This window comes from Bradyrhizobium sp. BR2003 (assembly GCF_009720285.1).
GTDB lineage: Bacteria > Pseudomonadota > Alphaproteobacteria > Rhizobiales > Xanthobacteraceae > Bradyrhizobium > Bradyrhizobium elkanii.
In genome coordinates, this window is record NZ_SMYJ01000028.1 from 1 (window position 1) to 113,387 (window position 113,387).

104 protein-coding genes, 1 tRNA gene and 1 pseudogene (1 of these 106 running past the window's edge) are annotated in these 113,387 nt (G+C 65.5%); 59 read left to right on the forward strand and 47 right to left on the reverse strand.

Annotated elements, in window-relative coordinates:
- From E2I15_RS22400 to chpT, 3 genes are all read right to left on the reverse strand, one after another.
- Positions 1–446: chemotaxis protein CheW (locus E2I15_RS22400; protein ID WP_137484179.1), on the reverse strand; the 446-nt coding region annotated here is incomplete at its 3' end.
- 11 nt (positions 447–457) lie between these two features.
- The gene (locus E2I15_RS22405; RefSeq protein ID WP_137484181.1) at positions 458–3,193 is read right to left on the reverse strand and encodes a hybrid sensor histidine kinase/response regulator; all 2,736 of its coding nucleotides are present in this window, start codon (positions 3,191–3,193) and stop codon (positions 458–460) included.
- 202 nt (positions 3,194–3,395) lie between these two features.
- Positions 3,396–4,043 carry a histidine phosphotransferase ChpT gene (gene chpT / locus E2I15_RS22410; protein ID WP_137477916.1) on the reverse strand — a complete coding sequence of 216 codons (648 nt, stop codon included), beginning with the start codon at positions 4,041–4,043 and terminating at the stop codon, positions 3,396–3,398.
- A 155-nt stretch (positions 4,044–4,198) separates the two neighbouring features.
- Here chpT and cysQ point away from each other — a divergent pair, with 155 nt between their 5' ends.
- Entirely contained in the window at positions 4,199–5,026 is an 828-nt protein-coding gene (gene cysQ / locus E2I15_RS22415) for a 3'(2'),5'-bisphosphate nucleotidase CysQ (protein WP_137477917.1), read from the forward strand.
- Here cysQ and E2I15_RS22420 read toward each other — a convergent pair whose 3' ends face one another.
- Entirely contained in the window at positions 5,027–5,491 is a 465-nt protein-coding gene (locus E2I15_RS22420; RefSeq protein WP_137477918.1) for a YHS domain-containing (seleno)protein, read from the reverse strand.
- 153 nt (positions 5,492–5,644) lie between these two features.
- Here E2I15_RS22420 and E2I15_RS22425 point away from each other — a divergent pair, with 153 nt between their 5' ends.
- The 3 genes from E2I15_RS22425 to E2I15_RS22435 all read left to right on the forward strand — a co-directional run bounded on the left by E2I15_RS22425 (position 5,645) and on the right by E2I15_RS22435 (position 7,955).
- Positions 5,645–6,250, forward strand: coding sequence for a DUF1134 domain-containing protein (locus tag E2I15_RS22425; RefSeq protein ID WP_016843676.1), 606 nt, complete (start codon positions 5,645–5,647; stop codon positions 6,248–6,250).
- 236 nt (positions 6,251–6,486) lie between these two features.
- Entirely contained in the window at positions 6,487–7,767 is a 1,281-nt protein-coding gene (locus E2I15_RS22430) for a coiled-coil domain-containing protein (protein ID WP_137477919.1), read from the forward strand.
- A 113-nt stretch (positions 7,768–7,880) separates the two neighbouring features.
- Positions 7,881–7,955, forward strand: a tRNA-Val gene (locus E2I15_RS22435).
- A 196-nt stretch (positions 7,956–8,151) separates the two neighbouring features.
- Here E2I15_RS22435 and E2I15_RS22440 read toward each other — a convergent pair.
- On the reverse strand, positions 8,152–8,364 hold the full coding sequence (locus E2I15_RS22440) for a hypothetical protein (protein ID WP_137477920.1): 213 nt from the start codon (positions 8,362–8,364) through the stop codon (positions 8,152–8,154).
- Between the two features lie 86 nt (positions 8,365–8,450).
- Between E2I15_RS22440 and E2I15_RS39575 the strand changes: the two genes are divergently transcribed.
- A complete protein-coding gene (locus tag E2I15_RS39575; protein WP_276486480.1) occupies positions 8,451–8,573 on the forward strand; it encodes a hypothetical protein in 123 nt (40 codons plus the stop codon).
- Positions 8,574–8,782: 209 nt separating this feature from the next.
- On the opposite strand, the gene E2I15_RS38845 is transcribed toward E2I15_RS39575, so the two are convergent.
- Positions 8,783–8,944 (reverse strand): hypothetical protein, encoded by a 162-nt coding sequence (locus E2I15_RS38845; protein WP_170991451.1) that lies wholly within the window; start codon positions 8,942–8,944, stop codon positions 8,783–8,785.
- Positions 8,945–9,867: 923 nt separating this feature from the next.
- A complete protein-coding gene (locus E2I15_RS22445; protein WP_137477921.1) occupies positions 9,868–10,224 on the reverse strand; it encodes a hypothetical protein in 357 nt (118 codons plus the stop codon).
- 180 nt (positions 10,225–10,404) lie between these two features.
- Between E2I15_RS22445 and E2I15_RS22450 the strand changes: the two genes are divergently transcribed.
- Complete coding sequence (locus E2I15_RS22450; protein ID WP_137477922.1) at positions 10,405–10,776, forward strand: DUF4118 domain-containing protein; 372 nt, start codon at positions 10,405–10,407, stop codon at positions 10,774–10,776.
- 69 nt (positions 10,777–10,845) lie between these two features.
- Here the strand turns inward: E2I15_RS22450 and E2I15_RS22455 are convergent, their stop codons facing one another.
- Positions 10,846–10,986 (reverse strand): hypothetical protein, encoded by a 141-nt coding sequence (locus E2I15_RS22455; RefSeq protein ID WP_016843686.1) that lies wholly within the window; start codon positions 10,984–10,986, stop codon positions 10,846–10,848.
- Positions 10,987–11,154: 168 nt separating this feature from the next.
- Between E2I15_RS22455 and E2I15_RS22460 the strand changes: the two genes are divergently transcribed.
- A complete protein-coding gene (locus E2I15_RS22460) occupies positions 11,155–11,394 on the forward strand; it encodes a hypothetical protein (protein ID WP_246667978.1) in 240 nt (79 codons plus the stop codon).
- 35 nt (positions 11,395–11,429) lie between these two features.
- Here the strand turns inward: E2I15_RS22460 and E2I15_RS22465 are convergent, their stop codons facing one another.
- Genes E2I15_RS22465 through E2I15_RS22475 form a run of 3 tightly spaced genes read right to left on the reverse strand, consistent with a single transcriptional unit; the run spans position 11,430 to position 13,938 of the window.
- Positions 11,430–11,750: a hypothetical protein gene (locus tag E2I15_RS22465; RefSeq protein ID WP_137477924.1), complete on the reverse strand. Its 321-nt coding sequence runs from the start codon at positions 11,748–11,750 to the stop codon at positions 11,430–11,432.
- 53 nt (positions 11,751–11,803) lie between these two features.
- Positions 11,804–12,340, reverse strand: coding sequence for a hypothetical protein (locus tag E2I15_RS22470; RefSeq protein ID WP_170991452.1), 537 nt, complete (start codon positions 12,338–12,340; stop codon positions 11,804–11,806).
- 50 nt (positions 12,341–12,390) lie between these two features.
- Entirely contained in the window at positions 12,391–13,938 is a 1,548-nt protein-coding gene (locus tag E2I15_RS22475; RefSeq protein WP_137477926.1) for an acetolactate synthase large subunit, read from the reverse strand.
- A 388-nt stretch (positions 13,939–14,326) separates the two neighbouring features.
- Between E2I15_RS22475 and E2I15_RS22480 the strand changes: the two genes are divergently transcribed.
- The 4 genes from E2I15_RS22480 (at position 14,327) to E2I15_RS22495 (ending at position 18,192) form a co-directional block, all read left to right on the forward strand.
- Positions 14,327–14,902 carry a L,D-transpeptidase gene (locus E2I15_RS22480; RefSeq protein ID WP_069279450.1) on the forward strand — a complete coding sequence of 192 codons (576 nt, stop codon included), beginning with the start codon at positions 14,327–14,329 and terminating at the stop codon, positions 14,900–14,902.
- A gap of 90 nt (positions 14,903–14,992) precedes the next feature.
- Positions 14,993–15,793: a DUF2927 domain-containing protein gene (locus tag E2I15_RS22485; RefSeq protein WP_137478222.1), complete on the forward strand. Its 801-nt coding sequence runs from the start codon at positions 14,993–14,995 to the stop codon at positions 15,791–15,793.
- Between the two features lie 284 nt (positions 15,794–16,077).
- Positions 16,078–17,109, forward strand: a complete 1,032-nt coding sequence (locus E2I15_RS22490) for a MerR family transcriptional regulator (protein ID WP_137477927.1) — start codon at positions 16,078–16,080, stop codon at positions 17,107–17,109.
- Between the two features lie 87 nt (positions 17,110–17,196).
- On the forward strand, positions 17,197–18,192 hold the full coding sequence (locus E2I15_RS22495) for a LysR family transcriptional regulator (protein WP_137477928.1): 996 nt from the start codon (positions 17,197–17,199) through the stop codon (positions 18,190–18,192).
- A 15-nt stretch (positions 18,193–18,207) separates the two neighbouring features.
- On the opposite strand, the gene E2I15_RS22500 is transcribed toward E2I15_RS22495, so the two are convergent.
- A complete protein-coding gene (locus tag E2I15_RS22500) occupies positions 18,208–18,648 on the reverse strand; it encodes a hypothetical protein (RefSeq protein ID WP_137477929.1) in 441 nt (146 codons plus the stop codon).
- Between the two features lie 114 nt (positions 18,649–18,762).
- Positions 18,763–19,041: a hypothetical protein gene (locus tag E2I15_RS22505; RefSeq protein WP_246667979.1), complete on the reverse strand. Its 279-nt coding sequence runs from the start codon at positions 19,039–19,041 to the stop codon at positions 18,763–18,765.
- A gap of 335 nt (positions 19,042–19,376) precedes the next feature.
- Between E2I15_RS22505 and E2I15_RS22510 the strand changes: the two genes are divergently transcribed.
- Positions 19,377–20,525, forward strand: coding sequence for an ABC transporter substrate-binding protein (locus E2I15_RS22510; protein WP_137477930.1), 1,149 nt, complete (start codon positions 19,377–19,379; stop codon positions 20,523–20,525).
- A 28-nt stretch (positions 20,526–20,553) separates the two neighbouring features.
- Here E2I15_RS22510 and E2I15_RS22515 read toward each other — a convergent pair whose 3' ends face one another.
- Complete coding sequence (locus E2I15_RS22515) at positions 20,554–21,675, reverse strand: M48 family metallopeptidase (RefSeq protein ID WP_137477931.1); 1,122 nt, start codon at positions 21,673–21,675, stop codon at positions 20,554–20,556.
- A 4-nt stretch (positions 21,676–21,679) separates the two neighbouring features.
- Positions 21,680–22,828, reverse strand: coding sequence for a DUF898 family protein (locus E2I15_RS22520; protein WP_137478224.1), 1,149 nt, complete (start codon positions 22,826–22,828; stop codon positions 21,680–21,682).
- Between the two features lie 266 nt (positions 22,829–23,094).
- On the opposite strand from E2I15_RS22520, the gene E2I15_RS22525 reads away from it, so the two are divergent.
- The 4 genes from E2I15_RS22525 (at position 23,095) to E2I15_RS22540 (ending at position 28,414) form a co-directional block, all read left to right on the forward strand.
- On the forward strand, positions 23,095–23,469 hold the full coding sequence (locus E2I15_RS22525) for a Rap1a family protein (protein ID WP_137478225.1): 375 nt from the start codon (positions 23,095–23,097) through the stop codon (positions 23,467–23,469).
- Between the two features lie 241 nt (positions 23,470–23,710).
- A complete protein-coding gene (locus tag E2I15_RS22530; RefSeq protein WP_137477932.1) occupies positions 23,711–24,982 on the forward strand; it encodes a cytochrome P450 in 1,272 nt (423 codons plus the stop codon).
- Between the two features lie 207 nt (positions 24,983–25,189).
- Positions 25,190–26,464, forward strand: a complete 1,275-nt coding sequence (locus tag E2I15_RS22535) for a cytochrome P450 (protein ID WP_137477933.1) — start codon at positions 25,190–25,192, stop codon at positions 26,462–26,464.
- 102 nt (positions 26,465–26,566) lie between these two features.
- Positions 26,567–28,414, forward strand: a complete 1,848-nt coding sequence (locus tag E2I15_RS22540; protein ID WP_246667981.1) for a class I SAM-dependent methyltransferase — start codon at positions 26,567–26,569, stop codon at positions 28,412–28,414.
- A 171-nt stretch (positions 28,415–28,585) separates the two neighbouring features.
- Here the strand turns inward: E2I15_RS22540 and E2I15_RS22545 are convergent, their stop codons facing one another.
- Positions 28,586–29,095: a MarR family winged helix-turn-helix transcriptional regulator gene (locus tag E2I15_RS22545; RefSeq protein ID WP_137477935.1), complete on the reverse strand. Its 510-nt coding sequence runs from the start codon at positions 29,093–29,095 to the stop codon at positions 28,586–28,588.
- A 105-nt stretch (positions 29,096–29,200) separates the two neighbouring features.
- Here E2I15_RS22545 and E2I15_RS22550 point away from each other — a divergent pair, with 105 nt between their 5' ends.
- The gene (locus E2I15_RS22550; RefSeq protein ID WP_137477936.1) at positions 29,201–30,100 is read left to right on the forward strand and encodes an alpha/beta fold hydrolase; all 900 of its coding nucleotides are present in this window, start codon (positions 29,201–29,203) and stop codon (positions 30,098–30,100) included.
- A 70-nt stretch (positions 30,101–30,170) separates the two neighbouring features.
- Positions 30,171–30,974 (forward strand): isocitrate lyase/PEP mutase family protein, encoded by an 804-nt coding sequence (locus tag E2I15_RS22555; protein WP_137477937.1) that lies wholly within the window; start codon positions 30,171–30,173, stop codon positions 30,972–30,974.
- Positions 30,975–31,057: 83 nt separating this feature from the next.
- Here E2I15_RS22555 and E2I15_RS22560 read toward each other — a convergent pair whose 3' ends face one another.
- Together E2I15_RS22560 and E2I15_RS22565 are read right to left on the reverse strand one after the other, a co-directional pair.
- Positions 31,058–32,011 (reverse strand): ABC transporter substrate-binding protein, encoded by a 954-nt coding sequence (locus tag E2I15_RS22560; RefSeq protein ID WP_137477938.1) that lies wholly within the window; start codon positions 32,009–32,011, stop codon positions 31,058–31,060.
- Positions 32,012–32,189: 178 nt separating this feature from the next.
- Positions 32,190–33,908: a cache domain-containing protein gene (locus tag E2I15_RS22565; protein WP_137477939.1), complete on the reverse strand. Its 1,719-nt coding sequence runs from the start codon at positions 33,906–33,908 to the stop codon at positions 32,190–32,192.
- A gap of 363 nt (positions 33,909–34,271) precedes the next feature.
- Between E2I15_RS22565 and E2I15_RS22570 the strand changes: the two genes are divergently transcribed.
- Both E2I15_RS22570 and E2I15_RS22575 read left to right on the forward strand, forming a co-directional pair.
- The gene (locus tag E2I15_RS22570) at positions 34,272–34,832 is read left to right on the forward strand and encodes a thiamine pyrophosphate-binding protein (RefSeq protein ID WP_137477940.1); all 561 of its coding nucleotides are present in this window, start codon (positions 34,272–34,274) and stop codon (positions 34,830–34,832) included.
- The gene (locus E2I15_RS22575) at positions 34,832–35,425 is read left to right on the forward strand and encodes a thiamine pyrophosphate-dependent enzyme (protein WP_137477941.1); all 594 of its coding nucleotides are present in this window, start codon (positions 34,832–34,834) and stop codon (positions 35,423–35,425) included. The genes E2I15_RS22570 and E2I15_RS22575 overlap by 1 nt, the downstream gene beginning before the upstream one ends.
- A 13-nt stretch (positions 35,426–35,438) precedes the next feature.
- On the opposite strand, the gene E2I15_RS22580 is transcribed toward E2I15_RS22575, so the two are convergent.
- Positions 35,439–36,362 (reverse strand): LysR substrate-binding domain-containing protein, encoded by a 924-nt coding sequence (locus E2I15_RS22580; RefSeq protein ID WP_137477942.1) that lies wholly within the window; start codon positions 36,360–36,362, stop codon positions 35,439–35,441.
- Positions 36,363–36,616: 254 nt separating this feature from the next.
- Here E2I15_RS22580 and E2I15_RS22585 point away from each other — a divergent pair, with 254 nt between their 5' ends.
- The 6 genes from E2I15_RS22585 to E2I15_RS22610 all read left to right on the forward strand — a co-directional run bounded on the left by E2I15_RS22585 (position 36,617) and on the right by E2I15_RS22610 (position 42,212).
- Positions 36,617–37,786 (forward strand): acyl-CoA dehydrogenase family protein, encoded by a 1,170-nt coding sequence (locus tag E2I15_RS22585; RefSeq protein ID WP_137477943.1) that lies wholly within the window; start codon positions 36,617–36,619, stop codon positions 37,784–37,786.
- Positions 37,787–37,797: 11 nt separating this feature from the next.
- Entirely contained in the window at positions 37,798–38,898 is a 1,101-nt protein-coding gene (locus E2I15_RS22590; protein WP_137477944.1) for a CaiB/BaiF CoA transferase family protein, read from the forward strand.
- 27 nt (positions 38,899–38,925) lie between these two features.
- Entirely contained in the window at positions 38,926–39,780 is an 855-nt protein-coding gene (locus E2I15_RS22595; RefSeq protein WP_137477945.1) for an HTD2 family dehydratase, read from the forward strand.
- Positions 39,781–39,878: 98 nt separating this feature from the next.
- On the forward strand, positions 39,879–40,931 hold the full coding sequence (hisC, locus tag E2I15_RS22600) for a histidinol-phosphate transaminase (RefSeq protein ID WP_137477946.1): 1,053 nt from the start codon (positions 39,879–39,881) through the stop codon (positions 40,929–40,931).
- A gap of 95 nt (positions 40,932–41,026) precedes the next feature.
- The gene (locus E2I15_RS22605; RefSeq protein WP_137477947.1) at positions 41,027–41,950 is read left to right on the forward strand and encodes an MBL fold metallo-hydrolase; all 924 of its coding nucleotides are present in this window, start codon (positions 41,027–41,029) and stop codon (positions 41,948–41,950) included.
- 73 nt (positions 41,951–42,023) lie between these two features.
- Positions 42,024–42,212, forward strand: coding sequence for a Rossmann-fold NAD(P)-binding domain-containing protein (locus E2I15_RS22610; protein WP_028334959.1), 189 nt, complete (start codon positions 42,024–42,026; stop codon positions 42,210–42,212).
- Positions 42,213–42,565: 353 nt separating this feature from the next.
- Here E2I15_RS22610 and E2I15_RS22615 read toward each other — a convergent pair whose 3' ends face one another.
- Positions 42,566–43,933 (reverse strand): epoxide hydrolase family protein, encoded by a 1,368-nt coding sequence (locus E2I15_RS22615; RefSeq protein WP_137477948.1) that lies wholly within the window; start codon positions 43,931–43,933, stop codon positions 42,566–42,568.
- 89 nt (positions 43,934–44,022) lie between these two features.
- Positions 44,023–44,622 (reverse strand): VOC family protein, encoded by a 600-nt coding sequence (locus E2I15_RS22620; protein ID WP_137477949.1) that lies wholly within the window; start codon positions 44,620–44,622, stop codon positions 44,023–44,025.
- Positions 44,623–44,736: 114 nt separating this feature from the next.
- Here E2I15_RS22620 and E2I15_RS22625 point away from each other — a divergent pair, with 114 nt between their 5' ends.
- The 4 genes and pseudogenes from E2I15_RS22625 to mdlC all read left to right on the forward strand — a co-directional run bounded on the left by E2I15_RS22625 (position 44,737) and on the right by mdlC (position 48,510).
- Entirely contained in the window at positions 44,737–45,243 is a 507-nt protein-coding gene (locus E2I15_RS22625) for a winged helix-turn-helix transcriptional regulator (RefSeq protein ID WP_137477950.1), read from the forward strand.
- A gap of 98 nt (positions 45,244–45,341) precedes the next feature.
- Positions 45,342–45,725, forward strand: a complete 384-nt coding sequence (locus E2I15_RS22630; protein ID WP_137477951.1) for a tautomerase family protein — start codon at positions 45,342–45,344, stop codon at positions 45,723–45,725.
- A 128-nt stretch (positions 45,726–45,853) separates the two neighbouring features.
- A pseudogene (gene blaBJP / locus E2I15_RS22635) lies at positions 45,854–46,740 on the forward strand (BJP family subclass B3 metallo-beta-lactamase).
- Between the two features lie 141 nt (positions 46,741–46,881).
- The gene (gene mdlC / locus E2I15_RS22640; protein WP_137477952.1) at positions 46,882–48,510 is read left to right on the forward strand and encodes a benzoylformate decarboxylase; all 1,629 of its coding nucleotides are present in this window, start codon (positions 46,882–46,884) and stop codon (positions 48,508–48,510) included.
- A gap of 106 nt (positions 48,511–48,616) precedes the next feature.
- Here mdlC and E2I15_RS22645 read toward each other — a convergent pair whose 3' ends face one another.
- Positions 48,617–50,140: a 4-hydroxyphenylacetate 3-hydroxylase family protein gene (locus E2I15_RS22645; RefSeq protein WP_137477953.1), complete on the reverse strand. Its 1,524-nt coding sequence runs from the start codon at positions 50,138–50,140 to the stop codon at positions 48,617–48,619.
- 91 nt (positions 50,141–50,231) lie between these two features.
- Here E2I15_RS22645 and E2I15_RS22650 point away from each other — a divergent pair, with 91 nt between their 5' ends.
- On the forward strand, positions 50,232–50,846 hold the full coding sequence (locus tag E2I15_RS22650) for a TetR family transcriptional regulator (RefSeq protein ID WP_246667983.1): 615 nt from the start codon (positions 50,232–50,234) through the stop codon (positions 50,844–50,846).
- A gap of 71 nt (positions 50,847–50,917) precedes the next feature.
- Here the strand turns inward: E2I15_RS22650 and E2I15_RS22655 are convergent, their stop codons facing one another.
- Complete coding sequence (locus tag E2I15_RS22655) at positions 50,918–51,712, reverse strand: SDR family oxidoreductase (protein WP_137477955.1); 795 nt, start codon at positions 51,710–51,712, stop codon at positions 50,918–50,920.
- A gap of 154 nt (positions 51,713–51,866) precedes the next feature.
- Positions 51,867–52,562 (reverse strand): PAQR family membrane homeostasis protein TrhA, encoded by a 696-nt coding sequence (gene trhA / locus E2I15_RS22660; protein WP_137477956.1) that lies wholly within the window; start codon positions 52,560–52,562, stop codon positions 51,867–51,869.
- A 196-nt stretch (positions 52,563–52,758) separates the two neighbouring features.
- Between trhA and E2I15_RS22665 the strand changes: the two genes are divergently transcribed.
- Both E2I15_RS22665 and E2I15_RS22670 read left to right on the forward strand, forming a co-directional pair.
- Positions 52,759–54,222: a YcjX family GTP-binding protein gene (locus E2I15_RS22665; protein ID WP_137477957.1), complete on the forward strand. Its 1,464-nt coding sequence runs from the start codon at positions 52,759–52,761 to the stop codon at positions 54,220–54,222.
- Positions 54,219–55,250 (forward strand): YcjF family protein, encoded by a 1,032-nt coding sequence (locus E2I15_RS22670; RefSeq protein ID WP_137477958.1) that lies wholly within the window; start codon positions 54,219–54,221, stop codon positions 55,248–55,250. The genes E2I15_RS22665 and E2I15_RS22670 overlap by 4 nt, the downstream gene beginning before the upstream one ends.
- 197 nt (positions 55,251–55,447) lie before the next feature.
- On the opposite strand, the gene E2I15_RS22675 is transcribed toward E2I15_RS22670, so the two are convergent.
- Entirely contained in the window at positions 55,448–56,965 is a 1,518-nt protein-coding gene (locus tag E2I15_RS22675) for a glycosyltransferase family 39 protein (RefSeq protein ID WP_155262533.1), read from the reverse strand.
- Positions 56,966–57,185: 220 nt separating this feature from the next.
- On the opposite strand from E2I15_RS22675, the gene E2I15_RS22680 reads away from it, so the two are divergent.
- From E2I15_RS22680 to E2I15_RS22700, 5 genes are all read left to right on the forward strand, one after another.
- Positions 57,186–58,931 (forward strand): adenylate/guanylate cyclase domain-containing protein, encoded by a 1,746-nt coding sequence (locus tag E2I15_RS22680; protein WP_422109822.1) that lies wholly within the window; start codon positions 57,186–57,188, stop codon positions 58,929–58,931.
- A 162-nt stretch (positions 58,932–59,093) separates the two neighbouring features.
- Positions 59,094–59,321, forward strand: a complete 228-nt coding sequence (locus tag E2I15_RS22685) for a hypothetical protein (protein ID WP_028342505.1) — start codon at positions 59,094–59,096, stop codon at positions 59,319–59,321.
- A gap of 207 nt (positions 59,322–59,528) precedes the next feature.
- Positions 59,529–60,728 (forward strand): SorA family sulfite dehydrogenase catalytic subunit, encoded by a 1,200-nt coding sequence (gene sorA / locus E2I15_RS22690; protein ID WP_137477959.1) that lies wholly within the window; start codon positions 59,529–59,531, stop codon positions 60,726–60,728.
- 11 nt (positions 60,729–60,739) lie between these two features.
- Positions 60,740–61,051, forward strand: coding sequence for a SorB family sulfite dehydrogenase c-type cytochrome subunit (gene sorB, locus E2I15_RS22695; protein ID WP_137477960.1), 312 nt, complete (start codon positions 60,740–60,742; stop codon positions 61,049–61,051).
- Between the two features lie 283 nt (positions 61,052–61,334).
- The gene (locus tag E2I15_RS22700) at positions 61,335–61,535 is read left to right on the forward strand and encodes a cold-shock protein (RefSeq protein WP_016842427.1); all 201 of its coding nucleotides are present in this window, start codon (positions 61,335–61,337) and stop codon (positions 61,533–61,535) included.
- Between the two features lie 203 nt (positions 61,536–61,738).
- Here the strand turns inward: E2I15_RS22700 and E2I15_RS22705 are convergent, their stop codons facing one another.
- The 3 genes from E2I15_RS22705 to E2I15_RS22715 all read right to left on the reverse strand — a co-directional run bounded on the left by E2I15_RS22705 (position 61,739) and on the right by E2I15_RS22715 (position 65,207).
- Positions 61,739–63,811: a tetratricopeptide repeat protein gene (locus E2I15_RS22705; RefSeq protein ID WP_137477961.1), complete on the reverse strand. Its 2,073-nt coding sequence runs from the start codon at positions 63,809–63,811 to the stop codon at positions 61,739–61,741.
- Positions 63,812–63,998: 187 nt separating this feature from the next.
- Positions 63,999–64,583: a hypothetical protein gene (locus E2I15_RS22710; RefSeq protein ID WP_246667984.1), complete on the reverse strand. Its 585-nt coding sequence runs from the start codon at positions 64,581–64,583 to the stop codon at positions 63,999–64,001.
- A gap of 159 nt (positions 64,584–64,742) precedes the next feature.
- Positions 64,743–65,207, reverse strand: coding sequence for an Lrp/AsnC ligand binding domain-containing protein (locus tag E2I15_RS22715; RefSeq protein WP_137477963.1), 465 nt, complete (start codon positions 65,205–65,207; stop codon positions 64,743–64,745).
- Positions 65,208–65,321: 114 nt separating this feature from the next.
- On the opposite strand from E2I15_RS22715, the gene putA reads away from it, so the two are divergent.
- Both putA and E2I15_RS22725 read left to right on the forward strand, forming a co-directional pair.
- On the forward strand, positions 65,322–68,330 hold the full coding sequence (gene putA / locus E2I15_RS22720) for a bifunctional proline dehydrogenase/L-glutamate gamma-semialdehyde dehydrogenase PutA (RefSeq protein ID WP_137477964.1): 3,009 nt from the start codon (positions 65,322–65,324) through the stop codon (positions 68,328–68,330).
- Positions 68,331–68,629: 299 nt separating this feature from the next.
- Complete coding sequence (locus E2I15_RS22725) at positions 68,630–69,835, forward strand: CaiB/BaiF CoA transferase family protein (protein WP_137477965.1); 1,206 nt, start codon at positions 68,630–68,632, stop codon at positions 69,833–69,835.
- Between the two features lie 108 nt (positions 69,836–69,943).
- On the opposite strand, the gene E2I15_RS38850 is transcribed toward E2I15_RS22725, so the two are convergent.
- The 3 genes from E2I15_RS38850 to E2I15_RS22735 all read right to left on the reverse strand — a co-directional run bounded on the left by E2I15_RS38850 (position 69,944) and on the right by E2I15_RS22735 (position 72,916).
- Positions 69,944–70,108, reverse strand: a complete 165-nt coding sequence (locus E2I15_RS38850; protein WP_170991453.1) for a hypothetical protein — start codon at positions 70,106–70,108, stop codon at positions 69,944–69,946.
- A gap of 99 nt (positions 70,109–70,207) precedes the next feature.
- Positions 70,208–71,755: a hypothetical protein gene (locus tag E2I15_RS22730; RefSeq protein WP_137477966.1), complete on the reverse strand. Its 1,548-nt coding sequence runs from the start codon at positions 71,753–71,755 to the stop codon at positions 70,208–70,210.
- Between the two features lie 90 nt (positions 71,756–71,845).
- The gene (locus E2I15_RS22735) at positions 71,846–72,916 is read right to left on the reverse strand and encodes a hypothetical protein (RefSeq protein ID WP_137477967.1); all 1,071 of its coding nucleotides are present in this window, start codon (positions 72,914–72,916) and stop codon (positions 71,846–71,848) included.
- 204 nt (positions 72,917–73,120) lie between these two features.
- On the opposite strand from E2I15_RS22735, the gene E2I15_RS22740 reads away from it, so the two are divergent.
- From E2I15_RS22740 to E2I15_RS22750, 3 genes are all read left to right on the forward strand, one after another.
- Positions 73,121–73,495, forward strand: coding sequence for a Crp/Fnr family transcriptional regulator (locus tag E2I15_RS22740; RefSeq protein ID WP_018273297.1), 375 nt, complete (start codon positions 73,121–73,123; stop codon positions 73,493–73,495).
- Positions 73,492–74,301: an MBL fold metallo-hydrolase gene (locus E2I15_RS22745; RefSeq protein WP_137477968.1), complete on the forward strand. Its 810-nt coding sequence runs from the start codon at positions 73,492–73,494 to the stop codon at positions 74,299–74,301. The genes E2I15_RS22740 and E2I15_RS22745 overlap by 4 nt, the downstream gene beginning before the upstream one ends.
- A 140-nt stretch (positions 74,302–74,441) precedes the next feature.
- Positions 74,442–75,056 (forward strand): glutathione S-transferase family protein, encoded by a 615-nt coding sequence (locus tag E2I15_RS22750; RefSeq protein ID WP_137477969.1) that lies wholly within the window; start codon positions 74,442–74,444, stop codon positions 75,054–75,056.
- Positions 75,057–75,117: 61 nt separating this feature from the next.
- Here E2I15_RS22750 and E2I15_RS22755 read toward each other — a convergent pair whose 3' ends face one another.
- From E2I15_RS22755 to E2I15_RS22765, 3 genes are read right to left on the reverse strand one after another with little or no spacing between them, the layout of a single operon-like run.
- Positions 75,118–75,612, reverse strand: a complete 495-nt coding sequence (locus E2I15_RS22755) for a TPM domain-containing protein (RefSeq protein ID WP_137477970.1) — start codon at positions 75,610–75,612, stop codon at positions 75,118–75,120.
- 1 nt (position 75,613) lies between these two features.
- Positions 75,614–76,498 carry a TPM domain-containing protein gene (locus E2I15_RS22760; protein WP_137477971.1) on the reverse strand — a complete coding sequence of 295 codons (885 nt, stop codon included), beginning with the start codon at positions 76,496–76,498 and terminating at the stop codon, positions 75,614–75,616.
- A 21-nt stretch (positions 76,499–76,519) separates the two neighbouring features.
- Complete coding sequence (locus E2I15_RS22765; protein WP_137477972.1) at positions 76,520–77,131, reverse strand: LemA family protein; 612 nt, start codon at positions 77,129–77,131, stop codon at positions 76,520–76,522.
- A gap of 128 nt (positions 77,132–77,259) precedes the next feature.
- Between E2I15_RS22765 and E2I15_RS22770 the strand changes: the two genes are divergently transcribed.
- Genes E2I15_RS22770 through E2I15_RS22780 form a run of 3 tightly spaced genes read left to right on the forward strand, consistent with a single transcriptional unit; the run spans position 77,260 to position 80,508 of the window.
- Complete coding sequence (locus E2I15_RS22770; protein WP_137477973.1) at positions 77,260–78,144, forward strand: enoyl-CoA hydratase; 885 nt, start codon at positions 77,260–77,262, stop codon at positions 78,142–78,144.
- Positions 78,145–78,152: 8 nt separating this feature from the next.
- The gene (locus E2I15_RS22775) at positions 78,153–79,298 is read left to right on the forward strand and encodes an acyl-CoA dehydrogenase family protein (protein WP_137477974.1); all 1,146 of its coding nucleotides are present in this window, start codon (positions 78,153–78,155) and stop codon (positions 79,296–79,298) included.
- Positions 79,299–79,311: 13 nt separating this feature from the next.
- Positions 79,312–80,508, forward strand: coding sequence for an acyl-CoA dehydrogenase family protein (locus E2I15_RS22780; RefSeq protein ID WP_137477975.1), 1,197 nt, complete (start codon positions 79,312–79,314; stop codon positions 80,506–80,508).
- A gap of 97 nt (positions 80,509–80,605) precedes the next feature.
- On the opposite strand, the gene E2I15_RS22785 is transcribed toward E2I15_RS22780, so the two are convergent.
- From E2I15_RS22785 to E2I15_RS22815, 7 genes are all read right to left on the reverse strand, one after another.
- On the reverse strand, positions 80,606–82,933 hold the full coding sequence (locus tag E2I15_RS22785) for a xanthine dehydrogenase family protein molybdopterin-binding subunit (RefSeq protein WP_137477976.1): 2,328 nt from the start codon (positions 82,931–82,933) through the stop codon (positions 80,606–80,608).
- Between the two features lie 159 nt (positions 82,934–83,092).
- Entirely contained in the window at positions 83,093–84,181 is a 1,089-nt protein-coding gene (locus E2I15_RS22790) for a S1C family serine protease (RefSeq protein ID WP_137477977.1), read from the reverse strand.
- A gap of 97 nt (positions 84,182–84,278) precedes the next feature.
- The gene (locus E2I15_RS22795) at positions 84,279–85,154 is read right to left on the reverse strand and encodes a dihydrodipicolinate synthase family protein (RefSeq protein ID WP_137477978.1); all 876 of its coding nucleotides are present in this window, start codon (positions 85,152–85,154) and stop codon (positions 84,279–84,281) included.
- Positions 85,147–86,103, reverse strand: coding sequence for an NAD-dependent epimerase/dehydratase family protein (locus E2I15_RS22800; RefSeq protein WP_137477979.1), 957 nt, complete (start codon positions 86,101–86,103; stop codon positions 85,147–85,149). Before E2I15_RS22800 ends, E2I15_RS22795 begins: the two co-directional genes overlap by 8 nt.
- Positions 86,104–86,126: 23 nt before the next feature.
- Entirely contained in the window at positions 86,127–87,767 is a 1,641-nt protein-coding gene (gene pgm / locus E2I15_RS22805) for a phosphoglucomutase (alpha-D-glucose-1,6-bisphosphate-dependent) (protein WP_137477980.1), read from the reverse strand.
- Between the two features lie 136 nt (positions 87,768–87,903).
- Positions 87,904–89,556, reverse strand: a complete 1,653-nt coding sequence (locus E2I15_RS22810) for an acetolactate synthase large subunit (RefSeq protein WP_137477981.1) — start codon at positions 89,554–89,556, stop codon at positions 87,904–87,906.
- A gap of 78 nt (positions 89,557–89,634) precedes the next feature.
- Positions 89,635–92,295, reverse strand: a complete 2,661-nt coding sequence (locus E2I15_RS22815) for a M1 family metallopeptidase (protein WP_137477982.1) — start codon at positions 92,293–92,295, stop codon at positions 89,635–89,637.
- Positions 92,296–92,545: 250 nt separating this feature from the next.
- On the opposite strand from E2I15_RS22815, the gene E2I15_RS22820 reads away from it, so the two are divergent.
- Positions 92,546–94,000, forward strand: a complete 1,455-nt coding sequence (locus E2I15_RS22820; RefSeq protein ID WP_137477983.1) for a GH1 family beta-glucosidase — start codon at positions 92,546–92,548, stop codon at positions 93,998–94,000.
- Between the two features lies 1 nt (position 94,001).
- Here the strand turns inward: E2I15_RS22820 and E2I15_RS22825 are convergent, their stop codons facing one another.
- The 3 genes from E2I15_RS22825 to E2I15_RS22835 all read right to left on the reverse strand — a co-directional run bounded on the left by E2I15_RS22825 (position 94,002) and on the right by E2I15_RS22835 (position 97,220).
- Positions 94,002–95,069 (reverse strand): maleylacetate reductase, encoded by a 1,068-nt coding sequence (locus tag E2I15_RS22825; protein ID WP_137478229.1) that lies wholly within the window; start codon positions 95,067–95,069, stop codon positions 94,002–94,004.
- An 87-nt stretch (positions 95,070–95,156) separates the two neighbouring features.
- Entirely contained in the window at positions 95,157–96,650 is a 1,494-nt protein-coding gene (locus E2I15_RS22830) for a flavin-containing monooxygenase (RefSeq protein ID WP_137477984.1), read from the reverse strand.
- Between the two features lie 120 nt (positions 96,651–96,770).
- Positions 96,771–97,220, reverse strand: coding sequence for a cupin domain-containing protein (locus tag E2I15_RS22835; protein ID WP_137477985.1), 450 nt, complete (start codon positions 97,218–97,220; stop codon positions 96,771–96,773).
- Positions 97,221–97,483: 263 nt separating this feature from the next.
- Here E2I15_RS22835 and E2I15_RS22840 point away from each other — a divergent pair, with 263 nt between their 5' ends.
- The 4 genes from E2I15_RS22840 (at position 97,484) to E2I15_RS22855 (ending at position 100,385) form a co-directional block, all read left to right on the forward strand.
- Positions 97,484–98,506, forward strand: coding sequence for an AraC family transcriptional regulator (locus E2I15_RS22840; RefSeq protein WP_170991454.1), 1,023 nt, complete (start codon positions 97,484–97,486; stop codon positions 98,504–98,506).
- 97 nt (positions 98,507–98,603) lie between these two features.
- Entirely contained in the window at positions 98,604–99,470 is an 867-nt protein-coding gene (locus E2I15_RS22845) for a S1C family serine protease (RefSeq protein ID WP_137477986.1), read from the forward strand.
- Positions 99,467–99,841, forward strand: coding sequence for a response regulator transcription factor (locus tag E2I15_RS22850; protein ID WP_069279495.1), 375 nt, complete (start codon positions 99,467–99,469; stop codon positions 99,839–99,841). Before E2I15_RS22845 ends, E2I15_RS22850 begins: the two co-directional genes overlap by 4 nt.
- A 331-nt stretch (positions 99,842–100,172) precedes the next feature.
- On the forward strand, positions 100,173–100,385 hold the full coding sequence (locus E2I15_RS22855; protein ID WP_137477987.1) for a hypothetical protein: 213 nt from the start codon (positions 100,173–100,175) through the stop codon (positions 100,383–100,385).
- A gap of 139 nt (positions 100,386–100,524) precedes the next feature.
- Here E2I15_RS22855 and E2I15_RS22860 read toward each other — a convergent pair whose 3' ends face one another.
- Complete coding sequence (locus tag E2I15_RS22860) at positions 100,525–100,875, reverse strand: hypothetical protein (protein WP_137477988.1); 351 nt, start codon at positions 100,873–100,875, stop codon at positions 100,525–100,527.
- A 287-nt stretch (positions 100,876–101,162) separates the two neighbouring features.
- Between E2I15_RS22860 and E2I15_RS22865 the strand changes: the two genes are divergently transcribed.
- The 7 genes from E2I15_RS22865 (at position 101,163) to E2I15_RS22895 (ending at position 110,234) form a co-directional block, all read left to right on the forward strand.
- Positions 101,163–102,272: a mandelate racemase/muconate lactonizing enzyme family protein gene (locus E2I15_RS22865; protein WP_137477989.1), complete on the forward strand. Its 1,110-nt coding sequence runs from the start codon at positions 101,163–101,165 to the stop codon at positions 102,270–102,272.
- 219 nt (positions 102,273–102,491) lie between these two features.
- Positions 102,492–103,910 carry a M20 family metallopeptidase gene (locus tag E2I15_RS22870; RefSeq protein ID WP_137477990.1) on the forward strand — a complete coding sequence of 473 codons (1,419 nt, stop codon included), beginning with the start codon at positions 102,492–102,494 and terminating at the stop codon, positions 103,908–103,910.
- Positions 103,911–104,382: 472 nt separating this feature from the next.
- Complete coding sequence (locus E2I15_RS22875) at positions 104,383–106,173, forward strand: peptide ABC transporter substrate-binding protein (protein ID WP_137477991.1); 1,791 nt, start codon at positions 104,383–104,385, stop codon at positions 106,171–106,173.
- Between the two features lie 279 nt (positions 106,174–106,452).
- Positions 106,453–107,409, forward strand: a complete 957-nt coding sequence (locus E2I15_RS22880) for an ABC transporter permease (RefSeq protein WP_016842735.1) — start codon at positions 106,453–106,455, stop codon at positions 107,407–107,409.
- On the forward strand, positions 107,375–108,292 hold the full coding sequence (locus E2I15_RS22885) for an ABC transporter permease (protein WP_028334911.1): 918 nt from the start codon (positions 107,375–107,377) through the stop codon (positions 108,290–108,292). Before E2I15_RS22880 ends, E2I15_RS22885 begins: the two co-directional genes overlap by 35 nt.
- Entirely contained in the window at positions 108,289–109,269 is a 981-nt protein-coding gene (locus E2I15_RS22890) for an ABC transporter ATP-binding protein (RefSeq protein WP_137478231.1), read from the forward strand. The genes E2I15_RS22885 and E2I15_RS22890 overlap by 4 nt, the downstream gene beginning before the upstream one ends.
- Complete coding sequence (locus E2I15_RS22895) at positions 109,266–110,234, forward strand: ABC transporter ATP-binding protein (protein WP_137477992.1); 969 nt, start codon at positions 109,266–109,268, stop codon at positions 110,232–110,234. The genes E2I15_RS22890 and E2I15_RS22895 overlap by 4 nt, the downstream gene beginning before the upstream one ends.
- 188 nt (positions 110,235–110,422) lie before the next feature.
- Here E2I15_RS22895 and E2I15_RS22900 read toward each other — a convergent pair whose 3' ends face one another.
- Entirely contained in the window at positions 110,423–111,385 is a 963-nt protein-coding gene (locus tag E2I15_RS22900; protein WP_137477993.1) for a LysR family transcriptional regulator, read from the reverse strand.
- Positions 111,386–111,485: 100 nt separating this feature from the next.
- On the opposite strand from E2I15_RS22900, the gene bla reads away from it, so the two are divergent.
- Positions 111,486–112,385: a class A beta-lactamase gene (gene bla / locus E2I15_RS22905; RefSeq protein WP_137477994.1), complete on the forward strand. Its 900-nt coding sequence runs from the start codon at positions 111,486–111,488 to the stop codon at positions 112,383–112,385.
- Positions 112,386–112,419: 34 nt separating this feature from the next.
- Here the strand turns inward: bla and E2I15_RS22910 are convergent, their stop codons facing one another.
- On the reverse strand, positions 112,420–113,387 hold the 3' portion of the coding sequence (locus E2I15_RS22910; RefSeq protein ID WP_137477995.1) for an amidase. Its footprint extends 454 nt past the window's final position; 968 of the gene's 1,422 nt are visible here — the last part of the coding sequence; the start codon falls outside the window, past its right edge; it ends in the stop codon at positions 112,420–112,422.

The window sequence follows — 113,387 nt, forward strand, 5'->3', positions numbered from 1 at the left end:
AGTTCGAGCACGCGATCGACATCGAGGACGACCATGAGCTGGCCGTCGAGGCGGTGGACGCCGCCGGCGAGCTTGGCCATGCGGGGATCGAGGTTGACCGGATTGTCCTCGCGGCTGTCGTCGGGCAGCCGCAGCACCTCGCCGATCTGGTCGATCAACAGGCCATAGGATTCGCCGCGCTGGTCGACGCCGACCGCCATCGGAGGCTTGCCGTCATCGGCCTTCGGCAGCCCGAGCCGGGCGCGCATGTCGACCACGGTGACGATGCGGCCGCGCAGATTGAGCACGCCGGCGATCTCGCTGGAGGCCAGCGGCACCCGCGTCAGCCGCTCCGGCATGAACACGTCCTGCACCCGCGAGATCGGCAGCCCGAACAGCTGGCCGCCGATCACGGCGGTGACGTATTCGGCCATGGCGCCTTCGCTGGTCTCGGTCTTGCTGGTCATCACTCTTTTCCTTATGCGGCCCGGCGCAGCTCGGCGGTCTGCTCTTTCAGCGCCGCGATCAGCCCGGGACGGTCAAACTTGGCGACATAGTCGTGGAAGCCGGCCTGCCGGCCGCGCTCGATCGCCGCCGGCGACACCATCGCCGACAGCGCGATGATCGGCAGCCCGATCAGATTGTGGTCGCTGCGGATGTTCTCGGCGAACTCGAAGCCGTTCATCTCGGGCATCTCGATGTCGGTCAGCACGACGTCGAAGCTTTGCCCCGAACGCAGCGCGGCGAGCCCTTCCTGCGCGCCGCCCGCGGTCCGGACCTTGTAGCCGGCGGCCTTCAGCACCGGCGCCAGCATGTTGCGGAAGAACGCCGAGTCATCGACCAGCAGCACCGACTGCGCCGAGGCCGACGGGCGCATCTCCTTGCGCGAGAACCAGTCGGCGAACGCCATCGGCAGGAAGTGGCCGACGTCGATCACCTCGGTGGCCTGGCCCTTGATCACCGCCGAGCCGAGGATGCCGTCCTGCGAACCCGCGACCTCGATGTTGAGCCGCTCCTCGACGATGTCGATGATCTCGTCGACCACGAGCCCCATCGAGCGGCCGTCGTCGGCGAACACCAGGATCGGCTGCGAGCCCTGGTTCTGCACCTCGACCCCGGCCATCTGCACCAGCGGCATCAGCTGCTCGCGGTACTGCACCATGTAGCGGCCGTTCGAGAGCTCGATCTTGTCGGTTGCGATCTCTTCCAGCCGGGTGACGAGGCCGAGCGGCACCGCCTTGGGCTGTGAGGAGCCGGCGCGGAACACCAGCAGCGAGGTCAGCTGCTCGCCGCTTGCGGCATGCGCCGCGGCATTGTCGTCGGCAAGGTCATGGGCCGAGGAGCCGGACGCGCCGAGCGCTTTTGCAATCCCGTTGGGGTCGATGATCATGATCACGGCGCCATCGCCCAGAATGGTGTTGCCGGAGAACATGTCGATGTGCCGCAGCTTGGTCGACATCGGCTTGACCACGATCTCCTCGGTGTGGAACACGCCGTCGACCACGATGCCGAAGGTCTGGCTGCCCACCTGCGTGACCACGATGAAGCCGTTCTCGGCATCCGTGGAGGTCGCGCCGTCGTCGATCTTGAGCAGCTTCTTGAGGTGGATCAGCGGCAACAGCTTGTTGCGCAGCCGCAAGACCGCGGTGTCCTTGATCCGCTCGATGCGGTGCTCGGAGTTGGCGCGGGCCCGCACCAGCTCGACCACAGACAATTGCGGAATCGCAAAGCGGTCGCCGCCGGCTTCCACGATCAGCGCGGAGACGATCGCCAGGGTCAGCGGGATCTTGATGGTGACGGAAGCGCCCTCGCCGGCCACGCTCTTGATGTCGATGGTGCCGCCGATCTGGTCGATATTGGTGCGCACCACGTCCATGCCGACGCCGCGGCCGGACACCGAGGTGACCTGCGCGGCGGTCGAGAAGCCCGGCGCGAAGATGAACTTGTGGATCTGGGCCTCGGTCATCTTCTCGAGCTCGGCCTCGGTGACGAGACCGTTCTGGAGCGCCTTGGCCTTGATCCGCTCGGTGTTGAGCCCGCGGCCATTGTCGGCGATGCAGATGATGATGTGGCCGCCCTCGTGATAGGCCGAGAGGCGAATGGTGCCCTGTTCCGGCTTGCCGGCCGCGACCCGCTCGGCGGTGGTCTCCAGCCCATGATCGGCGGAGTTGCGCACCATGTGCGTCAGCGGATCCTTGATCAGGTCGAGCACCTGGCGGTCGAGCTCGGTGTCGGCGCCGTGCATCTCGAGCTCGATCTGCTTGCCGAGTTCGCCGGAGAGGTCGCGGACGATGCGCGGCAGCTTCTGCCAGGCATTGCCGATCGGCTGCATGCGCGTCTTCATGACGCCTTCCTGCAGCTCGGCGGTGACGTTGGAGAGCCGCTGCAACGGCACCTTGAACTCGGTGTCCTCGTTGCGGCGGGAGATCTCCAGCAGCTGGTTGCGGGTCAGCACCAGCTCGGAGACCATGGTCATCAGGTGTTCGAGGGTGTCGACATTGACCCGGATCGACTGGTTGGCGATCTTGTCGCCTTCCTGGACGTCCTCACCCGCGGCCTTGCGGGCCGGCTTCTTCGCAGCCTCAGCGGGCTCAGCGGCGGCGGGCGCAGCGACGGGCTTCGCGGCCGGCGCCGGCGCGGCGACTTCGGTCTCGGTCTCGCGGAAGGCGCGCTCGAGCTCGTCGAGCGAGACCTCGCCCGGACGCAGCGCACGCTCCAGCGTCTGCACCACCAGCGTGCCTTCGGTCGCCGCCTGGGTCATCGCCGCTTGCACGGACGGAGCTTCAACGACCGGCACATCTTCTTCAGCAACGGTCGCACCAGCAGCCATCGCCGCCATGCCGTGCTCGACCATCGCCTCGAGCTGATCGATCAGGTCGCGGTCGTTGCCCTCGGGCTCGGCCTCGGTCGCCTCCAGCCCCGCAAGGATCTCCTTGATGCGGTCGATCGAGGACAGGATCAGCGTCACGGCTTCCGCCTTCACCGGCATGCCGTCGCGGAATTTGCCCATCAAGGTCTCGCCGGCATGCGCCAGCGCCTCGAGCCGCGGCAGCCCGAGGAAGCCGCAGGTGCCCTTGATGGTGTGCACCAGGCGGAAAATGTTATCCAGGATCTTCGCGTTGTTCGGATCCTGCTCGAACTGCACCAGCTGGTTGTCGACCGTATCCAGGCTCTCGCTGCTCTCCGTCAGGAACTCGCGCAACAGATCGTCCATGAAACCAACCTTCGAAAAACGCCGAAAACGCTGCGGCGCGCGACATCGACGCGCCTGACGGGAACCCGGTCAGCTTCTCCGCAAAGCGTTTAAGTTTGGTTGAGCAAATGGAAAGGAACGGGATCAACAAAGAGATAAGGCCGCGCGATCGAATCGCGCGGCCGGTCGTAACCTTTGATTAATGATGTCGGCGCGGCCGCGTTCAGGACGCGGCGACGATGACCTTTTCACCGTCGAGCGCGAGCGTCACCTTCAGCCCGCAGGCTTCAGCCAAGAGGCGGGTGTAGTGCGGCTGCACCGCATGTGCATCGACCGTGTTCGCCGAGCTTTCATTGAGGAGGTCGACGATGTTCTGCGGCACGCGCGCATTGAGGCCCGCGGACGTGATGCGGAAGCTCATGGCCTCGCCTTCGCCGACCGGATCGATCGTGAGCGTGCCGCCGCGCGGGATCGTCTGCTGCGCGATGACCAGCATGTTCAGCAGCAGCTTGGCCCGGTTCTTGGGCAGGAGCAGCCGCGGCAAATTCCAGGTCAGCGTCACCTTGCCGTCCTCGATATGCCCCTTCGCCATGTTCTGGGCATCGCCGAGGTCGATCTGCGCGCCGGAGGAACCGGCCGCGCCGAACGCCAGCCGGCAGAACTGCAACCGCGCCGAAGCGGTCTTGGCGCTCTTGCGAATCAGATCGAGCGCGAAGTCGCGGTCTTCCGGCTTGGGATTGTCGTCAAGGACCTCAAGACCATTGACGATCGCGCCGACCGGACTGATGAGATCGTGACAGACCCGCGAGCACAAGAGCGCCGCGAGTTCGAGCGCGTCGGGAGCGGGACCGGGAGACGAAGTGCCAGACATCAATTGTTTCCTGGAAAGCCGCACGCCGACCGAGGAGTGCGAATCACGCATGCCTGTCGGCTTGATACACCGCGCAGACGGATGCTGCCAGCTTGCGGCGGGGCTGATAAGGGAACACAAACAGGATATGCGACTCGCTGATATGAGACCCGCGCATGAATAAGGCACAGCGTTCCCTGATCGGCTGCGAGGGCGCCACGACGCTGCTCGAATCACTGACCGAACTGGTGATCCGGGCCGGCCAGGCAATTCTTGCGGTCAACCGTTCCGCCATGAGCGTCACCGGCAAGAGTGACGGCTCGCCGGTCACCGAGGCAGATCTCGCCGCCGACCACATCATCGTCGAAGGCCTGACGCGGCTCGCGCCGCAGGTGTCGCTGCTGTCGGAGGAGCGCGTCCATCTGGCGACGCCGCCTTACAAGGACAGTTTCTTCCTGATCGATCCGCTCGACGGCACCAAGGAGTTCGTCGCCGGACGCAATGAATTCACCGTCAATGTGGCGCTGGTCACGCAGGGCGTGCCGCTGCTCGGCATCGTCGGCGCGCCGGCGCTCGGCCTGATCTGGCGCGGCATCGTCGGCAAGGGCGCGGAGCGGTTGACGCTGCAGGGCGGCGCGGTTTCGCAGGCGGTGCCGATCAGGACCCGTCCCTGCCCGCCGCGCAGCGCGCCGTGGACGGTGGCGGTGAGCCGCTCGCATGGCGATGCGCGCACGGAAGCCTTCATCGACGCGCGCGGCGGCGCGGTCCGCGCCGTGCTGGGCTCGGCCGTCAAATTCGGCCGCGTCGCCGAGGGCGAAGTCGACATCTATCCCCGCCTGTCGCCGACATCGGAGTGGGATGTGGCGGCCGGTCACGCGATCGTCGTTGCGGCCGGCGGCAAGGTCACCGATTCGAACGGAAGCCCGTTGCATTTCGGGCTGGGCCGCGAAGACTTTCTGGTGCCGGAATTCATTGCCTGGGGCGACCCGGCCGCGGCGCCGTGATCACTGCGCGAGATTGTCTTCCAGCTCCGGCCAGCGCGCCGCGGCTTCCTTCAAAAAGCGCGCGGGATCGGCGGCGAACGCGTCACGGCTGCGTTCCCGGTTGAACAAATAAAGCCTGTTCCCGACGACGGCCCAGAATCGCGGATTGCCCGCGCAGGTGACGCCCCGCACCAGATCGGTCGGATCGTAGCCGCCGAATTGCGGGCCATAGATTTCAGGATGCGCCACGAACGAGGCGCGGTTGCCCTCGTTGCGGAAACGCCAGACCACGCCGCTCTCCGCGGCCTCGAATTCGGGCCGCCCCCGGGTGGCGGCGGCATCTGTGAAATAAGCGACGGGATCGAATCCCTCGATCGCCAATCCCGAGTAGCGGTTCGTCACCACGCGCTCGGTTGTGGTGGCCTCGACCGGCAAAGAGGGCCAGACGGCCGCCAAAATGCCCGCCAACAGGCCGAAAAACGCCATCCCCCGGCGCGATCCATATCTTTCCTGCCGTTGTGCCGTCATAGTTGATACCGATAACATCCGAGTCGAGGGGACACCGGGCGCAACCTAGAGCCGTGCCTGTTGGCATCAGGTTAAAGGGCAGCGCCCGGATTTCGATAGCAGGGGTTCTTAATGACTTTCGCATCACGCCTTGCCGCGGTCGCGTTTGCCGCGTTGATGTGCTGGAGCGCAGGGGCGTCCGCGCAGCAGGGCCCGCCACCGCAATATCCGCCGCCACAGCGTGAACCGACCCCGTATACTTACGGGCCCGACGAACTGGTCAATGCCGGACACAAGTTCTTCGGCAATGTCTCGCGCGGACTCGCCTCGGTCATCGAGCGCGCCGTCAGCCAGTGGGGCCTGCCCAATGGTTATGTGCTCGGCGAGGAAGGCTCCGGCGCCTTCGTGGCCGGGCTGCGCTATGGCGAAGGCACGCTCTACACCAAGAACGCCGGCGACCTCAGGGTCTACTGGCAGGGTCCCTCGGTCGGCTTCGACTGGGGCGGCGACGGCGCGAGGACCATGACGCTGGTCTACAACCTGCCATCGACCCAGGCGATCTATCAGCGCTTCGTCGGCATCGACGGCTCGGCCTATATCGTCGGCGGCTTCGGCATGACGGCGCTGACCGCCAACAACATCGTGCTGGTCCCGATTCGCTCGGGCATCGGCTTGCGGCTCGGCGCCAGCGTCGGCTATCTCAAATTCACCCCGCGCGCGACCTGGAACCCGTTCTAGAGCGTTTCCAACGAAGTGGACGCCGGTTTCGCATCACGAAAACGCGTCAAGACAGAAGCCAGGGCCTCGTTCCGATTCATCGGAACGAAGCCCGAGGTCGCGGCCTTATCGAGCGGCGAGGCCGGCGCTCCGGCACGGTTAGCAATTCAGGTTAACGCGGCAATCGGGCTGGCCTTTGGCCGGCCCGCCGTGGCATTGTGATTAACAAATTCCTTCTTTCCTTGGAGTGACCCTTCATGATCGAGCCGATCATGTACGCGGCGATCGGTTTCCTGATCTCGATGCTGTGCGGCCTGATGATCGTTCCGCTGGTGCATAACCGGGCGGTGCGGCTGACCACGCGTCGCATGGAGGCGGCCACCCCGCTGTCGATGGCCGAGATCCAGGCCGACAAGGACCAGCTCCGCGCCGAATTCGCCATGTCGGCCCGCCGGCTCGAGATGAGCGTCGACCAGCTCAAGAGCAAGACCACGAGCCAGCTCGCCGAGCTCGGCAAGAAGACCGATGCGATCAACCGCATGAAGATCGAGCTCGGCGAGAAGAATGCCGCGATCTTCGCGCTGGAAGCACGCGAGAAGGCGATGAAGGAGCAGCTTCGCGCCACCGAGGAAGAGTTCTCGGCCAAGACCGAGCTGTTGCGCAACGCCGAGCAGGCGCTGACCGACAAACAGGGCGAGCTTGGCAGGATCAACGCCGAGCTCAACGACCGCGCGATGACCGCCGACAGCCGCCAGATCGAACTGGTCGCGGTGCGGACCCAGGTCGAGGAGCTGAAGAATCGGGTCGGCGATGCCGCCAGGGAATTCGCGGCAACCGAAGCCCGCCTCGCCCAGGAGCGCAGCCAGTCGGAAACCGCGACGCGCGATCTCACCGACGCCCGCGGCCGGGTCGAGAATCTGAGCCAGCGCGTCACCGATCTCGATCACCAGCTCGTCGCCCAGGTCAAGGAGGCCGAGATGCTCGGCAACCGGGTCAACGACCTCGAGACGCGGCTTGCGACCCAGGGCAAGCTGCTGGCCGAGCGCGAATTCGAGAACGGCCAGTTGAAGCAGGCCAACGCCGCCGCCGAGCGCACGGTGCAGGAGCTGCGCGAGGAGATCGCAGCAGTGGGCGGCGGCAAATCCTCCGCGCTCGACAAGCTGCGCCAGGAGAAGACTCAAGTCGAGGAGCAGCTGCGCGCCGTCAGCGACGAGCGCGGCAAGCTGCAGCGCGACATCAACGCGATCCAGCAGCAGGCCGAGAGCTCCTGGGCGACCGAGCGAATGGAGAATGCGCTGCTGCGCGAGCGCATCAACGACATCGCCGCCGAGGTGGCCAAGCTCGCGATCCAGCTCGAGGGCCCCAATTCGGCGATCGAGGCCATGCTGGCGGCGGAGCCGACGGTGCCGGCCAAGGCGGCCAAGCCCGCCAACGGCGCCTCGCCGGGCAGCGGGATGCCCGAGGGCGGCGGCACGCTCGCCGAGCGCATCCGGGCGCTGCAGTCACATGCCTCGCGCGCTCGCCAGCAAGGGGCGTGATTCCCGCAGGGTTTGGCTTGACACCCCTACCCGGCACTTCGTAAATCGCACGCTCTGACGAAGCGCCGCTATCGACCGGCCGCCGACCAGCGGCCTTTGGCACGTCACATCCCGGACGCATAGCTCAGCGGGAGAGCGTTCCCTTCACACGGGAGAGGTCCAAGGTTCGATCCCTTGTGCGTCCACCATCCCCCTCCCACCGCCGGGTGCGGACGATTATCGACATTCCGGTGCCCTTCGGGACCGCCTCATCAAAAATGTCGAAAACAACCCCATGCAAAGGAGCCGATGCAAGCCGGGTTATGCCAGTTCCGGACCTACCAGGAACCCCGATCCGTTCAACTGCCGCGGAGCGAATCGCCGGCGAACTTACCTGCCTGGTCCCTACGACGGAAAGTCAGCAGGCTTGACCTGGATGCGGTCGGCATGCAGCGACCATTCGCAAAGCATTTCGTCTTTACAGAATTTCTGCTTGGCGATCTCCCTGGCCTCGCCCTCAGTCGGAGCGTCGATCTCCAAGATCCTCTGGCAGATCTCAGCCTGCCGACCGTTATCGCCGAGCACATCTTTCACGAAGCGGACTATGAAGTGCGACATGGTGCCCTCCTGAGACTTCTGGGCGCGCCCTTCTTCTAACCTCATCTGACGTGAGCATTTTTGATAGGGATCAAACGGACGCCAGTGTGGGACTTGCGACCCAGACGCGCATCGCGATCGCGCCCGTCTACCCGTACAAGAACGATCAGATACTCGGCAATGCCGTCGATGACATGGGCCGCCGCAACACCCACGTTGCGAGGTCCTAAGGTTCAGGTTGCATACGGAGAAATACCGCCAACTGAGAGGATGTGAGACTATATCCTCGTCCACCGCCGTCATCGCCCGGCGTGTGCGCAATTGCGCACATGGACCGGGAGATCCAGAACGCCGCAGCCTCTCGGCTCAAACCCAGAGGTCTCAGGAACACTGGGGTGATGAGACTGAGCAAGAAATCCCCCGTCATCCTGAGGCGGTCTTACTCCGCATCCGACGTTGGGTTTTGTTTGCGCCAATCGGCTAGCTTGGCCTCCTCCTCAGCCAGCAGTTTATGAAGCATTTCGATCTTCCGAGCGTCAGTCTCGGTGGCCAACAGCTCATTGTAGTGGGCAATGTTCGCCTTGAAAATGAAATCCGCCATGGCTCAATCCCCGCGTAGGAGCCACGCAATATATTGCCTCAACGTATGCCCCCATCAATACGACTTGCGGAGAACCGTAGGGAACGAATTTGGCGCGCCCAAAAGTATCTTCATGGGCGTAAGGCTCGGAAATGCTACGGCCACCGGCCGCCTATCCAATTCACTACGACTTTCCAACTAGGCCACTTTTGGATGGAGACAGGCCAGCACCTCGCAAAACGGTGCTGTCCTAGTTAGGACACTCGCGATTTGGAACTAAAATACTACGTGTTTGTACGGAATTGCTGCAGGAGCGAAGTGCGCTAGCATTTTTGGCTGCCGGGCCATTTTGTTAAGATCAGCATTTCAGGAAGTTACCGGCGGGGGGGCCGTTGCGTGACACGGCCCCTTTTTCATTTGGTACGCTCTTCGCCCGAGGATCATTTTCTTTGGGGGCTATCTGCTACCAGTTGTGTCGAACTACCTCTATTTTGAGGGTGGTTTAAGCCCGATCGAATTTACCCACTCATCCAGGTGCGCCGTGATGTTGGACATCCGCGCTTGCCTCTCAACGTCCTGCTCTGGGCTGAAGGCGTTCATAGGTCGCGGCGAAGGAACGCCTTCACAACCCAAGCAATTCAGACAGTTGGCGGCGACGCCCCGAAGGGCGATGTCAGATAACTCAGCGAGGCTGTCTGCTCGCTTTGCGGCGGCCAAGGCAAGAAGTTGTTGTGCCAAGCACGCCCTCACCGAGGGGCCTTGGCGGGAGGCCGGCAACGTTTCGACAACCTTGTCGAGAGCGCTCCTCAACTCGCCAACACTGAACGGCCCGGAACCTGAATTTGAGACGGACATTTGCGACCCTCGCGCGGGCCGACTCAAGCCAACTTGGTAAGCAACGACGTTGATCCACATCAATTCTGGCTGCTTCCCGGGGCGCCGGCTCATTGCCGACGGCGGTGCGGGGTGGATGACGGCCTGGCGGTGCGCCGGCCGAGTTCGCCGAGCAGCTCGCGAACCGCGCCGTCGAGTTCATCCGGCGGGGCCGTGTGATCGGCCTTCTGCGCGTGGGGCGTCCAACGCCGGCCGCGGGCGGAGTTGTCGTCATTGGCGGCGATCAGGGTTACGGCATCGGCGGCATCATCGTGGCTCGCCGACGGCTGGCGGCGCGAGGTGCGTACCCGCGGCGCATGCCTCCACGGGGCAGACCACCGCCGGCGGCGCGAGATCAGATCGCGGACGCCGTACCCCGATATGAATCCGATCCCGGCGACGACAACGACAATCAGAAATTCCAGCATTGTGGTGCCCCACAATCACCCTGCTGCGATGCAATAAGCGCGACAATGCGGCGGCGGCTTGACCGGGACGGTTCCTTTCACGGTGCCGAGCAGAACGCCGCTTCCCACGGAGTCCTACGGGGTTTTGTTTGGGGGCCTCCTCGGCTACCTTCCGGGAACTCGCGGGGGCCGGGAGTCTGGATGCGCAAGGGCAACAACTACATTTTGAAGCTGCGGCCTTGGTCCTTGTCGACATTCGTCGTCGCCCTGCTTGCGGTGGTGCTGGCCACCGCAACGCAGGAGATGTTCGCGAGCTTCGGCATGCAATTCTATTTCGCGGGCTTCGTGCCGGCGATCCTGATCGCCGGCCTGATGGGCGGCGCACCCGCCGGCGCCTTTGCCACGATCATCACGGTTCCGATCGTCTGGTGGGCGTTCATGCCGCCCTATTTCGAGTTTTCTTGGCCGACGGCCGACGACTATGACAGCCTGGCGATGTTCCTGCTGTCGAGCGCGCTACTCGTCTGCTTCTCGCAGCTCTATCGGGAAGCGCTGGCAATTCTGCGGAAGTAGCGGACGGCGCGGGCCGCGACCGGCCGCCGGGCGGTGGCGCGCCGGTTGCCTGTCGTGGATTGTTCGCTCTCAGATCCCGAACATCCAGATCGCGACGATGGTGGCCAGCGTCGCCACGCCGCTGATGGTCCAGCCCACCGCGTAGAAGCTGTCCTCGGGGGCGGTGTCGAGCACCGTATTGGTGGTTTCCGTCATTGACCGCCAGCGCATGGCGTCTCTCCTCGGAACTCCTGCCCAGCGGATAACGCGGCGCCCGGTTCCCGGTTCCGCCGGTCATGCCGTTCACGCACAGCTCACGGACTGCTGATCGGCGTCGCGGAACCCTGCGACATTCTGTCCCGTTGAGGCTCGCCGGAAACCAACTTGGGAGAATATCCGATGCGAACACTGATCCTCGCCGCCACCGCCCTTGCCTTCGTCTCGTCCACGGCGCTCGCGCAGGACAAGGCGGGCGGCAGCCCGGCCCCCGCCGCGCAAAGCGGCGACACCATGACCAAGGGCGAGGCGGCCAAGGCGCCGAAGAAGAAAGCGAAGAAGACCGCCAAGAAATCGAGCGCCAAGACCGGTGCCGCCACGACCGGCGCGGCCGGGACCGGCAGCGATGCCACCAAGCAATAAACAGAAACAATCGCGCCCGGTGATCCACTCGACGATCACGGACTTGTCGAGCACGGAAAAGGCCGCCCGAAGGCGGCCTTTTTTGCTGTCTCGGTGCGGATGGTGCCTCGGCCCGTCACGTCGCAATCAAGTGCGCCGACCACCTCGGGCAGTGCAAGTTGGATCAGTGGAAGCTGGATCAGTGCAAGCTGGACCAGCGAGAGTTGGCCCAGCGAATTCAGGTGCGGGAGGGGGAGCGAAAGAGTTGCGGAGCTGATAATCCGCACCGCCATCGGATCGTTCTGAAAATTGACCACCAGCTCCAGTAATTGCTCCACCTCCCGCACCTTGTGTTGTGCCGCGCGTGCAGGGGCCACGCATGATCCAAACGGGCTATCACTGCAACGCGGAGATAGATTCATCGATAGACTTAATGCGGAGCGCCGTGGTCGCGCCTGCTCGCGAGCCCACTCTCGCGTAGCCGCTCGGCAAACCAGAGCGAAGTCGCGCTATCGATGGCTCCGCCGACATAGACCTCGGTAAAGCTCACCCCGCCTTGTCCGACGATCACCAGCACGCCCATCGCATAGGCAAACCAGACATTCGGATCGGTCAGCGCCTGCAGCTTGCGCTGATCGTGCTCGATCGGCTGGTGATTGCTGTCCTTGCGCAGTTCGATGGCCAGGAGATTGTTCGGGATGTCGCGCTGATGCACCACGATATCGGGATAGATCGACTTGCCGAGATGGTCGTCGGTCGAGCTCCCCGAGCCGCGCGGCAGTCGCAACGTGCGCTCGCCGAGCCGGTCGTAGTTGCAATCGACCTGCCAGCCGGAAAATTGCCGCTCGACATACACCGCCAGCCGGTGAGTGAGCGTTCGCTCGCCGAGATCGCGCTCGAGCAGGAACATCTCCTGCGCATAGAATTCCTCCACCGCGGCGATCACCTTGTTCAGCTCGGTCTGCATCGACGCCTCCGACTGGACTGGGCCGCCGCCGCGGCCTTTCAACTACGCCCTTACATCTGCACTTCGATCAGCCGTGGTCCCGGCTCCGCGACGGCTTCCGCGAGCGCCTTGTTGAACTCGTCGGCCGTCGTCACCGCCCTGCCCGGCACCCCCATACCCCTGGCGAGTGCGACGAAGTCGAGCGTCGGCCGATCGATCTTCAGCATGTCCTGCGCCCGCTTGCCCGGCTCGCCGGCGCCGACGCCGTCGAACTCGCCGCGCAGGATCTGGTAGATGCGGTTGGCGAACACGATGGTCACCACGTTGAGCCCTTCGCGCGCCTGGGTCCACAGCGACTGGATCGTGTACATCGCGCTGCCGTCGCCGACCATGCAGATCACCTTGCGGTCCGGACAGGCGACCGCGGCGCCGGTCGCGACCGGCGTCGAGAAGCCGATCGAGCCGCCCATGTTCTGCAGCCAGTCATGCGGCGCGGCCGCCGCCGTCGGCGGGAAGAAGCCGCGGCCGGTGGTGACGGATTCATCGACCATGATGGCGTTCTCGGGGATCGCGCACGCGATCGCCTGCGCGATCGAGGCATGGTTGAGCGCGCCGGTCGGCTTGACCAGTTCCTGCAATTGCTGCGGCTTGACGTCCTGCGCGGTCGCATGCAGCGCACCGGCGAGCGCCTCGAGCGCCGCGACCGAATTCTCGCCCCAGGCGGTCATGCGATGCACCTCGCAGCCTTCCGCCTTCAGCATGCTCGGCTTGTTCGGATAGGCGAAGAACGCGACGGGATCGTTGGCCTCGACCAGCACGATGTGACGGAAATTTTTCAGGATCGGCAACGCCTGCTCGATCACATAGGGAATGCGGTTGATCGAGAAGCGGCCGCGGCCGCGCGCCATGCGCGGGTGATAGGTCTGGCCCATCACCGTGCAGCCGGTCTTGCCGGCGATGCGCTCCGCGAGCGCCAGGCCGTGCTCGGTCAGCGCGCTGCCGGTGACGAGCAGCAGCGTATGCGCGGCATCGCCATGCAGGATCTTCGCCGCGGTATCGACCGCCTGCGGCGAGTAGCTCGGGCGCTGCGTGTCCACGGGCACCTCGGCGATGCCGTCGGCTTCGTTCCAGGCGGTGTCGGCCGGCAGGATCAGGGTTGCGATCTGCGGCGGCGCGCTCCTCGCCGCGGCGATCGCGGCCGCGCCGTCGGCGGCAACCGACCTGGCATCCGGCGAGGTGCGCACCCAGGACGACATCGGCCGCGCCAGGCCCTCGATGTCCGATGTCAGCGGCGCGTTGTAGCCGATGTGGTAGGTGGCATGCTGGCCGACGATGTTGACGATGCCGGAATGCGCCTTCTTGGCGTTGTGCAGATTGGCAAGGCCGTTGGCGAGGCCGGGCCCGAGATGCAGCAGCGTCGAGGCCGGCGTTCCCTTCATGCGGAAATAACCGTCGGCCGCACCGGTCACCACGCCTTCGAACAGACCGAGCACGCAGCGCATGCCCGGGACCTTGTCCAGCGCCGCGACGAAATGCATCTCCGAGGTGCCGGGATTGGTAAAGCAGACATCCACGCCGCCTGCGACCAATGTCCGCACCAGACTTTCCGCACCATTCATGCTCTCGCTCCCGTTTCGAGATGTTCTTGAGGTCGCTTCAGCGCATGATCCGATTCGATTGGATCGGATCATGCTCGTATCCTTTTGTTTGGTCGCGTTTTCTTCACGCGAACCAGTGCCCACTTCGCTTTAAAACGCTCCGGCTTTTGTTTGGACGCGTTTTCTCGACGCGACCGGTACCCACTTCGGTTGAAGACGCTCCAGATCAACCATTCTTCATCCACTTCGTCAAAGGCTTGGCCGGACAATGCAGGTATCGCTTCCGATCTGTTGCCTTTTTAAACCGTGTTGTTCGAAAATGCCCACGGTCACGGCTTCGTCGCTTGCGAAACGCCGGCAATTATGGCCTCTCTGACTGCATATTTGATTGTTCGCGAGGACGACGACCATGCGCCCGATTGCCTTGATGTTTGCCGCGCTCACGATCCTGGCAGGTGCCGGCCAGGCCCACGCCCAGTTCTTCGACTCCCGCGGCTACCAGGCCGAGCCCCCGAGCTTCTTCGGCGGCGGCGGCGCAAGCCCGATCCCGCGCACCACCGTCAACTACCCGACCAACTACGCCCCCGGCACCATCGTGGTGAACACCGCCGAGCGCCGGCTCTATCTGGTGCTGGCGAACGGCCAGGCGCTGCGCTACGGCATCGGCGTCGGCCGCGACGGCTTCCGCTGGAGCGGCGTCCACCGCATCTCCGCAAAGAAGGAATGGCCGTCGTGGACGCCGCCGTCGCAGATGCTGCGCCGCCGCCCCGATCTGCCGCGCCACATGAACGGCGGTATCGAGAACCCGCTCGGCGCACGCGCGATGTATCTCGGCTCGACGCTCTACCGCATCCACGGCTCGAACGAGCCGGAGACGATCGGCCAGGCCGTCTCGTCGGGCTGCTTCCGCATGACCAATGACGACGTCACCGACCTCTATGGTCGCGTCTCGGTCGGCACCACCGTGGTGGTGAAGAACAACTGATCGCGTCGATTTCAACGGAACCAGGCGCCATTCGGCAAGATCGCTGATCCCGCCTTGCGCTGCCGCAAACCTTGCGGCAGCCTTGTCATGATGCCCCAGCACCGTCCCTCGATCCTCGTCCTTCTCGCCGTAGCGCTCGCCGCTTGCCTCGCCGATGCCGCGGTGCCCGCGACTGCCACCGAGGTACCGGCGATCGCCGCGCGCCAGCGCAACGAGAAGAAGGTCTTCACCGATGCCGAGATCGTCGAGGGCTTTCTGAAAACCGCGTTCGGCGCCGAATATCATCTCGCCGGGCGGGTCGACCGCATCCGCAAATACGACAGTCCGGCGCGCGTGTTCGCCGACGGCAGCCGCGCCGACCGCAAGACCCAGCTCGCCAAGATCGTCGCCGACATCCGCGCCAAGGTGCAGCATCTCGACATCGCGATGACCGAGAACAGCGAAGCGGCCAATGTCGTAGTCAAGCTGGTGCGCGACCGCGAGCTGTACCGCACCATCGCGACCTTCTACGGCCAGGAGCGCGCCAGGGAGATCCGCTCCTCGCTCGACCCGCAATGTCTGTCCGGCTTCCGCAAGAACGAGGACTACGAGATCGAGCATTCCGACGTGATCCTCACCGTCGACAACGGCGATTTCGTCTTTTTCGACTGCGCCTATGAGGAGCTGTTGCAGTCGCTCGGCCCGATCAACGACACCGCCACCGTGCCCTGGACCATGTTCAACGACAACGTCTCGATGGGTTATTTCGACGTCTACGACCAATATCTGCTCAACCTGCTCTACGACCCGCGCATCAAGCCCGGCATGACCGTGCAGGAGGTCAAGGCCCTGCTGCCCGCCGTCCTCGCCGACGTCCGCGCCTGGGTGGCGAAGGTGAACCATCTGGAGTGAGGGTGCGGCGGCGCAATGGGCGTAGACGCTCGCGGCACATACCGCCGTCGTCCGGCGCAGGCCCGGACCCATACTCCGCAGCAGATGTTGTTGACGGGACTCGTCGTTCCAGCGGTGCATAACAATCTGCATCTGTGGTTATGGGTCCCCTGCTTTCGCAGGGACGACATCGAGTGTGTTGCGCGAGTGAGGGAGCCGCCCGTGGACGCGTTGCACCTCCCCGCTTGACCTTGCCCCTGCGGCCGCCTCCATAGAGGCGCGGTCAGACGATGCGAGGTGATTCGATGAATGCTGCTGCCGCCCGTTTCCTCAGCCCGTCCGAAGCTGCAAGGCAGCTCGGCATCTCCGCGAAAGCGCTGCGCCTCTACGAGGAGCGCGGCCTGATTGCACCCGGCCGCACGCCGGCGGGATGGCGCGCCTATGGTCCGGCCGAGATGGCGCGCGGCGCCGAGATCGTCGAGTTGCGCGCGCTCGGCCTCAGCGTCGGTGAAGTGGCGCGGATCCTGAACGGCGACGCCGTCGTCCTCGGCCGCGTGCTGGCCGCGCACGAGGCCACGCTCGAAGCACGCATCCGCCAATGCGGCGACAGCATCGCCAAACTGCGCCGGCTGCGCGCCGACCTCGGCGGCGGCAAGATGCCCGCGGCGGGTGACATCATCGGTGCGGTCCGGGCCCGCCCGGCGATCGGCGTCGCGTTCGATCTGCCGTGGCCGTGGGGCGGCGAGCGCTTCGAGCTGCGCGACATCAAACGGCTGAACTACATCGTCGGCCCGCTCGGCAGCGGCAAGACACGCCTTGCACAACGGCTCGCCGAAGCCCTGCCCGGCGCCAGCTTCGTCGGGCTGGACCGCGCAGCCGATGGCGGCGCGGCCGTGCGTGCGCGCCTCGATGCCGATCCGGCGCACAAGTCCAGGGTCGCGGCCAGCCTTGCCACCCTGCTGGCCGACGGCGCCGCGGACTCGCCGGCGCTGACCGCCCTGCTCGCGGCACTCGAGGCCGGCGACGACGCGATCCTCGTGATCGACATGCTCGAGCAAGGGCTCGATGCGGCGAGCCAGGAAGCGATCATCGCGCATCTGCGCCGCCGCGGACCCGAGGCCCGGCCGCTGTTCTTCCTGACCCGCTCCAACGCGATCCTGGATCTCGACGCGGTGGGCGACGATGAAGCGATCATCCTGTGCCCCGCCAACCACAGCCGGCCGATCTGCGTGACGCCCGTCCCCGGCGCGGCGGGCTATGAAGCGGTCGCGACCTGCCTCGCTTCGCCCGAGGTCCGCGCGCGCACCGAAGGCACGATCGCGTGGCGGCCGTCCTGACTTCTCGCATTGGTTGTATTATAATTGCATGACAATGCACGACGCAGGTCGGATGCGCGCCGGAAAAGTGTGCTATAAGCACGCGCGATGATCGAGCTTCCCCGTACCCAGGCCTTGCGTTGCTTCATCACGGTTGCCCGTGAGGGCACGGTATCGCGCGCAGCGGCGATGCTCAAACTGACCCAGCCTGCGGTCAGCCTGCAGCTGAAGGCGCTCGAGGAAAGCACCGGCTTGCTGCTGTTCAACCGCACCCCTGCCGGCTTTACCCTGACCGAGGCCGGCGCCGCGCTGCTGCCGCTGGCGCACCGGGCGGTGGCGGCGGCCTCCGACTTCAAGGCGATGGCGGACTCGCTGAACGAGGCGCAGCGCGGCACGTTGCGCGTCGGCACCATCCTCGACCCCGAATTCACCCGGCTCGGACCGTTCGTGCGCAGCCTTGCGATGTCCTCGCAGCGCACCGAGGTCTTCCTGCGCCATGGCGTGAGCGACGACGTGCTGGCGCAGATCGGCCGGGGCGAACTCGACGTCGGCTACTACGTCGACGCCACGCCTCAGGACCAGCTCGCCCATCACAGCTTCACCGAACGGACCATCGCCGACGGCCGCTACCAGCTCGCTCCGCTGCTCTGCTACGACTACCGGGTGATCGCACCGATCGCCTGGCGCGACCGGGTGATGGGCAAGGGCTGGGCCGAGCTCGCCGAGCTGCCCTGGCTGGCGACACCGCCGCACTCCGGCCACCGGCGGCTGCTCGACGACATCTTCCGCCCGCTCGGCGCATTGCCGAAGCGGATCGGCTACACCGACCAGGAAGAGGCGATGATCGACTTCGTCGAATCCGGCCTCTGCCTCAGCCTCGCACGCGACAACGTGCTGGCGCCGCGGATGGCGCGGCCGCATCAGTTCGTGGTCGCCGACAAGGTGAAGCTGACCTGCGATCTCTCCTTCGCCAGCCTCGCCGCCCGCCGCCAGGAGCCGGTGATCGCCCACGCCTTCGCGAGCGTGCGCGCGGTGTGGAATATCAAGCCGGCGATCGCCGGCGCCGGACCGACGCGGACGCGGAAGGTCGCAAAGAACGTGTAGGCGGGCTGGTGCTCCCTACTTCAACGCAAGGGTGCTGCAGTACGCGGAGACTTCACCGCTTCTCCAACCGTTATTCAGTCCGGTTTCCGTGCAATGATTGTAGCTCTTGAAGGGCACGCCGCCGGGCCCGATGTTTCGGCATCCGGTGTAGGCGGACGCGCCGGCCGACCAGGAGCAGCCGACCCAGGGGCGGTCACCCGACCTGAAGCTCGTCATGCAACCGCCGATGCAGAACACCGAGGTTGCAGCTGAATGCGGAGACGGAGACGCGGTGCTGCGGGCCGTCGCGTGCTGCTGCGGCCAGTGCTGCGCGGCGACGTGCCTCGGCGCGTCGACCGAAATGCCAGGCAGCGGGCTGGGCTGCGACCACGCCGGGCCGCTTGATCCGCAGAGCAGCGACGCGATCGATAAGACGGTGACGGCGACATTCGTGACGAAGAGCGACAAGCCTTTCATAGCCAAGTCCTCCCAAGATGCCGGATGGCAATTCCATCCCGGGATGCAGGTTAGCACACATTCAACCGCTCGAAATTCTATTCGGCGGGCCGGCAGGTCGTCATGAGCCACAATCTAGGCCGCAAATACCAGCGGTCTCGTCATATCCGCCATCGTGGGCACCAGCGACGGCGCTTCACAATCCTGCCGCGCGAGCTCGTCCACGAGCTCTTGCAGCCGTGGCGGCAAATCGGTGTAATCGCCGCGCAGGGCATGGCGCAGCCGCTCGCCGATCTCTTCGCAGATGGCGCGCGCGTGCTCGGACGCAATCGGATGAGGCTCAATCATGGACGTGGACCGCTGGCGATGGCGGCGCGCCGTCCAACTGCACTTCCGCAACCACGGATCCCGCATGTGCACATGCGATCAAGACGAGGATCCGAACAATGCTGAACATGGTTCGTACTCCCTTTTCGTGTCTTTCCATAACAGCAGGTCGTTGCCGCCCGATTAGGGAAACTGGTTCTCACCGCCTTTAAGGGATTGGTAAACGGAGGGTTCAGGACGGGCAGAGCGCGATCACGATCCCCGGACGATGTCGGGCTCGCCATCCCCGTTCGCCGTTCCGGCACCGCTATGTCCCCAATCAGGGGGACAGACGGATCGGACGGAATCAATATGATGCGTGACCGGACGGCGGTCGGCTACCATCAGCCGCAGACAAAAAGAACCTGCTGGGAGGATTTGCAATGAAGCTGGCCATGGCCGGACTGTTGACATTTGCGAGCGCAATCCTGATTGCGCCGGACGCGCGTGCCGACATCAAGGTCGGCGTCGTGGTGTCGGCATCCGGACCGGGCTCGGCGCTCGGCCAGCCGCAGATGCGCACCATCGCCGCGCTGCCAAAGGAGATCGGCGGCGAGAAGGTCACCTATATCGCGCTCGACGACGAGTCCGATCCGACCAAGGGCACGCAGAACGCGCGGCGCCTCGTGATCCAGGACGGCGTCGACATCCTGATCGGCTCCTCGCTCACCCCGGTGACGATGCCGATGCTCGACGTCGCCGTGGAGAGCAAGACGCCGATCATCTCGCTCGCGGCGGCGACCGCGATCGTGCAGCCCATGGACGACCGCCGCCGCTGGGCGTTCAAGGTGGTGCCCAATGACGACCTGATGGCGGCGGCGATCCTGAAATACGTCGCCAAGTCCGGCATCAAGACGCTCGGCTATATCGGCGTCTCCGACGGCTATGGCGAAGGCTATTACAAGGAGGTGTCGCGGCTCGCCCCTCAGCTCGGCCTCACCGTGACGACGCATGAGGTCTACGCGCGCGCCGACACCAGCGCGATGGGCCAGGCGCTGAAGGTGATCGCGACCAATCCCGAAGCGGTGTTCATCGCTTCCGCCGGCACGCCCGCCGTGTTGCCGCAGGAGGCGCTGCGCAGCCGCGGCTATGCCGGCAAGATCTTCCAGACGCACGGCGTGGCGTCGGAGGAGTTCATCAAGCTCGGCGGCGCCAATGTCGAGGGCGCGATCTTCACCGGCGAAGCCTTCACCATCGCCGACGATCTGCCGGCGAACGATCCGTTCCGCCAGGTGCGCGACGAGTTCGTGTCGTCCTACGAGAAGGCCAACGGCGCGAGCCCGAACATCTTCGGCGCGCATCTGTGGGACGCCGTCACGCTGTTCAAGCGGGCGGCGGCGAATGCGCTCAAGACCGCAAAGCCCGGCACGGCGGAATTCCGCGCCGCGCTGCGCGACGAGCTCGAGCGCGGCAAGGACGTCTACCTCAACAACGGCCTCTCGACGATGAGCCCGACCGATCACAACGGCTATGACGAGCGCTCGGCGTTCCTGATCAAGGTCGAGGGCGGCAAGTTCCGGCTGGCGAAGTAGCGAGGGACCGTCGGCGGCTGCTGCGCCGTCACACCTTGCCGGCACCGCTGCAGATACCTTTCAGCGCCTGCCATTCGGCGGCTGACAGCAGCGGCTGGCCGCCGGCCGGGCGGGCGGCATCGGCCTTGTCCATGCGCGCGAGGCGGTCTTCGGTCAGAGGATGGCTGGAGACCAGCGAGAGCCCCTTGCCGCCCTCCTTGCCGGTGACGCGGAACATCAGTTCGCCCATCGGCTTGGCCGGACGGCCGAGCTTGTGCATGGTCTCGATCGCGAAGCTGTCGGCGTTGGTCTCGGCGTCGCGCGAATAGGACGACGTCACCAGCGAGCGCGAGGCGAAGATCAGCGCGCCGGAGCCGGTGACGTCGCCGAACAACAGCCCGATCAGGAACGAGGTGCCGCCATTGTGGATCAGTTCGCGCATGCTGTCGCGGTGGCGGAGATGGCCGAGCTCATGCGCCAGGACGCCGGCGATCTCGTCGGGGTTCTCGGCTTTCTCGATCAGCCCGTCGAACAGATAGACCTTGCCGCCGGGCAGCGCGAAGGCGTTCGGCACCGACGTCGCCAGCACGCCCGACTGCACCGAGGTGTCGAAGCCCGCGGACTGCCGCAATTTACCGACCAGCTTGGCGAACGCCGCCTGGCCGGCCGGGTTGCTGCAGGGCTTGCCGTCGAACAGCACCTTGACCTGCGCCTCCGCGACATCGCCGATGCGACGCTCGAACGAGTCGGGCACCAGCGGCGTCAGCCGCTCGGCGGCCAGCGGCACGCCGAACAGCACCACCAGCACGATCGACGCCGCGGCCGCGAGCGACCAGCCGACGATCGCGGCGACGCCCCTGCGGTTCGGCAGCCCTTCCTCGAGCGTGTCGCAGCGCGCGACGAGCGCGGCGATCAGCCCGGTATCGCGGATGTCGAGCCGCGCCAGGGGCGGCGCGGTCCGGCAGCTCAGCCGCAACAGGCCGGACGGGCTGTCGGCGCGGCGGATGTCGGCAAACGCCCAGCGCGCCAGCAGCGCGCCGTCTTCGCGGATCTCCAGCGCATCGGACAGTCTGAGCGCGACGATGCGCCGCCGGTTCGATGCACCGTCGAAGAAGACGGCGCCCGGCGCCGTCGGCGCCGCGGAATTGGTCTGGCCGGAATCGGATTCCATGAGGCTAGAATCCACCGACGTCGAGGCCGTCGGCAAAGCCTTCGCCGAGCGCGTTGGCGAGCTCGCCGCGCGCGGTGACGTTGGCCGCCGCCCCGATGTTGTGCACGATGGTCGAGGACAGCACCCGGACCCAGAGATCGCGCATCAGATAGACCCGCAACACCACGTTCAGCGCCAGCGCAAAGGCGAGATAGCCGATGCCGAGCAGCACGATCAGCGGAATGCTCTTGGCGAACGCCTCGGTCCTGAAGAATTCCGCGATCGAGGAGCCGTCCATGCTGGCGACCAGCAGGGTGCAGAGCGCGAGATAGGCCGCGAACACCAGGGCGAGCAGCACGACCCAGCCGATCACCTTCCAGTACAGGCCGATCAGCGCGCCGCGGCGGAGGGTGGATTCCAGCCTGACTTCGCCGAAGCGGATGCCCGACAGCCACCAGCGCCACTCGACCGCCTTGAACGCGGCATAGGCGAACGGGGCGAAGATCGTGCTGTAGAGCGCGAACGGCATCAGGACCCAGAGCCACCAGCCCCGCTTGAAGAACTCCCAGCCGCGGCCCTCGAACGAGCCTTGCAGGTCGCCGTAATAGGAGTGCCGCATCTTGTAGCGTTCGAGCGCCGCCTCGCGCCACGGCAGCGCGAGGCCGAGCGTGATCACGACCAGCACGCCCCAGAGCGAGGCCTTGAGCGCATAGACCCAGCCCGAGCCGCTCATCCAGAAGCGCACGCCGCGCCACACCGTGCGGGTCAGCCGGTAGCGCCGCGCGCGATAGATCGCGAACTGGCCGAACAGATAGAAGAAGGCGACCAGCGGCAGCGAGGCGAACGCCTTGAAATGCTCCGCCTCGATGCCGGTCAGGAAATAGCCGAGATAGATCGGCACGAGGATCGCGAGCGCGACCAGGAAGCCGATCAGGAGCTCCTTGCCGCGGCCGGTATACTCCGGCGCGTCGCCATCGATCTGGCTGTTCGACCACAGATGACGGCGGATGTCGGTGGTGAGCCAGAACCGGTAGAACCCGACCGTGACCAGTTCGAGCCCGGCGCCGCGTGCGACCAGGCGAAAGAACTCCTTCCGGTTCCCTGAGAACGCCACCGGCATCGGCGGCGGGGCCGGCTGCGGCGGCTGCGGCGGCCCCAGCGGGGTCCAGCTCATGTCGTTCACGGGATAGCTCCTGGACGGGACAATCTCTGGGTATCAAAAGCACAGATTTGTCGTCGCGAGTGTGATCCAGGTTTCACACAAGGTCGAGATCGCGGGGCGATTTTTGGCGGGGTGCGGTTGGCTTTGCCTTAACGGGATCGCCGGACACGGCCCAGTTCTCGATGCGGGGTACCGGCGTCGAACCCCGTGGTGGCAATGACATAGTTAACGATCAGGCGATGGAGGCGAGGACGCCGCCGCAAGCGAGGACAGGTGCGATGAACAGATGGATCTTGTCGGCATGCCTTCTGGCGCTGACGGCAGCTCCGGCTGCTGCCGTCGACGTGCGGCTGGATTCGTATCGCAATCCAAAGAGTGAGAACCTCCGCATCTTCAATCATATGTACCTCGACGGCGTCAGGGGCGGCTTGATGGCTTCCAATGCCTGGCTGAAACGGCATGGCGGCCAATTGTTGTTCTGCATGCCCGATGACCTCGCACTAAGCAGCGAGCAGACCGAAGAGATCATGCTGAAGTCCGCCGACAAGCGGTCTGCGAAAGGTGAAATGGTGATCGCTCTCCTGCTGCTCTGGGGCATGCAGGACACCTACCCTTGCGAAAAACCCGCCGGCGAGAAAACCGGCAGTCAATAAACCGCGCCCGCAACGTTCGCGCCGCCGCCCGACCAAATCAAACGCCGTTTCAAACGGGCGTTATCGCGCCCGCAACCCCTCCACCACCGGAAAAGCCCGGATTCGGCCGCTTTGGCCTGACATCAATGCGGCCATATGCGCGTCGAGAGCCCTTGCGCAAACCGCCGAATGGGAATGTAATTCGGTAAAACATGCCGCGCCGGCCATGCCCCGGCAGCTCAAACCGGTTGAGGAGCCGCTCATGCACGGGACCATCGATCTCGTCGACAACACGAATCTGGACGCCGCACGCGAGCGCGCCAACTCGCTTCCGCTTTCGGACTATGATCCCGGCAATCCCGAGCTGTTCAAGACCGATACCTTCTGGCCGTATTTCGACCGGCTGCGCCGCGAGGATCCGGTGCACTACTGCAAGGACTCGATGTTCGGTCCGTACTGGTCGATCACCCGCTACAACGACATCATGGACATCGAAACCAACCACTCGGTGTTCTCCTCGGCCGCCTCGCTCGGCGGCATCACCATCCGCGACGTGCCGCCGGATCTGCGCCGCGAAAGCTTCATCGCGATGGACCAGCCGCGCCATTCCGCGCAGCGCAAGACCGTGGCGCCGATGTTCACGCCGACGCACCTTGACGAGCTCGCCACCAACATCCGCAAGCGCTCGACCGAGTGCCTCGACAATCTGCCGCGCGGCGAGGTGTTCGACTGGGTCGACAAGGTCTCGATCGAGCTGACGACCCAGATGCTCGCGGTGCTGTTCGACTTCCCCTGGGAAGACCGCCGCAAGCTGACGCGCTGGTCCGACGTCGCGACCACCCTGCCCGGCGCCGGCGGCCTCGTCGCCACCGAGGACGAGCGGCAGGCCGAACTGATGGAATGCGCGGGCTATTTCGCACGGCTGTGGAAGGAGCGCTCGAGCCAGCCGCCGAAGAGCGATCTGCTCTCGATGATGGCGCACAGCGACGCCACGCGGAACATGGATCCGAAGAACTTCCTCGGCAATCTGATCCTGCTGATCGTCGGCGGCAACGACACCACGCGCAACACGCTGTCCGGCAGCATCTATGCGCTGAGCAAGCATCCTGAGCAGTACCGCAAGCTGCGGGAGAACCCGGCACTGATCGACAGCTTCGTGCCCGAGGTGATCCGCTGGCAGACGCCGCTCGCCCATATGCGGCGCACCGCGCTCGCCGACTACGAATTCCGCGGCCGCCAGATCAAGAAGGGCGACAAGGTGGTGATGTGGTACGTCTCGGGCAACCGCGACGAGGAAGCGATCGAGAGGCCCTACGAGTTCCTGATCGACCGCGCCCGGCCGCGCACCCATATCTCGTTCGGCTTCGGCATCCACCGCTGCGTCGGCCTGCGGCTCGCCGAGCTGCAGCTCAAGATCATCTGGGAGGAGATCCTCAAGCGCTTCGACACCATCGAGGTGGTGGACGAGCCGCAGCGGGTGTATTCCAGCTTCATCAAGGGCTACGAGACGCTGCCAGTGCGCATCGCCGCCTGACGGTCGACGATCGCAGCGAGGTGATTTGAACTGCGACCACGAAGAAGCTGCGCCCCTCTCCCGCTTGCGGGGGAGGGCCGGGGTGGGGATGCCGCCGCAGAAGTAGTCTTCCGGTGGAGAGAGCCCCCATCCGCATCGCATCTTCGATGCGATGCGACCTCCCCCGCAAGCGGGAGAGGTAAAGACGAGTAAGCTGGAGCAATGAAGATGAACGTCCAGACCGCCATCCGTGCCGACCGGGCCGAGCTGCAGCGCCAGGCCCGCGAGGAAGCCTATGCGACACCGCTTAGGGATTTTCATCCCGGCGCGCCAAAGCTGTTCCAGAACGACACGCTGTGGCCGTGGTTCGAGCGGCTGCGCAAGGAGGAACCGGTGCACTACTGCACCAATGCGCCGATCGAGCCGTATTGGTCGGTCGTGAAGTACAACGACATCATGCATGTCGACACCAGCCACGGCATCTTCTCCTCGGACTCCACGCTTGGCGGCATCTCGATCCGCGACGTGCCGCCCGGTTACGACTATCCGAGCTTCATCGCGATGGACCAGCCGAGGCATGCCCATCAGCGCAAGACCGTGTCGCCGATGTTCACGCCGACGCATCTCGACGAGCTGGCCAGGCTGATCCGGCAGCGTTCGGCCAGCGTGCTCGACAACCTGCCGCGCAACGAGACCTTCAACTTCGTCGAGCGCGTCTCGATCGAATTGACCACCCAGATGCTGGCGACGCTGTTCGACTTCCCCTGGGAGGAGCGGCGCAAGCTGACGCGCTGGTCCGACGTCTCCACCGCGCTGCCGAAGAGCGGCGTCGTCGACTCGCCGGAACAGCGGCGGCAGGAGATGGACGAGTGCTACGCCTATTTTTCAAAACTCTGGAACGAGCGCGTCAACGCGCCGCCGAAGAACGACCTGCTGTCGATGATGGCGCATAGCGACGCCACGCGGCACATGGACCCCGACAATCTGATGGGCAACATCATCCTGCTGATCGTCGGCGGCAACGACACCACGCGCAACACCATGAGCGGCTCGGTGCTGGCGCTGCACGAGCATCCCGATCAGTTCCAAAAACTGAAGGACAACCCTGCGCTGATCGACACCATGGTGCCGGAGGTGATCCGCTGGCAGACGCCGCTGGCGCATATGCGGCGCACCGCCCTTCAGGACACCGAGATCGGCGGCAAGACGATCAGGAAGGGCGACCGCGTCGTGATGTGGTACGTTTCCGGCAACCGCGACGATGAGGTGATCGACCGTCCGAACGAGTTCATCATCGACCGCCCGCGGCCGCGTATCCACCTGTCGTTCGGCTTTGGCATCCACCGCTGCGTCGGCATGCGGCTCGCCGAGCTGCAGCTTCGGATCGTCTGGGAAGAGATGCTGAAGCGCTTCGACCGCATCGAGGTGGTCGGCGAACCGAAGCGGGTCTATTCCAGCTTCGTCCGCGGCATCGAGAACCTGCCGGTGCGGATCCCGGGCTGAAGCCTAGATTGTCCTTGGCCACAGGCGCGATCGGCCCTATGTCTTTGCCGGGCGTAGGGGGTCGATACACCGCGTCTTGCAGTTTGGGCCAGTTGACGGAACATGAACCGAAAAGAGCGGCGGGCGGCTGGCAAACGACAGGATGAGTCCGCCAAGAATGCACCAGGCTTCGCCTCTGCCGGCGTCAGCATCGCCGACCTTGTTGCCGAGGCCAGCCGCTTCTACGGGATCCGCCGCTTCAACGAGGCGCAGCAGATCTGCCGGCAGATTCTCGCGCGCGAGCCTGGCCATGTGCAGGGCCTGAATCTCCTCGGCCTGATGGCACAGGCATCCGGCGATCACCGGGCTGCCGCCAAGGCGTTCGCGAAAGCGATTGCTGCGGACGACGTCAACGCCGCCTGCCATTACAACGCCGGTAACTCGTACCAAGCACTGGGCAATCGCAGCAAGGCGGCCGCGCATTTCAGCAAGGCGCTGGCGCTCGGCATGGATGCGAAGGCCGTCGGCTTCATCCTGCAAAGTCCTGTCGTCACCAGCTATGTCGGGCGGATTGCAAGCAAGTGGCCGCTCCCGGTGACAAGCTCTGAATTGTTCGGCAGCGAGGGCGTCGTGCCGCTTGCGCGCGACCTGTTCCTGCGCTCGGCGATGGAAGCGACGACGCTGGCAAGCATGCAGCTCGAGGTGCTGCTCGGATATGCGCGGGCCGAACTGCTGCGGCTCGCGGGCGAGCAGGGCTCGGATGACGGTGAAATCGACGACGATGTCATTGGCTTTGCGTGCGCGCTCGCCCGGCAATGCTTCATCAACGAATATGTCTACGCACAGACCAGGGTGGAAAGCGAAGATGCTGACGCGCTGCGCGATCGATTGCTGCAGGACCTGACATCAGGCGCCGCGATCTCGCCGCTCACGCTGGCCGTGGTGGCGGCCTATTTTCCGCTTCATGCCTTGCCGACGGCGGACGCGCTGCTGCGCCGGGATTGGCCCGCGACGGTCGCCGGCCTGTTGCGGGTGCAGCTTCGCGAGCCGCGTGAGGAGATGGAGGAGCGCACCGCCGTTGCGACGCTCACACCGATCAAGAACAGCGTGTCGGTCGACGTGATGCGCCAATACGAGGAAAATCCTTATCCGCGCTGGACCGTCAACCCGCTGACCGCCTTCGCGGCCGATCGGGCGCGGGGACGAACCGTCGCGACCGCGGACCAGCAAGCCGAGCGGGATATCCTGATCGCCGGCTGCGGCACCGGCTCGCACGCGATCCAGATCGCGCAGGTCTATCCCAACGCCCGCCTGCTCGCCGTCGACATCAGCATGACCAGCCTCGCCTATGCGCGCCGCAAGACGCGGGAGTTCGGCTTGCGCAACATCGACTATGCGAAGGCGGACATCCTGGAATTGGGCTCGATCGGGCGGACCTTCGACAGCATCGAGTCGGTCGGCGTGCTGCATCATCTTGCCGAACCCCTGGCCGGCTGGCGCGTGCTGGTCTCGCTGCTGCGGCCGGGCGGCACGATGCGCATCGGGCTCTACAGCAATCTGGCGCGCCGCGTCATCGTCGAGGCCCGCGATCGCATCGCGGCGCGCAATTATCGCGCCACCACTGAGGACATCAGGCGCTGCCGGCAGGACATCATCCGCGAAGCCGACAAATGGAAACCGCTGATCGGCGCCAAGGATTTCTACAGCATGAGCGGCTGCCGCGATCTGCTGTTCAACGTCATGGAACACCGGCTGACGATTCCGGAGATTGCGGCCTTCCTCGGCGAACACGGCCTGACGTTCGGGGGATTCGAGCCGTTCGACGATCCGGCGGTGCTCGACCAATTCCGCAAGCAGTTTCCGGGCGCGGCCGACGAGACCGATCTCGATCAGTGGCATCGCTTCGAGGTCGACCACCCCGAGACGTTCTGGGACATGTACGTCTTCACGGCCGGCAAGAGCGCGCGCTGAGAGCCAAGGCCCGGCCTAGAGCGCGGCCAACAAGATAAGGCACTCTTGGCGAGCTCGTCATGCCCGGCGTCGTGCCGGGCATCCACGTCTTTGCTTCAGTCACGCAATAAAGACGTGGATGCCCGGGACGAGCCCGGCCATGACGGAGAGCTGAGCCAACAAGGCAAAACGCTAGCGCGCGTGCTCGCCCTTGCTGGTCGGCAACGGGCAGTTGGTGCAGACCCGGTCGTCGCACATCCGGCAGATCGTGAAGCGATCCATCTCGGAAGTGTCCTGCCTTGCCAGCAATTCGCGGATCAGCGTCGCAAGCTGCTTCCTCTCGGCGGCCGACAGCACGTCGAGCAGCGACATCACGGCTGAAATCCGCGACGCCAGCAATTCGTTTCGCGACGCAGCGCCGGTCGCCGTCAGGTACAAGGCGACCTCGCGGCCGTCCTTGCCCGAACGGCGTTCGACCAGCCGATCCGAAACCAGCCGATCCACCAGCCGGACCGTTCCGGAATGCGACAGGCCGAGGATCCGCCGCAGCTTGTCGTTGGTCATGCCCTGGCCATAGCCGATGACGATCAGCGCCGCGGGCGTTTCGCCGCCGCGGCCGACCACCTCGCGCGCGCCCTGCTCGATCCGATCCATGACGGCGAGCGACAGCGCGCCCAGCAGATTGGCGATTCCGTTTTCCATGGGTGAATAATATGTGCGCTGCGCACAAAAAACAACTTGACCAGATATGTGTGCTACGCACATATTTAACCGCGAGAGCAACGACGACCAAAATGGAGAGCAGCGATGACGATCCGAAGCGCCGCACTGGCAACGCCTGACGCATCCGGCAGCGAACCCGCCCTGAAATACGTGCAGGCCAACGGCGTGCGGTTTGCCTATCTCGAACAGGGCAGCGGGCCGCTTGTCATGTTCATGCACGGCTTTCCCGACAATGCCTGGTCATACCGAAAGCAGCTGCAGGTGTTCGCGGACGCCGGTTATCGCGCGGTCGCGCCGTTCCTGCGCGGCTATGCGCCGACCGAGATTCCCGCCGACGGTATCTTCGATCCGATCGCGCTGGGCCAGGATCTCGAAGCGCTGATCGCGGCGCTGAGCGACGACGGACGGGCCTACGTCGTCGGCATGGATTGGGGCGGCACCTCGACCTTCCAGGCGCTGGCCACGGCGCCGTCGGCGATCAAGGCCGCCGTGGTCATGAACACCGCGCACCCGATCACGATCCCGAGCCTCAGGAGCGATCCCGATGCCGTTCGATCGGTCTTCCATGTCTATTTCTTCACGGTGCCTGGCGCTCACTCGGCGGTCAACATCGAGGGGCTTCCCTTCGTCGACTACCTTTGGAAGTTGTGGTCGCCGACCCTGGAGAACGACGAGCATCTCCGCTCGGTCAAGCAGACGCTCAGCTCTCCCGGCACCATGAAGGCGGCGCTGAAGTACTACAATGGCCTGATCGATGCGGGAGTTGCGGGCCGGCTGCCGATCAACGACATGCACACACCGACGCTGACGATTTATGGCGGCAACGATCCGACGGCGCGGTATTCGATCAAGGAAGAACCGCTCTTCAAGGGGCCGCATCGGCGCATCGTGCTGCCCGATGTCGGGCACTTCCCGCACCTCGAGCGTGAGGCCGAGGTCACCGGTCTGATCATGGATTGGTTCACCACGCACGCGTCCGACTGAACGGGGCGTGCCGCAAGCAGCGGCCGCTCAGCCACGACATCTACCTTTTCTCTGACCAGGAGTGCGCGCAATGGACGCCACGACACAGCAGCACTACGCCGAAGCGTTTCACCGACTTCACAAGCAGGGCGATCCGCTCGTCCTGTTCAACGCCTGGGACGTCGCCACCGCCAAGGCCATCGCGAAGGCCTCACCGGCGGTGGCGACCAGCAGCGGCGCGGTCGCGGCCGCGTTCGGCTACGCCGACGGCGAAAATGCCCCGCTCGACATGGTCGAAGGCCTGGTCTCGCGGATGACCGCATCGGTCTCGGTTCCGGTGTCGATCGATCTGGAGGCAGGATATGGCGACACTCCGGACGCCGCCGCGCATTCGGCGGCGAGCATCCTGAAGGCCGGCGCGATCGGCATCAATATCGAGGACGGACTTGTCGGCGGAAAGCGGCAGCTCGCCACTCCCGAGCAGCATGCCGCGAAGATCAGGGCGGTGCGGGACGCCGCGCAGAAACTCGGCGTTCACCTCTTCATCAATGCGCGAACCGATCCGTTTCTGCTGAAGTTCGGCCCGCCCGAGCAATGCCTGAATGAGGCGGCAAGGCGCGCGAAGGTCTATGCCGAGGCCGGCGCCGACGGAATTTTCGTGCCGGGGCTCACCGACCTCGCGCTGATCGAGAGGTTCGTTCAGCTCACACCGCTGCCGGTCAACATCATGGTGACGCAAGGCGTGCCCGAAATCGGGGAGCTCGCCCGTGCCGGTGTTCGCAGGTTGAGCCTCGGGGCGTGGCCGATGATGGCGGCGATGCGCGTCATCGGACAGGCGGCCGCCGCGGTCGCCGCGAGCAAGCAGTACGGTGCGTTTCTACAGCCCGACGGTTGAGCCCGTGAGGGCACGCGATGCCACGGTCCGGCCGGGCCATTCAGTCCGTGCCGGCCGGACTACCGGGTTCATGAACGAATTAGTCACTCGATCACTTCGTCTGCGCCGCTGACGACTGAAGCAGAGAACTCATGGCCGAGCAGTTTGGCGGTCTTCAGGTTGATGACGAACTCGACCTTGGTGACCAGCTGGACCGGAAGATCGGCAGGCTTCTCACCCTTCAGAACCCGGCCGGCGTAGACGCCCGCGCGTCGATGCGACTGCACGAAATCTCCGCCATAGCTCATCAAGCCTCCGGCCGTCGGGAAATCCCGGGTCTGCGTGATGGCGGGCACACGATACTTCAGTGCGAGATCGGCCAAGCGCCGGCTGCGAAATGCAAAATAGGGATCGGAGGTGAACACAAGCGCGTTTGCCGACTCTCTCGCTACCGAAGAGAATACGGCGTCGAACTCGTCCTCCTTGCTTGCCCTCAATATCTGCAGATGGACCCCCAAGGTTTCGGCAGCGGCCTGAAGCCTCTGCAGTTGCGAGCTGGCGGTTGGACTTGTCGGGTTGGTCACGACCCCCAACGTCGTCGCCGCCGGCAGGAGTTCGTGCATCAACTCGAGCCGCTTCGGCGACACGTCGACGCTCAGGCTCGAGATTCCCGTGATGTTGCCTCCCGGCCGCGACAGGCTGTCCACCACACCCAGCTGAACGGGGTCGCCGCCCATCTCGAAGACGATTGTCTTGGTGACGCCGGCAGCTTTGGCGGCAAGCGCGACGGGCGCGCCGCCGGGCGCAACCACCACATCGACGTTACGCGCGATCAATTCGCCGGCCAGCGCAGGTAACTGCGCATATTGCCCATTGGCCCATCGATACTCGATCGCGACATCGCGGCCCTCGACAAAGCCGGCCTCACGAAGTCCCTGGTGGAAAGCCTTCAGCCGGCTGCCAAACAGCTCCGGCGATTCCGGACAAAGATAGCCGATCACAGGCATCGACGGCTTCTGCGCGTGCGAAGATGTGGTCCAAGCCGCGGCGGCGGCCATCCACAACAGGACCTCACGCCGGCCGGCGCGTCCGTGCGATGTTGCTGCACGAGAGTGAGCGCAACTCATGCTCTATCGATCCGCTGGCGTTCGCCGTCGGCGCAAGTATATCCCACGATCCGAAACCAGTCGCCAATGGACTGCACCGAACCGCTCCGTCGGCATCGGCCAACGCACATCAGAACGATATTCCGAACACCGGAATGGCGTCATCGAAGCCCTTGATTTGTCGACTCCCGATATCCTCCAGGGCGCGCTTGCCTCTGACGCTTGCGGCGGTCCCTGCGTCCATCAGGATTTCCCGATCTGCGGCAGATGCGCACAGGCGGGCGGCGAGATTCACGACACTGCCGATGGCCGTGTAATCGAGCCGGTCGTCGTAGCCGATCCGCCCAACCGTCGCCGATCCGCTGGCAAGCCCGATTCCAAAGCCAACCTGGTAGCCCTGCGACCGCCAGCCGCCAATCAAGCCTTGCACGCACTTCTGCATTTCGGTCGCAAGGTCGACGGCTCTCAGCGCCGGCTCCTCGACCGGCACGGGTGCGTTCACCAGCACCATCAGCCCGTCTCCCGAGAAGCTGATGAGCGTTGCTTCGAACCGTGCAATGACCCTGCCCAGAACCTCGTAATATTCAGACAGCACGCTCATGACTTCCTCGGGAGTGACGCCCGCGGAAAACGCGGTGAACCCGCGCAAGTCACAGAACACAACGACCACGTCGGTGCGGCGGCCATCCAGCACGCTGTCATCGCCGGCACGATCGACGAGATCGGCGACTTGAGGCGCGAGAAACCGCTTGAGCTTCGCGATCCGCTCCTGGTGCTGCTGCGCCAGCGCGAGCTCGCCGGCCATCCTGTTGAAGCTGTTTGCGAGGCGCTGAAATTCGTCCCCGGTCTGGATCGCAATGCGGTGCTCGAACGATCCGGCGCCGATCCGCTCCGTCCCCTCCTCGAGCAGCCTGATCGGCTCGGTCATCCGGTGCGCGAATGCATAGGCGAGCAGCCCTGCAAATACGGTGCTGCCTGCGAGAAGCACTGTCGTCCGTCGCAACGCGGCATAGATCGGGGCGTAAGCCTCGGAAAGCGGTTGCGCCACCACGACGGTCCAATCGGGCCCCGCCACAGGAGCCGCGCTGGCAGCAACCCGACGTCCCTGTCCGTCCCGGCCGGTTGCAACGCCCGCTCCCGGGCCGATCGCGTCGCGTATGGCGCGAAACGGCTGGGAGGTTGTTTCTTCCAGCCCGCGGAGCACAAGGCTGATGTCGGGATGGGCAATGAGACGGCCGGGCCGGTCCAGCACGAAGGCGAGGCCGGTCTCTCCCACCTTGATCGCCGATACGACATCCCAGATCAGCTTGAGATTGACTTCGGCGATGACTGCGCCGACCGCGGATCGGTTACCCACGAGCGCAATGGTCAAATACGGTTCCGAGCCTCTGTTGTAGCTGACATCGCTGAACCAAACCTGGCGCGCGTGGGCGCCGACCAGCGCAGGTTCAGCCGATCGGTCGATACGACTTTCAATTCGATTGAGACCGACCCGTGAGACGTAGAGACGCTCCAACCCATTGTTGTCGATGAGTGTCAGGCTGACGACGGCCGGCGCTTGACGAAACAGACGCAGCGCATCGGTTCGGCGTCCCTCATCGGCCTCGTCGGTCCAGGGAAGTTGGACCAGCCAGCCAAGCTGGCTTGCGATGTCGGAGATGAAGTTATGAATTTCAGCGGCCGCGGACGTCGCCTGAACACCAAGCAACTGGTCGAGCCTCGCGCGCTGATCGCGGTAACCGAACCAGGCCTCGATCGACCCGTTGATCACGAGCGGAAGCGCGACGGCCAGGAACAGTGCGAGAAAATACTTTGGGAAGAGGCCGCGAAACCGATCTCGGACAATCATGCCCTGATCCCTGAAAATGCGACGGATATATCGATATGCGAAACGAAGCCTTGAAAATGAAGCCCCGGCGCTGCCGCCAACCGGCACCTTCTAGCATAAAGCGTCGTTTTAGGCCGTAATGGGGCTATTGTTCGGCCCGGCCAAAGGACGCAGTCGGCTCCGGCCGCCATTTCGCTTGCGTTGGCTCTGCAAACCTTGGCCCTATAAAATTCCGGCATAGCTGGGCGAGCCAGATGCGAAGAGAATAAAGCTCCGATCTGGCTTAAAGCCAGCGGTGTGAGGACGCGCCAATGCGCGTCCCTTGTATTGACGCGTTTTCGCGAACCGGTACCCGGTTCGTTCGAAAACGCTACCGCCGAGACCATGATGGACCAGATTGCCGTTCACCAGGACAGCGCGACCGGCCGGGACTGGCCGGTTGCGATCTACCGCACGCTGAAGAGCTTCGGCGTGGCGCAGGTGTCCTACGTTCCCGATGCGGGACATTCCAAGCTGATCAAGCTGTCGCACGCCGATGCCGACATCAAGACCACGGTGCTGACGACCGAGGAAGAAGGCGTGGCGATGGCGGCCGGCGCCTGGCTCGGCGGCGACCGCGCGGTGCTGTTGATGCAATCGAGCGGCGTCGGCAATTGCGTCAACATGCTGTCGCTGATGGCGAGCTGCCGCTTCCCGCTGCTGACGTTGGTGACGATGCGCGGCGAATGGGCCGAGTTCAATCCTTGGCAGATTCCGATGGGCCGGGCGACGCCGCAGGCGTTCGAGATCATGGGCACCACCGTGCTGCGGCTGGAGAACCCCGACGATGCCGAGGAGGTGATCTCGGCGGCCGCCTCGCTCGCCTATGACGGCGACCAGCAGGTCGCGGTGCTGATCTCGCAGCGGATGATCGGCCGCAAGAAGTGGACCAGGGAGACGCACTGATGTCAGCATCGACAGGCACTCTCGATCGCCGCGCCGCCGTGAAGGCGCTGCTTGCCGACCGCGGCGAGCTGCTCGTGATCTCCGGGCTCGGCTCCTCCTCTTACGATTTGTTCGATGCCGGCGAGCATCCCGGCAATTTCTATCTGTGGGGCGCGATGGGCGGCGCGGCGATGGTCGGGCTCGGCCTCGCGCTGGCGCAGCCGAAGCGCCCGGTGCTGGTGATCACCGGCGACGGCGAGCAGCTGATGGGGATCGGCAGCCTCCTGACGATCGCGACCAAGCAGCCCGGCAATCTCTCGATCGCGGTGCTCGACAACGGCCATTTCGGCGAGACCGGCATGCAGCCGAGTCACTCCGGCCTCGGCGCCAGGCTCGAAGTGATCGCCAGCGGCGCAGGCATCGGCAATGTCTCCGAGATCGTCGACATGGCCGGCATCGAGAGCTTCCGCAACAGCCTGCGCGATCTCGGCGGCGGCCCGCGGCTGGCGCGGATTCGCATCGCCGCCGGCGAAGTCGAGCGCGCGCTGCCGCCGCGCGACGGCACCTATTTGAAGAACCGCTTCCGCGGCCATCTCGGCTTCAAGGTGAGCTGATGCGAGGCCGCGCTCAGGCGAGCTGGATATCCCAGAGCCCCTCGGCGCGCAGCGCGGCGACCTCGTCGCGCAACAGCTTCGCGATCAGCGTCATCGCGTTGGAGCCGGGATGCTCGACCGGCGAGGCCAGCGTCAGCTCGCGCCGCGGCGCCGGCCGCGCGATGGCGGCGGTCTCGAGCCGGCCTTCCGCGACCTCGGCGCGGACCGAGGACGGCGGCAGCAAGGTATATCCGAGCCCCTCCTCGACCAGGCTGGTCAACACGCGAAACGAATCCGCCTCGAGCTTGACGTCGAGATCGATCTTCTTCTTGGCCGCGGCATGTTCGAGCAGCGCACGGAGGCCGTGCGAGTGACTTGGCAGCACCAGGCGCTGGCGCATCAGCCAGCCGAAGTCGACCTGCTTCTTCGGCTTCAGCCCGCTGCCGCGCGGGCCGACCGCGACGATGCTGTCGCGGCCGAGGCTCTCCACCGCCAGATGGAGATCGACCGACGGGCCGTAGATCACGGCAAGGTCCATCTCGCCGCGATGCAGCCACTCGATCAGATGGCCGCTGTAGCTCTCGACGATGCAGAGCGAGATGCCGGGATAGCGCTCCACCGTGCGCCGCGCCAGCCGCGCCGACAGCACGCAGCTCACCGTCGGCACCAGCCCGAGCACGACGCGCCCGGACGGCGCGCCGCCGGCGGACTGGATGTCGTCGCGGATCTGGTCGATCTGCCGCACGATACCGCTGGTGCGCGCAAGCAGCAGCCGGCCGGCATCGGTCAGCACCATGCCGCGGCCGTTGCGCGTGAACAATTCGGTGCGCAGCTCGTGTTCCAGCAGCTTGATCTGCCGGCTCAGCGCCGGCTGCGCGACCCGCAAGGTATCGGATGCCTTGCTCAGGCTCCCGAGTTCCGCGACGCACGCAAAGGTCCTAAGCTGGCGGAAATCCATACTTGCCAATCCTGGAAGGCAGGTTCATACGCTATAACAAAACAGCATAGGGAGTTTACCGGGGCCCCACAACAGCGGGCGTTTCGCCCGCGGAGCATGATCCGGAAAAGTGCGAAGCGGTTTTCCCTCGCGACAAACGCGGGACGCGTTTGCGCGGAGATCATGCTCAAACAAGGAGCTGAAACGCGATGGCGATCCGACATCGCGCTGCAGGCGCAACCTCTCGGCAAGGCAGAACTCGGCAAGACAGAACAATGACCGCACACGATCAGAACATCGACGACCATTCCGACATCCGCGACGCGGTGGCAAAACTCTGCGCGCAGTTTCCCGGCGAATACTGGCGCAAGCTCGATCGCCAGATGGCCTATCCGAAGGAGTTCGTCGATGCGCTGACGCAGGCCGGCTACCTCTCGGTGCTGATCCCCGAGGAATATGGCGGCGCCGGCCTGAAGCTGTCGGCCGCCGCGGCGATCCTAGAAGAGATCCAGCGCGCCGGCTGCAATGGCGGCGGCTGCCACGCCCAGATGTACACGATGGGCACCGTGCTGCGGCACGGCAACGACGCGCAGAAGGCGAAGTATCTGCCGAAGGTCGCGACCGGCGAATTGCGGCTGCAGGCGTTCGGCGTCACCGAGCCGACCAGCGGCACCGACACGTCGTCGCTGAAGACCTTCGCGCGCCGCGAGGGCGACCACTACGTCGTCAACGGCCAGAAGATCTGGACCAGCCGCGCCGAATATTCCGACCTGATGATCCTGCTGGCGCGCACCACGCCGAAGGAGCAGTCGAAGAAGCGCACCGACGGCCTCTCGGTGTTCATCGTCGACATGCGCGAGGTGAAGGGCAAGGGGCTGGAGATCCGCCCGATCCGCACCATGATGAACCACGCCACGACGGAAGTGTTCTTCACCGACATGAAGGTGCCGGCGGAGAATCTGATCGGCGAGGAAGGCAAGGGCTTCCGCTACATCCTCTCCGGCATGAATGCGGAGCGCATCCTGATCGCCGCCGAGTGCGTCGGCGATGCCAAGTGGTTCATCGCCAAGGCCACCAACTACGCCAAGGAGCGCAGCGTGTTCGGCCGGCCGATCGGCCAGAATCAAGGCATCCAGTTCCCGATCGCAAAGGCCTATGCCTCGATGCGCGCGGCCGAATTGATGGTGAAGGAAGCCACCCGCAAATATGAAGCCGGGCTCGACTGCGGCGCCGAGGCCAACATGGCCAAGATGCTGGCGGCCGATGCCTCCTGGGAAGCCGCCAATGCCTGCGTGCAGACCCATGGCGGCTTCGGCTTCGCCGAGGAATACGACGTCGAGCGCAAGTTCCGCGAGACCCGGCTGTACCAGGTGGCGCCGATCTCGACCAATCTGATCCTGTCCTACGTCGCCGAGCACGTGCTCGGCATGCCCCGCTCCTACTGAGTTGTCAGATCATGCTGCCGCTTGAGGGATTGACCGTCATCGCCGTCGAACAGGCGGTTGCCGCGCCGTTCTGCTCGTCACGCCTCGCCGACGCCGGCGCCCATGTCATCAAGATCGAGCGGCCCGAGGGCGATTTCGCCCGTGGCTACGACGCCGCGGCGAAGGGCCAGAGCAGCTACTTCGTCTGGCTCAACCGCGGCAAGGATTCCGCCGTCGTCGATCTCGCCACCAAGGAAGGCCGCGCGCAGCTCGAGGCGCTGATCGCCGGCGCCGACGTGCTGCTGCAGAACCTGAAGCCGGGCTCGATGGACAAGCTCGGCTTTTCGCGCGAGCGGCTGCGCAAGGATTATCCGAAGCTGATCATGTGCACGATCACAGGCTATGGCGACACCGGGCCCTATGCCGACCGCAAGGCCTATGATCTCTTGATCCAGGCCGAAAGCGGCCTTGCCTCGATCACCGGCGGCCCCGAGGGCGCCTCGCGCGTCGGCATGTCGATCGTCGACGTCGCAACCGGCGCCACCGCGCATGCCGCGATCCTCGAGGCGCTGATCGGCCGCGGCCGCACCGGAGACGGTGCCGACATCCGGATCTCGATGTTCGACGTGATGGCCGACTGGCTCACCGTGCCGCTACTCAATGCCGAGGACGGCAAGTCGCCGAAGCGAATCGGCCTTGCCCATCCCTCGATCGCGCCCTATGGCGTGTTCCGCTCCAGGGACGGCAAGGAGATCCTGATCTCGATCCAGAGCGAGCGCGAGTGGAAGACGCTGTGCGCCAAGGTGCTGGGCCAGCCCGCCCTGCCCGACGATCCGCGCTTTGCCAACATGGTCGAGCGCGTGCGCAACCGGGTGCTGACCGACGGAATCGTCAGCGACAGCTTCGGCAAATTGACGCGCGAGGAGTTGCTGGCGAAGCTCGCCGAGGCCGACATCGCCTTTGCCGAGGTCAACAGCATGGACGATCTCGCGAAACATCCGCATCTGCGCCGCATCGAGGTCGACACGCCGAACGGCAAGGTCAGCTATCCGGCGCCGGCCGCGATCGTGGTCGGCGAGGACAGGCACTACGGCAAGGTGCCCGCGATCGGCGAGCGCATCAAACGTTCCTGAAATCCCTCCTGCCCGGGCAACACAGTCATGACCGATAAACTCGACCTCGATCATCTCCGCCAATGGATTGGGAAGACCACGGAGGCCTCCGACGTCGTCACCAAATATCTCGTGATGGGGCTGCGCGCGACGCTGTTCCAGGAGATCGGCGAGCCGAAGGCCGGTGAAGCCGCGCCGTGGACCACGCATTGGTGCCTGGCGCAGCCGGTGTTTCCGATGTCGCAGCTTGGCCCCGACGGTCACCCGACCCGCGGCGGCTTCCTGCCGCCGGTGCCGCTGCCGCGGCGGATGTGGGCCGGCGGCGAGCTCGAATTCTTCGACAGCTTGCGCATCGGCGATGAGGCCAAACGCACCTCGAAGATCGCCGACGTCACGGTCAAATCAGGCTCGACCGGCACGCTGTGCTTCGTCTCGGTCAATCATGAAGTGACGACCTCGCGCGGGCTTGCGGTGCGCGAGCGGCAGGACATCGTCTACCGCGAGATGACGAGCACGCAAGGCGCAGCGCCGGCCAAGGCGCCGCCGCCTCCGCCGGTCGCGCAGCATCGCGAGAGCCACGTCTCCGATCCGGTGCTCTTGTTTCGCTACTCGGCGCTGACCTTCAACGGCCATCGCATCCATTACGACCGCGACTACGTCACCAAGGTCGAGGGCTATCCGGGCCTGATCTTCCACGGCCCGCTGCAGGCTTCCTTCATCGTCGAGTTCGCCGCCAAGCTGCGCGGCGGCAAGCCGCCGAAGAAGCTCGCCTATCGCGGCGTGCAGCCGCTGTTCGAGGGCAGCGAGTTCTCGATCAATGCCAGCGACAAGGACGGCGGCATGGAGCTGTGGACCGCGAATGCCGAGGGCCAGCCGACCATGAAGGGCACGGCGACCTGGTAACGCGCGAGCCCGTGTCATGATGCGAGGGAATCAAGAGGCGCTTTCATCGGCGCCTCGTATTCCTTATTGTGATCGCGTTCATCCCTGGATCGCAGATCATGAGTCGCTTCTGGAGTTCGGTCGTCCACAACCTGTCGCCTTACGTGCCCGGCGAGCAGCCGAAGATCGACGGCCTCATCAAGCTCAATACCAACGAGAATCCTTACCCGCCGTCGCCGCGCGCGGTGGCGGCGATCACAGCGACGACGGATCGCCTGCGGCTCTACCCGGATCCGCGCGCGACCGCGCTGCGCGAGGCGATCGCGAGGCGCTACGGCGTCACGGTGGACGAGGTGTTCGTCGGCAACGGGTCGGACGAGGTGCTGGCCCACGGGTTCCCGGCGCTGCTGAAGCACGATGCGCCGCTGCTGTTTCCCGACATCACCTACAGCTTCTACCCGGTCTACTGCCGCCTCTATGGCGTCAGCTACGAGACGGTGCCGCTCGACGCCGCGATGCGCCTGAACCTTGCCGACTACCGGCGGCCCGGCAGCGCCATCTTGCTGTGCAACCCCAACGCACCGACCGGTACCGCGCTGCCGCGCGCCGCGATCGAGGCGCTGCTCGCCGAGCATCCCGACCGGCTGGTGGTGGTCGACGAGGCCTATGTCGATTTCGGTGCCGAGAGCGCCGTGCCGCTGGTCGCGCGCCACGACAATCTGCTCGTCATCCAGACGCTCTCCAAATCGCGCGCGCTGGCGGGATTGCGCGTCGGCTTCGCCATCGGCCAGCGCCCGCTGATCGAGGCGCTGGAGCGGGTCAAGGACAGCTTCAACTCCTATCCGCTGGACTGCCTCGCGATCGCGGGCGCGGTCGCCTCGATCGAGGACGACGTGTGGTTCGAGGAGACGCGGCAACGCATCATCCGGAGCAGAGCGGCGCTGGTCCGCAGCCTCATTGAGCTGGGCTTCGCGGTGCTGCCGTCGCAGGCGAATTTCGTGTTCGCCCGCCATCCCAGCCATCACGGCGCCGATCTCGCCGCGAGGTTGCGCGAGCGCGGCGTTTTGGTGCGGCATTTCCAGAAGCCGCGAATCGAGGACTTTCTGCGCATCACGGTCGGCACCGACGATGAGTGCGGCCGCCTGATCGACCTGCTGCGCGGCATGGTCTGATAGCCGCTCGCCAGCGACGCAACTTGCGATCGATGGCGCCAACCTGCATAGTGACCGCGCGGCAGGATGGCACGGTTCTCCGGGAAGGCGCGGTCATGCGATTTGCGATCGGCGATGCGACCGTCGACGTCATCGTCGACGACGACGATTTCGGCCTTCCGCTCGCCGAATTCCTACCCGGCTACGATCGCCGCTTGATCGAGGCGCATCGCGCCACGCTTGAGCCGGTGTTTATCGACCTCGCCCGGGGCGTCGCGAAACATGCGATCCAGAGTTTTGTGGTGCGAACCGGCGGCCGAACGCTGCTGATCGACGCTTGCATCGGCGAGCACAAGGACATCCCCGAGATTTCGGCCTGGCATCGGCGGCGCGGCAGCGGCTTCCTCGATCGGTTGCGCGCATGCGGCGTCGACCCGGCCGGCATCGACGTCGTATTCTGCACCCATCTGCATGTCGATCACGTCGGCTGGAATACGAACCAGGACAACGGCCGCTGGCAGCCGACCTTTCCCAACGCGCGGTATCTGTTCGGCCGCCGCGAGCTTGCCGACTGGATGACGCAGCATGATGCCGGACGTGCGCCGCCGATTCACGCCCGCGCCCTCGAGCAGAGCGTCATACCGATCGTCGAGGCTGGCCGTGTCGATCTGGTCGACGATGGCCATCAGTTGGGACCGGGCCTGCGGCTGGTCCCACTGCCGGGCCACACCAGCGGCCAGATGGGGCTGATGGCAGACTACGCACAACATCGCGCGATCTTTTGCGGCGATGCCGTGCACAATCCGGTGCAGATCTTCCAGCCCGGTCTGTCGACATCATCCTGTGCCGACCCGCAGCTCGCCGGCGAGACGCGCGCGAAGATCCTGGCAGAAGCCGCCGACAGCGGCCGTCTCGTCATACCGGCCCACTTCCGCGGCCCGCGCTGTGCCCATATTCGTCGAGACGGCAGTGGCTACGTGCCGGTGTTCGATGCCGGCATCGGTGAGAAGCACCCCCCGGCGCCGCGGCTCACCCGGTGAAGGCCGGGCGTTTCATTCCGTCCATTGGAACCGAAACCCGGGTCGCGCGTTCCCCGCCCTGACGGAGGACGCCATGCTTAGAGACGAACAGGTCGCGGTTCTCTGCGACATCGCCCAATCCATTGCCTTCGCCGACGACGTGCAAGGCGAGGTCGACCGGCTGATAAGGGAGGGATACGTCGCCAAGGACGGCGACCTCTACGAGCTGACGCCGAAGGCCGAGAAGGTTTTGTCCGAGCGCGGCGCCAGCCTCAAGGCGTGACGCCGCTCGCGGCAGCTCCCTAGGCGGCAGGCGTGCACCGCGTCGCTGATATCTTGATGCCGAGCCCTGCGCTCTCCTCGCGGAACCGCGCGATCGATCGCACATTGCGGTGCGCCTCGAACGCCGTGTCATCCTGATAGACCTCCTAGACTAGATCAAGAGCTTGGCGGCATCCTCGCGCGGCACCAGGATCTCAAAATTCAGTGCGCCCGGTTCATCCCTGAACCACCGGCGCCATGCGCTTACAGCAGCGACAGCGCGTGATCGCGCTTCTCCGGCGCCACCTCGTCGGCGGCGATCAGTAAAGGTTTCGACGTGACGAATGCTCCTTTCGGTTCTTGTGAATGTTTAGATCAGCTGCGGAGCGGCCGAAACGCGTCGCGAATTTCCCTGCTGAAGATATCGGGCTGCTCCCATGCGGCGAAGTGGCCGCCGGCTTCAGCCCGATGGAAGTAGATCAGCTTGTGATAGGCCTTTTCCGCCCAGCTCCGCGGTGCCACAAAGCTCTCGCCGGGAAACGCGGTCACGGCGGCTGGGATCGTGACATTGGCGGGCAGATAGAGGTTGGTCTTGTTCTCCCAGTATAGGCGGCCCGAAGAGATCGCCGTGTTGGTCAGCCAGTAGAGCGTGATGTTGTCGAGCACGTCGTCGCGGGTCAGTGCGCCGGCGGAATGGCCGTTGACCTCGCGCCCGAGTACGGCTGATTGCATCGCGGAGGCCGGCTGGGCATAGCCGTCGCCGTGATCGAGCAGCCAGGCGGCGAGGCCGGCCGGCGAATCTGCAAAGGCCGCAAGCGTCTGCGGGCGCGTGCCCATGATCTGCGCGTAGGCCCGCCGTTTCGCGAATTGAAGCTTGATCTGGTCGTAGGCGTGCTGCTCCTCCGCCGACAGATCGTCGGGCACTGGACCGCCTGAGGAGACCGCCTTGAAGACCTCGGGCGGAACGACACCGGGCAGATTGACGTGGATGCCGAGCAGTTCCGGCGCACCCAGCTTGGCCATTTCATTGGAGACCGGCGAACCCCAGTCGCCGCCCTGCGCCACGAACTTGCTGTAACCGAGCCGCTTCATCAACTGGACCCAGGCCCGTGCGATGCGCTGGGGATCCCAGCCGACCGTGGTCGGTTTGCCGGAGAAGCCGTAGCCTGGCATCGAAGGGATCACGAGATGGAACGCGTCCGACGCGCTACCGCCAAGTGCCGTGGGATTGGTCAGGGGATCGATGATCTTCATCTGCTCGATGACCGAACCCGGCCAACCATGCGTGACGATCAGCGGCAGCGCATTGTCGTGTTTCGAGCGGACGTGAATAAAGTGGATGTCCACACCGTCGATTTCGGTGATGAATTGCGGCAGCGCATTGAGCCGCGCCTCCACCTTCCGCCAGTCATAGTCGGTCTGCCAGTAGCGGACGAGATCGCGCAGCATCGCCTGCGGAACGCCCTGGGAGTCATCGTTGACGGTTTCCTTGTCGGACCATCGGGTTGCCGCAAGACGCTTGCGAAGGTCGACAAGATCCTCTTCGGGGATGCTGATGTGGAACGGGCGGATCGCATCACTCTCGGCCGCCACGGCCGGATGCATGGGGAACAGGCTTGCTGCACCAGCGGCGGCGAGACCCAACGCCGCGCCGGTGAGCAGCCTGCGTCTGTCCTGGTCGATGGCTTCCTGGTTCGATTGGTTTATTGCGATTGCAACTGATGTGTTCGATGGCGTTGTCATTGGACGTTCCCCTGGGATGGGAGGCTGTCGGCCGAGCCGCGATCGCCCCGGCGGTGGTCAGGATGGAATTGCGTCAATGAAGCTCTCCGTCACTCCGGCAACGATTTGCCGGCCTGCTCGCGCACGATGTACTCGGCGTACCAGTCCGGCCAGTTCGCATCGTGGCCGCCGGTTCGCTTCTCGTGCTCGCCATGCGCGGCTGCCGCGCGCCGGAGCGCCGCGGCAAGATCAGCGGATGAAGCGAAAGTCGTGCTGTTTCCGTCGACGCGTCCGGGCAGACGCTGCGTGACCTGCTGCAGCAGCCAGACATTGCCGTCGGGATCGCTGAACGTCGCCAGCGAACCGTAGCTCGGCCGCTCCGGATCGGGTCCCTTGATGCGGCCCGCCGCCCCGCGATGGAACACCTCGCTGACATCGACGCCGCGCGCGATCAGGTCGGCTCGCGCCGCCTCGATGTCATTCACGATCAGGAAGCGCGGCAGCGCGGGTCCCTTGTCGAGATGGATCGAGGTCGGCGAGCCGGGCGGCGTCAGTTGCAGTGCCCGGGATCCGTCCGCCCTGACGAAATCGGCGTCGAGCCGCCAACCCAGATTTTCGTAGAAGCGCTTGGCCCGGTCGACATCGGACACGGGAATCACCACGACTTCGAGCTTCATGTCGATAACCGGTTTCCTGCTTTCGGTACTCATGGCGGGCTCCTTGAAATGTGAGGGACCGGGCCGGAAACGCCCGTTGCACCCAAATTGACGATAGCCCATATTGCTATGAAAATCATAGTAACAATGCCGGATGAAGAAAACGTGATGACAAGGCCAAAGGGCAATCCTGCTGACCAAACGCTGTGCCCGGTGGCGCGCGCGGAGACCGTGGTGGGCGATCGCTGGACCGTGCTGGTGCTGCGCGAGCTGTTCGCGCGCAACCATCGCTTCGAAGAGATTCAGGCCTATACCGGCGCGACCCCGCAGATGCTCACCGCGCGGCTGAAGAAGCTGGAGGCGGACGGACTGGTGACGCGGCACGTCTACAACAAGCGTCCGCTGCGCCACGAATATCATCTGACCGAGAAGGGCGCGGCGTTCTTCCCCGTCATGTTCGCGCTGCGCGCCTGGGGCGAAACCTGGTGCAAATCACCGAGGGACGGTCTTTCCATGAACTATACGCACCTCGTCTGCGGCAAGCCGGCGGGGCTCGGTCCGGTCTGCCAGTCCTGCGGCAAGCCGCTGCATTGGGCGGACATGGTGGCGGAACGAACGCCCAAATATCAGAGAGAACGCGATGCGCGCTGGGAGGCCTTCAAGGCGGCCCGCTGAACGCAACGACCCCGCCGGCGCAAGCGGACAATGCCCGTTCGCACCGTCGCACATCCCGATCACGCGGGGCCGAGCCTCGCACAACACAGGAGACCACCATGCCATTCGTTCGCATCGACCTGAAGCGCGGCAAGTCCGCCGAATATCGCAAGACACTGGGCGAGATCGTCTACAAGGCGATGCGCGACGTGATCAACGTGCCGGAGAACGACAAGTTTCAGGTCATCACCGAGCACGACCGTGCTGATCTGAACTATGCCGACAACTATCTCGGCAATACCTACAGCGACGATCTCATCTTCATCCAGATCACAATGAATGCCGGGCGCACCGTCGAGATGAAGAAGGCGTTCTACAGGCGGATCGTGGACGACTATCAGAGCCAGCTGCAGGGCCGGCCGGACGACGTCGTCATCAACCTCGTCGAGGTCGCCAAGGAGAACTGGTCGTTCGGCCACGGCATCGCGCAATACGCGAGTTGAACGCAGAACAGGAATGCGCCGGACGGACAGCCGCCTGCCCGGCGGCTTGCCGTCCGCAGCTTGCGGCCGGCGTTGCCAGCACGCATAGTGCCGCCCGTGCACGAACAACAACAAACAGAGAGGCAACCATGAGGACGATCGCAGCCGCGCTGTGCGCGCTCACGCTGATCGCAACCGGTGCGCAGGCACAGACGCTCAAGGATTTCATGGCTGTTGTCATGAAGAAATGGACCGCGCCGTTCGAACCGTTCCAGCTCATCGACAATATCTACTATGTGGGCACGGACGGGATCGCGGTCTACGTCATCAAGACGTCGCAGGGGTTGATCCTGATGGACACGGCGATGCAGCAGTCGACCGGCATGATCAAGGACAACATCGCCAAGCTCGGCTTCAAGGAGGGCGACATCAGGATCATCCTCAACACCCACGCCCATCTCGACCACACCGGCGGCTTTGCCGAGATCAAGAAGGAGACCGGCGCGCAACTGATCGCCGGCGAGCGCGACAAACCGCTGCTCGAGGCGGCTACTATCCGGGCGACGAGAACAACGCGGATCTCGCCTTTACGCCGGTGAAAGTCGACCGCACCGTCAAGGAAGGCGACAAGGTGACGCTCGGCGACGTCACGCTCACCGCGCACGCGACGCCAGGCCATTCGCCCGGCTGCACCAGCTGGGAGATGACGGTGAAGGACGGCAACCAGGACCGCCACGTGCTGTTCTTCTGCAGCGGAACCGTGGCGCTGAACCGGCTGGTCGGCCGCCCGACCTATCCCGGCATCGTCGACGACTACCGCTCGACCTTCACCAAGGTCAAGGCGATGAAGGTCGACGTGCTGCTCGGGCCGCATCCGGAGGTCTACGGCATGCAGGCGAAGCGGACGCAGATGAAGGACGGCGCGCCGAACCCGTTCGTCAAGCCGGGCGAAAACGCCACCTATGTGGCGGGCTTGGAGCAGGATTTCGACAAGCAGTTCGCCAAGCAGACGGCGGCGCTGCAAAACGCCAACTAGCCGCAATTTGCAGCCGTTGCCGCGGCAACTATGGGTGCGGCGGCTTGACATCGGCAGGCAATCCATCGACAGGTGGATTGCCTTTCCGCTTTTGCCGCCCGCAATGACGGAACATAACGAGACAGCAATGGGAGCCGCCCGATGTCGTCGCGCAAACCCGCCGCCAGCAAAGGCAAGACCGTCACCGTCAAGGACGCCACCTTCGGCCTGCTGCGCGCATGGGGCATCAACAAGGTGTTCGGCAATCCCGGCTCGACCGAGCTGCCGTTCCTGAGCGACTGGCCGGACGACATCGACTACGTGCTCGGCCTGCAGGAAGCTTCCGTCGTCGGCATGGCCGACGGCTACGCGCTGGCGACGCGCAATGCCGGGTTCGTCAATCTGCATTCAGCGGCCGGCGTCGGCAACGCGCTCGGCAACATCTACAACGCCTATCGCAACCAGACCCCGCTGGTGATCACCGCGGGCCAGCAGGCGCGCTCGATCATGCCACTTCAGGCCTTCCTCTATGCCGAGCGGGCCTCAGAATTCCCGCGGCCTTACGTGAAATTCGCGGTCGAGCCGGCGCGCGCCGAGGACGTACCCGCCGCGATCGCGCGCGCCTATTATGTCGCGATGCAGCCGCCCTGCGGGCCGACCTTCGTCTCGGTGCCGATCGACGACTGGGCGCATGCGACGCAGCCGCTCGAGGCGCGCCAGGTCAGCCGCGAGGTCGGCCCCGATCCGTCGGCGATGCAGGCGCTGGTGGCCGCGCTCGGCGAGGCCAAGCGCCCTGCCCTCGTCGTCGGCCCGGCCGTCGATCGCGCCGAGGCGGTCGACCTCATGGTTGACGTCGCCGAAAAGTCGAAGGCCGCGGTCTGGGCCAGCCCGTTCTCGGCACGCTGCTCGTTCCCCGAGCGGCATCCGCAGTTCGCCGGCTTCCTGCATGCCGCGCCTGGGCAGCTCTCCGACGCACTGCGCGATCACGATCTTGTCGTCGTGGTCGGCGCGCCGGTCTTCACCTTCCATGTCGAGGGCCATGCCGCGATCTTCGACGGCTCGACCACGATCTTCCAGATCACCGACGATCCGGATGCCGCCGCGATGACGCCGACCGGCCACAGCATCGTCGCGACGATGAAGCCCGCGCTGACGGCGCTGCTCGAGATGCTGCCCGAGACCAGGCGCACCGCGCCGGCCGGCCGCATCCTGCCGCCGGCGCCGGCCGCCGGCGACCCGATCCCCGCCGAATATGCGCTGCATGCGCTCTCGGCCGCGATGGGTCCCTACGATGCGCTGGTCGAGGAAATACCGTCGCACCGCCCGCTGATGCAGAAGGCGATGCCGATGCTCGGCAAGGACAGCTTCTACACCATGGCGAGCGGCGGCCTCGGCTACAGCCTGCCGGCCGCGGTCGGCATGGCGCTCGGTCGACGGCAGGGACGCACGGTTTGCCTGATCGGCGACGGCTCGGCGATGTATTCGATCCAGGCGCTGTGGACATCCGCGCAGCGCAAGCTGCCGCTGACGGTCGTCGTGCTCAACAATTCCGGCTATGGCGCGATGCGCTCGTTCAGCCAAGTGATGCAGGTGCGCAACGTGCCGGGCCTCGATTTGCCCGGCATCGATTTCGTCAAGCTCGCCGAAGGCATGGGCTGCGACGCCGTGCGCGTGACGAAGTCAGCCGAGCTCGCCGGCGCCTACCAGCGCGCCCTGACGCATCAGGGCACCAGCCTGATCGAGGTGATGGTGGATTCCGCGGTGCCGCTGCTCTACGCGCAGAAGGCATGAGCAAGGGTCCGTAGGATGGTGGAGCGAAGAGTACCCATCGTTCTGCCCGCGGATACGATTTGATGGGTTTCGCTTCGCCCTACCCATCCTACGAGAGTGCTTGTTGCTACTCCAGCGCCCCCGCTGGCGCCGGCACCTCGCAGCCGGTGGCGCAGCAGCGTCCGGGCTGCTTCGACACCCGCTGCCCCTGGTCGACAAGGCCGCGGCCGAGCAGATTCTCGACCAGCTCGGCCTTCTCCATCACCGGATAGTTGCGCCAGATCTCGCGCTTCATCGCTTCCGGCGAGCCGCCGCCGTGCAACGAGATCACCGAATACCAGCCGGCCTCGTGCGAGATGGTGAGGTCCTCGATCAGCCGCGCCACCTCGGCGCGCTGCTCGGCCGGGATATCGGGACGTCCGCCCATGACAGCGGCAAGCGAGGCGCGGGTTTCCGGATTGTGATCCTCGTCGGGACCCGGCAGCGCGACGATCAGCCCGCCGGAGACGTAATGCGCGACGCGGTGCATCTCGTAGATATTGGTCGCCAGCAGCAGCTTGCCGATGTTGGAGAACACCGCATCCGGCATCACCGAGCCCGCCGGATCCTTCGTGCAGTAGACCGAGGAGGCGACGCCGCAGGCGTAAAAGCTTTCGGTGATGGTGATGAGTTCGACCATCGCCTCGCGGATATGCGCGTGCTTCTCGGCATCGAGCCCGTTAGCCTCGATCATCAGCGCGCCAGCGCCGATCAAGAGATCGCCGAAGCCGGCACGGGCGCCGATGCAGGAATGCCGGTGGTGCGTGGCGTACGACGTGGTGAGGAAGCCGCCCTCCTCGGTCTCGCCGGCGAGGAACACGCGATCATGCGGCACGAACACGTCGTCAAATATCACGACGCCGACCGACTGGCCGTACTTGGCGGAAAATTTCGCCGCGGCATCGCCGGGCCGGCCGGCCGGACGCGCGACGATGGTGACGCCGGGCGCATCGACCGGCACGGCGCAACAGACCGCAAAATCCTTGTCGGCGGGCACATGGGTGCGGCACGGCATGACAAGGAATTCGTGCATGTAAGGCGCGCCGGTCACGATCGCCTTGGTGCCGCGGATCACGATGCCGTCGGGCCGGCGCTCCCGGATATGGACGTAGACGTCCGCGTTGGCCTGCAGGCCCGGGCGCTTGGAGCGGTCGCCCTTGGCATCGGTCATGGCGACACCGAGCGTCAGATCCTGGTCCTGCACCTCGTGCAGATAGTTGAGGAAGCGCTGGCTGTAATCGGTGCCGTGGCGATCGTCGGTCAGCCTGGTCGCCTGATAGAGACCGTTCAGCGCATCATGGCTCAGGTAGCGCTGCGCGCAGCCCGACGTCCTGCACACCAGCCGCACCGCCTCGAGCTTGTCGAGCAGGTCCTGCGAGCTCTGATTGATGTGGAGCATGCGGTTGACGGTCTTGCCCGAGGTGCCCTGCCGCGCGGTCATGATCGGCACGTGCTCGGGCTGTAGCGCGAAATCATAGGTCACGCCGACGCCCGCCACGCCGGGCGCCAGCAACGGCTCGTCCGCGACGCTCGCAACGGCCGCGCCGTTGACGAACACGCGCGGCTTGTAGCGGCGCAGGGATTCCCGGTAGTCCGCTGCCGTCATCAGCATGGCGCTTCTCCCTTGCTCATTTATTCTAACACTGTTAAATTATCTAACGCTGTTAGAATTGAGTCAAGAACGGATTCGCCGGACCATGCAGATGCGCGAGAGCAGGAAGGAAGCGGTCAGCCGCCACAAGCGGGAGCTGATCCTCGACGCGGCGCGCAGCGTGTTTGCGGAGGAAGGCCTCGAGGGCGCGAGCCTGCGGGCGATCGCGACGCGGGCCGGCTACACGCCGGCGGCGCTGTATTTCCATTTCGATTCCAAGGAGGCGATCTATGCCGAGGTGCTGCGGCAATCGCTGGCCTCGCTCGGCGAAGCCGTCAGTGCGGCAGTCGCGACGACGCGCGGCGCCAAGCAGAGGCTGCACGCCGCAGGCATGGGCTTCTTCCGCTATTACGCCGAGAACCCGCGCGACCTCGATCTCGGCTTCTACCTGTTCCGCGGCGGCATGAAGCCGGCCGGGCTCGGCCATGACCGGGACCACGCGCTGAACGCTGCGCTGGAGGCGGCGCTGCATCCGATCGCCGAAGCCGCTGAAGCGCTCGGCGCCTCCAGGCAGAAGGCGAACACGGTGATGGTCGACTGCTTCGCGCATGCGACCGGCCTCCTGCTGCTATTGCACACCGGCCGCATCAGGATGTTCGGCGCCTCGGCGCCCGATTTGATGGACGCCTATCTGCGCGACAGGATCGCGCAACTCGCCAGGGAGTGACCCGGATTACGCGGAGCCTGTCATCGGTCGCGCGTTCGCGCGACCCGTTGGCTTCATCCGGGCTACCGGTCTCACTTCCCGTACGCTTCCCGCATCTTGGCCTGGATCTTGGCCATGCCGCCGATCCAGCGATCGTAGTTCTCGGTCTTCTTGCGCATGTAGCCGAGCACCTGCGGGTGCGGCAGGATCAGGAAGGTCTCCTGCTCGATGCCCCTCAGCGCATCCTGCGCAACCTGCTCGGCGGAAAGATCGCCGTCACCGGATTGCGGGCCCTTCGGGATCGCGCGCAGCATGTTGGTGTCGACGCCCTGCGGGCAGAGGATCGAGACCTTGATGTTGTCGGCGCGGTGCGAGATCGCGAGGTTTTCCGCAAAGCCGACCGCGGCGTGCTTGGTGGTCGAATAGGCCGGGCTGCCGACCTGCGACAGCAGGCCCGCGGCCGAGATGGTGTTGAGGAAGTAGCCGCCGCCGCGCGTCTTCATGCGCGGCACCAGATGCCGCGCCGCGTAGACATGCGCCATCACATGGATCGCCCAGCTCCGCGACCACGGCTCGTCCGAGGTGCCGCCGGCGTTCACCGACAAGGGATCGAAGCCGCCGCCGATGCCGGCATTGGAGCAGAACAGCGCGATCGGGCCGAACATGCGCTCGGTCTCGTCGATCACATGCAGGATGTTCTTCTCCTGCCCGACGTCGCATTTGAAGGCGGCACCGCCGACCGTGGCCGCGACCTTCTCGGCCGCGCCGTGATCGAGGTCGACGACCACGACCTTGGATGCGCCCGCGGCGTGGAATGCCTCGCACAACGCCTTGCCGATGCCATTGCCACCGCCGGTGACCACCACAACCTTACCTGCCACCTGCATGGCCATCCTCCCGATATCTTGATTTCAGCGCATGATCCGAAAGGGTGAAGCCGGTTTCATGCTCAACAGAGGGATCATGATATCCCATCTTTTGCCGATGCATGATTTTTTCGAGAGGCCCATCCGGCCTTGTGCGTAAACGCCGGCGGACGGCTCAGCTCGCCAGCACGACGTCGAACACCGCCGTGTAGTGGCAGGCGGCCCCGAGCAGCACGAAGCAGTGCCAGATCGCGTTCTGGAAGCGCAGCCGGCGCCAGGAGTGGAAGATCACACCCAGGCTGTAGAGGATGCCGCCGGCCAGCACGAAGCCGAGCGCCATCGCCGGCAGCGCCTTCACAACAGCGTCGTAGAGCATGATGCCGCTCCAGCCCATCGCGAGATAAAGCCCGACCGAGAGCCGGTCGAAGCGGTCCGGATAGCGCAGCTTCAGCCAGATCCCGACGATCGCCACGCACCACACCCCGGCCAAGAGCGCGATCGCGAAAGTGCTGTCCTTCAGTTCCACGATGAACGGCGTATAGGTCGCGGCGATCAAGAGATAGATCGCGGAATGATCGAAGCGCCGCAGCACCCATTTGGCGCGCGACACCGGCCAAAGATTATAGGTCGCCGACAGCACCAGCATCGCAAGCAGGCCGGCGACATAGACCGAGACCACGGTGATGGCGAACGGGTCGGCATAGACCGCGGTCAGCACGATCAGCGCGGTGGCGGCCACCAGCCCGAAAGCAACGCCGACGAGATGGACGACGCCGTCGGCGATCAGCTCGGCGCGGTCGTAGTTCCACAACGCGGCGCCGGCCGCGTGGATCGAGGTCGAGGCAAGTTGCTTCAGGCGGAAGACCGTCATGCAGGCTTTCCCGTGGGCCGATGGACGAGGGGCAGCGCGGGCATGGTGACGCGTTCATTCCCTTGCACCCCCGACAATCCCCTCGCCTGTAAAGGCGCCGGAAATGTGAAGCTTGATTTTGGCCCGATAATCGCCACCTTGCGGGTGATCGCCCGCCACTTTTGGTCCCTCCTGCCGGGTTTTTCGTTAACCCTCCATGCCCCCCAGCTTTACTGATATCGTCGAGGAAGCCCGTCTCTCGGCGCGGGCGCTGCTCGACTATGGCGAGGGCTTCTTCAACCCGACGGTGCGGCTCGGCGTCACCGGCCTGTCGCGCGCCGGCAAGACCGTGTTCATCACCGCGCTGGTGCACGGCCTGACCCGCGGCGGCCGCTTCCCGGTGTTCGAGGCCTATGCCTCGGGGCGGATCGCGCGCGCCTATCTCGCCCCGCAGCCCGACGATGCGGTGCCGCGCTTCGCCTATGAGAACCATGTCCGGACATTGGTCGAGGAGCGGACCTGGCCGAGCTCGACCACCGACATCTCCGAGCTCCGTCTCGTGATTGAGTATCAGCGGCAAAATGGCGCGGACCGCACGCTGACCCTCGATATCGTCGACTATCCCGGCGAGTGGCTGCTCGACCTGCCGCTGCTCAACAAGAGTTACGAGCAATGGTCGGCGGAGAGCCTTGCGCTATCCCGCGAGCCGCTGCGCGCCAAACTCGCGGCGCCCTGGCACGTCCATCTCGCGACGCTGAAGCCCGAGGCCAGAGAGGACGAGCAGGCCGCGCTCACCGAAGCACGCCTGTTCACCGACTATCTGCGCGCCTGCCGCGACGAGCGCTTCGCGATGAGCCTGTTGCCGCCCGGCCGCTTCCTGATGCCCGGCAATCTGGCCGACACGCCGGCGCTGACCTTTGCACCGCTCGACGTGCCCGCAGGCGGCAGCGCGGGTGACGGCTCGCTGTGGGCGATGATGCGGCGGCGCTTCGAGGCCTACAAGGACGTCGTGGTGCGGCCGTTCTTCCGCGACCATTTCGCGCGGCTCGATCGCCAGATCGTGCTGGCCGATGCACTCGCCGCATTCAATGCCGGCCCCGAGGCGCTGCACGATCTCGAGGCCGCGCTCGCCGGCATCCTCGACTGCTTCCGGATCGGCCGCAGCACGATCCTGAGCGCGCTGTTCCGGCCGCGCATCGACCGCATCCTGTTCGCGGCAACCAAGGCCGACCATCTGCACCATCTGAGCCACGACCGGCTCGAGGCCGTGCTGCGGCGGATCGTGGCCAAGGCCGCCGAGCGCGCCGAATATGCCGGCGCCGACATCGACGTCGTCGCGCTCGCCGCGGTGCGCGCCACGCGCGAGGCGCAGGTCCAGCGCGGGCGCGACCGGCTACCGTCGATCCTCGGCACCCCGGCGCCGGGCGAGGTCGCCAATGGCGAGCGGCTTGACGGCGAGACGGAGGTTGCGACCTTTCCGGGCGACCTGCCCGACAATCCGGAGGAGTTGTTCAACGGCGGATTCCGCGGTCTCTCAAACTCGGACACGGAGGCCGCAGACTACCGCTTCCTGCGCTTCCGCCCGCCGAAGCTGGAACGAAACGGCGATGCGGAGCCGGCGCTGCCTCACATCCGCCTTGACCGCGCCCTCCAGTTCCTGATCGGAGACAAACTGCAATGAACGAGAAGACGCCCCCGCGGCGGCCGGCGACGTTCAAGCTCGACGATCCCGGCGTGGTCGTGATGGATCCGGACGACGGCGGCCGCCTCACCCGCGGCACGATCCAGATCGTGCCCGAGGCCGAGCCCGCGCAGCTCCCGGTGCGGGTTGATACGCCACTGGTGCCGGCGCGCCGCGGCTTCCGCTGGGGCACGCTGTTCTGGAGCGCGGTCGCGGGCCTCGTGGTGCTGGGCACCGGGCTTGGCGTCCTCAACCTCGTCGAGGATCTGTTCGCGCGCAATGAAGGCCTCGGCGTCCTCGGGCTGGGACTGGCCGTCATCGCCGCGGTGGCGCTCGCCGTCGTCACCACGCGCGAACTGGTCGGTCTGGCGCGGCTTGCGACCATCGAGAAGCTGCATCTGCGCGCCGCCGAGGTGCTGATCAGCGACGACCGTGCCGCGAGCCGGGTGATCGTCGCGGATTTGCTCAAGCTCGCGCACCAGACCCCGCAGCTCGCCCGTGCCCGCAGCACGCTGCAGAGCCACAGCGACGACATCATCGACGGCGCCGACATGATCCGCCTCGCCGAGCGTGAGCTGATGACGCCGCTCGATGAGGAGGCGCGGCGGCTGGTATCGACCGGCGCGCAACGCGTCTCGGTCGTCACCGCGGTCAGCCCGCGCGCGCTGTTCGACGTGCTGTTCGTGTTCGTGGCGAGCTTGCGGATGATCCGGCAGCTGGCGCGGCTCTATGGCGGCCGGCCCGGCGCGCTCGGCATGATCCGCCTGTTGCGCCACGTGATCGCGCATCTCGCCATCACCGGCGGCATGGCCGCGAGCGACAGCCTGATCCAGCAGATGCTCGGTCACGGCATCGCGGCAAAACTGTCACAGCGCCTCGGCGAAGGCATGCTCAACGGCCTGTTGACCGCCCGCCTCGGCCTCGCCGCGATCGACGTCACCCGCCCGCTCCCCTTCAACGCCCTGCCGCGCCCGGCGCTGACCGATCTCGCGAAGGACCTGATCCGCAAGCGCGAGGACGAGGAATAGCGGCGTAGGATGGGCAGAGGCACGTTTGCGCCGTGCCCACCATCCACGTCGTGCTCGCGACAAACACAGCTGTCGTCCCTGCGAAAGCAGGGACCCATACGCCGCAGCGGATGTTGTGAACGGGGCTCGCCGTTCCAGCAGCGCAAGATAATCAGCATCGGTAGTTATGGGTCCCTGCTCCCGTGCGCAATTGCGCACTAGGCAGGGACGACATCAACGCGAGAAGGCAAAAGCATCGCCAGCACGCGCCAGCGGAAGAAGGTGGTGTCCGGCGGCGGCGACAGATCGGGCGTCCAGCCGCTGATCTTCTCCAGCGAATAGGTGTCCATCACCATGCCGCGCCAGCTCCGCGTCACCCGCTCCAGCGGCTGGCGCACCGCCGTCGTCTCGCTCCACAGCGGCAGATTGTTCTCGGGCTCGCGCCCGACATAGACGCCGGCGTGATCGCGGATCTTGCTCATGCCGGGATCGGCAAAGCCCTGGAAGCGGCCGCGCTCGTTGATTTCGATGACCGTCGCCTTCCCGCGCAAGAACCAGCGCAGCATCGCATAGGTGCGGTAATCCGTGGTCGCGACCCAGGTCGCGCCGGTCGCCTCAACCTGCGCCAGCGTGCGCGCAGCCACCACATCATAGCCCGCTTCGGTGCCGATCGGATCGGTGCGGCCGATCAGATTCCACGGCGCGAACATGTAATAGAGGAAGACGCAGACCACGAACACGACGCCTGATGTGATCGCGGTCCGCGCCCAATGGACCGTCGATTTGACGAGCCCGACCGACCAGCCTTCGAACGGCATCCGCGTGACGTTGATCGCAACCGCCGCGAGGCCGGCCGGCCACAGGAACATCGGCCAGGTGTCGCCGACCCGCAGCGTCAGGGACTTCCAGAAGAAGTAAATGAACGGCACCAGCACCGCGGTCGCCAGCAGGATCGCGACGGGCTCGCGCTTGCGATAGCCGCGCCATGCCGTCAGCACGGTGCCGAACAGCGTCACCGGCAGCAGCACGAAGCCGACCAGGCCGAACTGCATGCCGACGAACTCGCCGACGGTGCGCAGCGTGAAGGCGCGTTCAGCGGTGGCGCGCACCGCCTGGAAGCGGAACGAGGCCCAGTCGTGCCCGGCATTCCAGATCAGCACCGGCGCGAACACGACGATCGCGATCAACGCGGCGAGATACGGATACGGACTGCGCAACCAGCGCCAGCGCCAGTCCGGCACCAGCGCAAAGGCGAGCACTGCCGGCGCGAACATGATCGCGGTGAATTTCGACAGCAGCGCCAGCCCGGCAAACAGCCCCGCCGCGAGCCACCAGCGTCCGTCACCACTTTGCGCAAGCCGCACCAGCGACCACAGCATCGCCACCGAAAACGGGATCAGCGCCGTATCGGGCGCGACCTTGGCCATCAAGAGGCCGTAATACAGTGCCGCCTCCGGCAGCAGCAGCGCCAGCATCACGGCGCGGACGTGGTTGGCCGTCACGCGGCGGACGATGTCGGCGAGCAGGAGCTGGGTCGCCAGCATCGCCACGATACCGCCGAGGCGGACGCCGAGATTGGTATCGCCGAGGATCGCGGTGCCGAAGCGGATGAACCAGGCGACCATCGGCGGATGGTCGAGGAACGACAGCACGTTTTCCTTCGACCAGGTCCAGTAATAGGCCTCGTCGGTGCGCAGATCGAGCGCATGGGCGTAGACCAGCCGCATCGCGGTCATGGCAACGATCACGGCGATGACGCCCCGCCAATCCGGCGCGCGCGAACGGGCCGGCTTAACGCTGTTGTTATCGGCTCCAGGTTCGGCTTGGGCTATCGTCACGGCGCGCTTTTTGTTCGACTCTTAACGGAGTGTCAACGTGCCGAACGGCCCGCTCTCGCGGCTCGTCCGGACCCGCGATGGTGTTCAGCGCGGGAATTAACCACTAGACTTGCCGATCATGAATCACATGGCCTCCCCCTCGCGCGAGCATTTGCAGGACATGGCCCGCGGTATCGGCCTGCGGCAGGTCCGCATCGTCACGGGGGCGATCATGTTCGCGTACCTGATCAGCCATTTCCTCAACCACGCGCTCGGCAATATCTCGACACAGGCGCTGGCGATCGGCGTCTACTACCACACCGAGTTCTGGCAGTTCCTGCCGGTCGCGATCGTGTTCTACAGCGCCTGCCTGGTGCATACCGGGCTCGGCATCTGGGCGCTCTACCAGCGCCGCGAGTTCCACTGGAAGGCGATCGAGCCGCTGCAGCTGACGCTCGGCCTCAGCATCCCGATGCTGATCGTCGCCCACGTCGTCGGCGTACGGCTCGGCCAGACCCTGTACGGGCACGAGAAGCTCTACCCCCAGGAGCTGTACACCTTCTTCATCGCCTCGCCGAACCGGTTGTGGCAGATGCTGGCGGTGCTGGTGATCGCCTGGGTGCACGGCTGCATCGGCTTGTATTTCTGGCTGCGGCTGCGTCCGTTCTTCAAGCGCGCCGCGCCGTTCCTGCTCGCCGGAGCGGTGCTGATCCCGACTCTGGCGATGCTCGGCATCTACCAGGGCGGCCGCGCCACGATCGCGGATTATCAGGATCCCGACTGGCGGCGCGAGGAGCTGTCGGTGCAGAAGCTCGGAACGGCGGCGCAGGGGACCACGCTCGAGAAGATCACCGACGGCCTGACCATCGGCTATCTCGGCCTGCTCGGCCTCGTGCTGCTGGCGCGCGGCGCGCGGGCCCTGCTGGAGCGCCGCGGCGGCATGATCTCGCTGTCCTACGGCAACGGCCGCACCCTGCGGGTACCGAGGGGATTGAGCGTGCTGGAAGCAAGCCTGCGCTACAACGTGCCGCATGCGAGCGTCTGCGGCGGCCGCGCGCGCTGCTCGACCTGCCGCATCCGTATCATCGGCGACCACGCCGGATTGCCCGAGCCCTCGCCGCGCGAAGCCTTCGTGCTGCACCGGGTCGGCAATGACGATCCGTCGATCCGGCTGGCCTGCCAGTTGCGGCCGACCGCCGACCTGAATTTCTTCCAGCTGTTCCTGCCCAGCACGACGTCGGCCAACGCGCACGCCGCCAATCCGGCACGGGTCGGCCAGGAGCGCTATCTGGTCAGCATGTTCGTCGACATGCGCGGCTCGACGCAGCTTGCCGAGAAGCGGCTGCCGTTCGACACCGTGTTCATCGTCAACCGCTTCCTCGGCGCGGTGTCGCAGGCGGTGCTGGAAGCCGGCGGGCGGCCCAACCAGTTCATCGGCGACGGCATGCTGGCGCTGTTCGGGCTTGCCACCGACCGGCAGGTGGCCTGCCGCCAAGCGTTGCGCGCGGCGGCGCTGATCGCAACCCATATCGACGAGCTGAACCAGTTCCTGAGCCACGATCTGCGCGAGCCGATCCGCTTCGGCATCGGCATCCATGGCGGCGAGGTGATCGTCGGCGATATCGGCTATCGCGACCACATGGTGTTCACCGCACTCGGCGATGCCGTCAACGTCGCGGCACGGCTGCAGGACATGACCAAGGCGCTGGCCTGCGAGGTGATCATCTCGGACGAGGTGCGCGTCACCGCCGGGCTGGCCGACGATGCCCTGCCGGCGCAGGAGGTCGCGATCCGCGGCCGCAACGAGCCGATGACCGTGCGCACGGTCGAAAAGACGCAGCTCCTGTCGACGCTGGTCGACGACCGGCGTGCCGTCGCGGCCTGACCGGTTCATCTCCGCTCCACCCCTATGTGACCTGCCGCACATCCAACGGCGCGTTCAGCAGCGATGCTCGAACGTGCCCGGTGCCGGATGCGACTGACTGGCGATGGGTAACACTGCAACCGCGCCGCGACAGAGCTCAACGCGCATCCGAAGGAGAAGACCATGTTTCGCAAAGTCACACTCGCTCTCGCCACTGCCGCAACCCTCGGTGCCGCCGCGCTGGCGCCGACCGCAGCTTCGGCCAAGCCGTTCTTCTGGCATCCGCATCACCATCACTTCTGGGGTGGCCCGGGCATTGCCGTCGGCTTCGTCGACTCCGGCTGCTACGCCACCCGCCTGGTGCTGACGCCCTACGGCTATCGCTATCGCACCGTGAACGTCTGCTACTGATCGAACCTTTCTATTCGGATGGAAATGCCCCGGTCGTCCACGCGACCGGGGCTTTTCGTTGTTGCGACGCAACGCTGCGAAAGCTCAATTGACTCGCGGTTGTCAGGTGCGACATTTGTCGCCGCGCATTCCGCGATGCGAAGGCGCGCAAGGCAATCTGAGCCTGTGATGACCGGCTCACGACAGAACAGCTTCGGAGGAAGCGGAATGCTCGATCGACGAGACTTGATGAAGCGCGCCGGGTTGGCCGCTCTGGTGACGGGGCTGGGGTCAAGGGGCGCATTCGCCCTCGACACGGTGACGCTGCCCTTTGGCAATGGCGAGAGGCCGCTGGTGCGCTATCCGCAGAAGCGCCCGATGATCGGGCTGACCGCCCGCCCGCCGCAGCTGGAAACGCCGTTTGCGATCTTCAACGACGGCCCGCTTACGCCGAACAATGCGTTCTTCGTCCGCTACCACCTCGCCGACCTCCCCTACAATCTCGATCCGGACAAGTTCACGCTGGAGATCAAGGGCAAGGTCGACAAGCCGCTGAAGCTGTCGCTGAAGGACATCAGGAAGCTGAAGGCGACCGATATCGTTGCCGTCAACCAGTGCTCCGGCAACAGCCGCGGCTTCTTCAGTCCGCGCGTCGCCGGCGGCCAGCTCGGCAACGGCGCGATGGGCTGCGCGCGCTGGCACGGCGTGCCGCTGAAGACCGTGCTCGACATGGCCGGCGTGCAAGCCGGAGCCAAGCAGGTCACCTTCAACGGCATGGACGGTCCGGTCAGCGACAAGACGCCGGATTTCGTCAAGGCGCTCGACATCGACCACGCACGCGACGGCGAGGTGATGCTGGCCTGGGGCATGAACGGCGAGGACCTGCCGTTCCTCAACGGCTTCCCGCTCCGCCTCGTGGTGCCCGGCTATTACGGCACCTATTGGGTGAAGCACCTCAACGAGATCACCGTGATCGACAACGTGTTCGAGGGCTTCTGGATGAAGTCCGCCTACCGGATACCGGATACGCCGAACAATGCGGTCGAGCCCGGCACCGCACCGAAGGCGACGATCCCGATCAATCGCTTCACGGTGCGCTCGTTCATCACCAGCGTTGCCGACGGCGCCAAGCTGAAGGCCGGCCGCACCATGCTGCGCGGCATCGCCTTCGACGGCGGCAAGGGCATCAAGGAGGTGATGGTCTCGACCGACGGCGGCAAGAGCTGGACGCCGGCCAAGCTCGGCAAGGACCTCGGCAAATACGCCTTCCGCGAATGGAAGCTGCCGGTAAAGCTCGCGGCCGGTCCCGCAGAGCTGAAGGTGCGCGCCACCAACAATGCCGGCGACACCCAGCCGATGGATCCGTTGTGGAATCCGGCCGGCTATCTGCGCAACGTCGTCGAAACCGTGCGCGTCACCGCGGCGTGAGGAGAAGCATCATGACCAGCAAGCTGCTTCCATGCCTCGCCACGATCGCCGCGCTGTCGATCGGCGCCGCCGTCGCCGCGCCCGTGAACTACACGGTCCCCGAGGAGACTGCGGCCTTCAAGCCGGGTCCCAACCTCGAGGTGGTGCAAAACAACTGCACGGCCTGCCACTCGGCCGACTACATCAAGACGCAGCCGCAGGGCGAGAAGTTCAAGAAGGATTTCTGGCAGGCCGAAGTGACCAAGATGATCAAGGTCTACGGTGCGCCGATCGACGAAGCCGACGTCGGCAAGATCGTCGAATACCTCTCCGCCACCTATTGAGAGGTGGCCGGTCGATCCCCGCGCGCCGGCCGAAAAGGCCGCGCGCGGGACGATCGATCCAATTCGGTACACCGGAACCGATCCGTTTTTGCAGCGCATCAATTGACCACGAAACGGGCAATCCGGCGTCAAAACCCCGCAAAGCGGGTTGTTTCCGGCCAAAAACACACCGTCGTTTGATCTACCCAGCTTTTTTCAAACTGCTATCCTGTCGTTGCGGACAAGCCGGTTTGTGCGGGGGCCGGCTGGTCTGTTTTCGATTGCTTCCGCGGAGACGACTGGAATGCCCAAAGGTACAGTGAAGTGGTTCAACCCGACGAAGGGCTATGGATTCATCCAGCCCGCAACGGGCGGCAAGGACATTTTCGTTCATATTTCAGCAGTTCAGAAGGCTGGTCTTCAGACCCTGAACGAAGGCCAATCCGTCGAGTACGAAGAGATCGCTAATCGCGGCAAGACGTCAGCCGAGAATCTCAAGGTCTAGCGTATCAGCGCCAGATCCGGCGGCGCACTCTCGGATACCGTCCGGGAGTGGGGGCCGACCCAACATCAGACAACGTGACGTTCGGCGGGGCGGGCACGATGCCCGCGCGCCACGGCGTTGAGCTTTTTTTCGGCCGCCATCGCCAGCGCGCGCCGATGTTCATCCTTTGCCTCAGCAAAGCGCGCGGCCGCTGAGTTGCCGCGTCACAGGCAGGTGCCGCTCTGGCCGTTGCCGCACGGCACCCGCTTCGACAGCTCCTGAACCTTGCGCTTCGACTCGGCCTGCGCCAGCACGTCGAACACGCTTGCCGGCGTGAGCTGCGTTGCCTTGCGGAAGTCCTCGGTCGCCTTGTCGGCATGGTTGAGCGCCTCATGCGCCTTGGCGCGGGCGAACAGGCCCTCCACCGTCTCCTTCTGCGCAATCGCCCGGTCGAGATCCTCGACCGCCTTGTCGTAGTTGCGCAACGCCGACCAGGTGATGCCGCGCAATGTCAGCGCCGGCTGATAATCGGGCCGCGCAGAGAGGATGAAGTTGAGATCCTTCATCGCGTTATCCGGCTTCTTCAGCCCGAGATAGGCCCGGGCGCGCAGCACATGCGGGAAGGCATCGTTGGGCGCCCGCGTGATGATCTGATCGAAGGCGGCAATGGCGCGGTCGTACTGGGACGAAGTCAGCATCGCGAGCCCGCGGCCGAGCTGTGCCGTCGGATTGTTCGGGCTTCGCTCCAGCACAGCGTCGATATCGACCAGCCCCTCATCGGCACGGCCCTTGAGCATCAGCGCGAGGCCACGCCACGATTTGGCGACCAGATTGGTCGGCAGCAGCGCCAGCGCCTGATCGAAATCCAGCAGCGACTTGTCGAGCTGGTTGAGACCGATATGGGCAAGCCCGCGCTCGGTGAAGGCGAGCGTCTCCTTGGGATTCAGCGAGATCGAATGATCGTAGTCGGCGAGCGCGTCCTGCACCTTGCCGGTGCCGGCCTTGACGAGGCCGCGCGCCAGATAGGCCAATGAATTGTTCTGATCGAGCGTGATGGCACGGCCGGCATCAGCCATCGCCTCATCGAACTGCCGCATGCCGGCGGCATTGAGTGCGCGGGACGCCAGCAGCTGAGGATCGTCCGGCTTGAGCTTGAGCAGGGCATTGAGATCGTTGCGCGCGTCCGCCAACCGGCCGAGCCTTGAATAGGCCAGTGCACGCAGGCGCAGCGCAGCCTCGTTGCGGGGATCGCCGCCCAGCACCTGGGTGAGATTGGCAACGGCGCCCGCATTGTTGCCCTGTGCGACGAACTGCTTGGCCTGCTCGACCTGCTGATTACCCGCCGCCGGCGCGGCTGGCCGCCCCGCCATTGCACCTGGCGGCGGTGCGGCCTGGGGCGGCGCGGCGCCGCCTGCTGCCTTGGCGAGTTCGGCCTGCATCGCGACCGCCTGCTGGCGCTGCTGCTGGATTTCCTTGTTGTCGGGAAGAACCGTCAACAGCCGGTCGAAGTCGGCAATCGCGCGGGCATAGTCGCCCTTGGCGCTGTAGAGCTGGGCGCGGGCGAAATAGGCGTTGCGCTCGGCCTGCGGCGCCTGCGCGATCGCGCGCGAGAAATCCTCGATCGCACGATCCATGTCGCCCTTGCGGCGATAGGCCTGACCGCGCCAGTAGAACGCATTCGGCGTGCCGGCGTTGACGGCAATCGCGGTGTTGGCGTCGGCCAGCGCCGCATCGGGCTGTCCGGACTCGACATAGGCCCGCGCGCGCCCGACATGGGCAGCGGGGAGATCCGGTCGCAACGTGATCGCTTGACCGTAATCCGAGATCGCATCGCTCCAGGCGTGCTGGTCGGCGCGAAGATTGCCGCGCGCCAGGAAGCCGAACGGGTTCTTCGGCTCGAGCTCGATCGCGCGATCGAAATCGGCGCGGGCCTGATCCGGGCTGCCCTTGCGTTGCTGGACATAGCCGCGCGCGATCAGCGCCGGCACGAATTGTCCATTCAGCTGCACCGCCGCATCGGCATCGCTGAGCGCCTGATCGATCTTGCCGCGCGCGATGTCAAATCGCGAGCGGCCGGTGAAGGCCTTGGTGCGATCCTCAGTGGAGCGTGCGGTATCGTTGATGATACCCGAGCACGCCGCCTCGGCCTTGTCCGTCGGCGGCCCGCCGCAATCCTCGACATCACCCGCGCGCGCCGGGCCGGCGAACAAAGGCCCAAGCAGCAACGCAAGCGCCAGCAGCTGTGGGAAACGAACGCCGCTGGCGGCGGCATCAATGCAGATCGAGCGTGAACGCATGTGGTAGCCTCGGGTGACCGAATGCTGCCGGTGTTAACGCGTCACTTGGTTCTTATGGTGATGGGTGCTGAACGTATTTTTTGGAACCATATCGTTCCGCGTTCGGTTCCAGTGTCACGCGGAACGCTATCCCTGCGATGAGCGAGGGTGGAACAGCGCGGAACGCGCAGCCGCAACTCTCAGCCGTTCAATCTTCCGTCACCCATTTGGCGACGGTCATGACGTCAGGCGGTTGCAGATAGCCACGGGGCCAGAGATCGACGGCCCATTCCACCTTGGTCGCGCGCTCGACGAGAACGGCGGTGTTATGCGGCGTTTGCGCCAACGAAAATCCGCGGTAGTGGGGATCCCCGACGTCATGAAACTTGAACAGGTTCCACGCCTGCATCACCAGCATCAGGCTGGTCGTGTTCCGCGTCGTATCCCAGCAATCATAATTGTGCTTGTCGTCGTTGGCGCGGAAGTCCGCTTTCGCCACGCGCTTGTCGGTGCCGAGGATCGGCCCCATGCGGCGGTCGAACCAGATCACGGCCTTTTGCACGGCCGCGCGTTCGGCGGCGGCATTGGCGCGGCCCGCGGCCATGATCCTGGTCAGGGCCGCCCGGTCGGCTGCGCTGAAGTCGAGCATTTCGCGACGCCGGCAGACGAAGCCGTAACAGACCGTCATCCCCGACGCCGACGGCGGATAGATCGAGACCGAGGAATAGAGCTGCATGACGCCGGCGCTGAGCTCGGCCGCGCGGGCCGACATGGTCGGCGGGAGCGAGAGCATGAGCAAAGCAAGCGCGCCGGCAAATCCGGACCGCTTCATTCGTATCGGCTGATCGGCATCTCTCATGAACCACCGCCCCAACTCGACCACAGGATTATCGCGGGTGCGTCGCGATGCCAAGACATCCGGCGCATGGCTGTGGATCGGACCGGGCGCATGTCAGCTGACCGGCAGCGGCGCGTCGCGCTTGACTTCCTCCATCACCGCGTAGGTTCGCGTCTCGCGCACGCCCGGCAGCGCCAGCAGGGTCTCGCCAAGAAACCTGCGATAGGCGGTCATGTTGGCGACCCGCGCCTTGACCAGATAGTCGAAGCCGCCGGCCACCATGTGACATTCGAGCACTTCCGGCGCGGTCTGGACCGCCCTGGCGAACTTCTCGAATACATCGGGCGTGGTCTTGTCGAGCAGCACCTCGACAAACACCAGCAGACCAAGCCCGAGCCGGTGCGGATTGAGCCGCGCGCCATAGCCCTCGACGAAGCCGTCGCGCTGCAGCCGCTTCAGCCGTTCGCCGACCGAAGTCGGCGACAGGCCGATCCTCTCGGCCAATTCCACATTGGCAATCCGGCCATCCCCTTGCAGGATCGAGAGGATTTTGCGGTCAGTCTTATCGATCTCTGTCATATCTACGGAAACTCTTGAATTGATCCTGATTTTCTAAGGCAAATCTGCTAATTTGTCTATCGAACTACGGTTCGCTAGCGCGTACGTGTTCCCACACAATCTCAAGGAACCGCCATGCCAGACCCGTCGCCGCTCCCGCCCCCGTTCAGCGCGCCCTACGCTCCTGACGACGCCGCCATCGCCGCCCACCTGCGCCAGGACGCGAGGCTCGGCGCGGAGGCGGAGGCGCGGATCGACCGCACCGCAACCCGCCTGATCGAGGCGATCCGGGCCAATGACGATCCGCTTGGCGGGGTCGAGGACATGCTGCGGGAGTTCGCGCTGTCGACCAAGGAAGGGCTGGCGCTGATGGTGCTGGCGGAGGCGCTGCTGCGGGTCCCGGACGCGCGCACCGCCGACCAGTTCATCGAGGACAAGCTCGGCCAGGGCGACTTCGTCAATCACGAGACCAGATCGAGCGCATTCCTGGTCAACGCCTCAGCCTGGGCGCTCGGCATGTCGGCGCGCGTGATCCAGCCCGGCGAGACGCCGCAGGGCACGATCGGGCGGCTGACCAAGCGGCTCGGTGCGCCGGCGGTGCGCGCCGCGACGCGGCAGGCGATGCGGCTGATGGGCAGCCATTTCGTGCTCGGCGAGACCATCGAGGCGGCGCTGTCGCGCGCGCAATCGCACACCGCGCGCGGCTCGCGCTATTCGTTCGACATGCTCGGCGAGGGTGCGCGCACCGCCGACGATGCCCACCGCTATTTCGAATCCTACGCCCGCGCCATCGAGGCGATCGGCAAGGCGGCCGGCGATCAGCCCCTGCCCGACCGGCCCGGCATCTCGGTGAAACTCTCCGCGCTGCACCCGCGCTTCGAGGCGGTGAGCCACGCGCGGGTGATGACCGAGCTGGTGCCGCAGCTGATCGATCTCGCGCGCCGCGCCAAGGCGTTCGACCTCAACTTCACCGTCGATGCCGAGGAGGCCGACCGGCTGGAGCTGTCGCTCGACGTCATCGCCGCCGCGTTCGCCGACCCCTCGCTCGCCGGCTGGAGCGGCTTTGGCCTTGCAATCCAGGCCTATCAGAAGCGCGCCGCCGAGGTCATCGACTATGTCGATGCGCTGACGCGCGCGCTGGACCGCAGGATGATGGTGCGCCTGGTCAAGGGCGCCTATTGGGACACCGAGATCAAGCGCGCGCAGGAGCGCGGGCTCGACGGCTATCCGGTGTTCACCCGCAAGGCGATGACCGACCTGAACTACGTCGCCTGCGCGCGCAAGCTGCTGGCGCTGCGGCCGCGGCTGTTTCCGCAATTCGCCACCCACAACGCGCTGACGGTCGCAACCATCCTCGAACTCGCCGACGATCCCTCAAGCTTCGAATTCCAGCGGCTGCACGGCATGGGCGAAGCGCTCTACGCCCAGCTCGGCGAGGACAGGCCCGAGATCGCCCACCGGACCTATGCGCCGGTCGGCAGCCACCGCGATTTGCTCGCCTATCTGGTGCGGCGGCTGCTCGAGAACGGCGCCAACTCGTCCTTCGTGGCGCTGGCCGCCGACAATCGCGTGTCCATCGTGGACCTGCTGCGCCGCCCGGCCGAGATCGTCGGCGCCGACGACAAGGCGTCGCACGCCGCGATTCCGTTGCCGGCCGAGCTTTATCGGCCGCAGCGCGAGAATTCGCACGGCATCGAATTCGGCGAACGCAAGGCGCTGGGCGCGCTGAAATCGGCGATCGCGGCCGAGCGCAAGGCTTCGCTTTCCATCACCCCCTCAACAACCGAGCAGGCGAATGCCGCGGTCATCGCCGCGCGACATGGCTTCAAGGCCTGGAACGCCACGCCGGCCACAAAACGTGCGGCGATCCTGGACAAGGCCGCGGGCCTGCTCGAGCAGCGCCGCGCCCACTTCCTCGCCTTGCTGCAAAGCGAGGGCGGCAAGACCCTCGACGACGCCCTCTCCGAGGTGCGCGAGGCGATCGACTTCTGCCGCTACTATGCCGCGCTGGGGCAAAAGCTGTTCGGCGAAGGCGAGACGATGCCGGGCCCGACCGGCGAAAGCAATGTGCTGGAGCTGCACGGCCGCGGTGCGTTCGTTGCGATCTCGCCGTGGAATTTCCCGCTCGCGATCTTCCTCGGCCAGGTGACGGCGGCATTGATGGCGGGCAATGCGGTGATCGCAAAGCCGGCCGAACAGACGCCGCGCATCGCAGCCGAAGCCGTCGCCCTGCTGCATCAGGCCGGGGTCCCGACATCGGCGCTGCATCTGATCCAGGGTGACGGCGCGGTCGGCGCCACGCTGGTGGCGAATTCCGCCATTGCCGGGGTCGTCTTCACCGGCTCGACGGAGGTCGCGCGGTCGATCAACCGCACGCTCGCCGCCAAGGACGGCCCGATCGTGCCGCTGATCGCGGAAACCGGCGGCATCAATGCCATGATCGTCGATGCCACCGCGCTGCCGGAGCAGGTCGCCGACGACGTCGTGACCTCGGCGTTCCGCTCCGCCGGCCAGCGCTGCTCGGCACTGCGGCTGCTGTTCGTGCAGGACGACGTCGCCGACCGCATGATCGAGATGATCGCGGGCGCCGCGCGCGAATTGAAGATCGGCGATCCCTCCGAACCGTCGACGCATATCGGACCGGTGATCGATGCCGAGGCCAAGCAGCGGCTCGATGCGCATATCGCGCGGATGAAGCAGGAGGCGCGGGTGCATCTCGCCGGCGAGGCGCCATCAGGCAATTTCGTCGCGCCGCACATCTTCGAGCTGTCGGCGGCCGGGCAGCTGAAGGAAGAGGTGTTCGGCCCGATCCTGCACGTCGTGCGCTACCGCGCCGACAAGCTCGGCGAGGTGTTGACCGCGATCGAGGCGACCGGGTTCGGGCTGACGCTCGGCATCCATTCCCGCATCGACGACACGATCGAGCACGTGATCGACCGCCTCCAGGTCGGCAACATCTATGTCAACCGCAACATGATCGGCGCCGTGGTCGGCGTGCAGCCGTTCGGCGGCAGCGGCCTCTCCGGCACCGGCCCCAAGGCCGGCGGCCCGCATTACCTCGCGCGCTTCGCCACCGAGCAGACGATCACGATCAACACCGCCGCCGCGGGCGGCAATGCGGCGCTGATGGCGGGGGTGGAGTAACACTTCACCCTCCCCTGGAGGGTCGACGCACATTGAGCGAAGCGAAATGTGAGTCGGGGTGGAGTGATCTCTCCGCACGGGCACCATGCGAATGGAGAGACCGTCACCTCACCCCACCCCGCCGCTCATTTCATTCGCGTCGACCCTCCCCCTCCAGGGGAGGGTGAAAGTGAGGGTAAGAAAGTGCCGTTGCATCGTGCCCCCCAGATGGGTCAAATGGCGGTTCGATCGGGATCATTGCTTGCGATAATTCCAGCTACCGGAAAAACACCAACAAGCGCCACGGGAGCGACGGCACGATGGAAAAAGGCATTTTTGACGGGCTCAAGGTCCTGGACTGCGCGAGCTTCATCGCGGCGCCCGCGGCCGCCACCGTTCTGTCCGACTTCGGCGCCGACGTCATCAAGATCGAGCCTCCGGGCGCCGGCGACCCCTATCGCAATCTGCCCAACCTGCCCGGCTATCCATCGAGCGAGCACAATTTCGCGTGGATGCTGGAAGCCCGCAACAAGAAGAGCCTCGCGCTCGACCTCACCAAGCCCGACGCGCAGCTGGTGCTGTACAAGCTCGTCGCCGAGGCCGACGTGTTCATCACCAACATGCCGCCGCAGGTACGCCAGAAGCTCGGCATCACCTACGACCATCTTGCCCATCTCAACGACCGGCTGATCTACGCCTCCTTCACGGGCTATGGCGAGAAGGGCGAAGAGGCCAACAAGCCCGGCTTCGACTCCAACGCCTACTGGGCCCGCTCCGGCCTGATGGATCTGGTGCGTGCCGACGAGGAGACCACGCCGGCGCGTTCGGTCGCCGGCATGGGCGATCACCCCTGCGCGATGGCGTTCTACGGCGCGATCGTCACCGCGCTGTTCCAGCGCGAGAAGACCGGCAAGGGCTCGCACGTCTCGACCAATCTGATGGCCAACGGCGTCTGGGCCAACGGCGTGCTGGCGCAGGCCAAGCTCGCCGGCGCCAAGTTCAAGAAGCGCAAGCCGCGCGAAGAGGCGCTGAACGCGGTCACCAACCACTACAAGTGCAAGGACGGCCGCTGGCTGATCCTGTCGCTGCTCAACGAAGACCGGCAATGGCCGACGCTGGCGCGCTGCATGGGCCGCGAGGACCTCGTCGCCGATGCGCGCTTCGCCACCAAGGCCGACCGCCATGCGCGTTCGGTCGAGCTGATCAAGATCTTCGACGAGGTGTTCGCCGGCAAGGATCTCGCCGAATGGCGCAAGATCCTCGACGGCAACGGTCTCGTGTTCGGCGTCGTCGGCATCCTCGACGACATCCCGAACGACAAGCAGATGATCGAGAACGAGGTTCTGGTGCGCTTCGAGAACGACACCATGCTGACCGTCAACAGCCCGATCTTCATCGACGGCGCGAGGAAGGTGCAGCCGCGCAAGCCGCCCGAGGTCGGCGAGCATTCCGACGAGATCCTGCGCCAGGCCGGCTACGACGAGGCCACAATCCAGAAGCTGCGCGCATCCGGCGCGGTGGCGTAGTCACGCGACAAGTAGCCCGGATGCAGCGAAGCGCAATCCGGGGCGACTGCGTCCGCGAATGCTCCGTTCCCGGATTTCGCTTCGCTGCATCCGGGCTACAAAGGAAGCTCAGCGAGTCATCCAGGCCCAGACCAGGGCAACCGCAATGATGCCGACGATGACCGCGAGCCCGATCGCCCAGCTGCTGACGCGGATGGCGCTGACCGCCTGACGCTCGGCCTCGTTGGCCGCGATCTCGCGGTCGCGCTGCTTGTCGTCCTCGGGAGCACTCATCGGCCGGTCTCCGCTCAAGGCTGGGCTGTTCGGGATATGGTCGCGACGTGGAATGTAGCATCGAATAATGACGCGCAGCCGCTTCGGTTCCGGCGAAAATCACCGGCCCTTCACGAAGCACATGCCGATGCGCGAGGCCTTCCCGGCCACCTGGCAGGCGAGGCCCTCGGCGCAGGTCCAGCCGCGGAAGCTGCGATCGCTCTCGGCCGGCGTCGCGCCCGGCAGATAGCAGTGCGCGCCCCAGCCGTCGCTGTATTCGGTGCCGGCAAGCTCGGTGCTGCCGCGCGGCTGCGGCCGGTTGGAGAAGCCGCGCGAAAAGTCCGGCGCCTTGCCGTCGCGGAAGCTTGCAAGGATATCGCGGCGGCGAGGCTGGTCGCCGAAGAAATGCGGCGAGGCCGGCACCACGGTGGAGTTCGACGGCTTAGCCGCCATCCAGTCGACGCCGGGGAAATGGAAGCCGCCGATGCCGCGGGTCTGGTGGCAGCCCGCGCAGGTCACATCGTTGAGGCGCCGCTCGAAGCCGGCCAGCGACTGGATGTTCTGAAGCTTCGTTCCGTCGGCCGCAGCCTTCTGCAGGGCGCCGACGACGTCGCCATCCGAGAACACCGCGTTGCCGGCCGTGCCCTCGCCCTGAACCATGCCGAACTCGGGCTCCAGTTCGCTGACATCGAAACCGGTCGGCGTCGGTGCGACCGCTGCGGTCGCGAGGAAGCGATCGGGGATCAGCAAGGTGCCGCGATCGAGATCGGCAAAATGTTTGGGATCGAGCAGCCACGCCTTGAAGTCGCGCCTCAGCGCCTCGTCCGCCAAAATGCGGTCGCGATCGATCTGGTTCTCCAGCGGTGCCTCGGCAAAGCGCTTTGCCGCGCCGTCATAATCGAACACCTTGAGCAGATAGTCGGTGCGGAAATCGCGCACCGCGGATTTCGGCGCGTGCGCGATCTGCAGATTGGTCTCGATGCGATCGATATTGCGGACGTCGATCAGGTCGAGCGGGTCATCCTTGCCGAACAGTTTCTCCATCGCCGGCGGTGCGCTGCCGGTCGCGAGCCAGCGCCGCGCGATGTCGCGGCAGCTGAGCGATGCGTCGTTGCCGTCACCCTTCGCCTTCAGCACGAGGTTCAGCGTCATCGGCAGCCGCTGCGACACCGCGTTCTCGCCGATCGGCAGCACATCGGTGCGGGTCAGCCGGTAGATCAGCCGGATTTCACCGCAGTCTTTCGGCGCCACATAGGCGCGGTCCATGCGGTTGACGATGCCTGACAGCAAGAACCGAACATCGGGAGAGTCAAACAGAGCGCGGTCGAACAGCTGAAACGCGAAGCTGTCGCCGACACCGATGCTCTCATTCGGCAGGCTTGCCTTATGTTTTGAGACATAGCGATCGAATTCGCGATCCAGCGCCTCGCGCACCGGCACCATCGCAGGCAATCCGAACAGATCGCGATTCGACAGCGGCGCATCGGCGGAGCGCTCCGGCGCGAGCATCCGGCCGAGACCGAGGCGGCCGTGATCGAGTTCGCGCAGGAGAGCGGGATCGATCACCGCCGTACCGCGCTCCAGCGCGCGATCTTCCACGGCACGCACAGGCACGGCGCCACCGAGCAGAACGGACATCACCAGGAGGCATTTCAGCGCACGGCTCATGCCCCACTAACACCGCAGCGCAAACCCTATTCAAGAAAAAAGGGGCTTCACATCGCGGTGAAGCGCCTTGGTATCGTCGTGTTTCCGTAATCAGCGCGAAACGATCAGGCCCTTGCTGGTGACGACCACCCAACGCCCATCCTGCTTGCGGATGGCGTCGACACGGCCGAGGCCCGGGACGGGGTCGCCGGCGTAAACCTCGTAGATGTCGCCGCGGCCCTCGATCAGCGCGCCGCCATTGCCGACGTCGCGCAGCGCCCAGCCGTCGACCACCGGCAGGCGGCCGACCTCGGGCCTGGGCGCGGCGGGCGCCGCCGCGGCAGTCGCCGGGGGGACCGAACCCGTGACCTCGCGGGCGGGCGTCGCCGCGGCGACGGTCGTCTGCGGCGTGGCGCGGAGCTTGTCGACCGCCTCGCTGAGCTTGTTGAGCTTGGCCATCGGCTCTGCCTGGGCCTTCTCGACCTTCTCGATCCGGTCGCTGGCCTTGCTGAACTGGGCTTGGCCAGCCTTGGCGGTCTGTTCCACGCTGGCCTTCAGCGCGGCGATTTCGGACTCGATCCGGGCGAGCGCGGCATCGGCCGCTTCCTTCGCCGCCGTGTCCCTGGCAGCCGTATCCGTCGCGGAGGCGACGGCGGGGGTGGCAAGATGGCCGAGCCCCGCGCTCGCGAGCGCACCGCCGATGGCGCCGGCCACGGTCGCCAGCGCGATCACCGCGGCCATCGCCCCGATCCGGCGCGTGCCGGCCGGCTTGCCTGCCGCCGTGGCCGCCTGTTCGGCGCCCGGCCTGGATGCGGTCGCCTCATGGTCCCAGGTACGGTCACCCGGCGCCATGATCATCAGCTTGCCTGGAAAATGCGGCTCTTCCCGCTTGCCGGTCTCGACCTTGGGCACGTCCATATTGGTCGGCTCGACCTTGGCCTCGACCTTCGGCTCGATCATGGACTCGAGCTTGGGCTCGATCTTGGGCGGTTCAACCTTCGAGGGTTCAATCTTGGACGAGTCCATCCGGGGCGCGTCCGCCTTCGGCGACGTCTCTTCCTGCTCGGGCGCAAGTCGGGGAGCTTCGACACCGGTCGCGGCCGTCACGGGCTCGCTTTTCGTCGCCATTTCGGCGCCGGTTTGACCGCTGACCGGCTCGCTCTGCTGCTCACTCACGTTCAAAGTCTCCAGACTAGGTTGACAATTCGGTAACTTTTATTGCTTGCGAAATGGTTACCCCGCTCCGCCATTACCTAAATTTTAGGGAGTTTTCCGGGCCGGATTTGGGCGATGCTGCCCTGCGGCAATCTGCGCCGCTTCCGTTTGCGCGCGGCGCATTCCCGATTAACATACCGCCATCTTCCAGCCAGAAGGCAGGAGAGCGCCATGACGATCGAGAAATGCATCAAGGAATTTGGTGTCGATGACGTCATCTTTGAGGAAGGCTCGACCGGCCGCGAGCTGTTTGTCGTGCTCGACGGCAAGGTCGACATCGCCAAGATCGATCGCGGAAACAAGACTGTCATCGTCAGCCTCGGCAAGGGCGAGTTCTTCGGCGAGATGGCCGTGATCGACGGCTCGGCGCGCTCGGCGACCGCCATCGCCTCAGCGCCCGCAACGCGGGTGATGCGGATCAACCACGCCCGCTTCGTCTATCTGGTCAGCCAGCAGCCGGCGTTTGCGCTGATGGTGATGGATGCGCTCTCGAAGCGCCTGCGCGCATCCAACGCGGTCACGTACCGGACGGCGGCAACCCCATGAGCGACCGCAAGCCAAGCCCGTTCAAGACGCTGTTCGACGCCGAGGTCGCAACGCTGATCCAGGCCGCCGACGACGTCTATCAGATCCGCTTCAAGAACCGTGCGGCGAATGCCTATCTGGTGCGCGGCAGCAAGCGGACCATCATGATCGACGTCGGATTGTCGAGTAATTATCCGTCGCTCGTTGCCTGTCTCGACCATCTCGGAGTGACGCCCGAGATGATCGACATGGTGGTGCTGAGCCATGAGCATCTCGACCACATCGGTGCGGCCTATCATTTCCACGGCAGCGCCTATATCGCCGCGCACCGGCTCGCCGCCAACAAGATCATGCTGCGCGACGATTTCTCGATGCTGCGCAAGATGTTCAACGAGCCGAACGTGCCGATCGATATCGACATCTGGCTCGAGGAAGGCAACCTGATCGATCTCGGCAATTTCCGCCTCAACGTGATGTACACGCCCGGCCACACCTCGGCCTGCATCACCCTGTTCGACCAGGACAAGGGCCTGCTGTTCGCCGCGGACACGCTGATGCCCGGCGGCGTGATGGGCGGCGTGTTCGGCTCCGGCTCGATCGCCGACTACATCCAGTCGCTGGAGCGGCTGAAGGGCCTCAACTCGAAGATCCTGCTGTCGGGTCATGGCCGGCTGTCCGATACGCCGCAGGACGATGTGTGGATCGCGCTGCAGCGCTCGCACGGCCTGCTCGAGGACACCGCGCAACTGTTCGACGCGCTCGATGCGCGCTCGAATTTCGAGCCGATCATGCAGTCGGTGCGCGACCTCAACAAGCTCGACGATTGAGCTCAGTCCTTCCCTGTCCTTGCGAGCCAACGGGTCGCAAAGACGTTCGGGCGAGCGAGCACCTTCACATTTGACAAATCCGCGCGCGGCCTGTTCAACAGCGGCAACAACAACGCTGAAGAAAACAGGGAGCGAGGACCATGAAGCTTTACGACTCGATCGGACCCAATCCGCGCATCGTGCGCATGTTCATGGCGGAGAAGGGCATCGAGATACCCAAGCAGACCGTCGACCTGCGCAAGGGCGAGAACCGCGAGACGGAACACCTGAAGCGCAATCCGCATGGCCAGATGCCGGCACTCGAGCTGGACTGCGGCAACTACCTCTCGGAGATCACCGCGATCTGCGAATATCTCGAGGAGAAGCATCCCTCGCCCGCGATGATCGGCACCACGCCGGAAGAGCGCGCGGAATGCCGGATGTGGACGCGCCGCGTCGATCTCAACATTGCCGAGCCGCTCGCCAACGGCTACCGCTTCGGCGAAGCGCTGAAATTCTTCGAGAAGCGCATTCCCGTTGCGCCCGAAGCCTCGCCCGGCCTGAAGATGATCGCCGCCAACCGCATCAAGTGGCTGAACGGGCAGATGGCCGACGGCCGCGACTATATCTGCGGCAAACGCTTCACGCTCGCCGACATGCTGCTCTATTGCTGGCTCGATTTCGGCAACCAGGTCGGCCAGCCGCTGGACCAGTCGAACGCCAACATCGTCGCCTGGTTCAACCGCGTCGCCGCGCGGCCGTCGGTGAAGGCGTAAACGGCGGTCTTCTTATCCTCCCCTGGAGGGGGAGGATGAAGAGCACCCGACCACTCAGTCCCTAAATCACCACCGGCTTGTCCGGCAGCTCATTCGGGCCGGCCGGAGGCGGAAAATATTTCGCCAGCTCGCGCGACACCGCCTCGATCCCCTTGATCACGCCCTGCTCGAAGCGGCCTGCCCGAAAATCCGTTTCCATCGCGCGGCAGATCGCCTCCCAGCCGGCATGGCCGACCTTCGCGTCGATGCCGCGGTCGGCGACGATCTCGACATCGCGGTCGGCGAGCAACAGATAGATCAGGACGCCATTGTTGTGATCGGTGTCCCAGATCCGCAAATGCGAGAACACGTCGAGCGCGCGCTCCCGCGCAGGCTGGTTGCGGAACAGCGGCACGCCGTCGAGCGCGCCCTCGACGACGAAACGGATCTGGCCGGAATGAGTGGCCTCGCCGGCCTTGATCGCCCGCTCGATGGCGTCGAGCACGCGCGGTGGAAAATCACGCCGCACCCTCCAGCGATGTTCGAGCAGATGCTTGCCGATGCGCTTGATGCTCATGCTACCAGCTCCCCGAGGCGCCGCCGCCGCCGAAGCTGCCGCCTCCGCCGCTGAAGCCGCCGCTATCGCTCGAGCTCGAGCCGCTGCTCCAGCCCCCGCCGCCGGAATAACCGCCGCCGCGCCGGTACGGTCCCGAGCCTGCCGTCGGACCGCCGAAGTTCAATCCGCCGAAGATCAGCGCCGCCACGGCGGCGAACAGGCCGACCACGAATGCCGTGGCGAGCGAGCCGGCCACCATCCAGGTGAAGAAGCCGACGACACCACCGGTCGCGATCGAGCCCAACAGCCGCCCCAGTATCCCGCGCAACACGCCGGCCACGATGATGACGATAAAGATCGTCACCGGATTGGCGAGGTCGACCAGGTTCGGCGCTTGCCAATGCTCGGGCTCCGGTGCCGGCAATTGCTCGCCATTGACCAGGCGGATCATCCGGTCGACGCCGGCCGAGACGCCGCCGGCGAAATCGCCGGCCTTGAATTTCGGCGTGATGTCTTCGTCGATGATGCGGTGGGTGACGGCGTCGCTCAGCACGCCTTCGAGGCCGTAGCCGACCTCGATGCGCAAATGCCGGTCGTTCTTGGCGACGACAAGGAGCGCACCGTCGTCGACCTTCTTGCGCCCGATCTTCCAGGCCTCGGCCACGCGGATCGAGAACTGCTCGATGGTTTCTTCGCCGGTGGTCGGCACGATCAGGACCGCGATCTGGCTGCCCTTGCGGGTCTCCAGATCCTTCAGCCGGTCGGTCAGCGAAGCGATATCGCCGGCGGACAGCGTCCCGGTCTGGTCGACGACGCGGCCGGTGAGCGGAGGCACCGCGACTTCGGCCCATGCCGGGCACACGAAGCCCAGCAGGAAGGCGAGCAGGATAACGCGGGCGGCGGTCATCGCGATGCGGGCACGCGGGCGTTATTTCGACGGCGCCGGTGACGGATTATTGAAATCGACCTTCGGCGCGGTCGATATTTCCTTTTCATTGTCGACCGTGAAGTTGGGCTTCTCCTTGTAGCCGAACGCCATCGCGGTCAGATTGTTCGGGAAGGTGCGGATGCCGACGTTGTAGTCCTGCACCGCCTTGATGTAGCGATTGCGCGCCACCGTGATGCGGTTCTCGGTGCCCTCGAGCTGCGCCATCAGGTCGCGGAACAGCGCGTCCGATTTCAGCTGCGGATAATTTTCGGTGACGACCAGCAGCCGCGACAGCGCGCTGGTCAATTCGCCCTGCGCCTGCGTGAACTTCTGGAACGCGGCCGGGTCGTTGAGCACCTCGGGCGTGGCTTGGATGCTGCCGACCTTGGCGCGCGCGTTGGTGACGCCGAGCAGCACGTCCTTCTCCTGCTGCGCAAAGCCCTTCACCGAATTGACCAGGTTCGGCACGAGATCGGCGCGCCGCTGGTACTGGTTCACCACCTCCGACCAGCTCGACTTGACCTGCTCGTCACTGGTCTGGATCGCGTTGTAGCCGCAGTTGGTCAGGCTCAATGTCGCCAGCGCTGCGAGCACGGTCCAAAGCTTGCGCATGAAGATGGTCCTCCCCGGTGGATTCCGCGTCAGCTTAACAGATTTTCGCCGGATAATCCCGTGCGGCGGATTTCGCGGCTTCTTTTGCGGATGATGACGCTTGCCTATCCCTGCCCGCGCCGTTCATCATGGCAAAAAATCGATCGCGGGAGGATCCATTGGCGTCTGAACAATTCGAGACGATTGTTGTCGAACGGCCCGAGCCTGCGATTACGCGGATCGTGATGAACCGCCCCGAAGCTCGCAACGCCCAGAACCTGCAAATGACCTACGACCTCAACGCCGCCTTCGACCGGGCGGTGCAGGACGACGCGGTCAAGGTCATCATCCTCGCCGGCAACGGCCCGCATTTCTCGGCCGGTCACGATCTCAGGCCAGGGGCCAAGAACCAGGCGGGTGTCGATTTCCCGCCGGTCGGAAATTGGGGCGGCTTCGCCGAGCCGAACGCCCATGGCCGCTTCGCGCGCGAGCAGGAGATCTATCTGCAGATCACAAGGCGCTGGCGCAATCTCGCCAAGCCGACGATCGCGGAGGTGCACGGCAAGTGCATTGCCGGCGGACTGATGCTGGCCTGGGCCTGCGACCTGATCGTTGCCAGCAACGATGCCGAGTTCTGCGACCCCGTGGTGACGATGGGCGTCTGCGGCGTCGAATGGTTCGTGCATCCCTGGGAGCTCGGCGCGCGCAAGGCCAAGGAGATGCTGTTCACCGCCGACGTCTGGAGCGCCGACGAGGCGCATCGCCTCGGCATGGTCAATCACGTGGTGCCGCGCGGCGATCTCTCGTCCTTCACGCTGGCGCTGGCGCGGCGGATCGCGGCAAAGCCCGCCTTTGCGCTGAAGCTTTCCAAGGAAGCGGTGAACCGCTCGATCGACATCATGGGGCAGCCTGCCGCGATCGATCAGGCCTTCGCGCTGCATCAGCTCTGCCACGCCCATAACCTGCAGGAATTCGGCATGGTGGTGGACCCCGCGGGTCTGCATCCCTCCGTCAAGAAAACCGCCAACGTGTAGTCAGCCAGATGGACCTCACCCTCAGCGACGAGCAGCGCCTGCTGCGCGAAAGTGCCGACCGCTTCGTGGCGGAAACCTTTAACCCCGAGCATCGCAAGAAAGCGGCGAACGATCCGCTGGGCTATTCGCCCGCAATCTGGAAACAGTTCGCCGAGCTCGGCTGGCTGGCGCTCCCGATCAGCGAAGCCCATGGCGGGCTCGGCGGCGGCGCGATCGAGATCGGACTGTTGATGGAAGCGTTCGGCCGCGGGCTGGTGTCCGAGCCGTTCCTCTCCACGGTCGTGATCGGCGCCGCGCTGGTCGCCGAATGCGGCACCGAGGCACAGAAGCAGGCGATCCTGCCCAAAATCGCCGAGGGCGCGCTCACGCTCGCCTTCGCGCATTCGGAGCGCGCCGCGCGCTTCGACCTCGGTTATGTCGACACCACGGCCAGCAAGACCGCCGATGGCTGGCGGTTGAACGGCAGCAAGATCGCCGTGCTCGACGGCGCTGCAGCCAACCAGATCATCGCCTCGGCCCGTATCGCCAACGCCAATGGTGCATCCGGCAAGCTGGGCCTGTTCCTGGTGCCGGCGGGAACGCCCGGACTCACCTTGCGCGATTACGCGCGGCTCGGCGGCGGGCGCGGCTGCAATCTCGATCTGAAGGACGTGCAGTTGCCTGCCGATGCGCTGCTCGGCGACGGCAGCGATGCGCTGCCCGCGATCGAAACCGTGGTCGACCGCGCGATGGCTGCGCTCGGCGCGGAGGCGGTCGGCATCATGCAGACGCTGCTCGACACCACGCTCGAATACACCAAAATCCGCAAGCAGTTCGGCCGACCGCTATCGGCCAACCAGGTGATCCGCCATCGCCTCGCGGACGTGGCGATGCAGGTCGACGAGGCGCGCTCGATGGCGTTGCGCGCCGCGCTGATGGCCAATGCCGAGCCTGTGGCCCGCAGCCGTGCGGCGTCCGGCGCCAAGGCGAAGATCGGCAAATGCGCGCGCTTCGTCGCCGAGCAGGCGGTGCAGCTGCACGGCGCGATGGGCGTCACCGAGGAGCTCGACATCGGCGCCTATTTCAAGCGGCTGCTCGCCTTCGACACGCTGTTCGGCAACAGCGCCCATCACTATCGCCGCCACGCCGCGCTCAGCGGCCGCGCCCACGCCTAACGGAGAGCGCACCATGGATCTCACCTTCAGCGCCGAGGAACGCGCGTTCGAGCAGGAAGTCCGCGATTTCATTGCCGGAAGCCTCACGCCGGAGATGAAGCGCGCCACAGCGCTGACGCCGTCGGTGTTCTCCGACCCCGATATCGGCATGGCCTGGCAACGCGCGTTGCACAAAAAGGGCTGGGGTGCGCCGGGCTGGCCGGTGGAGCATGGCGGACCAGACTGGACGCCGGCGCAGCGCTGGATCTTCGAGGCCGAGTGCGCCCGCGCCGGCGTGCCCAATGTCAACGTGATGGGGGTGAAGATGGTCGGCCCCGTCATCATCGGGTTCGGCTCGCCCGAGCAGCAGAACTTCTACCTCCCGCGAATCCTCTCCGGCGAGGATTACTGGTGCCAGGGCTATTCCGAGCCGGGCTCCGGCTCCGACCTCGCCTCACTGAAGACCCGCGCGGTGCGCGACGGCGACGACTACATCATCAACGGCACCAAGATCTGGACCACGCATGCGCATCACGCCAACCGCATGTTCGCGCTGGTGCGCACCAGCGACGGCGCACGGCAGCAGGACGGCATCAGCTTCATTCTCATCGACATGAAGACGCCGGGCATCACCACGCGCCCGATCCTGACCATCGGCGGCGACCACGAGGTCAACCAGGTGTTCTTCGACGACGTCCGCGTCCCCGTCGCCAACCGCGTCGGCGAGGAAGGCAAGGGCTGGACCTGCGGCAAATATCTGCTCGAATTCGAGCGCGGCTCCGGCATCGCGTCGGCCAAGCTACGCGAGGCGCTGAAAACAATCTCCGATCTCGCGGGCTCCGACGTCACCGGCCGCGCCATCGAGGATCCCGATATCGCGATCCGGATGTCGGAGGCCGAGGTCGATATCGATGCGCTCGAGATGACCGAGCTCAGGGTGCTGTCGGCGCTGCAGACCGGGCAGAATCCGGGCGCGGTGTCGTCGCTGATCAAGCTCCGCGTCAGCGAGATCCGTCAGGCGGTGACGCGGCTCGGCGTCGACGTGATCGGCCAGGACGGGCTTGCGGTCGAGCCGGCGCGGCCGTTCTACCGGCTCAACCACGAGCCGGCGATCCCCGAAGAACTGCTGCCGGTGGTGCCGGAATATCTCAACGGCCGCGCCTATACGATCTTCGGCGGCTCGTCCGAGATTCAGCGCGACATCATCGCGAAGATGGTGTTGGGGCTGTAGGGCACCGTCGTTCCGGGGCATCGCAGAGCGATGAACCCGGAACCTCGAGATTCCGGGTTCGATGCTTCGCATCGCCCCGGAATGACATCGGAGAGCCCTATGCCGCCCCCACCTTCGCGTCCTGGATCGCCTGCCAGATCTTGGCCGGCGTCAGCGGCGTATTGAGCTGGGTGATCCCGACTTCGCTCAGCGCATCCATCACGCCGTTGGTGATGCAGGGCGGGCCGCCGATCGCGCCGGACTCGCCGCAGCCCTTGGCGCCCAGCGGATTGGTCTTGCACGGCGCGGAGCCATCGAGCGTCACCGTGATCGGCGGAATGTCGTCCGCGCGCGGGATGCAATAATCCTGATAGCTCGCGGTCAGCAGCTGGCCTTCTTCGCTGTAGGCCACGCCTTCATACAGCGCTTGGCCGATGCCCTGGACAACGCCGCCATGCACCTGCCCCGCCACCAGCATCGGATTGACCGCGACGCCGACGTCGTCGACCGTGGTGTAGCGCACCACCCGCGTGACGCCGGTCTCGGGATCGATCTCGACCTCGCAGATATGGGTGCCGTTCGGCCAGCTCGGCCCGTCGACATTGCCCTCGCTCTCGACCGAGAGCTTTGCGCCGCTTTCCTTGGCCGCGATCTCGAACAGGCTGATGCGCCTGTCGGTGCCGACCACCGTGAGGAAGCCGTCGCGATACTCGATGTCCTCGACGGAGGCTTCCAGCAAATTGGAGGCCTTGTCGCGCGCCTTGTTGATCATGTCGTTGGTCGAGACCGCAACCGCGGTGCCGCCGACGAACAGCGAGCGCGAGCCGACGCTGCCGAAGCCGGTGGCGAGGTCGGTGTCGCCCTGGACGACGTCGATCTTGTCCATGGCGATGCCGAGCGTATCGGCAACCATCTGGGTGTAAGTGGTCGCGAGGCCCTGCCCCATCGCCATCGTACCGGACCAGAGGATCACGCGGCCCTCGGCGGTGGCATGCAGCGAGACCTTCTCGGTGTGGGCGCGGCCGCCGGTCCACTCGATGTAGCTGGTCAGGCCGCGGCCGTAGAGCAGGCCCTTCTTCTTCGCCGCCTTCTTGCGCGCGGCAAAGCCGTTCCAGTCGGCCAAATCGGATGCGCGCTCCAGCATATGCGCGAAGGCACCGGAATCGTACACCTGCCCGACCGCATTGGTGTAGGGCAGCTGCGCCGGCTTGATGTAGTTGACCTTGCGGATGGTGCGCGGGTCCATGCCGATCTGGCGCGCGGCCGCATCGAACAGCCGTTCGACGATGAACACCGCCTCGGGCCTGCCGGCGCCGCGATAGGCGCCGACCGGCGCGGTGTGGGTCATCACCGACTTCACCTCGAAATGCACCAGCGGCAGATCGTAGACGCCGGTTTGCACGAACGGGCCGAGCACCAGCGGAATGATGTTGGCGGTGCCCGACGAATAGGCGCCGGTGCCGCCGATCGAGCGCACCCGATAGGCCAGCACGCGGCCCTTGGCGTCGAGCGCGAACTCGCCGGTCGAAGTCAGGTCGCGGCCATGGGTACCACCGACGAACTCGTCGGTGCGGTCGCCGCGCCAGCGGATCTTCTCATTCAGCTTGGTTGCGGCATAGGCGACGATGCCGTCTTCGGGGTACAAGCTCGTTTTCTGGCCGAAGCCGCCGCCGATGTCGCCGACGAGCACGCGTACGCTGTCCTTCGGCCGCTTCAAGATCGATTCCGCCAGCAGATCGCGGGTCGAGCCCGGGGTCTGCGATTGCACGTGGAGGATCAGCCGCCCGGTCTTCTTCTCGATCTCGGCAATGGTCGAGCGCGGCTCCATCGCCGACGGCACCAGGCGCTGGCTGACCAGGTCGAGCGATACCTTGTGCGCGGCATTGGCGAAGGCTTCCTCGACCTTGGCGGCATCGCCATAGCTCATCGCGGCCACGATGTTGTCGGGCGCCTCCGGCCAGACCGCCGGCGCGCCCGGCTTGATCGCCTCGACCGGATCGACCACCGAGGGCAACACCTCGTAATCGATCTCGATCGCTTCGGCCGCGGTCTGCGCCAGCACGCGCGAGGTCGCGACCACGGCCGCGACGCCCTCGCCCGCGTAACGCACCACCTCATGCGCCAGCAGGCGCCGCGGCGGCACGGTCATCGGCGAGCCGTCGGGCCGCTTGAAGATCGCAAGCGTCGGCAGCGTGCCGATATCGTCCTTGACGAGGTCGGCGCCGGTATAGACGGCCTTGACGCCGGGCATCTCCAGCGCCGCCTTGGCGTCGATCGACTTGATGTTGGCGTGGGCGTGCGGCGAGCGCAGCACGTGCAGCCACAGCGCGCCGTCCTGCGGCTTGTCGTCGATGAAATGCCCCTTCCCGGTGACCAGCCGCTGGTCCTCCAGACGCTTGACTGGCTGGCCCGCACCAAAACGCATATTGCCGGGAAGAATGTTCATCAGAGGGTCCTTCGAGCTTCCAAGAATTTCCAGAGAATTTGGCGGGGGTTTTAGCGGATTTTGGCGGCCTGACAACCACGCGCCGGCCAGAGGACAGGCGCCTCGTCGCGCGGCGCGCGAAAGCACAATCCGGTGACACGGGTCAGGACAGTGACGACATTATTGCGCCCGGCCGATATCGACGATGGCGACCTCGACATCGCGCGCCGAGCCGTCGCGGCTCACGCTGAGCCGCACCTTCTTGCCGACCCCGATCTGCTCGAGCTGGTCGGCCAGATCGGAGAGCCGATGCACCGGCTTGCCGTCGACCGCGGTGATCACGTCGCCGAGCTCACCGGTCGACATGTCGACGCCGCGTATCCCGGCGCGCTCGGCCGGCGACCCCGGTGTCGTGCGCACCACGATCAATCCTTCGGCACCGATACGGGTGGCGACCGCCTCATTCGCGGTCACGATGCCGATTCCCGGCGTCGGCACGCGGCCGTTGCGGATCAGCTCGGGCACCACGCGATTGACGATGTCGACCGGGATCGCGAAGCCGATGCCGGCATTCGAGCCCGACGGCGACAGGATCGCCGTGGTCACGCCGATCAGCCGGCCGGCGGAATCGAGCAACGGGCCGCCCGAATTGCCCGGATTGATCGCGGTGTCGGTCTGGATCACGTTGGAGATCTCGCGACCGCTCGAGGTCGGCAGCCGGCGCTTGAGCGCACTGATGATGCCGCTCGACATCGATTGATCGAGCCCGAACGGGTTGCCGGTCGCATAGGCAAACTGGCCGACCTTGAGATCGGCCGAGCTGCCGAGCGCCAACGACGGCGGCAGCTTGCGCGCGCTGCGGATGCGCAGCACGGCCAGATCGTAGTTCGGCGCCGTGCCGACGATTTCGGCGCGTACCGCTTCGCCGGAGGCAAAGCGGATCGCGACCTGGCTTGAGTTCTGCACCACATGGTTGTTGGTGACGACGTGGCCGTCATTGTCCCAGACAATGCCGGTGCCCGACGCCGCGCCGCCCTCCTGCTCCTCGCTCAGCGGATTGGCGGCGGTTTGCGTCACCACCTGCACGACCGACGGCGAGACCTTCTCGAAGATCTCGACATTGGCCTTTTCGGCATCCGACAGCGCGCCACGCTCGGCGACCGCGCGGGCAGCCGGGCCGCTCCACGGCGCCTGACGGATGCTGCCGGCCGCGAATATCAGCAGAACGGCCGCAATCACGGCCAGGACAAGGACGGTACGCCGATTCATTGCTGTGCTCCACGCAACAAACGCGCTGACCAAGCGGAGGTTTCCGGCATAGCGGAGGCGGATTGCCCGGCATTTTGCCGCGCAGCCCCCGACGGCTTCAGGCCAGATCGCGCAACGCCGCCTCGACCACCTTGCGCTGCTCGGCCGTGAGCGGCGCCTGCGGCGGCACGGGGTCGCCGACATCGTAGCCCTGGCTCGCGAGCCCGGCCTTGATGCAGGCGGCGAGGTTGAAGCGGGCAAATGCCTCGTTGATGCGCCACAGCTTGCGCTGCAGGGTCATCGCCTCGTCCCAGCGGGTGCGGCGGCACAGATTGTAGAGCTCGACGCTCTGCCGCGGGATGATGCAGGCCGGGCCGGCCATCCAGCCATGGCCGCCGATCAGCATCACCGCGGCCGGAATATGGGCCGAGGCCGAGAACACTTTCAGGCTGTCGCCGCAGCGGTTCATGATCGACAGCAGCCGCCCGGTATTGGTCGAGGCGTCCTTGATGTATCCGATGCGCGGATGCTCGGCGAGCCGCGCGATGACGTCGAGCGTGAGGTCGGAACGCTGGAAATTCGGATTGGTGTAGATCACGATCGGAATGTCGACGGCATCGGCGATGGCGCGGAAATAGGATTCGACCTGCGCATCGGCGACCGGGAAATAGGCCTCCAGGATCGCGAGGATGCCGGTCGCGCCGCGCTTCTGGTAGGCCTTGGCCTGCGCCACCGCATCCGCCGTCGAGGTCGAGGCGACGCCGGCGACCACGGGCACGCGGCCCTGCGCGGCCTCGATCGTGGTCTGCACCACCTGCATGCGCTGCGCATTGTTGAGATAGGCGAACTCGCCGGTCGAGCCGAGCGGCGTCAAGCCGTGGACGCCGGCCTTGACCAGATCGTCGCAGAGCCGGCCCAGCACCTCGGTGCGGACATGGCCGGCGGGATCGACCGGGGACACCAGGTACGGAAAGACGCCGTGGAAATCAGCCATTTGCGAGCCTCGTTGACGGCGAGACATAGTCGGGATCGTGCGCAAAGGGAAGCGGCGCACCGCTGCGCAAGGCGCCGAGCACCGCTGCGAAATCCGTCCCGGCGCGGAAACCGAGCAGGCGCTCGGCCTTGCTCGCGTCGTAGATCCGGCCGATCGATTTCGGCAGGTGCCAGCCGCGCCGCGCGAACAGTGCCGGCGCGTCGGGGAAGGTGCGCGCGATCACGCCCGCCGCATCGGTCTTCAGGTCAGCGACATCGCGGCGCGCAAACGGCGTCGGCGCGCTGATCACAAAGACCTGAAAGCCGCGGATCTTGTCCAGCGCCACGACATGGGCATCGGCGGCGTCCTCGACGGTGAGGCGGCGGTACAGCAGCTCGGTCGCCTTCAGGTTCTCGCCATGGATGTCGCGGATGGTGTCGTCATCCTCGGGGAAGAAGCGGCTGGTGCGCAGCACCGCGCAGTTCAGCCCGTGCTCGCGGCTATACAGGCGGCACAGCCCTTCGGCGGCGAGTTTTGTAACTCCGTAGATGTTGCGCGGCTCCAGCGGCCCTGTCGTCTCGTCGAGCCACACCGCAGCATGGCCTTCCTCGTCGCGGATCGCCTGCGAGATCATCAGCGAGGTCGTCGAGGTGAAGACGAAACGGTCGTGGCCGGCAGCCACTGCGGCCTGCAGCAAATTGAGCGTGCCTGTGACGTTGACATCGACAAAGGCCTGCGGCGCGAACCGCGCGATATCAGGCTTGTGCAGCGCGCCGCCATGGATCACGGCCTCGATGCCACGATCGGCGAACACGCGCTCGACCACCGATCGCTCGGCTACCGAACCTGTGACATCGGTCGCCTCACCCGGGACGACATCGAGGCCGACCACGTCATGGCCGGCCTGTCGAAGCCGCGGCGCGAGGAAACGGCCGAGCCAGCCGGAGGAGCCGGTCAACAATATTCGCATGAATTCCGCCCGGCCCGCGCCTTTCAGAACACCTTGGCGATCGCGGCCTGCGCATCGCGCTGGATCTGCTTCAGATGATCCGGCCCGCGGAAGCTTTCGGCGTAGATCTTGTAGACATCCTCGGTCCCGGAGGGACGCGCGGCGAACCAACCCGCCTCGCTCTCGACCTTGATGCCGCCGAACGGCTGGTCGTTGCCCGGCGCCTTGGTCCTGACCGCGCGCACGACATCGCCGGCGAGCTGCGTCATGTTGAGCTGCTCGGGCCCGAGCGCCTTCAGCGCGTTCTTCTGCTTCGGCGTCGCCGCCACATCGATGCGCTCGTAATAGGGAACGCCGAGTTCGGCGGTCAGCTCGCCAAACAATTCGCTCGGATCGCGGCCGGTCTTGGCGATGATCTCGGCTGCCAAGAGGCCGAGGATGATGCCGTCCTTGTCGGTGGTCCACACCGAGCCGTCGCGCTTCAGGAACGAGGCGCCTGCACTCTCCTCACCGGCAAAGCCGAAGCCGCCGCTGCCCAGCCCGTCGACGAACCATTTGAAGCCGACCGGCGTCTCGACCAGCTTGCGGTCCAGCTTCTTCGCCACACGATCGATGATCGAGCTCGACACGATGGTCTTGCCGATCGCGGCATCCTTGCTCCATTGCGGCCGGTGCGCGAACAGATAGGCGATCGCAGTGGCGAGGAAGTGGTTCGGATTCATCAACCCGTTCGAGCGGGTCACGATGCCGTGGCGGTCGGCGTCGGTGTCATTGGCGAAGGCGACGTCGAACCGGTCGCGCATCCCGATCAGGCTCGCCATCGCATAAGGCGACGAGCAGTCCATCCGGATCTTGCCGTCCCAGTCCGCGGTCATGAAGCGGAAGGTCGGATCGACGGCATCATTGACGACGGTGGCGTTGATGCCGTAGCGCGCGATGATCGGCTGCCAGTAGTACACCGCCGCGCCGCCGAGCGGGTCGATGCCGATCTTGACGCCGGCAGACTTGATCAGCGCGAGATCGACGGTGTTGCCGAGATCGGCGACATAGGGCGTGATGTAGTCGTGCAGATGCGTGGTCGCGGCCTTGCGCGCGCGATCATAGGGCAGCCGCGCGACGCCTTTGAGGCCGGCCTCGATATAGCGATTGGCGTTCTTCTCGACCACAGCGGTGACGTCGGTGTCGGCCGGGCCGCCATGCGGTGGATTGTATTTGTAGCCGCCGTCCTCCGGCGGGTTGTGTGACGGCGTGATGACGACACCGTCGGCGAGGCCCGTGCTGCGGCCCTTATTGTAGCTCAGGATCGCGTGCGAGATCACGGGCGTCGGGGTGTAGCCGCCCTGCGCATCGATCATGATCTCGACGCCGTTCGCCGCGAACACCTCGACCGCGCTGGCCAGCGCCGGTTCAGCCAGCGCATGGGTGTCGATGCCGATGAACAGCGGCCCGGTGAGGCCCTTCTCGCGCCGGTAATCGCAGATCGCCTGCGTGGTGGCGAGGATATGGTCCTCGTTGAAGGAATTCTTCAGCGACGAGCCGCGATGGCCCGAGGTGCCGAACGCAACCCGCTGGGTGGGATCGGCGGCATCGGGCTTGCCGGCAAAATAGGCCGTGACCAGCCGCGGCACATTGGCGAGCGAGGCGGGATCGATGGGTTTGCCGGCGGCAGGATTTGGTGCAGTCACGTGACCTCTCAGATCTGGTATCGCCGACTATCTGCGCAATGGTGATGCCATTGCGTGATATCTTGGCGTGCTACCATGGCGGCTGACGTTCAATCAAGCCGAGGGCATTTCGTTCCGTGCCGTCAGCGACAATCCGCTATTCGACGTCGATCTGCTGCACCTTCTCGCGCAATTCGTCGACCAGCACCCGCTTGTTCTCGGTATAGTCGATCGGCGCCACGACGAGATGCACGCCGCCGCCGGAAAACGCCCGTTCCAGGGTCGGGACGATCGCATCCGTGCTCGTGATCCGCGAACCCTTGGCGCCGTAGCTTTCGGCGTATTTGATGAAATCCGGATTGCCGAAGGTCAGGCCGAAATCCGGGAAATGATCGACCGCCTGCTTCCAGCGGATCATGCCGTAGGCGGAGTCCTCGAGGATCAGGATCACCAGATTGAGCTTGAGGCGAACCGCGGTCTCCATCTCCTGCGAGTTCATCATGAAGCCGCCGTCGCCGCACACCGCGAGCACGCGATTCTTCGGATACAGCATCGCCGCCATCATCGCCGACGGCAGGCCGGCACCCATGGTCGCGAGCGCGTTGTCGAGCAGCAGCGAGTTGGCGAGCAGCGTGCGGTAGTTGCGCGCGAACCAGATCTTGTACATGCCGTTGTCGAGCGCGACGATGCCGTCCTCCGGAATCACCTGCCGCACATCGTGCACGATGCGCTGCGGCGTCGGCGGCCAGCGGCCCTCCGTGGCGCGATCGGTGATCTTCGCCAGAATGCCCTGGCGCAGGCTGAGCAGCGCGCTGGCATGCGGCAGCTTTCCCTCGACCCGATCGGCCAGCAGCTCAAGGCTCGGACCGACGTCGCCGATCACCTCGCATTGCGGGAAATAGACCTGCTCGACCGTTGCCGGCATGTAGCTGACATGGATCACCTGCGGGCCCTTCGGACCCATGATGAAGGGCGGCTTCTCGACCGTGTCGTGACCGATCGCGATGATGAGGTCGGCGCGGTCGATCGCCTCGTGCACATAGTCGCGCTCGCTCAGCGCAGCGGTTCCCATATACTGATTGGTGCCGCCGGATACCGTGCCCTTGCCCATCTGCGTCGTGAAGAATGGGATTTTCGTGCGCCGCACGAAATCGCCGATCCCGGCGGTCGAACGCGGACGCGATGCCGCCGCACCAAGCATGATCAGCGGGCGCTGCGCCTTCAGGATCATGTCGGCGGCGCGGTCGAGCGCGGCCGCGTGTGCGATCGGAATCTCGATCGGATGCGGCGGTATCATTTCGACCGGCGCAATCTCCTCGCCTGCGATATCTTCCGGCAGTTCGAGCAGCACCGGCCCCGGCCGTTCCTGCGTCGCAATGCGGAAGGCATCACGGACCAGCGTCGGAATGGTCGCGCCGCTGACGATCTGCAGCGACAGCTTGGTCAACGGACGAAACGTGTTGACGATGTCGACAATCTGGAACTTGGCCTGCCGGCTGCTCAAAATGCCCTTCTGTCCCGTCAGCATCACCATCGGCATCGCGCCGAGCAGCGCGTAGGCGGCGCCGGTGGTCAAGTTGAGCGCGCCGGGACCGAGCGTCGTCATGCAGACGCCGGGCTTACCGGTCAGCCGGCCATAGGTCGCCGCCATGAACGCCGCGGCCTGCTCGTGGCGCGTGACGATCAGTTTGATCGAGGATTTGCGCAGGCTCTCGACGACGTCGAGATTCTCCTCGCCGGGGACGCCGAACACCCGCTCCACGCCCTCATTCTCGAGGGCCGCGACCAGCAAATCGGAACCTTTGACCATCTCAGCCTCGCATCGTTGATTGCATGCCGCGCACGGAGCATAGCCGCATCGCGTGCCGCCGGAAACTCCCTCGCGATCTCACGGCTTGTGCGCCCTGATCCAGGCGTCGGCGGCGGGCAGCACGCGCGCGGCAAGATCGGCCGAGATGGCGATCGCCTGCACGGATCGCGCCACCATCACCCGTCCGCCGGTGGTTGATTGCGACGGAGCAAACGCGGCCAGTTCCACAGCGTGCGCCTCATCGGTAAAATTGGTCATGAAGTTCGGCACGAACTGGTCGCGGAAGTTCGGCCCCTGCCTTGCCAGCAAGGTATCGAAATTGGTCCGGACGAAGTCCCAGGCGAGCTGTGGCTGCTCGCCGGCGGACGCAACCGCGTTGATCATCCCTGTCACGATCGTGTCGGGCAATTCGCTGGTCAGCGTCAACGCCAGCGTCGCCCGCGCCAATTCGGCATCGCGGGCGCTTGCCGCCGCGAGATAATAGCGCAGCCGTTCATTGGTCGCCGTGCTGCTGCGCGCGAGCGCCAGCAGCTGGTCGTAGGTCGCCCGATCGGCGGTCACACCGACAACATGGGTGACGGCATCGCGCAATGCGGTCGGAAGCGAATTGGGATCATCGGCGAATGCCGCAAAGCGCCGCTTCGCTTCCGCCACAATAGCCGCATCCCCGACGTCGCCAAGCGTCGAGATCAGGCTTGCACGCAACAACGCGGTATCATCGCCGCCTGAACCGTCCCATCCGATCCGATCGAACACCGGGCGCAGCTTGGCGCGGGCATAGGCCTGGATCACCGGCCGCTCGGTGCGGCCGCGCGACAGGCGGTTCAGCGCGGCAAATGTCGAGATCACCTGGTCCCACACCGCGCGATGGTCACCGGCATCGAGCGCATCGAGCAGCGCGAGATAGGACGGCGCCTCCGCGCGGCCCGCCTGCACCAGCGCCCAGCTGTCGGTGACGACATTGAGACGGTCGACGACCTGCATTTGCGGGAATGCATTCAGCAGCGCCGCACGGTTCTTCGGGCCGTACTCGACCCTGTAGTAGCCGACGTCGCCGAGGTTGACCTTGATCGCATCGCCGCACGCGCCGGCCGGGATATTGGTGGCCTTCTTCAGCAATATCTCGTCGAACGGCTTGCCATGCGCCGGTCCGGCCGCGACCGGGATCTGCCAGTTGCGGGCCGGCAGCGGCGGATCGTTGGCCGGCGCGATCACGAAGCGATCCTGCCGCAACGCCAGGCGCTGCGCGGCGCCAACACAGTCCGCCTCAGCCACGACCAGCGGCACGCCGGCCTGCTCGGTGAACGAGGCGGCGATGCCGGTGATGGTCTTGCCGCCGCTACTCTCGAGCGCCTGCCAGAGATCAGCGGTCGTCGAGTTGCTGTAGGCATGCGCGGCCATGTATTTGCGGATGCCGTCGCGAAATGCCTGTTCGCCGAGATAATTCTCGAGCATGCGGATCAGCGCCTGCCCCTTGTTGTAGGTGATGGCGTCGAATGCCGTGACTGCTTCACTGTGATCGGCAATCGGCTGCTGGACCGGATGCGAGGTGCGCCGCGCATCGAGCGTCATGGCAAACTGCTTCGCGCCGTAGCCGTTCAGCCAGCCCTGCCACTCTGGATAGAACTGCTCAGAGGCCTTGGTTGCCATCCAGCTGGCAAAACCCTCGTTGAGCCAGAGATTGTCCCACCACGCCATGGTGACGAGATCGCCGAACCACATATGCGCCATCTCGTGCGCGATGATCGCGAAGATGCCGCGCCGCGCGGTCTCCGCAGAGGTCGCGGGGTCGAACAGCAGCCGGCTTTCGAAGAAGGTGATGCCACCCCAGTTCTCCATCGCGCCGCCGAACCCGCCGGGAACGGCGATCAGGTCGAGCTTCGGCAGCGGATACTTGACGCCGAAATAGTCGTTGTAATAGGCGAGCAGCTTCACCGCGCTGTCGAGCGCGAACCGGCCCTGCCCGCCCTTGCCCTCCGTCGTCACCACGCCGACCGTGACGCCGCCGGCATCCGCTGTGACGCGCTCGAGTTCGCCGACCGTGAGCACGAACAGATAGCTCGACATCTTCGGCGTCGGCGCGAACGCAACCTTCTTGAGGTCGCCGGCGACCAGCTCTTCGCCCGTCACGGGCATGTTGCCGACCGCGAGCAGATTGCGCGGAATGACGACGGTCAGCGCGAAGCTCGCCTTGAACGACGGCTCGTCCCAGCACGGGAAGATCCGCCTCGCATCGGCCGGCTCCAGCTTGCTGGAGATCATCCGCTTGATCCCGGTCCTGGTCGGGTAGTCGACCGAGAACAGGCCGGTGCCGAATTTATTGATCTGCGCCGTGAAGGCGATGCGCAGCTTGTGGCGGCCGGCCGCAAGCGGCTTGGCGAAGGTCAGCGTTGCGGTCTGCGCGGTGGCGTCGGTCGCGACCTCCGCGCGCTGCGCGCCGTCATCGATCGTAACCTCTGCGAATGTCGTGTTGACCGCGTTCAGCGTCAGCTGCGCGGTCGTCTCGCGCACCTCGACGTCGACGGTCTCGACGCCGGGCAGAGCCAGGCCGGCGATGTCAGGCGTCAGCTCGATCGCGTAATGCAGCGGGACGACCGTCTTCGGCAGCTTTCCGGGCGTGTGGTCGAACGAAAATGTCTGCTCGGCCTGCGCGCTTGCGGCCATCGCCAAAGCCAAGCCGATCGCAGTGGCAAGACGACGCAGGAGCGCCCTTCGGACATGGGTTGCAGGCTTGTTCATCGCGCGCAGCTCACGGGGATCTCGGGGATTATCGGATGTACTTGCGGAAGGACGTAGCAGGCAATCTAGTAGAGAAAATGTCGTCACAAAACTGCCAACTCCGCGACATTGACATCACAACGGTTCGCACCGATTGGTGCGCCGCTCCCCACGGCGCTTTGGCCCTGCTGACCCTTGTTGCTCAACGGCGGGATGGAAGGTTAACGTACGGCTCGCATTCCAGCGGCAACGCCCGCGACGGGAGACAACAATGTTCGGAAAGTTCTCGCGCCGGCAGTTTGCGGGCCTCGCTGGCCTCTCGGCGCTCGGTTTGACCGGCCCTGCCGAGGCTGCAAACCGTGCGTCGCGGCCGGACGGCACGAACTTTCCCACGGGCTTCGTCTGGGGCACCGCGACCTCGTCCTACCAGATCGAGGGCGCGGTCAATGAGGACGGCCGCGGCCCATCGATCTGGGACACATTCACCCATACATCGGGCAAGATCGAGGACGGCTCGACCGGCGACCGCGCCAACGACCACTATCACCGCTACAAGGAGGATGTCCGCCTCATCAAGGAGCTCGGCGCCAAGGCCTATCGCTTCTCGATCGCCTGGCCGCGGGTGTTTCCCGACGGCACCGGCGCGCCGAACCCGAAGGGCCTCGACTTCTACAACCGCCTGGTCGACGAGCTGCTGGCGAACGGCATCGAGCCCTACGCCACGCTCTATCACTGGGACCTGCCGCAGGCGCTGCAGGACCGCGTCGGCGGCTGGCGCTCGCGCGACACCTCGAAGGCATTCGGCGACTATGCCGGCTATGTGGCGCAGCGACTGACGGACCGCGTGAAGAACGTGTTCACCCTCAACGAGGTCGGGCGTTTCCTGCCGTTCGGCTATGCGCTCGGCGTCGACGCCCCGGGGCTGAAGCTGCCGGCGGGCGAGGTGAACCAGGCGCGCCACCACGTCGCGCTGGCGCATGGCCTTGCGGTGCAGGCGATCCGCGCCAAAGGCCGTGCCGGCACGCGGGTCGGGCCGGCCGAAAACATCACCGCCTGCGTTCCCGCCTTCAACACGCCGGAGAACATCCGCGCCACCGAGATCGCGACCCGCGAGCTCAACGCAGGTTTTCTCGGCGTCGTCCTCGAAGGCAAGTACACCGAAGGCTTCCTGCAATATGCCGGCGCGGATGCGCCGAAATTCACCGCGGACGAGCTGAAGATCATCTCGCAGCCCAATGATTTCGTCGGGCTGAACATCTACGCGCCGCAATGCTACATCCTTGCGACGGACCATGCCCCCGGCTGGAAGCCGCTGCCGATGCCGGCTTCCTTCCCGCATATGAGCTCGGAATGGCTGCGGATCGCACCGGAGACGATCTATTGGGCGCCGCGGATCGCCGCCAAGCTGTGGAACATCAAGAGCATCTACATCAGCGAGAACGGCACGTCCGGCGAGGACAAAGTGCACCCGGACGGGCAGATCTACGACCTCGACCGCATCATGTTCCTGCGCAACTACCTCGCGCAATTGCAGCGCGCGACCGCCGACGGGGTCCCGGTCCACGGCTATTTCCTGTGGAGCCTGATGGATAATTTCGAATGGATCTTCGGCTACGAGAAGCGCTTCGGCCTCTACCGGGTGGATTTCGAGACCCAGGCCCGGGTGCCGAAATTGAGCGCGGCGTTCTATCGCGACGTGATCGCGCGCAACGCGATCGGCGTCTGATCTATCCAGCCTGCGGCCGCGCGCCGGACCACGCGCGCTTCAGCAGGTCGCGGATGCCGCTCTCCTCGATCGGCCGCGGATTCCAGTAAGGATTTTTGGTGGCGAGCGCGGCCGCCTTTGCGATGCCGTCTTCGGGCATGCCGATCTCGGCGAGCGAGTGCGGCGCGCCGAGCCTTGCCGACAGATCGAACAGGCCATCGGCAGCGTCAGCCGCTCCAAGCGCCCTCGCCGCGCGGCTGACTGAATCGCGCGCGGCCGGCGTGTTGTAGGCGATGGTGTGCGGCAGCAGCACCGCATGGGTCTCGGCATGCGGCAGGTCGAACAGCGCGCCGACGGTGTGGCAGAGCTTGTGATGCAGCGCCATGCCGACGGTGCCGAGACAGACCGCGCACAGCCACGCGCCATAGAGCGCGTCCGAGCGTGCCTCGACATCGCGCGGCCGCGCGATCACGTCGGGGAGCGACGAGGCAAGCGTCGCGATCGCCTCTTCCGCCATCAGTGAAGTGATCGGGTTGCCGTCCCGCGCGTACAGCGCCTCGGCCGCATGCGCGATGGCGTTGAGGCCGGAGATCGCCGAGAATTTCGCCGGCATCGAGACGGTCAGGTTGACGTCGTAGATCACGGCCTCGGGCAGGATCTTCGGCGACGATTGCGTGGTCTTGACGCCGTCGACGGTCTCGCCGAGCACCGGCGTCATCTCGGAGCCGGCATAGCTCGTCGGCACGATCAGTTGCGGCAGGTCGGTGCGCAGCGCAATCGCCTTGCTGAGGCCGGTCGCGGCGCCGGCGCCGATCGCAACCACGCCGTCCGGCTTGAGCGCGCGGACGATCTCCATCGCACGTTCGGTCATCGCGACCGGCGTGTGCACCACCGCGCCGTCGAACAATCCGGCCACACGGCCGCCGGTCAGCTCAGAGAGATCGCCGAGCTCGGCCTGCTGCCGCCGGCTCGCCAGCACCAGCGCGCGGTTGACGCCGAGCTGGTCGAGCTCGGCCGCCAGCTGCGCGACCGTGCCGACCCCGAACACGACCCGCATCGGGCTGACCTGGTAGGTGAACGGCTGTGGCATCATGCTTCCCTCGATGTCGCCGGCCTGCCGGCGGCGGACAACGAAGGTGTTTCGGCTACCTCCTCGGTCCAGTCAACCGTGACGTTCTCATGCCACCGCCCTGTACTCCGGCGCGGTCGCGAGGAAGCGGGCATAGGCGTCCGCGTCCGGCGGCGTGAACTTTTCGACCAGCGGGTTGCGGCGCGACGCCTTGGTGCCGATGTCCGCCAGCAACTCGTCGAAATGCTTGAAATGGTAGGGCGCGACGCACAGCCCGCCATAGACGCCCGCTGCCGGACGCTCGACGCGCCGGAAGTTCAGCATCATCGCGATGTTGCTATTCATCTCGGCCGCGCTCGGCTGCCGCGCCAGCTGGCCGTCGGCGTAGCGTACCAGCCAGTTCGCGGCGAGATCCGCGCACAGCACGGTGCAGAAGCTCGAATTGAAGCCGACAAAGCCCATGTCGGGCAGATCGGGATTGGCGATCAGCCGGTAGAGCCGGTACTGCCCGTCGGGCTCGACCAGCTTGTTCTGATACTCCTCGGGCAGGAACGGCACGCCGAGCTTGTAGCCGATCGCGAGCACGGCGATGTCGGCCGCGACGCGCTGGCCGCCGCTCATCACGATGGTCTTGCCGTCGTAATGGTCGAAAGTGCCGCGCACCGCCTTGATCCGGCCGTCGGCGACCATCGGATAGAAGCCGGGTGTTGCGATCGGCACCGAGCAATTGACGCCGTCCTCGATCCGCTCCTTCGGCACCATGCCGCATTGCTTCAGCTTGAGCTGCATCTTCAGCATGCTCTCGAGCCCACGCCAGTTCGCCCAGACGAACGGCTTTGCCACGACATGCGCGAGGCGTGCCATCGGGCCGATGCCCCAGCTCGCAAACATCTGCTCCTGGGCGCGGATGTACAGGATGCGCTTGAAGTTGACGAGGCCGCCGACGAAATAGGGAATCCGCCAGACCGGCTCGCGAAACACGATGGTGACTTCGCTGGCGCCGGAATTGACCGCATTCACCGCGATGTCGGTCGCCGATTTGGAGCCGCCGAGCACGACCACCTTGCGGCCCTTGGCGAGCGTTGGATCGCTGTATTGCGATGAATGCAGGATCTGCCCGCCCTGCGCCTTGAAGCCGTCCTCGCCGGCCAGCGGCAGGGTCTGCGGCTCGTTGAACTGCCCGGTGCAGACCGCGACGAAGTCGAAATCCTCGTGGCCGGTGGCGCCGTCGGTCGAGCGCAGCGCCAGCGTCCAGCCCGGCCTGCCGTCGGCACGGCGCTTCATGCCTTCGACCTTGGTGTCGAACCGCATCGCGCCGTCGAGCCCGTGGCTGCGGGCGTAGTCGCGCAAATAGGCATGGACCTGCGGACCCTTCGGCCATTCCGGATAGGACTCCGGCATCGCCTTGTCCGTGTAGCGATAAAGCTCCTTCGGGCTCTGGGTCTGGACGTCGGGATAGGAGCGCGCCGGCTCCCAAACCCCGCCGAGATCGCCGCTGCGCTCGATGATGGTCACCTTGTGGCCGCGACCGGCAAAGGCCTTGCCGGCGGCGAGCCCGGAAATGCCCGCGCCGATGACGCACACATTCTTCTGCTTGACCATGAAACCGCTCCGAATTGAATGAACAGGTCCAATTTCGTTAAGCGCACGCGTCCCCGTCATCGCCGGAGTCCAGCTCCGGCGATTGCCGCTTCGCCTGCGTATTGTCTGTTTGGCCGCCGGCTAGTCGTTGGCTTCCGGCGGCAGAAAATCCACCTCGTGCTCGGCGGAGATACGTACTACCTCGACGGGGTCCTGCAGATTGTGCAGCTTGTCGAACAGCGCCTCGAGCTTCTGCATCGGCGAGACCCAGAACAGCGCCCGCGCCGGCTTGTCCGACTTGTTGAAATAGCCGTGCGGGATGCCGCGCGGCATGCGCACGAGGTCGCCGGCCTTGGCCTGCACCCAGACGCCGTCGAGCTTGAGGTCGAGCACGCCTTCCTGCACCAGGATGAACTCGTCCTGGGTCGGGTGGATGTGCACCGGCACGAACTGGCCGGGATCGCTGTTGGTCTCGAACGCGAAGGTCGAGTCGGTGACCGCCTTCGGATAGTAGACTTGGCCCAGGATATTCCAGGTTTTGCCGCCGTAGCCGGTGCCGCTTCGGGTAATGCCTTTTTCGAGCGTGCCCATGTCAGCCTCTCCAGTTTTGATGCGCATTGCCGGCACGGAGCCTGTCGCCGGCCGGTGAGGCTGTCTAGCCGATAAACGAATCCGCACCCGGCACGTTCATGCTGCAATGCGGGAGCGCGGCGCCGAGCGGCGTCCGCCCAATGCCGCCGCATTCGCCTGCGCTCAGATCGGGCAGATTGCACGACGAAACGGCGTTCCCCTTTGCCGCGGGATGCTCTAGGCTGCACGATGTTTTAGACCTCAAACAACTCCGGACGGCCGGCGTGACTGCTGTTGGCAACGAGGTTTCGGCAAGAGCAAGTTCGGCAAGGCTCAGGGATTTCGCGCGCGTGGCGACGGCGCGCGTCGATGATGCGGCGGAAGCGATCGGCCGCATCTTCTGCCCGCACGATCTGACGCCGGTCGATCATTCCGCGAGCGATTTCTCCGCGCATCACAATTGCGCCGGCTTCGACGGGTTCTCCGTCAACTATGTCGCCTATGGCGGATCGGTCGCGATCAATCCCGGCTGCCTCGACCGCTTCTTCCTGTTGCAGATGCCGCTGTCCGGCTCGGCTTCGGTGCGGACCGCCGCGCGCGAGCTCACCACCGGACCACGACACACCGCCTCGCTGCTGTCGCCGACCATTCCGACCGAAATGACCTGGCGCGGCGACTGCGCCCAGCTGATCTTGCTGCTCGACCGCAGGCTGGTCGAGCATCGCGCCGCGGCGCTTGGCGGCGTGGCGGTGAGGCAAGTCGAGTTCGATCCGGCCGTCGCGCTGAGCGGGCCGCTCGGGCAGACGCTCTCGGCCAGGATCGAGCATCTTGTCACGGCCGCCGAGCAGCTCGGGCCGCGCAAGACCTTGTCGGCGGTCGCGGCGGCCGATTGGCGCGAGTCGTTTCTCAATGTCCTGCTCAACGGGCAGCGGCACAACCTGAGTTCGGCGATCGATGTCTTCAACGGCCGCACTGAGGCCCAGCCGGCCGCCTTGAAACGCGTGCGCGCCTTTCTGGAGAGCCGGGCGACCGAGCCGCTGGACCTCGCCGAGCTTGCGGAGATCGCGGGCACCGGCATCCGCGCGCTGCAACTCGGCTTCCGCCGTCACTTCGGCACCACCGTGTCCGAGATGTTGCTCGACATCCGCCTCGCCCATCTCAACGCCCGCCTCAAGACGGCGCGGCCGGGCGAACGCATCGTCGATATTGCATTCGACCTCGGCTTTACCCATCTGAGCCGGATGGCGAGCGCCTACCGCGCCAAGTTCGGCGAGAGCCCGAAGGCGACCCTGCAGCGGCTGAGCTGAGCGGCAGTTCCGGGCGGTCCGGCCACACCCTGCCCATCCGGCCAGTATCGCCGTCAGCCGCGACATCCCAGATTGAGGGAAGCCAACGGAGTTTCCCATGACCGAACCGAATATCCTGTCCTCGCTGTCGTCAGCCCTTGCGGAGACCATTGCGCGCGCTGCGCCCGCAATCGTCTCCGTGCATTCGTATCGCGCGCGCGCCTCCGGCTTTGTCTGGAAGGCGGGCCTTGTCGTCACCGCCGACGAAGCGCTGGCCGACGAGGGCGAGATCGAAGTCCAGTTTGCCGACGGCAGCCGCAGGCAGGCGACCATCGTCGGACGCGACCACACCACCGACATCGCGCTGCTGCGCGTCGACGGCGCCGCCGCCCCCGTCAAGCTGTCGACCGGGAGCCCCGCGCTGGGATCGCTCGCGGTGATCGTCGCCGCCGACCGCGGCGCGCCGACCGCGCGGCTCGGCATGGTCGCACTGTCGGGTCCGGCCTGGCGCAGCCTGCGCGGCGGCGAAATCGATGCACGGATCGAGCTCGACGTTCGGCTGCGGCACAGCCAGCAGGGCGGCCTCGCGCTGGACGCCGCGGGCGAGCCGTTCGGCATGGCCGTGCTCGGCCCGCGCCGCGTGCTGACGATCCCGGCTACGACCATCGAGCGGGTCGCCGGCCAGCTCGAGAAGAGCGGCCGCATCGCGCGCGGATATCTTGGCGTCGGCTTGCAGTCGGTCCGTCTCGACGACGGCCTCGGCGCGATGGTGATGAACGTCGACAAGGCCGGCCCCTCGGCCGCGGCCGGCATCCGGCAGGGCGACGTGATCATTGCCGTGAATGGCGAGAAGCTGTCCGGCGTGCGGGCGCTGTCGCGCGGCCTCGGACCGCAGAGCGTCGGCACGGTGGTCGAGCTTACCGTGCATCGCGGCGGCGAGCCGCTGAACTTCAAGGTGACGGTCGGCGAGAGGCCCGAGACGTGAGCGGCGAGCCGGCCAACGAGATCGTCATCGCGCTCGAGGTCGACGACGCCGTCCTCGCCGACCGGCTGGCGACCCTGCTCGGCAGCGTCGCCGGCCTGCGGCTCGCCGCGCCGGGCGAACAGGCCACGGCAGCGGTCGTCGCACGCAACCGCGAGGCCGCGGGGGCCGGCGACTTCGAGCTGACGCCGCGCGAGCTCGACGTGCTGGCGCTGCTGGCCGAAGGCGCATCCAACAAGATGATCGCACAGCGGCTCGGAATTTCCGTCCACACCGCCAAGTTTCATGTCGGCTCGCTGCTCGACAAGCTCGACGCCACCGGCCGCACCGACGCCGTCGCCCACGCCGCGCGGCGCGGGGTGATCAATTTGTGAGGGGTGGGATGACTGTTGTAGTGACGCTGAGCTGAGATCTCTCCACCCGTCGTCCCTGCGAAAGCAGGGACCCATAGCCCCCGCATTTTGATCGTGAACGAGATCGTGGCCCCAGCGTCGCGCAACAATGCGCACGTGGGGTAATGGGCCTTCGCCAGGACGACGGCGAATCTTCATGAGCACTCGTCAGTTGCACGCAGCCACTGGACAGCGACCCCAAATCAGTGATTGGGAAAAATTCCGCCCCGCGGACACCCGACTCAGTATTCGACCGGATACAGGCGCCTTCACGATCTGGCTATGCAATCTTCAGCCAACAAGAAGAAACGGCATGAAGAAGCTGATCGATCGTCATCGGGACATTCAGTACACGCTCACGAACATCGAACCCGACCTCTGGGCCTGGTCGTTCGACATCAACGGCAAGACCAGGCAAGGCACGACGCGCGCGCGGCTCGACCTGCTGGCGCGGCGGCGCGTCTGCACGCTGATCGATCGCGAATTGAAACGCGCGGAACGTACCAGGCCCAGCGCGCCTGACTGATCACTCTTCTCGGTGAAAGTCCATCGGACGCGCCGCGCCGATGAGAAATGAAAACTCCCGCAGCGCCGGCTGCGGGAGTCGTTGGCATCGGTGGCCGCGGGGAGGTCCAACCACCGACGCCGACATTCGCCGATCCTTGTCAGGCTGTTTTGGCGAACATCGTCAGGACGCCGTCGGCGATGTTGATAGCGACGACCTGCGACGAAGTCAGGCCCTTGGCCTTGAGCGCGGAGACCGCCTGCGGCGTCGCGTCAATCGACTTCCGAAGCGACTGGATGTCGTCCTCCTTTGTCTTTGCAATGGCATCCTCGACCTTCGATCGCATCTCGGGCTTGAGGTCCTTGATGTCGACGACCTCAATGCTGCGGATGACATTGGACTGATCAGATGATTGCGGCGGCGCCTTGGGTTGTGCGCCTTGCGCTTGCACCAAGGCGGGCGTTCCGAGGGCGAGCACAGCAACAGTGACGAATGCAGTGAAATTGCGCATGGTCGGTTCCTTTCAGTTCAGCAAGCGATAAAACCTACGCGCGAAGTTTGGCTGGCGTCTGATTTTTCCGTGGCCATTCATTGGAGCCAATGCGACCGCAATGCGGGCGCTGAATCCCGTTCAGACGCAGCGCGCCGACGTCCAGCGCGTGTCACCGCTGCGCTGCCACGCGGTCATATGCCTTGCATCTCAGAAGACACGCCGATCGCTCAAGGCAGACATTCGCAGGCGCAAGGTTGCGGGCAGCCGGGGCTTCTGGGATCGTATGCCGCGCATTGCATACGTCCATGACAGGGAGTTCCGGCGTGGCCATCCTCAAGGACTTCAGCATCGGATTCTACAAGATCCCGCTCCCGGTGGTGCTGAGCGACAGCACGCATGGCGAGATCAAGGCGTTCGAGCTCGTCACGATCCGCGCCCGCGACGCCGACGGCGCGGAGGGCACTGGCTACACCTACACGGTCGGCCGCAATGGCGGCGCCGTCGCCGATCTCCTGCGCCGCGAAATTCCCGAGATCGCGCGCGGGATGGAGGCCGACGACACCGAGCAGCTTTGGCACAAAGTGTGGTGGGCGCTGCATTATGGCGGCCGCGGCGGGCCGACGGTGCTGGCGCTGTCCGCGCTCGACGTCGCGTTGTGGGACCTCAAGGCGCGCCGGGCATCGCTGCCGCTGTGGCAGCTGCTCGGCGGCTTCGACCGCCGCGTCCCCTGCTATGCCGGCGGCATCGATCTTGATCTGCCGCTCGATGGTTTGCTGAAGCAGACCGACGACAATCTGGCCAAGGGCTTTCGCGCCATCAAGATGAAGGTCGGCCGGCCGAGCCTTGCGTCCGACGTGGCGCGCGTGAAGGCGATGCGCGGCCATCTCGGCGACGAGTTTCCGCTGATGGCCGACGCCAACATGAAATGGACCGTCGAGGAGGCGATCCGCGCCGCGCGCGCCCTGCAACCGTTCGACCTGACCTGGCTCGAGGAGCCGACCATTCCGGACGACGTCGCAGGCCACGCCCGCATCCTGCAGGCCGGTGGCGTGCCGATCGCAACAGGCGAGAACCTGCGCAGCCTGTGGGAGTTCAAGCCCTATATCGCCGGCGGCGCGCTGTCCTATGCCGAGCCGGACGTCACCAATTGCGGCGGCGTGACCAGCTTCATGAAGATCGCCCGGCTCGCCGAGGCCTTCAATATTCCCGTCACCAGTCATGGCGCGCATGACATCACGGTGCATCTGCTGGCGGCGTGCCCGAACCGATCGTATCTCGAGGCGCACGGCTTCGGTCTCGATCGCTATATCGAGCATCCGCTGGTTCTGGAGCAGGGCATGGCGATCGCGCCGGATCGCCCCGGGCACGGCATCGCCTTCGACTGGAAAGGCCTCGAGCGGCTCAGCGCCGCCTGACGCAGAAATATTTCTGCACACCAAGACGTGACATTCGGAAAAGCAGGTCTGCCGCGGCGCGCTAGGCGGCGTCGCGGCAAGCTGCTAGCGTTTCGCGCTTCAGATTGCCCAAAGCGCGATGAGGTCATCGCGCTTTGGCTCATTGTCTGAGCATGATCTCTTCGGAAAACCGCTTCACACTTTTCCGGATCATGCTCTAGCGTTAAGGAACCGGAGCAAATGGACAACCGTAGTGACGTTTGGCGCGGCGTCGACGCGATCAAGCCGCGTTTCATCGAATTGAGCGACCGGGTCTGGGCGATGCCCGAGGTCTGCTACACCGAGGCGCGATCATCCGCCGAACATCTGGCCGAGCTGCGCCATCAGGGTTTTCGCATCATCGAGAATGTCGCCGACATCCCGACCGCGGTGATGGGCGAATGGGGTGAAGGCGGCCCGGTGATCGCCTTCCTCGGCGAATATGACGCCCTGCCCGGTCTCAGCCAGGAGTCCGGAATCGCCGAGCATCGCCCGGTCGAGAGCGGCGGCCACGGCCATGGCTGCGGCCATAATCTGCTCGGCTCCTCCGCGCTGCTCGCCGCGACCGCGGTGAAGGACTGGCTTGCGGCCAACAAGGTTCCGGGCCGCGTGCGCTATTACGGCTGTCCCGCCGAGGAAGGCGGCGCGGCGAAGGCCTTCATGGTGCGCTGTGGCGCGTTCGAGGACGCCGACATCGCCATCACCTGGCATCCGCACAGTTTTTGGGAGGTGGCGGTGACACCGTCGCTCGCCAATACCCGCGCAGACTTCATCTTCACCGGGCGCACCTCGCATGCGGCGGCCTCGCCGCATCTCGGCCGCAGCGCGCTCGATGCGGTGGAATTGATGAATGTCGGCGTCAACTACATGCGCGAGCACATGCCGAGCGACGCCCGCGTGCACTACGCGCTGCTGGACACCGGCGGCATCGCGCCCAACGTGGTGCAGGCCCATGCCCGCGTGCGTTATTCGATCCGCGCCCGCGACCTGCCCGGCATGAACGAGCTGGTCGAGCGCGTGCACAAGATCGCGCAGGGCGCGGCGCTGATGACCGAGACCAAGGTGGAGATGAAGATCATCTCCGCGGTCTCCAACATCCTGCCCAACACGCCGCTGGAACAGACGCTGCACCGGATCATGGAAGAGCTCGGGCCGCCGCATTTCGACGATGCCGACAAGGATTTCGCCGGCAAGATCCGCGCGACCCTGACCGACAAGGACATCGCCTCGGTCTATTACGCGATCGGCATGGAGCCGACCGACCGGCCGCTCGCCGATTTCCTGGTGCCGATCGACGCCAAGCGCAATCCGCTGATCGGCTCGACCGACGTCGGCGACGTCAGCTGGGTGGTGCCGACCGTGCAGGTTCATGCACCGACGGTTGCAATCGGCACGCCGTTCCACACCTGGCAGGTTGTGGCGCAGGGCAAGACGCCGGCCGCGCACAAGGCGATGGTGCAGGCGGCCAAGGCGATGGCCGGCCTCGGCGTCAAGGCGCTGATGGAGCCGGAACTGATCGCGGCCGCCAAGGCCGACCTCAAGAAGCGGACCGCAAGAACGCCCTATGTCAGTCCGCTGCCGGCGAATGTTGCACCGCCGTTGGATATGTCGATAGCCTGAAAGCCGCATTGAGAGCGGGCCGGACCTGCTGTCCGGGATCAAGCAATCGCATGTCCACATCGTGATGGCCGGGCTTGTTCCGGCCATCCACATCTTTCTCACGCGGAAACGGAGACGCGGATGCCCGGCACAAGGCCGGGCAGGACGAGTTTGGGGAGGGATCGGTCGCATATGCGATAGCTCGGCCTTCAGACGCGGACTCCGGCCTGCGTGGCAAAAAAGCATCTCGGAACAAAGGATAACGAACAAATTTTCCGCACTGCGAGGCGCGCCAGGGCGCGCTTTTGGCGCCGATCTGCTGAACCGATGTGCGGCGGGGGGAGGTTCTGCACAAGCGATAGCCAAAAGACCTAGGCACTGAAGGGCGGGAGGCGTTGACCTTCGCGATCATTCGGTGTGCCATCCTGCCGCCAACACGGCGGCCGGTTCCACGGCCCGCCGCAATAGCCAATTGAGCCGGACCGAGGGGACAATGTTCGACAAGAATCTGCGTGGCATGATCGACGATGTGAAGGACGGGCGGATGGATCGCCGCGCCTTCGTCAAGCGAATGATTGCCGTCGGCCTCACCGCGCCGATGGCCAACCAGATTCTTGCGATCGGCGGCGTCGCGATGGCGCAGAGCCCCAATCCCTACAAGCCGACCAAGCGCGGCGGCGGTGGTCCGCTGAAGCTGTTGTGGTGGCAGGGCCCGACCCTGCTCAATCCGCACTTCGCCACCGGCACCAAGGACCAGGACGGCTCGCGGCTGTTCTACGAACCGCTGGCAAGCTGGGACGTCGACGGCCATCTCAACCCGATCCTCGCCGCCGAAATCCCCTCGATCCAGAACGGCGGACTTTCCAAAGATGCCAAGACGGTGGTCTGGAAACTCAAGCCCGGCGTCAAATGGCACGACGGCAAACCCTTCACCGCCGACGACGTCGTGTTCAACTGGGAATATGCCACCGACCCCGCGACCGCGGCGGTCTCGAGCGGCACCTATTCCGGCATGACCGTGGAGAAGGTCGACGACCTCACGGTCCGCATCAAGTTCAAGGATCCGACGCCGTTCTGGGCCAACGCGTTCGTCGGCGCCTATGGCTGCATCATCCCGAAGCATCTGTTCGCCGAGTACAAGGGCAGCAAGTCGCGCGAGGCGCCGAACAACCTGAAGCCGGTCGGCACCAGCCCCTACAAATTCGTCGAGTTCAAGCCGGGCGATCTGGTGCGCGGCGAGATCAACCCCGATTACCACATGCCGAACCGGCCCTATTTCGACACGATCGAGATGAAGGGCGGCGGCGATGCGGTGTCGGCGGCGCGCGCGGTGATCCAGACCGGCGAATATGATTTCGCCTGGAACATCCAGGTCGAGGACGAGGTGCTGCTGCGGCTGGAAAAGGGCGGCAAGGGCAAGACGCTCTATGCCGTCGGCGGCGACATCGAATTCATCGCCATCAACTTCACCGACCCGAACACCGAGGTCGACGGCGAACGCTCGTCGATCAAGACCAAGCATCCGATCCTGTCGGACCCGGCGGTGCGCAAGGCGCTGGCGCTGCTGGTCGACCGCGATTCCGTCAAGAAGGCGATCTACGGCCGCGCCGGCCGCGCCACCGCCAATTATCTCAACGGCCCCGAGGAGTTCGTCTCCAAGAACACCAAATGGGAATTCTCGGTCGAGAAGGCGAGCGCGCTGCTCGAGCAGGCCGGCTGGAAGGCCGGTGCCGACGGCATCCGCGAGAAGGACGGCAAGAAGCTGAAGCTCCTGTACCAGACCTCGATCAACGGCCCGCGGCAGAAGACCCAGGCGATCGTCAAGCAGGCCTGCCAGAAGGCCGGCATCGACGTCGAGCTGAAGTCGGTGGTGGCCTCGGTGTTCTTCTCCTCCGACGTCGCCAACCCCGACACCTATTCCAAGTTCTATGCCGACATCGAGATGTTCCAGATCCCGATGACGCAGCCCGATCCCGCCCTGCACATGCGGCGCTACCACTCGCGCGAGCTGGCCACCAAGGAGAACAAGTGGCAGGGCCGCAACTTTCCGCGCTGGGTCAACAAGGATTTCGACGCTGCGGTCGATGCCGCCGATACCGAGACCGATCCGGTCAAGCGGGCCGAGCTCTACATCAAGTGCAACGATCTGATGTGGCAGGACACGGTGGTGATCCCGGTGATGCACCGCCTCGCGGTGGAAGCCTGCTCCAACACGGTGCGGCCCGCGCTCTCCGGCTGGGCCAACCAGACCGACAATCTGCAAGACTGGTATCGTGAAACCTGAGACACGGGCACAGGTTCGGTGCTTGAGTAGGTGCATCTTCTCCCTCCTCCCCGTTCTTACGGGGTCGAGACGAGCGGAGCTCGCTCTTGGAGGGTCGGGTGAGGGGCTCTATCCGCAAATGCGTTGGAAGGTGAGTTCGTGGAGAGTCCCCCTCACCCGGATTCAAGCTGTGCTTGAATTCCGACCTCACCCCGCACGCGGGGCGACGTGAAGCTCGCCTTTCGACTGGAAGCAAGGTCAACGTGCTCAAGGTGCGAGCGTTAGTTAGATGATCTCTCGATGAGTCAATATATCCTGCGTCGCCTGATGATCGCGATCCCGAGCCTGCTCGGGATTTCGCTCGTGCTGTTCGTGGTGCTGGCGCTCGCGCCGGGCGATCCGTTCAGCGAGCTCGCGACCAATCCGAACGTGCCGCCCGAGGTGCAGGCCGCGCTGCGCGCCAAGTTCGGCCTCGACGACCCGATCTATCTTCGCTACCTGCACTGGCTCGCGGCGATGGCGCAGGGCGACTGGGGCTTCTCCTTTGTCAGCCGGATCAATGTCGACACCCTGATCCTGCAGCGGCTGCCGACCACGCTCTACGTGATCGGCTCGGCCCAACTGCTGGCGCTGCTCATCGCGATCCCGGTCGGCGTCTATGCCGCCACCCGGCCCTACTCGATCTTCGACCAGCTCGCCAACACCTTCGCCTTCATCGGCTTCTCGCTGCCGACCTTCTTCACCGGCATCCTGTTCATCCTGGTGTTCTCGGTGAAGCTGGACTGGCTGCCCTTCGTCTACACCGACGTGCCGGGCAGCGGCATTCCCTGGCTGCTGGAGATGATCCGGCAGGCGATCATGCCGGTAATGGTGCTCGGTCTGTTCCAGGCGGCGTCGATGACCCGTTTCGTGCGCTCGGCGATGCTCGACGTGATCCGGCTCGACTATGTCACCACCGCCCGCGCCAAGGGGCTCGGGCAGGCCAAGGTGATCGTCAAGCATGTGATGCGCAACGCGATGATCCCGGTCGTCACGCTCATTGCGCTGCAAATGCCCGCCGTGTTCGGCGGCGCCATCGTCACCGAGCAGATCTTCCGGATTCCCGGCATCGGCTCGCTCCTAATTTCCTCCATCCTCGCCAATGACACGCCGGTCGTGATGGCCGTGACCTTCGTCTTCGCGTGTCTCGTGGTGCTGTTCAACCTGATCGCAGATGTCCTCTATGGCTGGCTTGACCCTCGCATCTCCTTCCGCTGAGCGGCGCGGCTATTCGCCCTGGCGCGAAACCTGGCGGCGCTACCGCCGGCACCGGCCGGCTGTGGTCAGCGCCGTGCTGCTGCTGCTTTTGATCGCGGCCGTCGTGATCGGCCCGTTCGTCTGGCGCGTCTCGATCAGCGACATGGACGTCGTGGCCGGCCTGCAGGGGCCATCGCTGGCGCATCCGTTCGGCACCGACGATCTCGGCCAGGACCTGCTCGCCCGCATGATCTATGGCGGGCGCATCTCGCTCGCGGTCGGCCTCGCCGCGATGCTGGTCTCGGTGTTCGTCGGCACGCTGATCGGCGCGCTCGCCGGCATGTCGCGCGGCGCGCTCGGCTACGCGCTGATGTGGCTGACCGATCTGTTCCTGTCGCTGCCGCAACTGCCGCTGCTGTTGATGCTGATCTATCTGTTCCGCGACGGGCTGAAGGCGATGTTCGGCCCGGAGGGCGGCATCTTCATCCTGATCGTGCTGGTGATCGGCGGCTTGCGCTGGATGCCGGTCGCGCGCCTGGTGCGCGCCCAGTTCCTGTCGCTGCGCGAGAAGGAGTTCGTCGAGGCGGCGCGCGCGCTCGGCGCGAGCCCGGTGCGCCAGGTGGTGCGCCACATCCTGCCCAATGCGCTGGGACCCGTGATCATCGCCGGCACGATCGACGTCGCCGCCGCCATCATCGCGGAATCGACGCTGTCGTTTCTCGGCCTCGGCTTCCCGCCGGATACGCCGACCTGGGGCCGCATCCTCTATGACGCCAAGGACTTCCTCGACATCGGCCCGCATTGGGCGCTGTTTCCGGGCGGCGCGATCTTCATCGCGGTGGTCGCCATCAACTTCATCGGCGACGGGCTGCGCGACGCGCTCGACGCGCGCAAGGTGATCTGATGGCGCTGCTCGACATCAAGGGCCTGAAAACCCATTTCACCACCGACGACGGCATCCTCCAGGCGGTCGACGGCGTCGACATCAGCATCAACCGCGGCGAGACGCTGTGCGTGGTCGGCGAATCCGGCTGCGGCAAGACCGTCACCGCGATGTCGATCCTGAAGCTGATCGCGATGCCGCCGGGCAAGATCGTCGAAGGCGAGATCATCTTCGAGGGTCGCGACCTGGTGCCGCTGACCAGTCATGAGCTCGACGACATCAGGGCCAAGGAGATCGGCTTCATCTTCCAGGAGCCGATGACCTCGCTCAATCCGGTGCTGACCATCGGCGAGCAGATCGCCGAGAGCCTGCGCCGCCACGAGGCGGTGACCAAGAAGCAGGCGCTCGAGCGCACCATCGAGATGCTGAAGCTGGTGCAGATCCCCAACGCCGCAGGCCGCGTGCATCATTATCCGCACCAGTTCTCGGGCGGCATGCGCCAGCGCGTGATGATCGCGATGGCGCTGGCGTGCCGCCCCAAGCTCGTGATCGCCGACGAGCCGACCACCGCGCTCGACGTCACCATTCAGGCACAGATCCTCGACCTGTTGCAGGACATGAAGGAACGCTTCGGTATGGCGGTGATGCTGATCACCCACGCGATGGGCGTGGTCGCCGAGACCGCGCAGCGCGTCGTCGTGATGTACGCCGGCAAGGTGGTGGAAGAGGCGCCGGTCGACGAACTGTTCGGCAATCCCGGCCACCCCTACACCCAGGGCCTGATCCGCTCGATCCCGCGCATCGATCTCGACGCCGAGCACAAGACGCGGCTGGAGGCGATCGGCGGCTCGGTGCCGATCCTGATCAACCCGCCGCCCGGCTGCCGTTTTGCCGCCCGCTGCAAATACGCCATGAGCATCTGTACCGAAAAGGAGCCGCGGCTGCGCGAGATCGCACCCGGCCATCGCATGGCTTGCCACCTCGGAGACGCGTCATGAGCGAGCCGCTGCTGCGGGTTTCCAATCTGAAGAAGCACTTTCCGGTGCTGGGCGGCCTGCTCTCGCGCGAGGTCGGCCAGGTCTACGCGGTCGACGGCGTGTCGTTCTCGGTCAACCGCGGCGAGACACTGGGGCTGGTCGGCGAATCCGGCTGCGGCAAATCCACCACCGGCCGCTGCGTGTTGCGGCTGATCGAGCCGACCTCGGGCGAAATCGTGTTCGACGGCCGGAGCGTGACCGGCCTCGGCGGCGGCGATCTGCGCGCCATGCGGCGCAACATGCAGCTCGTGTTCCAGGATCCGTTCGCCTCGCTCAACCCGCGCATGACCGTCGGCGCGATCCTCGGCGAGCCCTTCATCATCCACAATCTCGTGACCTCGGCCAGCGAGCGCGAGGACCGCGTCGCGAGCCTGTTGGTCAAGGTCGGGCTGAAGGCCGAACACATGCGGCGCTACCCGCACGAATTCTCCGGCGGCCAGCGCCAGCGCATCGCGATCGCACGCGCGCTGACCTTGGAGCCGAAGCTGATCGTGTGCGACGAGCCGGTCTCCGCGCTCGACGTCTCGATCCAGGCCCAGGTCATCAATTTGCTCGAGGATCTGCAGGCCGAGCTGAACCTCACCTATCTGTTCGTCGCCCACGATCTCTCTGTCGTGGAGCACATCTCCGACCGCGTCGCGGTGATGTATCTCGGCCGCATCGTCGAGCTCGCCAAGGCCAGCGATCTCTACCGCAATCCACAGCACCCTTACACCAAGGCGCTGCTCTCGGCGGTGCCGGTGCCGGATCCCAAGGCGAAGCGCGACCGCATCCGCCTGAAGGGCGACGTGCCGAGCCCGATGAATCCGCCCAAGGGCTGCCACTTCCACACCCGCTGCCCGATCGCCGAGGAGCGTTGCCGGCAGATCGCACCGGAACTGCTGGAAGGCAGGAACGGGCATTCCGTGGCGTGCCATCTGGCGTAGGTCGCGCGCCAGATGCGACAGCTAGCCGGCGCGGGAGCGCACCGCCAAAAATATCGAAAACAACCCCATGCAAAGTAGCCGGCGGCTGCGGGCGTCCGACACGGCACTTGACATGTCGGGCAAATCAGCGGCATTATTCGATAATCCCGAAATAATCGTGACGATAGTTGAAGTCACGTCGTCAGACGTTAACGCCGCTTGGTCTTGGTCCGCGGCTTCGGTCTGGCCTTTGTCTTGATCTTCCGCCGCGGTGCAGGCGCAACGGCGTCCTCCACCTCACTCGCCTCCGTCCGCAACGTCTCAAGCAGCCAGTCGCGAAACGCGCGCATGCCCGGCGTCACCTCTCGCGACTTCAGCCAGGTCAGCCAATAGGATCCCGCCGGGACCTCGGCCGCGAACGGCCGCAGCAGCCGGCCGGAGGCCAGCTCATTTTCGAACATCGCGATCGGCACCAGCCCGACGCCGACGCCGCGCGCGGCGGCTTCTGCCATCGCGACCGAGCTGTCGAAGATCGGTCCCTGGATTTTCGGACACGGCGCGCCGGCGACCGCAAACCACAGCGGCCATTCCTCGGCGCGGTAGGAGCGCAGCAAGAATTCCTGCGCCAGATCGGACGGCTTGCGCAGCCGGTCCGCCGCGTCGGGGCAACACACCGGCGAGAGCGGCGCGGACAACAGATGGATCGCCTCGGTGCCGTGCCACGAGCCGTCGCCGAAGCGCAGCGCGAGATCGAGCCCGTCGCCTGCGATGTCGACGCGGTTGTTGTTGGTGAGCAGGCGCAGATCAATATAGGGATGCGCGCGCTTGAAGCGCTCGACCCGTTGCAAGAGCCATCCGGTCGCGAACGTCGTGACGCAGCCGACGGTCACGACCTCGCGCGTGCCCTTGGCCTCGATGCGGTCGATCGCGGCGCCGATCCGGTCGAGCGCGTCTGACAGCACCGGCAGCAGCGCCAGCCCCTCGTCGGTGAGCACCAGCCCGCGCGGCAGCCGGCGGAACAGGCTCGTACCCAGGAGATCCTCGAGCTGCTTGACCTGATGGCTGATCGCGGTCTGCGTCACGCGCAGTTCCATCCCGGCGCGGGTGAAGCTGAGCAACCGCGCGGAGGCCTCGAAGGCGCGCAGCGCGTTCAGCGGGAGATGCCGGCGCACGGCGTCATGACCAAGTTTTCCTCATGTCTCGCTGTATAAATGATTGTTTGTGCGCCGTCACGCCGCCCGGCAGGTTCGCGTCGCCAACGGGAGATTCGACATGCTGACGAGACGGACATTTGGATTGCGCGCGCTGGGCCTTGCGGTGTCCTGCACCCTGCCGCGGCAAGGCGCGGCGGCAGGACCAAGCGAGCCGGCGCAGCGGCTGCAGCAGGAGTTTGCGCGCATCGAGCTGGCGACCAGCGGCCGGCTCGGCGTCGCCGCGCTCGACATGGAGACAGGATTGCGCGCGAGCCGGCGTGGCGACGAGCGGTTCCCGATGTGCAGCACCTTCAAGGCGTTGGCCTCGGCCGCGGTGCTGCACCGGGTCGACCGCGGCGAATCCAGCCTCGATCAGCGGATGCAAATCGAGGCCAAGGATATCTTGGCCTACGCGCCGGTCACCAAGGCGCATGTCGGATCGGCCATGACGCTGTCCGAACTCTGCGCGGCCGCCGTCACGCTCAGCGACAACACCGCCGCCAACCTGCTGCTGCGCGAGATCGGCGGGCCCGCCGGCTTCACCAGCTTCTTCCGCACTATCGGCGACAATGTCAGCCGGCTCGACCGCTGGGAGGTCGAGCTGAACGAAGCCATGCCCGGCGACCAGCGCGACACCACGAGTCCTGTCGCGATGCTGAAGGATTTGCAGCGCGTGCTGCTCGGCGATGTCCTGTCCGCGGCCTCGCGCCAGAAGCTGGTGGATTGGATGGTCGCCAACAAAACCGGCGACGCAAGGCTGCGCGCCGGCGTGCCCCGCGACTGGCGGGTCGCCGACAAGACCGGCACCGGCGAGCGCGGCACCTACAACGACATCGGCGCATTCTGGCCGCCCGGCCGCAAGCCGATCGTGGTGACGGTTTACCTGACCGGGGCAAGTGCCCCCATGGAGAAGTGCAACGAGGTGATCGCCAATGTCGCGCGCGCCATCGCCAATGCAAGCACCGGGCAGAGCGGCTGAACCGGCGACGCCGCGATCAGCGTCGCCGACAACATCAGGTCGGCCAGCGACCAAGCAAGTCGCTCGCCGCCTCGAACAACGCTGCAACGCGCAACAGTTCCGCATCGGCCCGGAAGCGGCCGACCAGGTGCAGTCCGATCGGCAGGCCGTCGCGGCCGAAACCTGCGGGGATGCTGACGGCTGGATGCCCGGTCATGTTGAACAGCATGGTCCAGGGAAACCAGTGCGGCCGCACGCTGTCGAAACTCCGGCCGTCGATCTCGATCGTGCCGAACAGGTCCTGGTCGATCGGCAGCGCCGATCGGGTCAAGGTCGGCATCGCCAGGAGATCGCCGCGCGCGAACAACGACTGCACCCGGCGGAACAGCGCGGTGCGCTCGAACATCGCCCGCTGGTAGTCGACACCACTGACCTGCGCCGCCAGCGCGAGCTGCCTCAGGAAGGTTGCGCTGAGATCATTGGGATGATCGGCCGCGAGCTTCTCGAAGCGGGTGCGCCAGACGGTGTGATTGATCGCACGCCAGATCGGCTCGATGTCAAAGCCGTCGCCGGAAAACTCTTCGAACTCGGCGCCGAGGCTCGCCAGACGGTCGAGGCTTGCCTTGAACGCCGCAGCCACATCGGACGTCACCGGACGCCCCGGCGGCGACATGCAGAACAACACCCGCCGGCCCTTGAGGTCGCCGCGCGGCGCCGCAAGCCCGAGATAGTCGGGCACCGGCACCCCGATCGACCAGGGGTCCGACGGATCCTCTCCCGCCATCGCCTGCATCATCAGCGCCGTATCGGCAACGGTGCGCGTGGTCGGTGTGACATAGGTCTGGTTGCCGAAAGCATCCTGCACCTGGCTATGCGGGATCACCCCGTTGCTCTGCTTGATTCCGACCACGCCGTTGCAGGCGGCAGGAATCCGGGTGGAGCCGCCGCCATCGGTCGCAACCGCCAGCGGCGCGATGCCGCTCGCGACGGCCACCGCCGCTCCGCCGCTGGAGCCGCCACTGG

Coding starts and splice junctions, on each gene's coding strand:
- E2I15_RS22405 (WP_137484181.1), bottom strand. CDS start 3,193: ATGGACGATCTGTTGCGCGAGTTCCTGACGGAGAGCAGCGAGAGCCTG.
- chpT (WP_137477916.1), bottom strand. CDS start 4,043: ATGTCTGGCACTTCGTCTCCCGGTCCCGCTCCCGACGCGCTCGAACTC.
- cysQ (WP_137477917.1), top strand. CDS start 4,199: ATGAATAAGGCACAGCGTTCCCTGATCGGCTGCGAGGGCGCCACGACG.
- E2I15_RS22420 (WP_137477918.1), bottom strand. CDS start 5,491: ATGGCGTTTTTCGGCCTGTTGGCGGGCATTTTGGCGGCCGTCTGGCCC.
- E2I15_RS22425 (WP_016843676.1), top strand. CDS start 5,645: ATGACTTTCGCATCACGCCTTGCCGCGGTCGCGTTTGCCGCGTTGATG.
- E2I15_RS22430 (WP_137477919.1), top strand. CDS start 6,487: ATGATCGAGCCGATCATGTACGCGGCGATCGGTTTCCTGATCTCGATG.
- E2I15_RS22440 (WP_137477920.1), bottom strand. CDS start 8,364: ATGTCGCACTTCATAGTCCGCTTCGTGAAAGATGTGCTCGGCGATAAC.
- E2I15_RS38845 (WP_170991451.1), bottom strand. CDS start 8,944: ATGGCGGATTTCATTTTCAAGGCGAACATTGCCCACTACAATGAGCTG.
- E2I15_RS22445 (WP_137477921.1), bottom strand. CDS start 10,224: ATGCTGGAATTTCTGATTGTCGTTGTCGTCGCCGGGATCGGATTCATA.
- E2I15_RS22450 (WP_137477922.1), top strand. CDS start 10,405: ATGCGCAAGGGCAACAACTACATTTTGAAGCTGCGGCCTTGGTCCTTG.
- E2I15_RS22455 (WP_016843686.1), bottom strand. CDS start 10,986: ATGCGCTGGCGGTCAATGACGGAAACCACCAATACGGTGCTCGACACC.
- E2I15_RS22460 (WP_246667978.1), top strand. CDS start 11,155: ATGCGAACACTGATCCTCGCCGCCACCGCCCTTGCCTTCGTCTCGTCC.
- E2I15_RS22470 (WP_170991452.1), bottom strand. CDS start 12,340: ATGCAGACCGAGCTGAACAAGGTGATCGCCGCGGTGGAGGAATTCTAT.
- E2I15_RS22475 (WP_137477926.1), bottom strand. CDS start 13,938: ATGAATGGTGCGGAAAGTCTGGTGCGGACATTGGTCGCAGGCGGCGTG.
- E2I15_RS22480 (WP_069279450.1), top strand. CDS start 14,327: ATGCGCCCGATTGCCTTGATGTTTGCCGCGCTCACGATCCTGGCAGGT.
- E2I15_RS22485 (WP_137478222.1), top strand. CDS start 14,993: ATGCCCCAGCACCGTCCCTCGATCCTCGTCCTTCTCGCCGTAGCGCTC.
- E2I15_RS22490 (WP_137477927.1), top strand. CDS start 16,078: ATGAATGCTGCTGCCGCCCGTTTCCTCAGCCCGTCCGAAGCTGCAAGG.
- E2I15_RS22495 (WP_137477928.1), top strand. CDS start 17,197: ATGATCGAGCTTCCCCGTACCCAGGCCTTGCGTTGCTTCATCACGGTT.
- E2I15_RS22500 (WP_137477929.1), bottom strand. CDS start 18,648: ATGAAAGGCTTGTCGCTCTTCGTCACGAATGTCGCCGTCACCGTCTTA.
- E2I15_RS22505 (WP_246667979.1), bottom strand. CDS start 19,041: ATGCGGGATCCGTGGTTGCGGAAGTGCAGTTGGACGGCGCGCCGCCAT.
- E2I15_RS22510 (WP_137477930.1), top strand. CDS start 19,377: ATGAAGCTGGCCATGGCCGGACTGTTGACATTTGCGAGCGCAATCCTG.
- E2I15_RS22515 (WP_137477931.1), bottom strand. CDS start 21,675: ATGGAATCCGATTCCGGCCAGACCAATTCCGCGGCGCCGACGGCGCCG.
- E2I15_RS22520 (WP_137478224.1), bottom strand. CDS start 22,828: ATGAGCTGGACCCCGCTGGGGCCGCCGCAGCCGCCGCAGCCGGCCCCG.
- E2I15_RS22525 (WP_137478225.1), top strand. CDS start 23,095: ATGAACAGATGGATCTTGTCGGCATGCCTTCTGGCGCTGACGGCAGCT.
- E2I15_RS22530 (WP_137477932.1), top strand. CDS start 23,711: ATGCACGGGACCATCGATCTCGTCGACAACACGAATCTGGACGCCGCA.
- E2I15_RS22535 (WP_137477933.1), top strand. CDS start 25,190: ATGAACGTCCAGACCGCCATCCGTGCCGACCGGGCCGAGCTGCAGCGC.
- E2I15_RS22540 (WP_246667981.1), top strand. CDS start 26,567: ATGAACCGAAAAGAGCGGCGGGCGGCTGGCAAACGACAGGATGAGTCC.
- E2I15_RS22545 (WP_137477935.1), bottom strand. CDS start 29,095: ATGGAAAACGGAATCGCCAATCTGCTGGGCGCGCTGTCGCTCGCCGTC.
- E2I15_RS22550 (WP_137477936.1), top strand. CDS start 29,201: ATGACGATCCGAAGCGCCGCACTGGCAACGCCTGACGCATCCGGCAGC.
- E2I15_RS22555 (WP_137477937.1), top strand. CDS start 30,171: ATGGACGCCACGACACAGCAGCACTACGCCGAAGCGTTTCACCGACTT.
- E2I15_RS22560 (WP_137477938.1), bottom strand. CDS start 32,011: ATGGCCGCCGCCGCGGCTTGGACCACATCTTCGCACGCGCAGAAGCCG.
- E2I15_RS22565 (WP_137477939.1), bottom strand. CDS start 33,908: ATGATTGTCCGAGATCGGTTTCGCGGCCTCTTCCCAAAGTATTTTCTC.
- E2I15_RS22570 (WP_137477940.1), top strand. CDS start 34,272: ATGATGGACCAGATTGCCGTTCACCAGGACAGCGCGACCGGCCGGGAC.
- E2I15_RS22575 (WP_137477941.1), top strand. CDS start 34,832: ATGTCAGCATCGACAGGCACTCTCGATCGCCGCGCCGCCGTGAAGGCG.
- E2I15_RS22580 (WP_137477942.1), bottom strand. CDS start 36,362: ATGGATTTCCGCCAGCTTAGGACCTTTGCGTGCGTCGCGGAACTCGGG.
- E2I15_RS22585 (WP_137477943.1), top strand. CDS start 36,617: ATGACCGCACACGATCAGAACATCGACGACCATTCCGACATCCGCGAC.
- E2I15_RS22590 (WP_137477944.1), top strand. CDS start 37,798: ATGCTGCCGCTTGAGGGATTGACCGTCATCGCCGTCGAACAGGCGGTT.
- E2I15_RS22595 (WP_137477945.1), top strand. CDS start 38,926: ATGACCGATAAACTCGACCTCGATCATCTCCGCCAATGGATTGGGAAG.
- hisC (WP_137477946.1), top strand. CDS start 39,879: ATGAGTCGCTTCTGGAGTTCGGTCGTCCACAACCTGTCGCCTTACGTG.
- E2I15_RS22605 (WP_137477947.1), top strand. CDS start 41,027: ATGCGATTTGCGATCGGCGATGCGACCGTCGACGTCATCGTCGACGAC.
- E2I15_RS22610 (WP_028334959.1), top strand. CDS start 42,024: ATGCTTAGAGACGAACAGGTCGCGGTTCTCTGCGACATCGCCCAATCC.
- E2I15_RS22615 (WP_137477948.1), bottom strand. CDS start 43,933: ATGACAACGCCATCGAACACATCAGTTGCAATCGCAATAAACCAATCG.
- E2I15_RS22620 (WP_137477949.1), bottom strand. CDS start 44,622: ATGAGTACCGAAAGCAGGAAACCGGTTATCGACATGAAGCTCGAAGTC.
- E2I15_RS22625 (WP_137477950.1), top strand. CDS start 44,737: ATGACAAGGCCAAAGGGCAATCCTGCTGACCAAACGCTGTGCCCGGTG.
- E2I15_RS22630 (WP_137477951.1), top strand. CDS start 45,342: ATGCCATTCGTTCGCATCGACCTGAAGCGCGGCAAGTCCGCCGAATAT.
- mdlC (WP_137477952.1), top strand. CDS start 46,882: ATGTCGTCGCGCAAACCCGCCGCCAGCAAAGGCAAGACCGTCACCGTC.
- E2I15_RS22645 (WP_137477953.1), bottom strand. CDS start 50,140: ATGCTGATGACGGCAGCGGACTACCGGGAATCCCTGCGCCGCTACAAG.
- E2I15_RS22650 (WP_246667983.1), top strand. CDS start 50,232: ATGCGCGAGAGCAGGAAGGAAGCGGTCAGCCGCCACAAGCGGGAGCTG.
- E2I15_RS22655 (WP_137477955.1), bottom strand. CDS start 51,712: ATGCAGGTGGCAGGTAAGGTTGTGGTGGTCACCGGCGGTGGCAATGGC.
- trhA (WP_137477956.1), bottom strand. CDS start 52,562: ATGACGGTCTTCCGCCTGAAGCAACTTGCCTCGACCTCGATCCACGCG.
- E2I15_RS22665 (WP_137477957.1), top strand. CDS start 52,759: ATGCCCCCCAGCTTTACTGATATCGTCGAGGAAGCCCGTCTCTCGGCG.
- E2I15_RS22670 (WP_137477958.1), top strand. CDS start 54,219: ATGAACGAGAAGACGCCCCCGCGGCGGCCGGCGACGTTCAAGCTCGAC.
- E2I15_RS22675 (WP_155262533.1), bottom strand. CDS start 56,965: ATGACCGCGATGCGGCTGGTCTACGCCCATGCGCTCGATCTGCGCACC.
- E2I15_RS22680 (WP_422109822.1), top strand. CDS start 57,186: ATGAATCACATGGCCTCCCCCTCGCGCGAGCATTTGCAGGACATGGCC.
- E2I15_RS22685 (WP_028342505.1), top strand. CDS start 59,094: ATGTTTCGCAAAGTCACACTCGCTCTCGCCACTGCCGCAACCCTCGGT.
- sorA (WP_137477959.1), top strand. CDS start 59,529: ATGCTCGATCGACGAGACTTGATGAAGCGCGCCGGGTTGGCCGCTCTG.
- sorB (WP_137477960.1), top strand. CDS start 60,740: ATGACCAGCAAGCTGCTTCCATGCCTCGCCACGATCGCCGCGCTGTCG.
- E2I15_RS22700 (WP_016842427.1), top strand. CDS start 61,335: ATGCCCAAAGGTACAGTGAAGTGGTTCAACCCGACGAAGGGCTATGGA.
- E2I15_RS22705 (WP_137477961.1), bottom strand. CDS start 63,811: ATGCGTTCACGCTCGATCTGCATTGATGCCGCCGCCAGCGGCGTTCGT.
- E2I15_RS22710 (WP_246667984.1), bottom strand. CDS start 64,583: ATGCTCTCGCTCCCGCCGACCATGTCGGCCCGCGCGGCCGAGCTCAGC.
- E2I15_RS22715 (WP_137477963.1), bottom strand. CDS start 65,207: ATGACAGAGATCGATAAGACTGACCGCAAAATCCTCTCGATCCTGCAA.
- putA (WP_137477964.1), top strand. CDS start 65,322: ATGCCAGACCCGTCGCCGCTCCCGCCCCCGTTCAGCGCGCCCTACGCT.
- E2I15_RS22725 (WP_137477965.1), top strand. CDS start 68,630: ATGGAAAAAGGCATTTTTGACGGGCTCAAGGTCCTGGACTGCGCGAGC.
- E2I15_RS38850 (WP_170991453.1), bottom strand. CDS start 70,108: ATGAGTGCTCCCGAGGACGACAAGCAGCGCGACCGCGAGATCGCGGCC.
- E2I15_RS22730 (WP_137477966.1), bottom strand. CDS start 71,755: ATGAGCCGTGCGCTGAAATGCCTCCTGGTGATGTCCGTTCTGCTCGGT.
- E2I15_RS22740 (WP_018273297.1), top strand. CDS start 73,121: ATGACGATCGAGAAATGCATCAAGGAATTTGGTGTCGATGACGTCATC.
- E2I15_RS22745 (WP_137477968.1), top strand. CDS start 73,492: ATGAGCGACCGCAAGCCAAGCCCGTTCAAGACGCTGTTCGACGCCGAG.
- E2I15_RS22750 (WP_137477969.1), top strand. CDS start 74,442: ATGAAGCTTTACGACTCGATCGGACCCAATCCGCGCATCGTGCGCATG.
- E2I15_RS22755 (WP_137477970.1), bottom strand. CDS start 75,612: ATGAGCATCAAGCGCATCGGCAAGCATCTGCTCGAACATCGCTGGAGG.
- E2I15_RS22760 (WP_137477971.1), bottom strand. CDS start 76,498: ATGACCGCCGCCCGCGTTATCCTGCTCGCCTTCCTGCTGGGCTTCGTG.
- E2I15_RS22765 (WP_137477972.1), bottom strand. CDS start 77,131: ATGCGCAAGCTTTGGACCGTGCTCGCAGCGCTGGCGACATTGAGCCTG.
- E2I15_RS22770 (WP_137477973.1), top strand. CDS start 77,260: ATGGCAAAAAATCGATCGCGGGAGGATCCATTGGCGTCTGAACAATTC.
- E2I15_RS22775 (WP_137477974.1), top strand. CDS start 78,153: ATGGACCTCACCCTCAGCGACGAGCAGCGCCTGCTGCGCGAAAGTGCC.
- E2I15_RS22780 (WP_137477975.1), top strand. CDS start 79,312: ATGGATCTCACCTTCAGCGCCGAGGAACGCGCGTTCGAGCAGGAAGTC.
- E2I15_RS22785 (WP_137477976.1), bottom strand. CDS start 82,933: ATGAACATTCTTCCCGGCAATATGCGTTTTGGTGCGGGCCAGCCAGTC.
- E2I15_RS22790 (WP_137477977.1), bottom strand. CDS start 84,181: ATGAATCGGCGTACCGTCCTTGTCCTGGCCGTGATTGCGGCCGTTCTG.
- E2I15_RS22795 (WP_137477978.1), bottom strand. CDS start 85,154: ATGGCTGATTTCCACGGCGTCTTTCCGTACCTGGTGTCCCCGGTCGAT.
- E2I15_RS22800 (WP_137477979.1), bottom strand. CDS start 86,103: ATGCGAATATTGTTGACCGGCTCCTCCGGCTGGCTCGGCCGTTTCCTC.
- E2I15_RS22810 (WP_137477981.1), bottom strand. CDS start 89,556: ATGGTCAAAGGTTCCGATTTGCTGGTCGCGGCCCTCGAGAATGAGGGC.
- E2I15_RS22815 (WP_137477982.1), bottom strand. CDS start 92,295: ATGAACAAGCCTGCAACCCATGTCCGAAGGGCGCTCCTGCGTCGTCTT.
- E2I15_RS22820 (WP_137477983.1), top strand. CDS start 92,546: ATGTTCGGAAAGTTCTCGCGCCGGCAGTTTGCGGGCCTCGCTGGCCTC.
- E2I15_RS22825 (WP_137478229.1), bottom strand. CDS start 95,069: ATGCCACAGCCGTTCACCTACCAGGTCAGCCCGATGCGGGTCGTGTTC.
- E2I15_RS22830 (WP_137477984.1), bottom strand. CDS start 96,650: ATGGTCAAGCAGAAGAATGTGTGCGTCATCGGCGCGGGCATTTCCGGG.
- E2I15_RS22835 (WP_137477985.1), bottom strand. CDS start 97,220: ATGGGCACGCTCGAAAAAGGCATTACCCGAAGCGGCACCGGCTACGGC.
- E2I15_RS22845 (WP_137477986.1), top strand. CDS start 98,604: ATGACCGAACCGAATATCCTGTCCTCGCTGTCGTCAGCCCTTGCGGAG.
- E2I15_RS22855 (WP_137477987.1), top strand. CDS start 100,173: ATGAAGAAGCTGATCGATCGTCATCGGGACATTCAGTACACGCTCACG.
- E2I15_RS22860 (WP_137477988.1), bottom strand. CDS start 100,875: ATGCGCAATTTCACTGCATTCGTCACTGTTGCTGTGCTCGCCCTCGGA.
- E2I15_RS22865 (WP_137477989.1), top strand. CDS start 101,163: ATGACAGGGAGTTCCGGCGTGGCCATCCTCAAGGACTTCAGCATCGGA.
- E2I15_RS22870 (WP_137477990.1), top strand. CDS start 102,492: ATGGACAACCGTAGTGACGTTTGGCGCGGCGTCGACGCGATCAAGCCG.
- E2I15_RS22875 (WP_137477991.1), top strand. CDS start 104,383: ATGTTCGACAAGAATCTGCGTGGCATGATCGACGATGTGAAGGACGGG.
- E2I15_RS22880 (WP_016842735.1), top strand. CDS start 106,453: ATGAGTCAATATATCCTGCGTCGCCTGATGATCGCGATCCCGAGCCTG.
- E2I15_RS22885 (WP_028334911.1), top strand. CDS start 107,375: ATGGCTGGCTTGACCCTCGCATCTCCTTCCGCTGAGCGGCGCGGCTAT.
- E2I15_RS22895 (WP_137477992.1), top strand. CDS start 109,266: ATGAGCGAGCCGCTGCTGCGGGTTTCCAATCTGAAGAAGCACTTTCCG.
- bla (WP_137477994.1), top strand. CDS start 111,486: ATGCTGACGAGACGGACATTTGGATTGCGCGCGCTGGGCCTTGCGGTG.